We start from the raw sequence: 115343 nt of genomic DNA on the forward strand, positions 1-115343 counted from the left end.
GTGGCACAGGAGGCGATTGTTCGTGATTGATTCGCTCCGAGTGATCGAGAAACCGACCCCGCAACTCGTCTCGGAGCGTCTCAACCGTCAGACCGTAATATCGGTTCAATCGCTCTGGAATCGAAGAGCGGGACGCTTGGAACTCAATGAGCTGACTGGGTGTCCCTCGTTTGAGCAGAACTTCAACGATCGAGAATCCGATGGCAGCGAGATGTTGTTGATCGACAAGGCAGGCTGGTGGATCGGCACATTCCAGCCACTGCTGATTCACAATCGAGAGTGAAGTCCTTTTTGAGATGGCCCTGAGATGTTCCTGAGCAGATCGCGATTCGAAAAGTGCTGCGCTCCCCTCATCGAGCCATGGTAAGACAGGGCTTCGAATGATTGACGCTCTGACCATCCGATCGACTTCTCGCGGAATCACGTTCTCAAGAATCTCTCGTCGATTGCCACAGACGATCAGTTGCCAATCAAAAACCTCGTTCTCCTGAAAGCGGAAATGAGCACGACCACACGCTGGTTGTGGCCCCTTATAGATCTCTATGGAGCAAGGGACTCCCCAACGACCAGGAAGCTCTCGCGAGGTCCAGAATAGCGCAGAACGACTGCGCGACCGCTCTGCAAATGTCTCAATCGTCTGGTCGGACGACCTGAAATTCGCTGCTTCAGTCGCTGGTGACAAGGTGATGAGAGCGACGAGCAAAGGGCCGGCCGCAAAGCTCAAGCGAAACAACATTCCACACAACAGTGATTGGTTGTTCATTCGCACCTCTCTTGGCACGTTTGCGAACAGGAAGCAAAGGTGGCCACTCGCTGATAGCCGCCAATTCGAATCAGCTCTCTCAACAGGCGGGCAGGGTGATATCGAGATGGATTGGCGTGGTTCATTCGATTCAATCGCATCACCACCGCAGCGACCAGTTCCGAACAGAAAAGCTGTTCGAGATTTGCTCCCGGAAAAAATTTGGAATATTGAAAGACACGGGTCCCGGAGAGCAGGGCACCCCCTAGGTCGTAGCTCACGCCCGGTTCGATGAATTCATCGAGTAATAAACGAGTCAGAAGCTGACTTTCTGCAGGAGTCAGTCGCTGGAAATGTGTGAGTCGGTACACGTCGACTCGACCACCCATTTCCAGATAGTCTGATACTCTTTCCTCCGGCCAATGGGCCTGCGCTCCCTCGGTTGGAATGTTGCGAACCAGACAGGGTGTCGAGCAGAGGGTTGTCGACTCTGCCCAGATCATTTCTCCCCGCCAGCGACAGAGAATCGCGACGTGAGATGGGCCAAGTGACAGTTGCCAGGGCGGAAACAGGCTGGCAGTCCCCCACCGGATGATTCGTCCGGTCCAGTCGGTTCCGTGACAGGCAGCGATGTCGCCAGGTTGAAACTCAAACTGAGCCAGACACCTAGGGAACTTCTCGTGGCTCATCAGTGCAAATGACCTTTTTCGGACCTCCCACGAGAATGAGGGTAATGCGAATCACCTGAAGCTCTTCTCGTTAATACTGGCAACTCAACCGATGTTGGTCGCGCGCAAAGAGTCCGTTACTTGAATTCCCGGCCGAAAAGAGTCGCGATCGGTGCTTTTTTCGTCACATGAAGATCGCCCGTCCTATGGACAAAATTCGCGGATCGAATCGGATTGGCTCGATGCGAATAGATGACCGGCATCGGCTAAGAAATGCATGACGGACTGTCAACCACCAGCGGTTGACTCGCCGCATGAAAGCACAATTTTTATGGCCCAACTTCCACCATAAGGCTAGTGTACATTTTGAGATAAACAAAAAGATGCGGTGTGGACTTGCAGCGACGAAGCGTATTGGCAACAGTGCATAAACATCCAAGATTGCGATATGTTGCAATTCGTCGTCGTCGAATTCGATGACCACGAATTCACAGGTCGGGTATCTTCGTGGAGTTCGGATCGACACATGATGAGTGTCCGACTCGCGTCGACTCCCATAAAGAAGAGGGCAGGACGATGTCCAATACCACCCCAGACACGATTCAGGATCAGCCTCCTCACGAGTCGCTGCAGGACTTCGTTGTTCCCCATCCGGGTTCACCTCAAATGCCTCAGTGGGGGAGCGGTGAACTCCCGAAGGCGCCGATTCTCAGCTGGAGATCGCTTCCACTTTTGCTAGGACCGGGACTCGTCATGGGGGCGGCCGCGGTCGGCGGCGGGGAATGGTTGACCGGACCGCTTCTCTCAGCTCAATACGGGGGAGCACTTCTCTGGCTCGCAACGCTCAGCGTTCTCGGTCAGGTGATTTACAACATCGAAATCTGTCGGTACACGCTCTACACGGGCGAACCCATCTTCACTGGAAAGTTCCGAACTCTTCCCGGACCGCTGTTCTGGTTGGGATTGTACCTCGTGCTGGACATCGGTTCGTTCTTACCATATCTGGCCTCAAATGCAGCGATTCCTCTGGCCGCAATGTGGTTAGGGGACCGATTGCCGGACCCGAATAACGCGGCAGATCAGATTCTGCAAACCCGCTTGAGTATGGGGATTCTGCTGGCAGCGATGGCTCCGCTGGCATTCGGCGGCAAGGTTTATGACTCTTTGAAGTACCTCATGTCGGCCAAGCTGATTGTTGTGCTTGGGTTCCTTCTCTTTCTGGCGATTGGCTACTCGACATGGGAAACTTGGCGTGAAATCATCGTTGGATTCGTCAGCTTCGGAACATTGCCCTTCAAAGGTGAAGCCGAAGGGACTTCACAACTCATCAACGTTCCATTGGCCTGGTGGAACGGGACAGAGCTTCCGGTGCTGGAACTGTCGATGTTAGGTGTCGCCACCTCGATGGCAGCCATCGCAGGGAATGGTGGACTGACAAACGCCCCGATTAGCAACTACGCACGTGATCAGGGCTGGGGAATGGGGAAACTGGTCGGCGCGATTCCGAGCATCGTCGGCGGACAGTCGATCACTCTTTCACACGTCGGTAAGGTGTTTCCGGTCAACGAGGAATCCCTGAAACGCTGGAAGGGGTGGATGAGTGTTCTCAACCGCGATCAATTTTTCGTTTGGCTCCCCGCATGCTTCATGGGAATTGCACTGCCCAGCATGCTCTCGATCCAATTTCTGGAACGAGGAGTAAGTGTTGATGATAAGTGGCGCGCTGCGGCTCTGACTGCCGATGGTGTTGCCGCTGCGGTTGGAGGAAGCTGGACGACTCTATTCTGGAATCTCACGCTCTTCTGCGGGTTCCTTGTATTGATTACGTCCTGCATCACAACAATGGACGGGGCTCTGCGTCGCTGGGTCGACGTCGCCTGGACAAGCAGTCCTTTGGTCCGAAAGATGAATGTTGCTTGGATCGGCCGTTTCTACTTTGGCGCGTTGTGCCTCTATGGGGGAATCGGGCTCGTTTTACTGAACCTGGCCCAGCCGCAATCTCTGCTGCTTTACACCACGACGTTTTACAATTTCGCGCTGGGGATCAGTTGCTTCCATGTGATTGTGATTAATCACACGCTATTGCCTCGCGAAATTCGTCCAGGATGGGGAAAAACGGCGCTCCTGTTTCTCGCAGGACTGTTCTACACCGTTATCGCTGTGATCGCGACACTGCTTGCGTTCAATGTGATTGGATAAATACAACGGGGCTTGCGTCTTGCTGTGCGGTGCCACTTCGAAAAGCGAAGAGGCACCGCAGGGGAGACTGAATGGGGATTTCCGCTGTGGAGCGTCTTTTCCGCGGCCATCCGTCCCGATAAGTAGTGCACTGAACCGCTGCAGAATTGACGACGTTGGTAAGCGGTGCTTTACGTCGGCGCGCAAAAAAACGAGTGACCAGATCGCTGGTCACTCGTTTGTTAATGGAATTCAAATTCTCTTGAGGCAACTTCGATGAACTCACCACCGAAGATCGTCTGAAAATCCTGCAGCGATCATCGCAGTATTCCTACCGGATCATTGCCGCAGGTTGTTGCCATCAACCTGAGACTTGAGAATCAAGGCCTATTTATCAGCTCCGTGGCACTTCTTGTACTTCTTTCCGCTTCCGCAGGGGCACAAGTCGTTACGGCCGACTTTGTCGTCGAAATTCCGAATGGTCTGAACAGCTTGTGGTTCTTCACCGCTGTTGGTGGTTCCATCTTCGTTCGGACCGGATTCCCGGTATTCCTGAATCGCTGATCGTGCCTGTGCCTGCTGGGCAACGGCATTGGACCAGAGGTTCTCCAAAAACTCAGGGGAGCTTTCGGTTTCGAGTCGGAAGACTGCCGAAGTGGACTGCTCAGCGATGCGTTCCCACATCTGCTCGAACGCCTTCATCCCTTCCCTCTTGTATTCGACCTTCGGATCTTTCTGGGCGTAGCCAACAAGTCCGATTCCAGTGCGCAGGTGGTCCATGTAGTAGAGATGCTCTTTCCACGCGTGGTCGAGCATTTCGAGCAACAGGAATCGTTCCGCCTGACCCAACTCAGGGCGGTAAAGCTCGTCGACTTTGTTCAGGTGAACCTGAGCGGCCTGCTTGCTTGGCAACTTGACCAGTTCATTGACGTCGAGCGGAATCCGCATCTTCTCGCGAACAAGTGCGATAAAGGACTTCAAGGCTGGACTGTTTGAAACCGCATCGTCTCCACTGAACGCCTTCGCCGCGGCTTCTTCGACAGCGTCGAAGTCCAGCTTTGAAGGGTAATACGCTCGGCTTCGATCAAGAAGGATTTCAGCAAGCTGATTGCGTTCCTTCTCTTTGAAATCGTCTTCTGTCAGATTCGTCGCGAATCGCTCGTTTGCCCATTGAACCAGCCCGTCACGGTCGTGGTTTTGGCCGAAATACTTATTGATTCCGACAAGTACCGGGAAGCGGATCTCGCGTTCGTGATAACGCTCTCGGACACGAGACTGAACTTCCGGAATTGCGTAGGATGCGGTTTCGTACTTCTGAATTTCTTCCGGTGTCATCTCGACGCCGAAGTAATGTCGCAGCCAGCCGGAAAGCTGTTTCTGCCCAAAATCGTCAGCCAGAATGACATCCAATGGACTGAAGTCGTATCGCTGAATTGCTTCATTTGCTCGCTGTGACAGGTAGCGGGCGACATCGTCACGCTCAAACTCTCCCTCAGGGAGATCGCCGCGAGCAATCTTACGCAATTCACGATCGTTCAGATTCAGGCCAAAGTAACCGTTAGCCCAGTTTGCAAGTGTCTGCCAGTTCCATTCGCGGGGATCTGCATCCTTCGGCAGGGTTTCGTCCAATCGTTCTTCAATCAGGCCTTCCGCCTGATTCTGAGCTTCTCGGCTCAGGAACTCGACCATTTGGTCTTTGCTCATGTCGCGAACGTTTTGTCGGTCGACAACAATACCGAGTTCACGAGTTGCAAACGCAGCGGCGGTTTCGTCGCGATATTGTGGAGCCAGGAACTGAGATGCAAACTTCTCCACCTGTTTATTGAGCATCCCGAGAATCAGGTCACGGCAATTGACTCCGTCGAGGATTCTCTGGCGGTAGCTGTAAACTTCCTTGCGCTGGAAGTCCATCACTTCGTCGTATTCGAGGAGACTCTTGCGGGACTCGAAGTGACGTTCTTCGACTCGCTTTTGTGCTTTCTCGATTTGGCGGGAAACCATTGAGTGCTCAATCGCTTCGCCGTCTTTCATTCCCAGCCAGGTCAACATTGCTTTGACCTTTTCCCCAGCGAAGATGCGCATCAGGTCATCTTCGAGAGAAAGGAAGAAGCGGCTTGAACCAGGGTCTCCCTGACGACCAGATCGACCACGTAGCTGGAGGTCGATGCGGCGGGAATCGTGCCGTTCAGTTCCGATCACGTGAAGGCCGCCCAGTTCAGCGACTTTACGTCCATCGACTTTCATCCCTTCTCGCTGTGCAATCTCGTCAGCGAGTTCGTCCCATTCACGTTTTGGAACATCCAGACGATTGGCGTATTTGTTTTTAAGAGTTTCCCAGGCGAGATGTTCCGCATTTCCCCCGAGAATGATGTCGGTACCACGGCCAGCCATGTTTGTGGCGATCGTCACCGCATTCAGACGGCCAGCCTGTGCTACGAACTCAGCTTCACGCTCATGGTACTTCGCGTTGAGAACTGCATGTTTGATTCCCCGCTTTTCGAGCATTGAGGAAATTCGCTCGCTCTTCTCGATCGAAACAGTACCAACAAGAATCGGACGACCTGTCTTGTGGACGTCGTCGATTTCGTCAATCACCGCTTTCCACTTCTCGCCTTCAGTACGGTAAATGACGTCCTGATAATTGATACGTTTCATCGGACGGTTCGTCGGAACCGCGACCACGTCGAGTCCGTAAATCTTGTAGAACTCGTTTGCTTCGGTCATCGCTGTACCGGTCATTCCGCCCAGCTTTTTGTACAGCTTGAAGTAGTTCTGCAAAGTGATCGTGGCGAGGGTCTGCGAGACCTCCTTGATGCGAACTCCTTCTTTGGCTTCCACAGCCTGATGCAGTCCATCGCTCCACTGGCGACCGTGCATCTTTCGTCCGGTGTGTTCGTCAACGATGACGACTTCACCATTTTCTACGACGTAATTGACGTCGCGTTTGTAGAGGTGGTGAGCTTTGAGAGCATTGTCGAGCAGGTGAGGCCATTCCATGTTGCCTGCTGTGTAGAAACTGTCGACACCAACGAGCCGTTCCGCTTTGCGAATTCCGTCGTCTGTCAGGTGTGTCGTGTGTTCCTTTTCCTTCACTTCGAAGTCGACATCCCGCTGAAGCTGTCGAACGATTTTGTCGGCGCGAGGGTACTTGGTGATGTCGTCGTGTGCCGCACCGGAAATGATCAACGGGGTTCGGGCTTCGTCGATCAGAATGTTGTCGATTTCGTCGACAAGTGCAAAGTCGAGCGGTCCCTGTACCTGCAACGCAGCGCTGCGTTTCATGTTGTCGCGCAGGTAATCAAAGCCGAATTCGTTATTTGTTCCGTAGGTGATGTTCGCAGCGTATTCACGTTGGCGTTCATGAGGCTGCATATGGGACTGAATTGCTCCCATGGTCAGGCCAAGTCCCATGTGGAGAGGACCAACCCACTCCATATCGCGCTTCGCGAGGTAGTCGTTCACCGTCACGACGTGAACTTTTCCCTTAAGTGCGTTCAGATAAGCGGGCAGGGAAGCGACGAGGGTTTTTCCTTCCCCGGTCACCATTTCAGCGATTTTGCCCTGATTGAGGATGTAACCGCCGACCATCTGAACGTCGTAGTGACGCATGTGCAGGTAACGGACAGCTGATTCACGAACAGCAGCGAACGCTTCTGGAAGAACTTGATCGAGCGATTGCCCATCGGCAATTTTTGCCCGAAGTTTGTCTGTGACGCCTCTCAGTTCTCCTTCCGTCAGCTTCTGCATCTCCGGTTCGAGCTGATTGATTCGATCGAGGGTGCTCCCAGGGATCACTTTGGATGAGCCATCTTGCTCGCGGACGTAGCCGATCCGCCGAATTTCGCGATCATTGGATGAACCAAACAGTCCGCGAATTGTGCGTTCCATCAATGCGGTGAAGCCCGTGAAGATTTCACCGAGACGATCAAAGAAGTCCATGTCTTGAGTCCAGACGTTTTCGAAAGGGGCTCCCGACCAGCAAATTCCTTGGGAATTTCACTGATGCGGATGCACGCCATCCACTTAGAAACTCGGCACATCGCCAACAAACTGGTTTGGGAGAACCAGCCGCACCTGAGGGAAAGTCCCGTCATCCATGTTTTACGTGATTTTCCAGTCAGGTGGGAGAGTCGTCACAACCCGCCATACCGAAAAAGTTTATTTCCAGACTCAAAGATGGTCAATACGCCTCTGTTTCCGTTAGAGAGCCGAAATCTACGCGCGACGGAAGTTTCACAGGGTTGGAACGACACCTAGTGGCCGAGGCATTGCCTGCAAACTAGCCGGGTAAAGCGATTCGGCAGTGCGCTGAGAATCACGAAGACGATTCCTTGTTCCTGTCGGTGGCTGGTCTAAATTTGCGACCCAACGAGAAATGGCAGACTTAAAAATTAAAATTTCATAAACTTCTAAAAGAAGTCGCTTGATCTGGTTGATACCGAATTTGACAGATTTAAAATTTCTAGTTAGTCTCAAAAACATCCTTATCTGTTGCACTTCTGAATCTTTCCATCTTTTCTCGTTTTATACGTTTCCAGTGTTCTGTTTCCAGGTTGCCATAAAGCAGGAGATTCTCGAACCGAATCTGAGGAACGGGAATTGTTCCGGATGTTAAATCGATACACCGTTTAATCGCACCGTCCGGTTGTGGGTTGAGCAGTGTGGTCCGGGGAGATGGAGTAGGCTCTCATGAGACAAGCTGAGTTAAAGGTAATTACTGGGAAACAGGCCGGAGTTCTGATTCCACTCCCTGTGGGGAAGTTTCTCATTGGGCGCGAGGAAGATTGCCATCTTCGTCCAAACAGCGACACAGTGAGTCGGCATCATTGTGTCTTCACTGTCGACGACTACGAAGTGCGCTTGCGTGACCTCGGCAGTACCAACGGAACGATGGTGAATGGCGACCGCATCCGCGGTGGGGTGATGCTCAAGCCTGGTGATGTCATTGCCATCGGGAAGATCGAATTTGAGATTCAGATAACTGAATCCTCACTGGAGACGCTTTCCGAGTTCCAGATTGACTCCGAAACCAAGCATGACGTTCAGCCGGCTCCAGCTGAGCCAGTTGCTCCGATTGTCGTTGAGCCGGAATCGAGTTTCCAGATCCCTGCGGTCGGCAACCAGACATCACTTGATCTTCCGGTTGTGAGCCCCGTTCCAGCAGAGGCAAACGCGTTTAATGGTGGCGATACGGCATTTGCTGGGATGGCGAATGTCCCAGTGCAGCCGCAGCTTGGGTATCCTCCACAGATGGGCTACCCACCTCAAATGCCGCAGCAAATGATGCCCTATGGTTATCCTCAAATGGGGTATCCGCAGATGGGGTATCCACAGGTGGGCTATCCGCAAATGCCCGGCTATCCTCCACAGATGCCAATGGGTGTTCCTCAGCAGCCTCAGTACGCGCCACCGGCTCAGGTTGAGTTAGAGCCAGAGCCTTCAAATTCAGCTGTCGTTGCTCCTGTGAAATTGCCAGATCCTGAGACAACTGGAGCGAAGCCGCCAGCACCGAAGCCTGTTGCGGCTACTTCTGCTGACGGAAAAACTGCCGAGGCGAAGGCCAAGGAAGAAGCTCCAAAGATGGCCGACGATATTATCCAGCAGTATCTAAAGCGTCGCCCAGGTGGGAAGTGATTCCACTTGTGAGTCGCGGACAAATCCTGTCAGCGAGATGACTGGCGATTGCAGGCTTGTGTTACGCCTCGGAGATGGAGCATTCAGCTTCATTGAACGAGGCGTTTTGCTTGGCTCAACAACTTGATTCCTGTACATATCTGCGCTACTCTGCACGACTTGCATTCTCATCGTTCATCTGCTTGCAGCGTGGTATATGGTTGAATCTTCAGTCCTCGAAGACCGTCTTCAGTTTGCTCTCGCTGCCTCCGAAAGAGCCGAACAACTCGTCCTCAGCTATTACCTCGACACCTCTTTGGTGGTGGATCGCAAGTCTGATGAATCGCCGGTCACAGCGGCTGATCGAGGGGCCGAAGAACTGCTGCGAAACGAGATTCTGAGTGCCTATCCCAATGACGCTGTCATGGGGGAAGAGTTCGGCGAAACAGCCGGGACCAGCGGATTTCGATGGATTCTTGATCCGGTGGATGGGACCAAGTCTTTCATTCACGGCACGCCGCTCTTCGGAATGTTGATCGGGCTGCAGTACAAAGGGGAAAATCTGGCTGGGATCTGCAGGCTCCCAGCGGTGCGCGAGGTGATCTACGCCCGGAAGGGTGGGGGAGCCTGGTGGGTTCAAGGTGAGAATGCTGCCGTCCCTGCGCGAGTGACGTCAACTGCTTCTCCCAAAGAGGCACTCTTCTGTTACACCGCTGTTGAAGGGTTTCAGCAGATCGACCGCGTCGATGTCCTCACAACTTTCGGTGCGGGCACTCGACTTTCACGCGGTTGGGGCGATTGCTACGGGCACATGCTCGTCGCGACTGGACGCGCAGACTTTATGGTCGATCCGCTCCTCGCGGAGTGGGACGCTTCCGCACTGATCCCCATTATCGAAGAGGCCGGAGGAGTTTTTATGGACTGGACCGGTGCACAAAGCACAGCAGTGGGAGGCAACGGAATTTCAACCACTCCCGCCCTCAAAGAATACATCCTCAGCGTCATCAGTTGACCTGTGTGACAATCAACCAAAAAAATCACGTCGATAGCATCTGTCTGGGAAAAAACTGTGACTGACGAACATGAAGGATCTGCTCTCAACGATTTGGCCTGGGATCTTGTGCATCAACTCCTAGGTCAGTTGGAAGAGCTTCGAGTTGAGCAGGTCGAAGATTCGGGCCCTGGAGTAATCCTAGATTTTGGAGTGGAGGCCGCTGGAAGCCTTTCAGCGGGATTAGCACTCGCTGAGGTTTGCACATCCGGACTCGCTGAGTTCTCAATTTCGCCGGGGACTCTCGCGGGGATCGGCTGGCCATCGCTTGTCTGCCAGACAGACAATCCGGTCGAAGCCTGCTTGCTGAGCCAATATGCCGGTTGGAAACTCAGCACCAAAAAGTATTTTGCGATGGGCTCTGGCCCAATGCGAGCGGCGGCCAATCAGGAAGACCTGTTCAAAACACTTGAGTACAACGAGTCCAGCTACGGGGTCGTCGGAGTGCTCGAATCCAACCGCATTCCCGGTCCGGATGTCTTGAAACTCGTCGCAAAAACTTGCGGTGTCGCAGTTGATAAGGTCGCATTGCTCGTCGCTCCAACAGCCAGTCTGGCAGGGAGTATTCAGGTCGTTGCGCGTTGCGTTGAAACTGCAATGCACAAGTTGTTCGAGTTAGGGTTTGATGTCAATCGCGTCGAATCGGCAACAGGCTGGGCGCCAATTCCTCCTGTCGCTCTGGATGATCTCACTGCGATCGGAAGGACAAACGATGCCATCCTTTACGGCGGTCGTGTCACGCTTTGGGTGAACGGAGACGACGACGAGATCCAGGAGATTGGCCCGAAAATTCCATCCAGCGGGTCACCGGATTATGGTCGACCTTTCCTGGAACTGTTCGAAAAAGCAGGGAAGGATTTCTACAAGATGGATCCGCACTTGTTCAGCCCTGCGGAGATCGTTTTGCACAATGTCGAAACGGGACGTGTTCATCATTTCGGTGGTGTGAACGAAGAGGTGTTAAAAACGTCTTTTGGACTGTAGACTGGGATTTCGGGTGTCGGCTGTGTGCCTCGTCACAGCCGACATCTTGGGAAACTGGTGACCAATCAGTCTCATCTTGGGAGCAAAGACCTTGTCTGAGACGACGCTGCCTGTTGAAGAAAAACGATCGCTCTCGAAAGTCTGGGCAGCGGTTTGGCTGGTCTTCGGACTCTGGCTGCTCTACCGAGCCATTTTCGTCGGAGCAGGGGCCAGCTACGTGACCGTTCTGAATGGGCGCGAAGCAGGCGCCACCTTCAATGATTACATTGCAGGTGAAGCTGAGTTCAGCTTTGTGCGTTCGTTTGGGGTTTGGTGTTCCGCGTTTCTGACGCTTTGTGTCTTTTCATTTCTGTATCGCGACAACCCATTTTATAAGGTCGCAGAGGCGATCTTTGTCGGTGTCTCCGCTGCCTACTACATGGTTGTCAGCTACTGGATGGTCATCATTCCGAGCTTGTTTGCAAAGCTCTGGCCAGCCTGGATTCAATCCTGGGCTGTCCCCGGAATGTCTCCTGTCCGCGATGAATTGTGGTATCTGAATCTGATTCCCCTCATCCTCGGGGGAATGCTGCTCTGGAGGCTCTCACCCAAAGGAGCCTGGATCGCACGCTGGCCGCTGGCGTTCATCATCGGCTCAACTGCAGGGATTCGGCTCGTGGGGTTTCTGCAAGCTGACATCCTCAGTCAGGTGCACAATACCATCGAGCCTGTCATTGTGATGCAGAACGGGCAGTTCCAATTCTGGACAAGTGTCCAACACTTACTGGTCATCGTCTGTGTTCTCTCTGCCCTCGTGTACTTCTTCTTCTCGATCGAGCATACCGGCGTGGTCGGCAAAGTTTCTCGGGTGGGGATCTGGGTGCTGATGGTTACTTTCGGTGCCGCGTTCGGTTATACCGTCATGGGGCGAATCGCGTTGTTGGCAATCCGCTTCCAGTTCCTGTTCGACGATTGGCTCTGGCTGATCGATGCTTCTGGAACTCGATCCGCACTCTGATTCGAGAAGTCGGCGTTATTTCACGAGAGAGAATGCGTAGAGCATTTCTCTGGCGATCTGCTGGCAGCGTTCATCGTAGCGACTAGCTTCTTCGGGAGTGTCATCTGCGATTTTGGGATCGTCATAGCGAATCGCGATTCGTTTGCTGGCGCCGCGGACAATCGGGCATTTCTCGTCCGCATCAGAGCAGGTCATCACAGCGATGAAATCCGACTGGGGGTTCCGCGGATCATCGTACTTCTTCGAAAAGCAGACCTGTGCGGGAAATTCATCTGAGTAGGAAATTTCGTACCGCGGATTTTGGATACTCGCCTCAGATTGGACGCTAAACCCCACACGTTTGAGTGCGGCGATCGTTCTTGGATTGCATGCGGTTGCTTCTGTGCCTCCGGAGAATGTGGTGACATTCGCAATTCCGTAGTGGTTCGCAGCGACTGCACCCCAGATCTGACCAAAATGACTTCGCCTCGAATTGTGAGTGCAAATGAAGGTGATTTTGACGGGGGCTCCGGCCGAAACTCGGTCCTGAATCATCTCGGCGAAATGCTGCAGGATCTCACGTCGGTCTTGAGGAATCAGATCAAACTCGCGGACTCGGGCGTCCACATACTGCATGAGAGGTGCGGGCATTATTCGTTCAGTAATTGCTGAAGGGGATTCGGCGGAGAGGGAATGATTCGGGACCAAGCTTGGATGCAGGGCAAATGCTCCGAGCAAAACCGGAATGAATCGAACTGGTCGCATGGTCGCCTCATTGTAGATGGCATGGAGTATCGAAACGGTCTTCCGATTCGCTATTCTCCGATGCGTTCGATGAGTTTTTGAATTGTCTCTCAACCGGAAGTTGCGACTTCCTGCCGAATTGCAGCCGCCTTCTTGTAACGCATTAAGTTTATGGACCCAGTATCCCAGATTCAGCTGTCTGCTGCCACGAGGATGACTCATGATTTCAGTTGAAGACGCATGGGAGATCATTACCTCTCACGTGGTCGCTGGTCCGCTGAAGCAGGTTCCACTCGCGGAAGCGATTGGATTGGTGCTCGGGGAAGAGGTGGTTTCCTCGATTGATTCGCCTCCGTTTGCGAAATCGATGATGGACGGATTCGCCGTCCGTTCGCAAGATCTCCGTTCGTCTCAAGTGACGCTGAGATTGCAGGGAGAACGGTTTGCTGGCCAGGCTCACGACATCGTTGTTGAGCAGGGGACTGCGGTTCGAATTATGACTGGAGCCCCGATCCCTCCGGGGGCAGATGCCGTCATTCCCGTGGAGTGGACAGAGTACAACATTGCAGAGAATCTCGTTGAAATTTCGATGCGAAAGAGCGTTCGTCTCGGGATGAACATCATTTCACAGGGTGAGATGATGCGTTGTGGTGATGTTCTGATGGGGCGTGGGACTGAGATCCGTGCGCAGGAAATCGCGATACTGGCGGAGATTGGACACGCGTTTCCTGTCGTTCAAAAAGTTCCAACGGTCTCCATTCTCGCCACGGGGGATGAGCTCGTGGAGATCGAACAAGTCCCCGCATTCGGTCAAATTCGGAATTCAAACGCAGCGATGTTGGCTGCTCAGGTTGCTCAGGCAGGAGCTATTCCTCATGTTTTGGGGATTGCCAGAGATCAGCGTGACGATCTGCGGCTCAAAATTCAGGAAGGACTTCGATCCGATTTTCTAATCCTCTCTGGAGGAGTTTCCGCCGGGCTGGCGGACTTCGTTCCGTCCGAACTCCAGGCTGCTGGTGTTGTCGAACGCTTTCATAAAATCGCCATGAAACCGGGCAAACCTTTATGGTTCGGGACATGGAACGGAGCAGAGGAAATCGAGTCGTGCTTCGTCTTCGGGTTGCCGGGAAATCCTGTCAGCAGTATGGTTTGCTTCGAATTGTTCGTCAGTTTTGCATTGAATCGCTTTTTCGGAGGGCGTCTGTCAGCACCTTGTCTCCAAGAGGTGATCTTGGCACATCCAGTCACTCATCGCAGTGATCGGGAGACTTGGTTTCCTGCGAGAAGTTTCTGCGAGGAGGCGAGTCTCAAGGTCAAACTCACAGGCTGGAAAGGGTCTGCCGATCTTCGATCAACCATCGATGGAAACTGTAGCCTCAAGATTCCGGCAGGAGAGATCGACTGGAACGCGGGCCACCGGGTTCAGATACTCCAGTGGGGCAAACGGTGAGACAATTATCCGGTAGTCGATCAATGGATTGGATGTCGTCGAGCACGTAGTGCGAGAGGGCATGACTCGAGACGAATTCGCTCGTGTCGCCAGAAGAAGTTTACCTGAAGAAGGTTAACAGCGCCAAAACAGGGCAGGGATGGAAATCGAGTGGAACCGGTCTCAAAGAAGTTAGACCAGAATGACGCAACGCCTTATTCGCCTGAATTAGCTGAGCGAGTGGCCGGCATCATATCACGTGGTAAGAAGAGTCGCCCTGGAGCGTTCAGCACATTCGCCTTTGCGATCAGCACTGCGGTATTGCTCTGGAGTTCGTTCACTCCTCTTGACTGGGGGCCGCTCGCCTGGATCGCACTCGTGCCGCTGTTGTGCCTTGTTCTACCAGCGAATCGAACTCGCTGGATGTATCGCACCGTTTATTTGGCAGGGCTGATCTATTGGTTGGCCACGCTGCAATGGATGCGACTCGGCGATCCCACAATGTACTTTGCGCTCATCGCCCTCTCTGCGTATCTCGCTTGTTACTGGTCGTTGTTTTTATGGCTTTGCCGCCTTTCCGTTCACCGTTTTCATTTTCCGTTACTGATCGCAGCACCTGCGTTCTGGGTGGGAATCGAGTATGCGCGGGCTTACATCTTTACTGGGTTTTCCTGGTATTACATCGCTCATACCCAGTATCGCTGGGTCGATTTCATTCAGATCAGTGATCTGTTTGGAGCCTATGGAATCAGTTTTGTTGTTGTGCTTGCCAACGCGGCATTGGTCCAACTGATTCAACCGAGTTTCCTCGTGAAGTGGAATCTCTGTTGGCCGGGAGAGCAGGGGAGTGCTGCCAATTGGAGCCGAGTTTCCAAACGAAACGGCATCGCAGTTTCCCTGTTGGCGGTCATGCTTGTGGTGTGTTACGGGATGGCGCGACGAAATGGAGAGAGTTTCCCGCTCGGGCCACGAGTTGCCCTGATTCAGGGGAACTTCGTTGCCAACGTTCGAAACAATACCGACGATCCTCGCGACATTTATATGAAGCATCGCAACCTGACCGGGGTGACCGTCGGGGATGCACCGGACTTCGTCGTCTGGCCTGAAGGGATGTTCCCATACGGTCTTTACGAAACAGAACAGGGAGTGACCGATGAGCAACTCGATCAGGTTGCCAGCGATATTCCCGTCCGGATTTGGCGCGATCGAGATACTCAGAAAGCACTCTCGGACATCGCTGAGATGGTCGATGCAGCCCTGATTATCGGTGCTTCAACTTTTGTCGCCGATCCAGCTAAGTACTCGATTTTCAATTCAGCGGTCTTCGTGCAGCCCGGTGTGGGCATGACGTCGCGCTATGACAAGAATCATCGCGTTCCCCTTGGAGAGTACATTCCGCTCCGAGAATTGATGCCGTTTCTGCAATCCTTGACTCCTTTCCGCGGGCGTTTTGGGATTGATCGGGGGACTGAAGGGGCGACATTCAAATGGCGTGATTGGGATTTGATCCCCATTATCTGCTTTGAGGACACGGTTCCTCATCTTGTTCGCCGGCTTTCGAACGAGGCGGGGGTGAATCAGGGGGATCAGAATCAAGTTCTGGTGAACCTCACCAACGATGGATGGTTTCATGGATCGAGCGAACTGAACCAGCATTTGATTACATCCCAGTTCAGAGCGATCGAAACCCGCACCCCGTTAGTTCGAGCAGTCAACACTGGGATTTCCGCTGTGATCGATGGAGACGGTGTCGTCCGCGATGCGCTGAAGTTTTATGACGCCAGCCCGCGGGACGATGGACTCCCGCTACGGGACTCGATGCGAGATCCAAAGACAGGTCGGCTTCACAAGCAGCTTGCCTGCGCGATCGTTGCCGATGTGCCGCTCGACCCTCGGACAAGCTGGTACGTGATGACAGGCGACTGGTTTGCGGCGGCATGTCTCCTCGCGGTGATCGCAGCGGCGCTGCTCGGGATTTTCCGCAAACAGCCTCCGCATGTTCTTGAGGATAAGGATGTTGCATGAGGCTCTTGTCTCAAGTCAGTCCCATGGAAGATCTGGCGTTTCATGTCCTGATGATTCCTGTGGGACTCTACATGATTCGATCCGGTCGAATTGCCATTGCTCGTAAAGAGTTTTCCTTGCGACGCCGGGCGGAACCGGTGCAGGGGACACGTGCGGTTGTCAGCGGCGTCATTACGATGCTCGGAGGTGCTGTGTTCCTCGGTCTGGCGACATGGCGATTGCTGAAAGCGTTTGTTTGGGGAAATCTGTAGTACATTTCTGGATTTATGCCGACACTTACTCAATGATCGGAAGTATGGTAATTTGTTGATGAGTTTTGAGCCGCTCGTCATCGGGTGAGAGCTCGCAGCAAATTGTAAACGTTGAGGAAATTCGGATGCTCACGCTCACTGGATCTGGGAAGACACATAGCTGTCATGGGCAGACTCGCCGCGATTTCCTGCAAGTCGGTGCGCTGGGCGCGTTTGGCCTCGGGCTTCCCCATCTTCTGGCAGCAAAAGAAGCGGGCGTGATCAAACCAGGTCACGATGAACGTGCCTGCATCATGATTTTCAATCTGGGAGCTCCCAGCCATCTGGATCTCTTCGACATGAAGCCGGAAGCTGCCGCTGAAGTCCGTGGTCCATTCAAACCGATTGACACCAACGTTGAAGGGATTCAGGTCAGCGAAATTCTGCCTGGCCATGCCAAACACGCCGACAAGTTTTCTTTTGTTCGCTCCTGCTACCACACCGGTGCTGCTGTCCACGATGCGGGCTGGCAGGTCATGCAAACCGGGCGAGTCTTTTCGGGTGGAGTGAATACACCTCACGCTGGAGCTGTGGCCAGCTATCTCAGTGGCCGCAAAACAGATCTACCTCCCTTTGTTGTGCTTCCAGAGCTGATGGGGCGGGGCGGTGGGAATCTTCCCAATGGACAGGCAGGCGGTTTTTTAGGCAAGGCTCACGACCCGTTCTCGCTGAACGCGAATCCGGCTCAAGAGAACTTCCGGGTTCCTGACCTTCTCCCTCCAGCTGAAATCGGGCAGATACGACTCGAACGTCGCAAGAAAATGCGGGATCTTGTTGATGGAGCAGTGGAGAATTTTGAGTCCTCCGAGTCTGCGTTGCTCCTGAACCAGAACTTTGAAGCTGCATTTCGAATGATGACGAGCCCTCAGGCTCGGGACGCGTTCGATTTATCGAAAGAGCCGACAGAAGTCCGCGAAAAATACGGAATGAACAGGCTGGGACAAAGTTGCCTTCTTGCCAGAAGACTCGTTGAAGCCGGTGTTCGGTTTGTGACCGTGAACTCCTTCCTGACTGTCTTCGATGAAATTACATGGGACATTCACGGGTCGAAGCCGTTTACGTCCATCGACGGGATGAAGAACATCGTCGCTCCGATGTACGATCAGGCATACAGCGCGCTCATTGAAGACCTCTATCAGCGAGGGATGCTCGATGACACTCTGGTCTGTAATCTTGCCGAGTTTGGTAGGACTCCCCGTGTGAATCCAGCGGGCGGGCGTGACCATTGGCCACAATGCTTCACCACCTATTTTGCGGGGGGAGGAGTGAAGGGGGGCCGTGTGGTGGGAGCCAGCGATCCAATCGGCGGTGTCCCTGCAGAGCGTCCCGTCGATCCAGGTGACATTCTCGCCACCATCTTCCATAGCCTTGGTTATGATCTGGAGGCACATCTCCCCGGTCCTGGAGGGCGTCCTTATCCACTTGTCGACTTTGGAAAGAGAGAAATTCACGAGCTGTTCTAAATCGCCGGTCATGAGGGTCTGCCGTTCCGGCGGCGATAAACGCAGCGTTTGAACGAGTTTTTGCCACCATTCGCCGCCACGCGCTCCTGAGATAGGGGCTAGAAGTGCAATGTCACCCTCGCGAAAGGGTAAGGAATGAGTAGATTCCCCAGTTTCGGGGAGAGGGAGAACGATTTCTCGGTCTTCCGATTACTCTTCTTCAAATCCTTTGGGGAGTTACATACACTGGGATGAGCGCAATCGCGTCGGATTCCCGAATTTCATTCAATGCGGACAGCTTCGAACTAGGGTGAGCATCGTGGCGGACTCAGACAACATTGATGACTACGAACTTCTCAATTGCGTCGCCACAGGAAGCGCAACGCAGATTTGGGAAGTTCGCAAGGGAGGATCGACCCAGACGCAGGCGATGAAAATTCTTTTGCCTGAAGCGTTTAAGGACGCTGAGGCCAAGAAGAATCTGAAGCACGAAGCGAACGTCGGGAAGTCGCTGGAGCACCCGAACATCATTCGGATTCAGGATTTCAAGATGACCCGTCAGCACGGGTACTACGTCATGGAGTATTTCCGCGGCGGTAACATCAAATCGTCCATCCGGAATGACCGTGCGCAGGTTCAGGCTAAGGCCAAGCGAATCACTGAGTGTATGGCCCAAGCACTGGCCCACATGCACGATAAAAAGTGGATTCATAAAGACGTGAAGCCGGACAACATTCTCTTTACCAAAGGGGGTGAAGTCCGACTGATCGATTTTTCTCTGGCGAGTCGGGCTGGTAGTGCTGTTGTCCACGCGATCTCTAAGAAATCGAACATCCTCATTCAAGGAACTCGTACGTATCTCGCTCCGGAACTGATTCGACGAGAAGTACTCACTCACTCCGTAGACATCTACAGCCTGGGGGTCACGCTCTATGAGATGATGACCGGGGTTCCACCGTTTCGAACTGCGAATCCGAACGATTTGTTGATGATGCACGTTCGAGATCGTCCCGTCGATCCTTCTGCGCACGACGACAACATCACGCCAGACGCGGATAAATTCATTCTGAAGTTGCTTGGAAAGCGTCCCAAGGAGCGCCCTGCAACGATGAATGAAGTCTTTGCGGAAGCGCGAAGCCTGAATTTTTTCAAAGTCGATCCATTAGAGCACGCTCGCGTCACTCGCGAAAAATTTTTGGCATCCGATGCCCAGATGCAGAACGACCGACTCGACAGTCGAATGGATGCTAAGCGGACTGCCGAGGGGGGCAATCAGGAAGCCCAGGCAAAACCGAAGAAAAAGATTGTTGTTCCACTCCCTGAACCGATGAAGCCAGCCAAACAACCAGCGGCAGCTGCACCCGTTCCAGCGCAGCCTCACAGCGGGAGCATGAACCCGTTTCCGCAGCCCAACTACCCTGGAATGTTCCCCGGCGGGGGAATGATGCCGGGAATGGGAATGCCACCGGGAATGCAAATGCCAAACGGACAAATGCCGGGAATGCCACCGGGATACCCGATGCAACCGGGGATGCCCGGACAGTTTCCAGGTTATCCGGGAATGCCGGGACAGTTTCCGGGGATGCAAATGCAGTACCCCCCTGTGCCGGGGCAACAGTATCCAGGGATGCCTCCAGGCCAGCCGTATCCAGGGATGCCGATGCCGGGAATGCCGGTCCCCGGGATGCCACAGGCTGGATTTCCGGGAGCAGTTCCACAGCCGCAAGTCCCTCAACCTGCTCCTCCAGTTCCGGTTGCGCCAAAACCGGCTCCTACGCAGAGCGCGGTCCCTGCACCTGCAGCCCCAAAACCTGCAGAGTCCATCACGTCGCTGGATGATCTGGATATTATGTAATTTCAGGCCAGCGTGATTTCAGATCCTTCTGACTTCACGCTGACTGAATGCGACCCATAAGCCATCGCCGGCGTTACAATTGCGAATGCATCTTTCTTTCTCTGAGGGGTGGCCTTTTCGCGTTTTCAACAGCCCATTACAGTTCACGTGTGCTCAACGGGATGTTTTGAGCCCGCCGTGTTCTTGATTGAATGAAATCTGATGTCAGCATTGATGCCGCTCCCTTTTGAAAAGCCGATCGTCGATCTCGAACGGCAACTCGTCGAGCTGGAAAATCAGCCAAACCCCAGCGCCAACGTTTTGGAAGTCATCCGCAATATGCGGACTGAACTCACCAAACTGCGCCGCGAAATTTACGACCAGCTGAGTCCCTGGGACATCGTTCGGGTTGCCCGCCACGAATCCCGGCCACAATCGCTTGATTACATCGAACTCGTGTTTGACGAGTTCGTCGAATTGCATGGCGATAAAGCCTACGGGGACGACCGTGCGATCCTTACTGGACTGGCGACGATCGACGACCGCAAAGTGATGTTGATCGCGCAGCAAAAAGGGCGAAACCTCGAAGAGCGAATCGAGCACAACTTCGGGATGGCCCATCCGGAAGGCTATCGCAAAGCACTCATGAAGATGGAGATGGCTGCCAAATACAAGCTGCCGATCGTCTGTCTGATCGATACTGCAGGGGCCTATCCGGGAATCGAAGCTGAAGAGCGAGGACAGGCTTACCAGATCGCGTACAACCTGCGTGAGATGAGCCGCATCGATACGCCAATCGTTTGCGTGGTGATCGGAGAAGGGGGGAGTGGAGGGGCGCTCGGCATCGGGATCGGTGACCATGTCGCCATGCTCCGCTTCGCGTATTACTCCGTCATTAGTCCTGAAGGCTGTGCGGGGATTCTTTGGAAGCATGCCCGTCACGCAGACAAGGCTGCAAACGCGTTGAGATTCACTTCCAAGGACTTGCTCGAATTCGGCATCGTTGATGAAGTGATCGATGAACCACTCGGCGGAGCCCACCGTGATCATCGGCGGATGGCCATGCTCATGAAGGCCAGCCTGAATGAAGCTCTCAAGAAGTTGGGCGAAATTCCGAAAGACCAGCTTCTCGATCGCCGCTATGAGAAGTTTCGCAAGATCGGACACTTCGAAGAGCAGGTGATCGCAGACGTCACCGAAGCAACGTAGTTCAACTGGCTCAGGTTTAGATTCACGAGCAGCATGATCAATGGGTCATGCTGCTCGTTTTTGTTTTGAAGGAATGGTTTCACACGTTCGGTTCCATTGAGAAGTGCGGCTCTCGGATCGAGAAGCGTTTCGATAAATTAAGGGGCGGCCAATTCTGTGATGCACACTCAAGCGAGGGGGGCTCCCAACGCTTCGGCGATTCCGGTTCGGACTGAGAAGTGAGAGCATCGGGAATAGGCACCAGCCCGATGACGCCGCAATTCGCCTTTTGAGTTTCCGGATCGACGTCGTCGGTCGACTGATCCGTCCGTGAAAATCCACTCGGTCTTCGGGGTGTTTCAGGCTTCGATTACACAGAAGCGGCTGATGTTCGCCGGCAGCAGCGATAGACCTTGATGAATCCAAATACATCGAAATTCGGGGATTTCCATGCCCGAACTGAACATAACGGACATTATCGGACGTTGGGGTATGGGCGCGATTTCAATTCGCAATCACCCTGCGATCGCCTTTTCGAGAGATTCTTTGCCCTGGTTTGGACGCAAGAGCCCTGTCGTCGAGGTCGACGCTCAGCTTGTCGGTTTGTCCTCGGAGGCGGCACATGGAAAGTTCTTGAGTGAATTGGTTTCATTGTTCACACCGAGCGCGGGCTTGGCTGGCCAAGTTCGCGGCGGCTCTTTACTGGGCAGTTCTGCCGCTGTTCAGTTCTGCCTGCAGTCGCTGCTGAACTTCAGCGGTTAGCTGATTGAAATTGATCCCTTGTTTTTGGATCTGGCTGAGAATGCGAGTCTCAATCGTGGCATTCATATTCGTCGAGGGATCTGGGTCAGGTTTTGTGCCGAGCAGATCTGCCTTCCAGTCTTGAAGGACCGCCTGAGAGACATTCGCGGGGACCCCCTGGATTCGACGTTGAATATCCTGGTTGATGTTCTGCAGATCCTGAGGAGCCTGTGAATAAACTCGTCCGATGTCGCTCATCAACGAATTGATCTGGCTGGTGCTTGTTGGCAGAGCTGGAACGGAGAACGGCATTGTCCCGCTGTTGGCACCTCCGGTGTTCCCGGAAACCGGCTTGCCCAGCTGCTCAAGTTTCTGGTCGAGATACTGCTGCAACTGCCCTGCCCCTGCGTTCACGATCTGCTGTTGAATCTCCGCTCGATCCTTCTCTGGAATCGACTTGATCAGCGAATTCAACTTCTCTTGTATCTGAGCGCGGTCTTGAGGGGCGGCGTTTTGAAGCGCACGATCAACGACTTGTTGTGACTTCGTATCGAAGACGCTTTGGAGCTGACTCCAGAGAGAATCAATTCCGGTGTTGCTACCGCTTTGTCCTGACGTTGGACGAAACGGATCGAAGGAACTGGGGAGCGAGGTCGATGGTCCAAGTGGAGAGTTGTCGTGATCATGATCGTGGTCATCGAACGGATCGTGCCCGTTGACCAGTGGCAGATCTGGGGAGTCCAGCAAATGGATATACTCCTCCAGTGCAACATGCAGCCTTTTGGGGAGGATCGGTTCGAGCCGATCCATGAGTATGGCACAGTAGCGCCCCGTGTAAGAATTCTTCAGAGCTGCTCGTGCGGATTGGGAGACCGTGACAATAAAGAAAGTCGCGATCAGTACCAAAAGCACCCCTTTGACGAGACCGAAGATGAATCCGAGATGGCGATCGAATTCCTTCAGTTTGCACTTCTCAAGAAAGTCATTGAGCATTCGGGCTGCGAGGAAGCACAATAGCGTGAATCCGAGATAGCTTCCCAGCATGATGACCCAGTTGTTCATCGGTGGGTCAAGATGCACGTACGGTCCAGCAGCTGCGGAGACGGCATCTGCGAACACGAAGCAAAGCACGATCCCAGCGAGACTGGCAATCTGGTAAATGAAACCGCGCATCGCTCCACGCAGCGCAAAGAAAATCAGCACTCCGAGTGCCAACAAATCAAACCACATCAGCATTATTGCGACTCCATTCACGTCACGAGGTCTCTTGAACGTCCTCGTTTCGGCCGGGATAGAGTTTACGATGGTGGGATTGCGACGGTAAAGGGAAATTTCGCGTTTGAAACGTCAATAACTCTTGTAGTGCAGAGATTTTTGGTCGAAACGACTCCGATTGATCGACTTCGCTACAGATCCACCACGTTTCTACACCAAGGACGTTCGCGTCGCCGAGCAAGCCGTCGGCCAATCCCCTGCTCCACTCGGTTGAAACCGAGAAAATTCTGGCGAATGTGTGGGATGATCAGAAACCGTTGAAATGAGATGCTTTGGGAGCAGGGGGACGATCTGCAGGTTTTCCATCAGCAAATAAAAAAGCCGCCGCTCCCAACATAGGTGGTGAGCGACGGCTTCAGGCTGTTGACTGGAACCGCTAGTGGGTCGAATTCGACTGCGGTCTTTGAAATGCCGAGAGAACTATTTCGCACCCTTCACAAAGTCCTCGAGTGCATCAATTCCGGCTTTGAGCGCTTCGATGCTTGTCGCAAATGAGAGGCGGACGTATCCGGGGGCACCGAAATCGTCGCCGGAGACGAGAGCCACGTGTGGAACTTCAAGAAGTGCGTCGCAGAATTCGCTGGCGTTGTTTGCGACTTTGTTCCCTGGAAGTTGCTTGCCGAAATAGCTACTGACGTTGAAGAACACGTAAAACGCCCCGCCCGGCTCAGCGAAACTCAGCCCAGGAATCGCCTTGATGCGATCAACGACATAATTGCGTCGTTTGGTGAACTCAACGAGCATTTCCTGAATGCTGTCCTGAGAAGCGTTCAGTGCTTCCACTGCCGCGTACTGGCTGATGCTGCACGGATTGCTTGTCTGTTGGCTTTGCAGATTGCTCATTCCCGCGGTCAGGTCAGCAGGAGCGAGAGTCCAGCCAATTCGCCACCCTGTCATCGCGTACGCTTTGCTAACTCCGCTGACGATAATGGTTAACGCCTTGACATCCTCTCCGAAAGTCGCGAACGAGCGGAACTCGGCGTCACCGTAGATCAGTTTTTCGTAGATCTCGTCGGAAAGCACCGGGATTTGGTGCTTTACAGCGACCTTTGCGAGTCCCTCGAGAGTCGCAACCGGGTAGGCTGCTCCCGTTGGGTTGCAAGGATTATTCAACAGGAGGAGGCGGGTTCGATCGGTAATTGCAGCCTCAAACTGTTCCGGGGACAAGCAAAAGCCACTTTCCTGAGTCGTTGGAACGAGTACCGCTTTAGCTCCGGTCAGTTCGACCAGCGCGCTGTAACTCACCCAGTAGGGAGTCGGAATAATGACTTCGTCCCCGGGCCCGCACATTGCAGCAAGTACGTTGTGGATCGCGTGTTTTGCCCCGTTGGTCACCACGACCTGAGACGGCTCATACTTCAAATTATAGTCACGCAGGTAGGCAGTGCAGATGGCTTTTTTCAGCTCGGGAATGCCGGTCGCGGGAGTATAATGGGTATGCCCAGCATCCATTGCGGCTTTGGCAGCATTGCAGATGTGTGCTGGAGTAGGAAAATCCGGCTCTCCCAGCGTGAACTCATGCACGTTCACACCAGTTGCTTTAAGTGCTTTGGCCTTCGCGGCTGCTGCGATAGTTGCGGATGGTTTGAGTGATTGGACAGCTGCTGAAAGTCGCATGGGTGACAGTCTGGGTCTGGAACCGGATTTTGACCGGTTTGAGGGCGCAAATCGACAACTGCAGACTTTCGCAAGTGTCGATTCAAAACAGTTCGTTCTCGCGATTCTTGAATGGACAGCATTCAGAATCAAGCGAGCAGCCAACATTCATCGAAACGATCCACACGAGCCGATGCTTTGAATCGCTTGGCAAGCAGGGTTCCGATTCAGATTTTGCATCGAACGACTCGGTGTCGGAGTCCCAACAGCTCACGTGACAGTCCCCTGTTCACAGGGGATCGACGCGTCACTTCCACTGGCATTCCGATGCATTGTTGCTACCTGAGTGGAAAGCCGAGTTTAAATTTCTCATAAAATCCGGTGAATGCATGTAGATGTGCGATGATTTCCTATGAAACTGGATGAATCTTATCGCAACACATCTTGCAACCGTCACTCTGTCGAATTAAATCAATTGAGATAGAGAGGTCAGGGACTGAACAATGAGACACATTTCCGATTATCGGGAGCAATTAAAAGAGTGGCTCCCCCCGACGTCGCTCAAAGCAATCCGTGAGGAAGTGGTTGGGCTGGCCGAGTCTGTATTCGGGGATTCAGTTTCCAATTTCCGATTTGCACCTGATCCGAAAATGGATGTTGCCGAGACGGCCCGCTCTGTGGAAATCACGATCGAGCTCCCAGGGGTTCGAAAAGAGGACATGGATCTGCAGGTCACCGAAACCTCATTGACCATCAGTGGTGCAAGATCGCAGGGAGTTTCAGCAGAACTGGACGAGCGAAAGTTCCATCGAGTCGAACGGCCGACCGGAAGCTTTTCTCGAACCATCTCCCTCCCCTCCCCCGTCAACGCTGCGGAAATCGACGCTCAACTGGTGGCAGGAGTGTTAAAAGTGGTGCTTTCGAAAAGGGCGGACTCCATTCCAAGAAAAGTTGAAATCAAAGAGACACAGCTTTAATAAATCGGGTTTAAAATCAATTAGGGCCGGTTTGCCGCCAATGCCGTTGAGAGAGACCTCGGACCAAAATCCCAACGTGTACGCGACAGGCAATGTCCACTCCCTACTCAAGGGAATTCAGGGCAATCTTCGTTTTGAGTTCGCATCTTCAATTGAAGCTTGTTTCGGGTCACTCCACGATTCCGGCGGCGTTCTAGCCGTTATTTCGTCATAGAGACTGGACTAGGGTTGCCATGACAAAGCTATTGGTGGTTGACGATTCTGTCATTGACCAGAAGATTGTTTCAGGGCTGTTGCAACGGCAGACCGGATGGCTGGTGGACATCGCTTCCAATGGAAAGGAAGCCTGTACTTACCTCGAAAATCATCGGGATCAGCTTCCAGATCTCGTTCTCACTGACATGCTCATGCCAGAGATGAATGGTCTGGATTTGATGAGAAACATCAGAGATAAGTTTCCCCTGCTCCCCGTTATTCTCATGACCGCTCAGGGGAGCGAGACTGTCGCGGTAGAAGCTCTCCAGCAAGGGGCAGCGAGCTACGTTTCCAAGATCAACTTCGCGTCGTCGCTCATCCAAACCGTTCAGCAGGTGTTGAATGTGGTTGGAGATGATCGCACGAAGAGAGATTTGCACCGCTGCATTCGCGGTGTTCGTTCTGAGTATATTCTCTCCAATGAAACTCACTTGCTCGTTGCGTTGGTCGCGCATATACAGGAAACCCTTCGCAACATGGAGGTGCTCAGCGAGAACGAACGCCTTCGGACAGGGATCGCTCTGGAAGAAGCTCTGTTCAACGCTGCCTATCACGGAAATCTGGAGGTGAGTAGTGATCTCCGACAAAATGATCAGGCCGAGTTCTATGACCTGATTCAGAAACGCAATGCAACTGCGCCGTACATGCATCGCCGTATCATTGTGAACATCTCGATTGATGAGTCAGGCCTTGAATACACGATTTGTGATGAAGGACCCGGTTTTAATCCGGACGATCAACCAGATCCGACTGACCCAGCAAACCTCGACAAACCAAGCGGGCGAGGACTGCTTCTGATGAGAACCTTTATGGACGAAGTTCAATTTAATGCAAAGGGGAACGAAGTGAGGATGACGAAGCGGTATGTGCGGATTTCTACTGCACCGGCCACCTCCTCCCCTGCCCCGCTGGAACTTGCATTCTGATCTCTGGAGCACGCCCTCGGTCTCGAGGAGACTTTGCTCCGATGTTCATTGGTAGAGAAAGTCGCTTCACGCGATTCCCAGTGCCCGACGTTTTTCCATGATGAACGGGATGTGATGTTCGATGTGGTTCGTCACTCGATTCAGCAGGACTTCCAAAGTGAGCGGTCCGTCATGCAAGTGATTCCCTGTCCGCTGCAGGATGGAATCAGGGTGGCTTTTTAAGATACGGGTAAGTTGTTGCCGGGTGGCTCGGATCAGTGCCAGTTCTTCACTGATGTCACGCGATTCGTAGGAGAGACTCGCTGCAAACAGATCCGGGTCTCCGGGGATGAGCGAAGCGGACTCCTCCGCGATGATTCTTTTGATGCGGTCCGCATAAATGGGCTCGAAATCGGCGATGTGGCAGACCACTTCGAGCGCTGACCATTTCCCCGCAACTGGTCTGGCTGTCAATTGTTCCAGCGTCATCCCGGAAACAGTGCTTTCCAGAAGCGAAATTCCGGCGAGGTAGCGATCTATCTTTTCTGCATACAACATGTTGAATTCCTGCTGATTTGGGGTTTGCGGAGTGTCCTCGACACCTGAATACGTTGGAAAAGTGACTGAACCGCCGATATCCGTTCGAAGGATACCGATAATTTTTCATCAAATCTCTCGCCAATTTTTTATGGGAATAGTCGGCGTCGAGTGATTTTTTGCTCGGCGATTTTCGTGCAAAACTCCCATTACAGGCCGGCAATTGGGGGGGAGCATCCCGATCAAGCCGCCTTCTCGGGGGAGAGGACTAGAAATTCGCTGGTCGTCGACTTGCATGGAAATTTGTCGGTATGAAGATTTTCGGTCGGTTGTAACAATTTGTTTTGTAAGAGGTTGCGTGAATATTTCGATTGCATGTCTGTCGGAATGATCCGTCCCTTCCAGAATTCGATCATTGTCCCGATTGGTCCTGTTTGGAGTCTTAGGGAAAGTTTGTTGATTTTTTTGATTTCAACTCATTTAACGACGCTGAAATCGTCGATGAACAATATGAGTCGCTTTCCAACAGTTCTTCTGGAACTCTGCGAAAGACATTGTAGTCCTCCGGGCTACTTGACAGTAAGTTGCTGTTGCATTTACAGTTGAGTGCAGACTGCCAGCGTCAGTCGCCAGCAATTCGAACGTCAGGAACAGCCGGGAGTGGCCAAACGTGACCAAAAAAGAAATCGTCAAAACGATCTCAGAAGAATGTGGTCTGACTCAACTCAAGACGAAGGAAATCGTCCAAAAGACGTTTGAAGCCATCATTGAGACCTTGGTGTCGGAGACTCGCATCGAGCTTCGTAACTTTGGTGTCTTTGAAGTGAAGAAACGAGCCGCCCGGAAGGCTCGTAACCCTCGTTCAGGCGAGCGGGTAGATGTTCCGGAAAAATTTGTAGTGACTTTCAAGCCTGGTAAAGAGATGGAAGAACGGGTGTTGCAGCTTCAGGAAGAAGCCGCACGCAAAGCTGCACAGGCAGCCAGCCCTGAATCCGTCGCACCAGTCTCTGAGGTTCCTGCAAGTGAGCCAGTGAACCCATCATTTTCTGCGTATACACCGCAGCAGACTGATGGTCAGCAGCTATAGACAGTTCATTCTGACGTTTCGTCATGTGTGAATTGTCGAGGCCGTGCTCGATCAACCTACATGTGAAGTCCGGAGTTGCATCAACTCTGCTTCCTGATTCCGGATACAGAATTCAGGAAAAAGAGGATCAGCTCCAGATCTGGATAAACGTCAGTTTGTAAGCGATCGTTCCAGTGCAGGACGACGACTGTCTACTGTCCCGCGTTGCGGAAGCAACTGCGGACTCACGGAGGAGACTCATGCGGAAATTGTTCCTGCTGTTTGCGATGACCGCCACGATGACGGCTCAGTCTGGATGCGTGATCCCCATCTGGAGTGCATCTCCGGATGATCGGACGCGACAGATGATTTACCAGTCGGAGAACTACCGACAGATTCCCGAAATTTGGGAACGTGCCTGGTTTCTGGATATGCCAGACCTGGCAACGCCATTCCGAACTCACGGGGGCGTGATCTAAGGATCCGTCTGATTTGAGACTTTCCCCACTCCCCTGCTCTGATCGCGCCGGGAGTGAGGGGATTTCCATCGATCCGAAGAGTCATATTTGATTCAGTTTGAATAGCTGCCCGGACCATATTCCGGGCAGCTATTATTCTTTGACAGACTCGAACTTCGACTCGCCTTAAGCCGTACTGCTCCACGCAGACGTCTACGTTGCAGTGGTCGATCTCTTTCCTGACCGCCTGGTTCTGAAATGGCAGAAACGATCCCCCGCACTCTGAGTGTTTCGTTCATCGCCATCGGGCTGGCCTTCTCCTCTTGAAGGATCTTTCACTGACGCTCTGTGCGTGGGGCCCAAGGGAGCTATCGCTGCAAGTGTCATCCAGCAGAGCGAGTCGGCGTCTGCTTCCACTCGCCACACATCATGTTTTATGTTTGAGTGTGTTTGTGTGTTGTGATGTGATCAAAGTCTGCAGGATGGTGCCATGCAAGAAGTTTTCAACGCGACCGATGCCGTATTGGAGAGCCCCTTCCAGATTCGCTGCCTTACTGTTCAAAGCGCTGATCATTGGCAACTTTCAGAACTCGTTTGGGAAGGGACTTCTGCACACGTCGGGGCCACCTTCTTCTGCGATTATGGAGCCCCGTGGACCAATTCAAATCTCCTGCGTATCGAAACCTATCAGTTACCTGCGGGAAAGAGTGAATTCGATAAACAACTTGAGTGGTACACTCGCGACAGAAAGAGTCGTCGAATCAAGCTTGCAGACGGAGTTCTTTTTGGCGAAGAGATGCTCCACATTGAGGATTTCGGCAGTGAATGGACTGTCGATGCTTTTGCGCTGTCCAAGGGTGAGGTCATCCGCATTTATCAGTCAAAGAAATTTGCGGTCATCTTTCGGATTCTGGCCCGCCCAGGATCAGGGAGCTCGGCACGTCCAGCGACACTGTTGAATCATCCTCTCTTTTGCCGATTACCCGAAGACATCACTTTCAGTCCTGACACTTGGCAGACAAAAGCTCCTGGGCTGACATCTACGCATGGTGCGAATCAGGTTGTCGAACTCCCACTTTCGCGCGCAGATAAAATCGAACTTCAAAAGTGTGTTCAGGCTGCTGAGAAGAGACTCGGGATCGCACCTTCAACTCCAGTGGCTGATCGGATCAAGTTGATTGAGAAAGAGGTGGAACGGGCAAGAACCGATCGCAAACTCAATCAAGAAAGCCGTAATGAATTGGCGGCGGAACTCGGATTCGCCCTCGGCAAGTGCTTTTCTGATGCGCTCAATTGGGACTGGAACAGGTTGGAGTCGGTTGAGCATTCAGACAACATCTACATTTGTCATCCGGATCGACGGATTGTGGCCTCGCCAATCGAATGGATCTCAGGCCTGCTCTCTTCAAAGAAACAACCTGTGAACTGCCTACTAACATTCAATCTGATTGAAGCCGACAATCTTCCGCCGACCCGCCCGGGGGCTTACCTGCGAATCGGATAAATCACATCGGCAAACAGAGACGATGTCTGCGTAGAATCGGCATCACGCACTGCGTGCTAGATGAATGGCGGATGTCTCTGTCGCAAATTGGGACGGTTTAATCGTCCCGCTCCACTGCACCGCCAAACTTTCCGTGAAAAGAGTGGCAGGCAGCAACTAAGAGAAACGATTCACTGAGGCAATGATTCATTTCTTAATCGTGTGAATCGTAGGAATGCCGCATTCAAAAGAAACTCGGTTTAGGCGCGTCGAATCTTCTCTTGCCCTTTCACCACTTTGCGGGTGGCGTTGCGGGTGTCGAGCACCATTCGTGAATGCTCTACGATGAAATCGTAATCGTAGGCACTATGGTCCGTCGCGATGAGCACACAATCCTGCGCTGCCAGGTATTCAGCAGTCAGTGGCTGGCTTTCGAGATCTGGTAACTTATGAGCACGAGTTTCGGGAAGCACCGGAACGTGAGGATCGTTGTAGGAGAGATCCGCGCCGAGGTGCATGAGAAGCTGAATCAGGACGAATGATGGGCTTTCACGGGCATCATCAACATCCTTCTTATAGGCCACTCCCAGCATGCAAATCTTGCTCCCACGAATCGGTTTGCCGACATCGTTCAGGAACTCGGAAAGCCGGCCAATCACATATTCTGGCATCCGCGAATTCACTTCCCCGGCGAGTTCGATGAACCGAGTGGAAAGTCCTTGCCGGCGAGCCAGCCATGTCAGATAAAACGGATCGATGGGAATGCAGTGACCTCCCAGTCCCGGTCCGGGGTAGAAAGGCTGAAACCCGAATGGTTTCGTTTTGGCTGCTTCGATCACTTCCCAGATATCAATTCCCATTCGGTCGAACAGCATTTTGAGTTCATTCACCAAGGCAATGTTCACTGCCCGGTAAGTGTTCTCCAGAATCTTCGCTGCCTCAGCGACTTCTGTAGAGCGCACGGGAATAATCTGAACGACCGCATGTCGGTAAAGAGCACATGCGAGTTCCAAGCTGGTCTCGTCCAAACCGCCAACGACTTTGGGGATCTTGGCAGCTGAATAAACCGGATTGCCTGGGTCTTCACGCTCCGGGCTGTAAGCGACGAAGAAGTCGTCGCCGACAGTCAGGCCCGATTCCAGAAGAATCGGGAGAAGAACGTCGCGGGTCGTCGTTGGATAAGTCGTGCTTTCCAGAACGACAATCTGCCCTTTTCTCAGCACGGGGGCGATCGTCTTCCCTGTCCCGATAATGAAGGACATGTCTGGATCGCGACTGTCTGTCAGTGGAGTCGGAACGCAGATGATAATGGCGTCTGGTTCGCTGAGCCTCTTCTGGTCGGAAGTCGCTTCGAATTTCCCGGACTCTTTCCATTGGCTGACGCGCGTGGAAGAGACGTGCTTGATGTAGCTCTGCCCTGAATTGAGCTGTTTGACCTTACGATCGTCGACATCGAATCCAATTGTTTGAAAGCCGGCATTGATGAATGCATCCAGCAGCGGCAGTCCGACGTATCCCAGCCCAATCACACCGATGAGTGCCTGACGAGACTCCAGTTTCCCCAGCAATTCCTGCGACATGATTGGCTCTATTTTGATTCTGTATCTAATCTGGACCATCGCAACGAAGGATTTTTACACGTTGCCGCGGTATCATAAGGACGGAAGAAATTCTCCACCATTCCAATCTCCCTGAGGATCGCAGGTTTCCAATGGTTGCAGTCAACGTCATTCTGACGGTCAAAAACGAAGAGGATATCCAGAAAGTCGGAGAACTCTTGCGTGAGTGCGGGCGGAAATCCCGTACGGAACCTGGGTGCCGGATGTATGAGGTCTGTCACTCCCAAAACGATCGCCGGGTTTACCTGCTGATTGAGCGTTGGGAGTCACAGGAAGCGCTCGATGTGCATCGGACCGCAGAAGGCTATCTGACGATTTACAAGCCGCAGGTGTTGCCGCTGGTTGATCGGGTTCCGCATATTGCGGACGTGCTGGAGTAAGAATCGAGTCGCTGGGAGTTCTCAGCCTGAAAGTGGATGGCGGAAGTCATCGCGAGATCGACTTTCGCCATTTCTGCCACCGACCACAGGCATCTTTGAGTCGGGGACTACTTTCTGCTGCGCTCAAACGCTTTTTCGCGATCCCCGCCTGTCTGTTCAAAATGAAACGTCAAGAGGCGTTCCATAGCAGGGGTCAATTCCTGATTGCGACGCGACATGGCGATGCGGGCTGTCTGGAACGCTGAAGCGACACCGTCAGGGCGAGTTTCAATCTCCCCGTGCCAGACCCGCGTAAACGGCGGGATATGCTTGGGGAGCAGCTCCCCACGCGGAAGAATAAGTGACATCGCTCCAATACTCGATCCGGTATTGAACAGGCTTCCGATAGCAGTCTTCGTGTGATCCCCAATAAAGCAGCCGACTTTGGTAGAGCCCGTTTTTGTGCTGACTCCCCCGAGTGGAACGCTGACGTCTGAATAATCGCTCTTGAGGTCACTGTTTGATGTCAGGGCTCCGAGATTTACCCAGAGACCGATATAGCTGTGTCCGAGAAAGCCATCGTGATACTTGTTTGAGTAACCTTGAATGATGGTTTCTTCGATCTCGCCACCAATTCTGCACACCGGGCCGAAACTGCACCCTTCTCGAACGTTCGCCCGGAAGAGTTGAGTCCCCTGGCCGATGTACGCTGGGCCTTCGATTCGGGTAAATGCCTGAATTCTGACGTCTCGCTCGATCCAAACTGGCCCGGCAGAAGCATCGATCACGACAAATGGATCGATCTTCGATGTGGGATCGATCCAGACCTGATCGGCGTTTCCGACAATGGCGACGCGAGTATCAAGGCAGCTTTCCCCTGCTCTGTCCGTTCGCGAATGGAAATCTTTGGTGAGCCAGATCGGGTTCGCGGGAATCAGATCCCACGGGTATCGCAGCACAGTCCCATCGACATCGACTCGTTCCATTTCCCAGGCGGTCTGGACGAGTTCATCGTTGGTCAATTCATGATCTGGAGTAATTGAAAGGTTAGGTGCCGCATGGAAGGCGCCAAGGGTTTCTCCAATCCACGCAGCTTGCCCCGGCAAAAGTGCGGACAAGAATTGACTTGGGATCAGGCAGCGAGCGTTGATAAAGAGGACGGGAAATTCGCGAATCCAGTGATCTGAGTTCAGGATCGCGTCTGGCTGCTTCTCAGCGTAGGTTTCGACAAGCTCCGGCCTAATGAAGGCTCCCCAGACTTCAGGTTTCAATTCCCGGAGGACTCGCTCCCGATTACTGAAGTGCCCGCACAGGAGTTCAAAGACTGGCTGTAAAGATGCGATTGGTGCAAAGTCTTTCGCATATTGATCTTCGAAAAACGCAATGCGTCTCATCTTTGCCCCGCACAGTAGTTCTAATTGGAAAACACTGGACCTCGGGAACTTTAAGTGAATTCACATTATCTGAACAGGTTGACTCTGCCGATCATAAGGATTGTAAAACGGATTGCGGTGCAACATCTTGACAGGGATTGAAAACGGTCTTACTGTCCGAGCCCCCGCGAAGATTGTCGGGTGTCGTGAGCTAGCGAATGGAGTCGCTGATGTCGAATATTCTTCCTTTGTCTCGCACGAGTGAATCACTTGCCCCCGTGCCGCTGATCGATTTGGTAGACCAGTACCAGACGATTAAGACCGAAATTCAGGAAGCGGTCAATCGAGTTTTTGAGAAGCAAGCGTTTGTTCTCGGAGAAGAAGTCGAGAACTTCGAAGCGGATCTCGCCAGTTACGTAGACGCCCGTCACGCAATCGGATGCGCATCCGGTACAGATGCTTTGCTCCTGTCACTCATGGCGCTTGGAATCGGTCCCGGTGATGAAGTGATCACTTCACCCTACAGTTTCTTTGCGACAGCAAGCTGCATCGTCCGCGCTGGTGCTCGTCCGGTGTTCGTCGACATTGATCCGGTGACATACAACCTGAAACCAGAAGCAGTCGAAGCAGCGATTACTCGCCGCACAAAAGCCATCATTCCGGTCCATCTGTACGGTCAATGTGCAGATATGGATCCAATCTGGCGAACAGCTGTTCGAAATCATCTGCCTGTGATCGAGGATGCCGCTCAGGCAATCGGATCCGGGTACAATGGTCGACAGGCTGGCGTTCTGGGAACCATGGGCTGTTTCAGCTTTTTCCCAACCAAGAATCTAGGTGGAGCCGGCGACGGTGGTCTCATTACCACGGATGATCGTGATCTTGCCAACCGCCTGAAGCGATTGCGTGTACACGGCGATTTCGGTGGCTACAACCACATCGAAGTTGGATTGAACAGCCGTTTGGATGCACTGCAGGCAGCAGTTCTGTCTGTGAAATTGCGTCATCTGGATGTCTGGGCACAAGCTCGTCGGGCGAATGCAGCTCGCTACGAGAAAATGCTCACTTCCTCGGGATTGAGCGAACGCATGGATCTCCCTTGCGAGATGCCATCGAACCATCACATTTACAACCAGTACGTCGTTCGCGTGAAAGACGGCCTGCGGGATGAAGTGATTGCCGGGCTGAAGAAACGCGGTATTGGATGTGCGATCTACTATCCACGTCCTTTGCATCTCCAAGAATGTTTCTCGAACCTGCAGTACCGCGAAGGACAGCTTCCGGAATCGGAACTGGCTGCTCGAGAAACCATCGCTCTCCCGATCTTCGCCGAGTTGCGAGCTGATCGTCAGGATCGCGTGCTCGAAGCACTGGAAAGCGTTTACGCAGAGATCGACGGTCGTCAAGTCCTCCCAATGCGACGAGCAGCTTGATTTCAGACTGCCTTCTGGACTCCCCGGAGTTCCACAATCAGAATTTCACAAAGCCACGTATTTCGGTACGTGGCTTTGTTTTTTGAGAGCATCCGGCGGAACGCGATCGGTAGCTGGTCTGTATGCGATTGAAGGTTTCATGCGAATTCCCGTTACGATCGGCACAATCGATTGCCGATACAAAGCGTGGCTTCCCTTCAAAATCTCTTGTTCAGGGTGAGCTCAAGCGAGTTGTCCGGGGGGATTGAACATGTCGCAATTACGATTGTTTTTCTGCTTGGCCGCGTGCGTGGTCTCGGTCCAAACTGTGAAAGCGGATTGGCCTTTTTTCACAAACGGGTCGACCAAGCGAGGAACGCCGGAATACTACGCTGAACGCGCCAGTGATCCTCCAGGGGCTCGGCAGCTTTATCGCCATGGAAAACTCTGGCCACCGGTCCCCCGCCCTGTCGGTCCGAACCAGCTTTTCGTCCACCGATATCACACCGCTCACTACTGGCCGCACCCCTACATCTGCGACGATCGTGAAGCAGTGAATGCGATTGCATACACTCAGGTTCAGAACGGGTGGCTCAAAGAAACCACTTTGTACTCGTACCATTTTGATCCGGTGTCCAACGAACTCAACAGTTCGGGAGTCAATCATCTTCGCTGGATCATGATGAATGTCCCCGTTGAATACCGATCTATTGCAGTGGCGAATGACTATCGGGCGGAAGTGACTGCTGCTCGTGCTTCGAATGTCGAACGTGAACTTGTCCAACTGATGGGGGCGAATTCAGGGATTCAGGTCGCCACTCGTTACGCGGAACCGGTTGGACGACCAGCCAAAGAAGTTCAGGCAATTTTCGAAGCCGCTACAGCGAATGCGCCTCCACCGATCCTTTCCACACTGGGGGAACCAGAATAGCCGGTTGGTTGAGTTGAGTGTGTCCGTCTCCACTCTGTTGAAGTAACGCGTTAGGCGAGGTGACTCGCTAGAACATCCGGTGATGCAGGGACGCGTCGCCGGTTTTTCTTTGGATCAGAGACTGATTGCCAGGCATGTCACAAGGGCATTCCACTTCCGATTCGGAACAACAAATTCCTGCTTCACAGCTTGAAGGGGTCACAACAGTTCCCGATGCCATCGAGCTTTCCGATGACATCTACGAACAGATTATTCAGCAAGTTCGAGAAATCTCTGACAGCATTCATTCAGGCAATTCTCGTGCGACTGAGACAGAGGCCCCCGCAGTTCTCGAAGAGGCCGTCGATCTCTGTCCTGCTGCCCCGCTTACTCTTGAGGCGGCCGGAATCAGCCTAGTTCAGCTTTCAGATCTCGTCCTGAAACTGATGTATCTGCAAGGAACCCAGTCTGCACTCGAGCTTTGCCGGCAGGTGCGACTCCCATTCAGCGTACTGCTGGAAGCACTCAACTTTCTCAAAAGAGACTATTCCATCGAGGCCACTTCAGGAGAGATGGATGTTGTCCCCGGGCGGCGATTTCAGTTGACTGAAAACGGGCGTAATCGTGCGCGCGAGGCGTTCGAAGTGTGCCGTTACGTCGGGCCTGCTCCTGTTTCTCTGGAACATTATGTCAGGCAGTGTCGCCTGCAGGCGATCAAGTACGCCCAGCTTGCACCCGAGGGACTGGAAAGGGCGATCGATGATCTCATTCTGGATCAGGAATTGATTCAGCGACTCGGTCCAGCAGTCGCCAGCGGTCATTCCATTTTTTTCTATGGCCCTTCCGGAAACGGGAAAACGGTCATTGCAAAGGCTCTGGGACGCTGGCTGAACTGTTTTGCCGGCGCAATCTATGTTCCTTACGCTGTGACGGTTGAGAACCAGATGATCGCGGTCTTTGATCCCAGCGTGCATCGGACGGTTCCCGGTCAGAAATCTGAGCCACTGGATGATTGGGTGCTCTCCGAGAAAGCCCAGAAAGCAGACTTGCGTTGGCAGCAGGTGAGTCGTCCGTTCATTGTTACTGGCGGGGAATTGACGCTGGAAGCATTGGAACTTCGCTTCAACTCGGCGAGCGGATACTACACAGCCCCACTGCAGATGAAGTCAAACGGAGGAGTCTTTCTGCTAGATGATTTCGGGCGCCAACTGATTCCAGCTGCCCAGTTGCGGAATCGGTGGATTCAACCTCTCGAGGAGCGGATGGATTCACTGTCATTGGCGTCCGGAAAGAAGATTCGGATCCCGTTCGAGCAACTCGTCGTTTTCTCCACCAACCTGAAACTGGAGGGTTTGGTGGACTCAGCGTTTCTGCGCAGAGTGCGTCATAAGTTTGAGATCTCGTATCCATCTGAATCGAGATTTCGTGAAATCTTCAAGCAAGCCTGCGAGAAATCGCGAATTCACTACGACGATTGGATCGTGTCGCGACTCTTTTCGACTTACTTTGGGCCGGAAAGTTTACCTAAAGCGAGCGATCCTCACGATTTGTTGGATGTTGTCCAGGCAATCTGCCGATTCAGAGGAGAGCCTCCACATCTCAGCGAGAACATCGCGATTCAGGCATTTCAAGAGTGTGTGGGCGGGCCGAACTTGGCGAATTGATTGAAACAGGAGTCTGCACGTGAGGGAAACTTGCCAGCAAATTGTGAAAGTGTTGGCTGGTTGCTTTCTGATCACCACCGTCTCGGGGTGCATCACGATCAGTCCTGGCACTCCTTCATTCTCCCTCAAGTCGCTGGCAAAGCCGCAGGTTCAGAAAGCTTCCTACGAAGAACAGATGGAAACGGCTCCGGGGAACCCAAAAAATCCTGCGAAGTTGAAGATTGCATACGGAAAAATGCTTGAAGAGTCCGGGCAATTGTCCGAGGCTCGGAAGAGTTATTCGGAAGCGGTAGAGATCGCTCCGAAAGAGATCGAGGCACTGATCGGATTGGCTCGACTTGACCATTTAGCCGGCAATTCTGAGCTCGCTGAAATCAACTACAAAAAAGCGGTCAAGCTTTCTCCGCATGCCGCGATGCCTCATTACCATCTCGGCCAATTCTACGCTTCTCAAAATCGCTGGGAAGAATCGTGTGAACAGCTGACCAAGGCGATGCTCGCAGATCCCGACGAAACACAGTCGCGTTACGCATTAGCTGTCGCGCTGGTGCATACCGGCAAAGTCGATGCTGCCCTGCCTCACTTCATTCGCACGATCGGCGATGCCGAGGCCCATTACAACGTCGGACGCATCCTGTACGAGGATGGAAAAGCGGAACAGGCTGAACGACATTTTGCTTTGGCCGCTACGAAGAAGCCGGACCTCGTCGCTGCCCAAAGTTGGCTGGCTCATATCCATGAGCAACGTCAACTTCCTTCCGCGGACACTCCAACTCCGATTGGGACGTCAGAAGTCCTCCCTGCAGGTCACTCGACGGCCCCTGAGCATTCTACAGCAATCCCGGATCTGTCAGGCTATTCATTCTCTGCACAGCAAATTGAGCAAACGGCGAATCAGAAGCCTTTGTAATCGCGAGGATCCTCACGAGTGCCAACCAAAAGTTCGGCACCGGTTGGAATTGTCACCCGAGTGGACGAGTCTCCATCATGTCCGGCTGACGGCACTCGTTGAGTTCGCCTTCCCCTACTCTACTGCTTTGCCATTCATTGTTCCCGATTGCGCGGTCGGGGAACATCGCTGTCGACTGAGATGAATGGAGCGAATGGCTTGAAGAAGCAGAATGAGTGCCCAGCACGTCGCTTCGGTTCTGAGGGCAGCTTGCAACCCCCGCAGAATGATAAAAAAGTTGAATTTGATGGATTGTGTCCGCTGAGCACCACGTAAATCCGGTTTGATTGCCCCGACCCGTCCCAGTTTGGCCGGAATGTAGTGCTCAACCTGTTTACGTGAGGGATCAGGTTGAATCCGGTCCTGACACCTGACTCGAATTCACTCGATGGATCCGAAGCGGATGGTCGACCAATGAAGTGGAGGCAACAAATTCACTTTCGAACAGCGATGTCGGATGATTCGCATTGGTTGGTAGCGCTCAAATCAGTGTCGCAACTCTGGCTCATTTTCAAGGGCATTTACAATTCCCTTCCCTCGACACCAATCCGTGACGGGAGGGCAGACGTTCTGGTTCAAGCAACGGCAGGCTCCCTGCGTCGATTTTGCGAATCAGCGAATTTCGACGTGGCGACCTCTGTTTGACGCTCTTTCTGGAATACAAGTCGTTTCAGGGTCTTGGGTTAAGAAACCAGCTACATTTTTCCGCTTTCCGAATTTGCCGGCGACGTAAAATTCTGGCGAAGCAGAAACCAGACAAAGCGATGCAGTCAGGGAATATGCAGTCTTCGGCATCGTAGCGATCGCTACATAGCTGTTTAGGAGGGCGTGATCATGGCCAGAAAAGATGCTCTGTTGCGTTTGCACGAGCGGCTCCTCATTCAAAGGGAAGAACTTGCCCGAAAGATTTTTTCACCGGAATCTGAGTTCGGTGATGATGTCGGAGGGGATTCCGGTGATTTAGCGTTCCATGACACCGAAAAAGAGTTACAGTCTCAACTGGTGTCGTTAGAGAGTCGCGAACTGGCTCGCATTGATCGAGCGATTGATGCGATTCGAAATGGAACCTATGGTTTGTGCGAGCACTGCGAGACCCGCATCCCGGTCGCCCGATTGCAGGCGTTACCCCACACTTCTTGTTGTGTGGAATGCCAGCGCAAATATGAAAATCGACGCTCCTATGGTGTTGATAAACAAAACTGGGAATCTGCCTGGGAGTTCCAGGCGAATCAGTCAGACCGCGATCTGACGATGCGAGACCTTCAAATCGAGATGGAATAAACAGGATTATCCAGATGCCCATCTTCTCCTCGGTACGCTTCGGGGTCATTTTGTGCATCTGCCTAGGATGGATACTCTGCTGCTCGAGCGGGGTATCCATGGCTCAGCCACCTTCCGATGCGGGGTTGAAGCAACCCAGCCGTCAGGACTTCTCTGAAGTTCTCCTTCAGGCCGGCCGCCATCTGGCGAGCATTACAGCCAAGACAATGCCCTCTGTTGTGAACATTGAATCTGTTCATAGCACCAGATCCGGAGATACAGAGGAGACCGGTTCCGGAGTGATCATGAGGAGCCCTGTGGCAACAGGCGTGTTTGTGATCACTAACCGGCACGTTGTGGCGGACTCTGCTCTGGGCAAAATTTCGATTTGGCTCAACGACGGTCGTGTTCTGCATCCGACCGAAAAGCTGGAAGACCCAGCGAGTGACCTTGCTGTTCTTCGCATTGAGGATGTCGGCGTTCAGCCTGCACAGTTTGGTGACAGCGACAATCTTGATATCGGAAACTTCGTTCTGGCAATGGGGAGTCCATTTGGACTGACGGAATCAGTCACATTGGGCATCATCAGCGCCAAAGGACGACGGTCGTTGGAACTTCCCGGTCGGAAGGTGATCAATCAGGATTTTCTGCAAACCGACGCTGCCATCAATCCCGGGAATAGCGGCGGCCCGCTGATCGACCTCGATGGTCGGGTCATCGGCATCAACACCGCTATTGCATCTCAAGGGGGAGGAAACGAGGGAATCGGTTTCAGTATTCCCAGTAACCTCGTGCAATTTGTCGTGAATCAACTTCTAGAGTCGGGCCGAGTACGACGCGGATATTTGGGCGTTCAGCTGGATGAGCACTTCGATTTTGAAGCTGCCAAGCGGTATGGATTGGATCGTCGACGGGGCGCGCGCGTCACTCAAGTCATTGATCGGACCCCTGCTTCGATTGCTGGGCTCAGAGCAGATGATATCGTGATCAACTTTGACGGGTTTGATGTGCTCGACCAGCAGGACCTGATCAATAAAGTGAGCATCACCCCCGTCAACAAGCAGGTGCGGCTGATCATTCTTCGTAACGGCGAACAACAGGTGTTGAACGTTGTGCTGACGGAGAAAGAAGAGAGCTCAATGAGCTCAACCACTCCGGCACCTGTTCCCGCTCCACAAGTTCCCCGCGGTTTGGAATTCTCTGTGATGCCATTGACTGAACCGCTCTCCATTCAAGCGGGATTCCAGGCTGGACAGCGCGGGGTGCTCGTGAAATCGGTGAGCTTTAACGGTGACGACGAGAACTCGTTGTGCCTCTACGATGTTGTTGAACAAGTCTCTCGCGTGCCGGTGCGGACCCTCGCCGAGTTCGATAGAGAAATGTCTCGTTATCAAGAGGGTGAAGAAGTTCTCCTCCAAGTAAAGCGACAATCCGGGGGTGTGTTGGAGACCCATCTTGTCGTTTACAGATGCGGTCCTCGAGATGAATCCGTCAGCGTTGAGCAAGAGACTTTCTGACGATCTGAAGGGTCGACGGTAGACCACGCGAACTCAGTTCAGCGAGCTGTTCACTCTTCGTCTACTAAGCAACGGAGTCAGCTGGAAGCAAAAAAGAAGAACGCGAAACGGACACTTTTTCCATTTCGCGTTCGATCTGGTTGTTCGCACCACTCACACTCAAAGAATGCGGATCAGCATTTCCCCAGCTCTTTGTTGATCAGATCGACCATCTGACGAAGACGTCCTACTTCGCGGCGATTGAATGACAACGCCAGTCTGGGCAACTCTCGCAAATGCTCGTCTCCTATTTCGGAAGGGTGAGCCTGCGTCAGCTCGATTTTTCCAGTCGTTACGATGTCTGCGAATTCCTGATTGAGTCGCTCGAGAAACGCCGCGTCCGGTGCAACGTGCAATCGCAGGTACAGCTTGTCCCGGACATACCTCATGCTGTTGTAAACGCAGTAAAACTTCAGGATCTCGTCTGCAGCTTCCTCGACATTGTCAGTCACTTTGTACAGTGAGAGATCCGCTGGGGAGATCAATTTCTGTGCTAATAGATTCTCGACGATGAAGTTGTGGAAGTTCTTCCAGTAGTTCCCCCCGGGAGGATCGATGCAGACGATCGGCATCAGATCTCGTTTTCCGGTTTGTACGAGGGTCAGCGTTTCAAATAGTTCATCCTGGCTTCCAAATCCGCCGGGGAACATGGCAATCGCGTGCACTTCTTTCACGAACATCAGTTTGCGTGTGAAGAAGTATTTCAGGTTGACGAGCTTTTCATCTTTGTTGATGACGTAGTTCGCTTCTTGCTCGAAGGGCAGAATAATATTCAGGCCCATGGACATCTTGCGGCCAGCACCCACGTGAGCCGCTTCCATGATCCCCCCCCCTGCTCCGGTGACGACGAGCCAGCCTTCCTGCGCGCAGATCCGGCCAAACTCTACCGCCGATTGGTACGCTGGATTCTCTGGGCTTGTGCGAGCGGAACCGAAGACGGTGACTTTGCGCTGGCGTCGGTAAGGTGTGAAGACCTTGAACGCGTAACGGAGTTCGCGGAGTGCGCGACTGACAATTTTCAGGTCACCGATGGATGCGTTGTCGCGTCCGAACTTGTCCGCTGTTTCTTTAATCTCCTCGAGCAGTCTAGCGGCTCCGCTTGGAATGACATCGTGCTCTGTTGGCAGAGGACTGTCTTCCGAAACGAGAGGAGAGGCCTTACGAATCTTTTTGTAATCACTCATGTGGTTGAACGCTCCCTCGGGATCACATCAGGAAAATCCTGTAACGGTTTTCCCTACCTTATCTGGCAGATAGTAAAGTGTTTCTTGAGGCCTCGATCGACAGAGACCGGGATGGCTCCAATTCTGTGTTGCATGAAGCCGATTGAGTGGATTCTTTGCGGTCGCTGCAGACCTGTCTACCCGAGAATCTCCCTGCGGTCACCGATCCGCCGGATTTTCATCTCATTGCGTTCTTCGAACGGGAGAACATGAAGAAATGTTCTCTACGAAGAAAAGAGTGAGTAATCCCGTTGGTCCGCTGCAATTACAAGTCAAATGTTCAACAACGGTGAGACCGCAGTCCAGATGATGCTGCACGCTGATGTCAAATTCAGTTGACTGCGAGTTGGATCAGGCGCCGATTGCTTCGATCGCTTCTGCTCTCGTGTCGTAGATCGCCCAGAGCGTATCGAGTGCAGTCGTGTGCAGCAGTTCGCGGGTGAGTCTTTGTACTCCGCACAGCACCATCACTCCTCCTCGAAGGCGGACTAGCTTGTGACAGCGGACGAGGAGCGACATAAACACAGATCCGAAGTAGGAGACTTCGGTTAAGTCAAAAACGACGATCGGAGCCTTTTGTTCGCGGACCGGCTCCAGAACAATTTCGGCAGCCTGCTCCACAATCTGCCAGCTGAGGCTTTCGACCCCACCCTTAGCGACGACAATAAGAGCGTCGCCTTGCCACTGCAGAGTTATCGCGTTGGAATCCATGCTCACACCTTCATCGAAGTGACAAATTACGGTGCCTGAATCTCTGCGTTCTACAAAACTCACTTCATGAATTCGGCTGGATAGACTCTCACTGCGCCTGGCAGTGTTAGTACTTCGCTCCCCCGGGAGTTAAATCACGAGTGGTCACGGTGTTTGCCGTCAGCCAGTTCGTGAGTGCCGTGAGCTTGTCCGACGGAATTGGGGCGAGTTTTTCACCGGGCGTCGCAGCTTCCATGAACTGCTGCACCACTGGAAAAACGACGTCCCACGCCGTGTTCACGACGGAAGCATGTGTGGACAAACCCGGTCGTTCGACCTGAAACAGCAGTCCCCACTTCTTATCTTTGGCTAATTTAGAGGTCGCTGGCCTGAATGCCAGATAAACTCTTTGAAATGAGTCTTTTAACTCTGGAGAAGCTGGCGACTTGTTGAATTCAGTACCCAATTCGTGCAGGAACTTCACGATCTCCGATGTCACCAACGGAATGTTCACAGAGCCGTTGTAAGGGAGTTGGGTGATGCTTTGACAAGCCGCTGCGCGGTTAAACCATCGTTCGTTCTGATTGACGATGACGTTCATCAACGCTTCGATGACAATCGGCTGGGTTGATGAGTTATCGATTCGATCGACAACGCCGAGCGCTTCGATCAATCGCAAACGGAACCACGAAGTTCCTTCATCTGTCGCTGGTGGTGTCTCGCTGAGTGCGGTCGTCAGAGCGACGGCGATATCGGACTTTTCGTTGGAGCTAGGGGCATTCTCCCCGTCGCGGCAAATTCGATCGAGACCACGGGCAGCCAGGATGCGACAGCCCAGGAACTCATTCTTGTTGAGAATGACCGTCATGAACACTTTGTGGGCGCCGTTGAACGGAACAGCGGGTGTCTCCACGCCGTTGGCGACTTGCCTTGGTTTCACTGACAGCTGGACGAGAATCGCGATCATGTTATAGCGAACAAGATCTTCCGGGTGGGTGAGAATGTCAGGCGCCAAAGCGACAACCTCATCCATCAGAATCTGACGCATTGCCGGAGACAGACTGGCCGACTGCTGCTGTAGGTCAGCGAGTAACTTGTCTGAAACATTTCGCGGAATGGCTGCTTTGTCTTCGTAAGTCAGCTGGGACAAATAAGACTGAACTACTCGTTTCCCCTGTCTGGCTTGGTCAGAGCTGGGATTTGTGAGTCGAAAGGTCGTTTTGTCTTTGAGATAGTCGGTGCTTAAGTACTTCTTCACCTGATCGGCTGGAAGAACCCAAGCGGGCGCATCCCATGTTGCTGTCGACTGAGCTTGGCAAGTACGAGATGACCCGGGAACTGCCGAGAAACCGACAAGCGATGCAACCACTGCCACAATCAATCTATTTTGCCGCGAAAACAAATTGGATCCCCCAGGTTTTACTCGAACGAGATGTTCAAACGTGCATCGTTCGCACGTAACCATCGCTTGAATCAGGTGACAGTAGTCCTATTTGACCAATTGATCGTAACCAATGACTGGAAACAATCGAAGTGATGAAGCGAGTTCAAAATCAGGAATGATGAACGAGCTCCGATTTATTTTGCTGTTCACCCTTCGACGACGCAACTCTCAATCACAAACGAAATTAACATCGGCGGAAATCGGGTGTCAAGGAGTCCGAATGTGAAGACCATGTAAAAGGTGTTCCCTGCGTTTTCCGGTCGCTAGCCGAAATCGAGTTTGTTGATCAGCCGCCGACTTGGTTGCTTGGAGCGGTCTGCAATTCTATCCGCACGAAAATGGGGCTGAACTTTTCATCTCTGATTACGGGAAACTCACGGTTTCCCGTCTTATCGGGGACTGTGGAGGACATCGCGTGTTATTGCTGGCATGTTTCAGCAGAAAGAGGTCGATTCTGCTGAGAACAGTAAGTGTTGAATTCGAGATTCTTGACTACTTATCCGCCCGACTGATTGCCGGTTCCGGTCGAATTGTTATCCTGCTCCGTTCCGGCTCTTGTGCTGCCGATACATCCGTTCAGGTGTCTTTTGGGGACCCTGCTGGTCGGATGATTCAGATGTTCCTGTCTCTGGAACTCAGTTCATGTCGATTATCGTTCAAAAGTTTGGCGGAACCAGCGTGGCAACCGCCGAGAAGATCCGAGCTGCCGCTGGCCGTGCTGTCGCCATGAAGCGCGCAGGTCATCAGGTAGTCATGGTGGTTTCGGCCCGTGGTCACAAAACCGATGAACTTGTGACGCTCGCTGAGGAAATTTCCGCGAAACCATCGTCGCGAGAAATGGACATGCTTCTTTCGACAGGTGAGCAGGAATCTGTCGCATTGGTCGCAATGGCGATTCAGTCACTCGGGGAAAAATCTGTCAGTCTGACTGGCGGACAGAGTGGAATCGTGACGGACTCCACCTACTCGAAAGCCCGCATTCGATCCATCTCGACGGAGCGGATTCGTCGCCACCTGGATGCAGGCGAGATCGTTGTTGCCTGCGGATTTCAGGGAATTGACGATCATGGCAACATCACCACTCTTGGACGTGGTGGGAGCGATACGACTGCAACTGCTTTGGCAGCGGCGTTGCGAGCAGCTGAATGTGAAATTTACACCGACGTCGAAGGTGTCTTCACGACTGATCCAAGAGCGATCAAAGAAGCTCGCAAAGTCCACGAAGTCTCTTACGACGAGATGCTGGAACTCGCGAGTCTGGGGGCAGGAGTGATGCACTCTCGCTCGATCGAGTTTGCGAAGAAGTTTCGGGTTCCGCTTCGCGTTCGTCCTTCTTTCAATGAAAATGCTGGAACATTGATTTCCAGTAAAAGCGAGCCGGGCGTCGTCATGGGGCTGGCGCTGGCGAAAAATGAGGCTCGGGTCACTCTCAGCGATTTGCCAGATCAGCCCGGGGTGATGAAGACCATTTTCGCCAATATGGCTGCCCGCAAAATTCCGATCGATATGGTGGTGCAGAACGTTTCCAACAGCGGCCGGGCAGATGTCTCGTTCACCGTGCCAGAGGGTGATCTCGCTGACACGCTCACAGCGGCTGAGGAATCCGTAAAAGCCCTCGGAGCGGGATTTGTCGGGAGCGGAACGAATGTCTCCAAGGTCTCTGTCGTCGGAAGCGGGATGCAGAGTCATTCCGGTGTTGCCGCTCAGATGTTCCAGTCGCTTTCTTCGCTTGGTGTGAATCTCGAGATGATTACAACAAGCGAGATCAAGATCTCTGTGCTTGTTGACCGGGATCGCTGCTCCGATGCACTTCAGGCTGTTCACGAGGGATTCCGGCTTCACGACGCAACGACACCTGCTCCGTCGATCGGTGGAGCGTTGGAGCCTCGGGCACGAAACGGAGTGAGCGAGGATCCTGCGTTGATCGAAGCTGTCGTCAGCAAGCTGGCGAGCATGGAAGATATCGTTGTGAGCGAAATCCTGCTGGATGATTCGCAGGCTCTCGTCGCGGTTCGCAATATTCCGGACACCCCGGGAATTTGCTCGCAGCTCTTCAGCGTCGTCGCAAATGGAGACGTGATGGTCGACATGATCGTCCAGAACGTCAGCCGTAGCGGACATTCTGAAGTGTCGTTCACTGTGCAGCAGTCGGATCTGGAGAAATGCAAGTCGCTGTTGAGCGATTTCCTTCCCACATGGCCGTCAGCTACCGTTGAGTACAAGTCGAAGATCGCCAAGTTGAGTGTCGCGGGAATCGGACTTAGAACTCATACTGGAGTTGGCGAGAAGATGTTCGCAGCGTTGGCGGATGCACAGGTCAATGTGCAGTTGGTCAATACCAGTGAGATCCGTATGAGTGCGATCGTCGCTGCCGAACAGGGAGCGGCCGCTTACAACGCCCTTCGCAACATCTTCGGTCTTGCTTAACGGTTTTGCTTCCCGATTGAGCCTGTAGCCCGCTGGTGTCTCCACGTCAGCGGGCTTTTTGCATCCCGTCAGCTGGCAAGTCTATTGGCGAATGATCATCCATCGCCTATGAGATCTGCCCAATGCAGAGGAAAGTCTCTTCTGCGGGGTAGCTTGATTGGGGAATTCATGTGATAATCGTTCAAACATGTTTTCCCTGCACAGCGAGACCTGCCCACGATGTCGACCGAAACGAAAACAGAAATTGGCAGCTACTTCATCTCGAATTATCCGCCTTACAGTCAATGGAATCGTGAGGACATCCCTCACTTCTTTGAAGCACTCCAGAATCCCCCCAAGCGGCAGGTTCCACTGGGGATGTATCTCCACATCCCGTTCTGCCGTAAGCGTTGCAAATTCTGCTACTTCCGTGTTTACACACAGCAGAACGCCGAGACGATCAAAAACTATGTTGATACTCTCGACAAGGAAGTTCAGCTCCTGAAGGACCAACCGTCTATTCAGGGACGCGAGCTGGAATTCGTGTATTTTGGTGGAGGAACTCCCTCGTACCTGAGCGCGAAACAACTGCGCATGTTGCGAGATCGCCTGAGCGATTCGGTCTCGTGGGATAATGCGAAGGAAGTGACATTCGAATGCGAGCCGGGAACGCTGAGTCTCGAGAAAGTCCAAACCCTGAAAGACATCGGAATCACCCGGGTGTCGTTGGGTGTTGAGAATTTCAACGACAAGATTCTGGAAGAGAACGGGCGGGCTCATCTCTCCCCGGAAATCGATCGTGCTTACGGGTGGCTCAAAGAAGTCGGCTTTCCGCAGATCAACATCGACCTGATTGCAGGGATGGTCGGCGAGACTGATGACAACTGGCATGCCTGCGTTGAAAGGGCCATCAGCATGGACCCTGACAACGTCACCATCTACCAGATGGAACTCCCCTGGAATACGGTGTATTCCAAAGAAATGCTGACAGCAGGAGTTGAATCCCCCGTCGCAGACTGGCCGACGAAACGACGATGGGCCAGCGAAGCCATCGATCGCTTCAAAGCTGCCGGCTATGGACTATCGAGCGGCAATGAGTTAGTGAAGAACCGTGAAACGGATCAATTCGTCTACCGCGATAATCTTTTCCGCGGGAGCGATCTGCTTGCTGTGGGGGTCTCATCCTTCGGACATCTGCAGGGAGTTCATTACCAGAATCAGGATGAACTCGAGAAGTACATCTCGACCGTCCAATCTGGCGAACTGCCTGTAAAACGCGCCCTCGTCCCGAGCCATCATCAGCGTTTCATTCGCGAGTGGGTCCTTCAGATGAAGGAAGGGGAACTCTCCGCGCAGCCGTTCCGCGACAAATTTGGTCTCGATCCACTTGTTGAGTTCGCTGCCCCGCTGGCCAATCAGGCTCGGGCCGGATATCTCAATATCAATGGCGATCACGTAGTCCTCACCCGGAAGGGATTGCTGCAGGCAGATAGTCTGCTCACGGAGTACTTTGAAGAAAAGTTCCGCGAAGTCCGCTACACTTGAGCAAAATTCACGAGGGGAGCTGCGGAGTAACCTCTCTCCCCTCCTTTTCTTGATCTCCGGAGTTGTTCAGGTTCGTGAGACATGGCGTCATCTTTGGTTGTTGAATCACATTCTCTTGCAGAAACTCGTCAATTCGGCGGGCGCCTCGCGCAGGAGTTGAGCGCTGGAGATGTCGTTTCGTTGATTGGCAATCTGGGGGCGGGCAAAACGCATCTCGTGCAAGCAATCGCAGCGGGATTGGGCGTTGATCCGGAAGATGTCAGCAGCCCGACGTTCGTGTTGATTCAAGAGTACGCAGGGCGAATCCCCATCTGTCATATCGATGCTTATCGTCTTGAAGATATCGATGAATTCCTTGAACTCGGGGCCGATGAACTTCTCGGAGGCGAAGCTGTTTGCCTGATCGAATGGGCAGATCTGGTTGAAGAAGTGCTTCCAAGAGATCGCCTCACGATTCGATTGGAAACAACAGGTGAAAATTCAAGACGAATCTCTCTCTCGAGTTCTGGAAAGAGAAGCGAACAACTGTTGTCGAAACTCCACGAGGGAAATTGAGGGGTCTCAGCAACACCGTGGCTCGATCACTCGAGAGTGAGGCCAACTGTATTTCTGAAAATTTGTTCATTTCCACTATGAAAGCATTCCGAATCGAGTGAACTCTTTCGGCCGGGCATTCGTCGGACAGATTCAATCGCTGGCATCTTAATGAGAACCATCAGTTCGTTTCCCCTCCGCTTGAACTCCGGCTGTGAAGTCACGAAACTGGCTGACGGATTGATTTACGGGCGCGATCCAGGTTGATTCGGAGTCTCCGTTCAGCGTGGAATCGATTGTCTTCGGGGGTGTCTTTCGCCCCTTCTCTTTCAGCGAGCCATTGACGTCATGAACGATACTCTCGATTGGGACTTGTACAGCGGGCTTGAAGAACTGGTCCTGATCGATCCGCATTCACACATCAATCCACATGCGGCAGCCTCAAAAAATCTCGCAGATTTGTTGGGGTATCACTACTACACTGAGCTTGCTCACTCAGCTGGTCTGCCGAAACATCTGATCGAAGATCCATCTATCGGACCGAAGGAGAAAGTCGGTCGGCTTGTCGAGAAACTCGCCGATCTCAACAACACCATTCAGGTCAGTTGGCTGATCGAAATGTGTCAGGAGTTTTTCGACTTCCACGAGAAGCAGATTACTCCCGACAACTGGGAAGCGTTATACGACAACGCTGAATTGAAATTGTCTCAGCCGGACTGGGAAGAGTCTGTCCTGCGAGAAAGCGGGCTGGAGAAGGTCTTCCTGACGAACGACTTCGATGATCCTCTTATGGGGTTCGACACATCGCGATACGTCCCGTGTCTGCGGACGGATGACCTCGTCTTCCACTTCACCAAGCCAGAGGTGCGGGAGCGACTTGCGAAGGCTTCAGGGGTCGATTTCACCGACTTGGTGTCACTTCGGTCTGCTATTGGTCAGCGTTTCGATCACTTTACGCGAAACAACGCAAAAGCGTGCGCGATTTCCCTGCCCCCAACGTTTTCTCCAGAACAGGTAGACGCGGGCGTGGCCGCCGGAATCGTCGCCCGGGTTCTCAAAGGGGATGAACTGTGCGGGGACGACCAAAAGACTCTCGGCCAATGGGTCTTCTGGACACTGACAGAGTTTTGTGCAGAACACGGACTCCCTTTCGATTTGATGATCGGTGTCAATCGCCGGGTCTATGCAGAGGGTGTGTTTCAAGGTCAGGACCTCTTCGATACTCGAGTGTCGCTGATACAGTACAAATCAGTCTTCAACGCGTTTCCGCAAGTCACGTTTCCCATTTCTGTGCTCACTCACATGAGCAATCAGGAGTTGGTGAGCTACTCATGGATTTTTCCAAACGTGGTCACAAACGGGCATTGGTGGTATTCCAATATTCCAGCATATATTGAAACTGATACACGAGCCCGGCTTGAAGCAGTTCCGCGAAGCAAGCAGATTGGTTATTACAGCGATATGTACAAGCTCGAATTCGGTCTGCCAAAGTTCCGGATGTACAAGAGAACCCTGGCGCGCGTGCTCGCGGAGGAATACGTTCGCCGTCGGCAATGGTCGGAGGTTCAGGCGATTGACCTTGGACATCAAATTTTACGTGGCAATGTCGAACGGATTTTTAAAGTCTAAGCTTCAGGCGCTTTCGTTTTGTGTCAGTTTGCAGTCATCACTGGTGGCGACCCAGATGACAAATCATTGTTTCGTCAGCAGCGTTTCCGAATGAGAGTCGGTATCAGATGAATAGCAGCAGATTGGTGATATTGCTGGAAGGCGAAGCCAAGGTACTGGACCTGTCGGAAACCGATGTCATTATCGGGCGCCTTCCCGAGTGTGAAGTGCAGCTTCCCTCGAATCTGGTCTCCAGAAAACACGCGAGAGTTTTCAAAGATGGAGAACGCTACTGCATCGAAGATCTCGGGAGCGGAAACGGCACGTTTGTAAACGGCCAGAAAATTCAGGAAGTCCGCCCACTCAAACCAAACGACCGAATGAAATTCGGGCCGATTCTGATTCGCTTCGAGTCGGATGAGCCGGCTGGATCCGCTTCGGATTCGATTCAGCAATTGCTGAGAGAGCCTGTAGCCAGGAACAACGTTGAGATCAGCGAAGATCAGGGTTCCGTCACCGCGACAATTCTGGGGTCGCTGGATAATCAAGGACGATCGAATCTTCTTGATGTGCGCCCACAGGAAAAGCTTCGCGCTGTCCTCGAGATCAGTCGTGCTCTCGCTGGAACTCATGAAGTCGAAAAGCTCCTTCCGCGCATTCTCGATTCGTTGTTTCAGATCTTCCCGGCGGCCGATCGTGGCGTGATTCTGCTGAAGGATTCCCGTTCCGGTGAGATGGTCAGTCGTGCGATGAAACATCGACGCGAGTCCGAAGATGCTTCCGTCAAGCTGAGCCGTACGATTCTGAACTCTGTGCTTGAACAGAAGAAGGCCATCCTTTCGGCCGACGCGATTACCGATTCTCGGTTCGACGCCAGCGAATCGATTTCGTCACTCACCATCCGGTCGATGATGTGTGTTCCCATGCTCGACCTGCAGGGTGAGCCGCTGGGGATTATCAATATTGATACCCAGAACCCACTCGCACAGTTTAAGAGCGAAGACCTCGACATCATGTTGACCGTCGCTGGTCAAGCTGCCCTCACTTATGAGTCTGCTAAGCTGCTTCAGTCCTATATTCAGAAGCAGAAGCAGGACAACGAAATGAACATTGCCCGAAATGTTCAACACGCGCTGTTGCCCGAGCACCTGCCCAACATCGATGGGTACGAGTTCTTTGCCTCTTACGACTCAGCACAGGCTGTCGGTGGTGATTACTACGACATCATCGCGACCAAAGATGGGCGAATCTGGCTGGCGTTCGGAGACGTCGCTGGAAAAGGGGTTCCTGCCTCGCTTGTGATGTCTCGCATGTCGAGCGTCGTGAGAAGCGTCAGTGAGTTCGTGACAGACGCTGCGGAAGCGGTCTCGCGAATCAATGACCATATGTGCTCCAAAGCGGTGGAGGGGAGATTCGTCACCTTCGTACTGTTGATTTTGGACATTCAGGCACACAAGCTGTGGTTAGTGAACGCTGGGCACATGTCACCCATGATTCGCAAATCGGATGGTTCGATCGAGGAGTTCCCGGAAGAGGCAGTTGGCGTGCCCATCGGTGTCCTTGAAGGGTTCCCGTTTGAAGCGGTCGAGCGAGATCTTTCCCCAGGCGAAACCATCGTGATCTATACCGACGGCGTCAGCGAAGCGATGAATTCGAAAAACGATCTGTATACGATCGAGCGATTGCGGGAGTTTGTCGCCAAAGGTGCAGCAAACCCGGCTCAATTGGGAGTCGGCATCCGCGAAGACGTCCGAAAGCACGCGAACGGGCACGAGCAGAATGATGACATCACCCTGATGGTGGTGGGACGAACCAGCATCGCCACGAATCGCTGAATTCACTTTCACTTGAACGTGAAACACACCGAATAGAAAATGAGCCACGCAATCTGGAGATACGTGGCTCATTTTTTAGTTCAGTCTGAATTCGTGTTGCCGCTGCTCGTTCTCAAATCACCATAACAGGGATGGGATCAGGCGGCGGAAAGGTATCGAAGACGGTCAGGCTGGATTTACCTGCCTCGCCCCTTCCCTTTTGGTCCACGCGAAGGCCCTGAAGGACGCTTTGAGGGTGAACCGGGACGACTGCTGTTGCGAGGACCACCTTCGGGGCGACGTTGTTCTGAAGACCTTGGAGGACGTCCTCCTGAGGATCGCTCATCACCGCCCGAACTTCGGTTTCCGTCGCGAGTTGGGCGACTTGGTGCAGAGCGTGATGGAGTTCTTGGCGCCGCGCCCCCAGTGTGGCCGGTTGGGCGTGGGGATCTTGGACGATCTATACCAGCGTCGTCGTCATAAGCGCGTGTCAGCGGTTCCGCTTTCTGATTGCGTTCCAGAACAGCGTGGAGCTCAGCCAACTCGTCCCGCTCCAATTCCCGGAACTCCCCTTTCGGAAGTTTACCGAGTCGCAACGGGCCGTATCCAATGCGTTCGAGTTTCATGATCTTATGACCAACTCGTGCGAACAGTCGGCGAATTTCACGGTTTTGACCTTCGGTCATCGTGATTTCGACCCAGACACTGTCGTTCTGCTTCTTAATCGGCTTCACGTTGTGAACGCGGAACTTTCCTTCAGTAAAGAAGAGACCTTTACGGAGTGTTTCGTATGTTTCGAAGCTCGGGCTACCTGCTACCTGCGCCTTGTACAGGCGGAAAATCCGGTGGCGTGGATGAGCCAGTTTCTGAGCGAGGTCCCCATCGTTGGTGACGATGAGGAGACCTGTGGTGTTTTCGTCCAGTCGTCCTACTGTGAACAGTCGCGGACCCTGCTCCGGGAAAAGATCCAGTACGACTCGGCGGCCAGCGGGATCATTCGATGTGCAGATAAAGCCAGAGGGCTTATTGAGCATGAAGTATTTTTTACGCTCGACCTTCAGGCGTTCTCCGTCCAACGAGATGACGTCGCGGCTTGGATCAACGGTTGTGCCGAGTTGATCAGCAGTTTTTCCGTTGACCTGAACTCGTCCTGTTGTGATCAGTTCTTCGCAGTTTCTGCGAGAGCCGAGGCCTGTTTGAGCCAAAAACCTCTGGAGCCGAATCGGCTTGGCCTGAATGGGAGCAGCGTGAGAATTTTCAGAAGACGACATTTGATTGAACCTGCGCGGCGGTTCCCATCTCGGGATTCGCGTTAAGTGAATGCCTCATCTCTCGTGGAGAGGCGAATCGACCATTGTAGCAATCGATCTATCAAACGACCAGAGTACGAATTTTGCGTGGATTGATGGACTGAAGTTGATGAGTTCCAGCTTTGCTCATCACAAGAAATTCTCGTGTTCCACTGCATAATCATTGAGGCAAAGTCGTTGTTGCACATCGTGCTGTCACAACTTACCAAGCGCACCGTTCAACGAACTGGATTTTGCAGGACCCCGATCCCATCGATCGTCGCGATAAGCTGATCGCCTCGTTTCAGGAATTTTCCTTTGGCCTTGCCCACTCCAGAGGGCGTCCCCGTTGAAATGATATCTCCCGGAGAGAGCGTGACGAATTCACTGACGAACTCGATGATGGCAGCGACCGGAAAAACCATCTCTGCAGTAGATGCATCCTGTTCCGTTGTGTCGTTTAAATGCAGTTTGAGGTGAAAATTCTGCGGGTCGATTGTTTCTTCGGCAGCAAGAAAACATGGTCCCCAAGGGCAAAACGTGTCGTGCCATTTGCCATGCTGCCAGTCGAAGAAAGTGTCACGCGGGCGTTTAGTTCTGCCGGGATTCGGCAAGTGGCCGCGGTCAGTGATGTCGTTCACGACGGTGTAGCCTGCCACGTACGACATTGCCTCTTCTTCGCTCACCTTGCTGCAGGTCTTTCCGATGACCACTCCCAATTCGACTTCCCAGTCGATCTGATGCGGTGACGACTCTGGGATCACGATGGGATCAAAAGGATGAGTGAAGGTGTTGTCCGGCTTCAGGAACAGATACGGGACGGTTCTCGCACGTTCCTCGACCTGTCCCCCCTGCTCTGCCACATGCTGCGGGTAGTTCCCCGCGAGGCAGAGAAATTTCCCCGGTCGTGCGAGTGGCGTCAGTAACTTCACCGACGAAATCGCTCTCGCGGATTGCTGGACGAGTTCCGGAGTGATGCTTCCAAAGAGAGCGGTTGCACGCGGATGCTGATTGCCACCGGGAAGCAGGTCCAAGAGCGTGTTGATTGGGCTGTGTTGTTCCCCGCGCGGTTGTTCCCCACGCTGAGATGCCACTTCGCTAAAATCGATCACCTGCTCATCGTTCAGGTAGAAACCGAAGGTCTCGGTTCCGGAGACTTCATAGCGGCAGACTCGCATGACGTGATCTTTCTCGTCGCATCTCGATTTCGAAATCGGTGATAAGTCATCCGAATCAGGACTTGTCGACTAATCGCTGGAATTTGTCTTTTGAATGCCAAGGTACTTTTCAAGAGCACGCAGCAATGGGTCAATGGCCCGTGTTTGAATTTCCTGATGAGGGACCCACCGGAACCATTTTGCATCCAGATGCTCAGTCACCTGAATCTCGTATTCCTTGTCTACGCGGGCAAGGAAGATCACCAGCGTCTTCAGGGCCGTTTCCGACTTCTTACCGCCATAACGTACAGCAGGTACTTCGTACTGTTGCGAATAGTGAAACGCTGTCTCGACGGTCACAAGATCGGGAGAGATTCCCGTCTCTTCATGCATCTCACGCAGGGCGCATTCCAGGTCAGTTTCTCCTGGATCAACATGACCCTTAGGAAGATCCCAGCGATCCGCATGTTTCATGAGAAGGAATGACTGAATGGGATCGCCACAAACGATCAGAACGCCACAGGAACGAGGAACTTGGGCCAATGGGGGAACTTTCTCAATACCAGAATCGAACAAGGCGCCGTTCGTCAGTCGCTACGAAGGGAACCAATTCAATGGAACACTTTCAGTCGGTCGTGTTAACTGTCTGCAACTTCATTGTAGCAAGACCAAAAATAATCCATCCGAAGATGAACAGCATTCCTCCAAACGGGGTGATCGCTCCGAGTACACGAACGCCGCTGATGACGAGGAGATACAGGCTTCCAGAGAAGAGGAGGATGCCCCCGACGAAACAGCGACCCGCCCAGTTGAGTGACGGACTTGCCCCTGTATGTAATCCCAGTAATCCAACTGCGATCAGCCCCAGTGCGTGATACATCTGGTACTCAGCCGCAGTTTTGAAATCGTTCAGATACTTCAGCGATGCCGGCATTTCTTCGCCGCCGACAACTCTGGTTTGGCCTTTGTAGTTGGTCATCAGAGTCTGATCGAGCCCATGTGCTCCAAAGGCACCCAGCACGACTGACAGTGCTGCCATGACAATGCCGATCTTGATCCAGAACAGGGCATGATTTTTTTGCATGTGGACTTGTCAGAAAAAGGACATTTCGAATGGAATTCATCCGCGATGCGATGGCCCGAGTCACTCTTTAGGCCATCAAATCACAGAAGAACCAGGAATCGGCGATGAGTCACTCACTGCCTGACTGAAATTTACAGTTCGATCTTCGTACCGAGTATTTTCAGAAACTCTGCGAGCCATTCAGGGTGACCCGGCCACGCAGGACTCGTTACAAGGTTACCATCAACGACCGCCTTCGTCACAGGAACCTCCACGTAGTTGCCCCCAGCAAGCGTCACTTCCGGACCAACTGCCGGATAAGCGGTACAGGTTCTTCCCTTCAGCACGCCAGCTACCGAGAGAATCTGCAAGCCGTGACAGACCGCGGCAATCGGCTTGTTTGTCTGGTCAAAATGTTTGACGATCTCGATCAGTCGTGCATTCAGACGAATGAACTCGGGAGCCCGCCCGCCAGGAATCAACAGGGCGTCATAGTTCGTTGGTTCAATCTCATCGAACGTCGCATTCAATGCAAACTGATGGCCTGGCTTTTCGGTGTACGTGTCGATGCCATTGGTGAAGTCGTGAATTGCTGTCTGAATCCGCTCTCCCGCTTTTCGCCCAGGGCTCACGACATCGACAGAATGGCCGACCATCAGCAATGCCTGAAATGGGACCATCAATTCATAATCTTCAACAAAGTCCCCTGCGAGGCAGAGAATTTTTTGGGCAGCCATTACGTACTCCTGTCACCTTGCAAACCAGATTCCCGTGTGAGGAATCGCGAGTTTCCCTGTTTCCTCAGAACGATATCAAATCGGCGAACCAATCCGTATTTGCAAATCGCGATTTCCCGTGAATGACGACGTCCATCACCAGACCAGAGCCCCTCGATTCCCGGCCTTTCCAGTCACAGTGAACGAGCGACGGAATCGGGACTGCGAGTTGGCGCAGCGTCCCCGAGTAGGACTGTGACAGCCTCTTGCAGGAGTTATTTTTTCTTCAATGAGATACGCACGATTTCCTTGTCGTTGCGGGCGATGCAGCAGCCATTGGAAAACGCTGGCGCACTCCAGACGACAGAGCGGCCAAACGCTTCTCCTGTCGGCTCAAGAGCGTGAAATCGGCCGATTTCTTCGTACTTCTCACGAGTCAGATTGGCGAGAATCAAATCCCCTGTTTCACTAAAGAGGATGAAACGATTCTGATTGGCAACAATGAACACTGTTCCGTGGCTGGCTCGGCGGGTCCCGGTCGTGGGTTCGAACGTTTCCCAGAGAACCGACCCATCTTTGACGTCGACCGCACGCAGGCCTCCTGTTTTGCAGTCGCTCCCGAAGATCACATCGTCCTTCAGGAATGGCGTGCTGTTCGCGCAGGCAACACCCGATTTGGTCGTTCCCAGCCAGATTTCCTCCAGGCCGCGGCGTTCCTCTTTGAGTTTGTATAAACCTCCCGCTGGCCCGATGGCACTCGCGAAAAGGTGCTCTCCGTACAATCTCGGTCCCATGATGGACATTCCGAACGCGGCTTCGATTGGGTGGTCCCAATAGAGATCGCCTGTCAGCGGATTGAGGCTACTGAGCTTTTCTGCATCCCAGATCAGCAACTGATCGACGCCCTGAGCGTGGATCAGAGTTGGAGGAGCGTACCCCTGCTCTTTGGCGGAGATTGCTTTCCATTTTTCATCCCCGGAGTGTTTGTCGAAGGCAACCACTACACTTCCGTCCCCACCCACGACCGAAATCAGTAGATCCCCATAAACGAGTGGATGAGACGAGATGCCCCAAATGGGAATGACAGTCTGATATTCCTGCTGAAAATCCTTTTTCCAAATGACCTTGCCGGTTGCCGCTTCGAGGCACAGCAGATTCCCTTCGGCGCCAAGTGAATAAACGCGATCCCCATCAACCGTCGGTGTGCAACGCGGTCCGGCTGGATAGGAGATTTCATAAGGGCGATCGTACGAGTGCTCCCAAAGAGTCTCGCCAGTCTCTTCGGAAAGACACAGAATGCGTTCTGTTCCCTGAAGCACTGCACGTGTGTTCGGATCGTTCTTGAGTTCACCACCGACGAGTTGGTAATCCATCACGAAGATGCGACCATCAGCAACTGCAGGTCCACCGTAGCCTCCGTGAATCGGTTTTCTCCAAAGGACATCGAGGCCCCCTTCGGGAATCGAATCGACAAGTCCTTCTTCTCTCCAGATGTTGTCCCGCTGCGCTCCCATCCATTGAGGCCAGTCTTCCGCCAAAGCGGAGTGGGTGATGAGGACGAGGCTGAACAGACAGGTCAGTCCGACGACAATATTCATTGGAGCCTTCCCTGCGGCAGATTCAAAAGAAGGAAAGAAGGGCCGAAATGACATTCATGTGATGGAATTTCGGTTCATCCCTGATCAGAATGAACAATTGTAGGCGAGGTGGAGAAGTTCGCTACTGAAATTGAGCTTCTGTCACCGTTCCCCGCCTGAGCAACCGCATTTTTGTCGGTGACCCAATCCAATTTCAGAACAATCTGCCCGATCCCATCGAAAATCGGGTTTCAAGCGTTTTATAGACAATTTCATGAGTGATTCTCCGTGGTACAAGGATGGTTTACAGTTTTCATGCACTCAGTGCGGTAATTGCTGCACTGGATCTGCGGGTTACGTCTGGGTGACCGACGAGGAGGTCCGCAAGATTGCAGACTATCTCGACAAACCGATCGGCGAAGTGCGACTTCTGCACACTCGGCCGGCACGCGGAAAAGTTTCGTTGAACGAGTATGGGAACGGCGACTGCATTTACTTCGACCCCAACGGGCGAGGATGCACCATTTATCCAGTCCGACCTCAGCAATGTAGAACATGGCCATTCTGGCCGGGCAATGTCGAATCACCAGAAGCCTGGAAAGAGACTGGAAGGTCGTGTCCCGGAGTGGGGCGCAATCAACTCGTCACATTGGATGAGATTAACGTCCGGCTTTCGAATTCCGGTGTCTAGGGCGGTCGAAACCCAGCTGATCTTTGGTGGTTTGGCACCGAGCGAGTGACGACGAGGCTGAACAAGAACGTATCAAAGGCTTGAGAATCTCAATTCGGAGTCCATCATGTTGCGTCTCGCTACTTTGTTATTCCTGTCGCTGGTCTCGCTGCCGCTCTTTGCTCAGGAAGAAGAACAGCCTGCCCCACGACCCGCGCCGAAGGTTCCCGCAAGTGCGGTTCCTCTCAATAAACAGGAGACTATTCTTCTCGATAAAGAAAAGAAAACCATACTGCTCAAGTCCACCGTCTGTTTGCGGGAAGGCGTTCTGGAGATGTTGGTCTGCCCGAAGCAGACGAAGGAGCACGAATCCATCTTCACGCTGGATGGAAAAGCACAGGTTGTTCATGCTGGTCTTCTGGCAGCGGGGGCAGAGCCTGGACATCCAGCACGCTTCAGTCCGGAGTTCGTCAAAGCCGCGGGAACCAAAATCGACATCTTCGTAAACTGGATTGATGACGAAGGAAAGCCGCAACGGACGAATGCTCAAGAATGGGTTCGCCATGCAACTCAGCGATACTTCGAAGCTCCGCTGGAGTTTGTCCCGGAAGGGGTTCGACTCGCAGAAGGAAACGATGCCATTCGCTACGACGATGTCAACAAAGAACTGCTGTTCTTCGGTCCGATGACACCTGAATTGAAAGAGAAATTTCTGGGCATGAGCAAAGACGCTTCCTACCAGAAAGCGATCGAATCCCTCGCCAAACAGGGGGAATTCAAGAAGATCGAAGCCGATTTTGTATTCGCGGGGAGCGGATTCTTGGACCGGGGTGACGGCGCCCAGGTCTACGCTGCGGAGGGGGGAAGTCTCATCTGTGTTGCGAACTTTGGCGATGCGCTGATTGATGTGAATATCAAGAGTTCAGCCAGCAACGATGCCGGACTGCTCTTCGAACCTTGGACAGAACGAGTCCCTCCTGCGGGGACCGAAGTCTTACTCGAACTCGTTCCAGTTCCGGAAGCGAAAGGTCAGGATTCGGAAACGAAGTAGGTCAATGGCTGCTGAGATCGGAGCGCAATCTTCACGACTCATCCAGAGACAGCGATGACAATGATGACAATAAAAAAGCGGACGCCGGCTGGGCGTCCGCTTTTTTATTTGTGCGAGCATCTTTGAGTCGATTTCCGCTGGAGTCGTTGGGGATGTTGTCCCGAGCAAGTGCAGCTTTGTTCGACTCAAAAATCGATGCGAACCAAACAATCGTCTAGAACTCGAATTTCTCTTCCTTCGAAACATCAGCTCCGAACGATTTACGGAATGCTTCTGCAGCAGCTTCGATCGTTTTCTGCGGTCCGGTCAGCTTCATGGAATAGTTTCCAGAATCTGTGGAAAGCAAAACGGCGAACATGCGATAACCGGGAGTTGGGATTGTCTTCTGGCGAACTGGGGGACCATCTGGTTTGTTATATGTCCCCGAGACATCGACGATCACATAGGTCCCCTGCTCTGTTTTTCCCTGATTCACGACAGCCGAGCGACCTTCAGTTGCGAACTGATTGATCCAGCGTTTGACGTTTTCAGAAGCCGATCCACCGAATGGAGGAAAGACAGCCAGTTCACCTGATTCAGAATCTCCCTCCGCTGCAGGGATCTCGTATTGCGCGAGGCGTAATTGGGAGGATGTTGCTTTCTTTGCCCAGGTCTTCGGAAGTTCGAGTTTGAAGTCTTTGGCTTCGAGAACCTGCGTCTCCGGAGCATCATCTGCCACGGACACAGAATGACCAGCGAGAAGCAATCCAGCTGTGAGGACGAGGCTGAAGGCACGAATCAACATGTGACCCCCTGTGCGGTGTATTGGTGCGGTCTTCTGGACTTGTCTTGAAACGAGTCCGGTGAGCATGACATGACAATACTCTATTGTCTGTGATCTGCTTGAACATTGCAAATGCGAGGAATTCAAGATCGATCATGGAGACATTGGTGATTTAAAGCGAAATGTCGATTCTCTGCATCAGATTCTTCGTTCCACCTGCTGCATCTGCGATTTCGCGCAGCGTCTTTCCAAAATCGGGATGACAAAAGTCAGGCATTAATTCGCAGAGCGGGACCGCGACAAACGGGCGCTGAGTAATCTCCGGATCGGGAATTCGCAAACCCTCGTCATCGATCGAGAGGTGGTCGTATATCGAGAGGTCCAAATCGATTGTGCGAGCAGCGTTTTTGTTGAGTGGATCTCGAACTCTCGCTAATTGAGCCTCAATTTGTCGCAGGTGAAATCGGAGTTCCTGCGGAGAACTCGCGGTCTTTAAGAGGACCGCTGCATTGCAGAAATCTGCTTGATTCAGGTCGCCCACCGGAGCGGATTGCCAGACGAGTGACTTCGCAAGGATCTCACCAAATGCTGCGAGAAGTTCGACCGCACGCGGCAGGTAGTGCTCTGGCCGAATGTTCGAACCCAAAGAGATAAACGCAAGTTGAAAACGTGAGTCCAGAATGATCTCCCGTTCATCAGGAATTTCGACGCTCGATTACGACACCCACGCTGCGGGAGAACCGCAGTGCTCCCGGCTTTTCCAGCGACACCTGAACTGCACTGGCACCAGGCGCTTTCAGGCAGGTTTGCGCGACTTCCTCAGCCAATCTCTCGATGAGGAGAAACTCTGAGGTTTCCACCAGTTGAATGATCTGTTTGCAGACGGTTCTGTAGTTCAATGCATCGTCGATGTCATCGCTCTTCCCCGCTGCCCTCAAATCCGTCTCGATCCGAATGTTCAGCAGGACATCCTGTCTGTTCACTCGTTCTTCAGGATTGATCCCAACGATAGTTCGCAGCAACAGATCTTTGATCTCAATGTAGTCGGCCATACGTGAATTCTGGGATTCTCTGCTGCGATTTCCAAGTGGTTGATGCAGAAGGATTTCAATTTCCTGACGACTTTAAACTGGAATGTCATGCGATGGAGGTCGAAACACGTTCAGCGGATTTACTGACTATTCCAGATTGAAGTGCTATCACCCCATTATCGCTCGTTTCTGCCGGGAACTCCCAACTCCTCCCCGCCGGTGACATGGAGAATCTCTCCTGTCACAAAGACCGATTCGAGCAGGTACATGACGGCCCTGCAAATCTCCTGCGGGTTGCCTGTTCGTCGCAGCGGGTTCTTGTGGGCTCGATCCTGAAACGAATGCTCACTTTCGCCGGGAGGGGGCAAGATCGGCCCCGGAGCAATCGCATTGACCCGAATATTCGGGCCGAGTTCTTGTGCCAGAAGCTTTGTTTGAGCAATCAATCCCGCTTTTGAGATGGTATAGGCAGCATGTCCTGGGACTGGACGTTCTCCCCGCCAGTCGACAATGTTGACGATATGGCCGGATTTCCCGCTGCGCATCTGCCCCGAGAGTTGTTGCGACAGGAAAAATGGGGATTGCAGATTGATGGCAATGTGCCTGTTCCAGTTCTCTTCATCCGTCGATTGCAGCGATCCCGCCTCAAAAATCGCAGCACTGTTGATCAGGATTTGCACCTCGCCCAGTGTGTTATTGGCCGTTTCGAAGATCTTCCGGGCGGCCTGAACAGGTTGGGTGAGGTCGGCGGAAACCGTCACGGATTGCACACCGAGTTCGCGAATCTTCGTTTCCGTTTCTGCTGCTTCCGTCGCAGATGTCCCGTAATGAAGGCAAATATTCACCCCACGCTGAGCAAGTGCAAGTGCGATCTCTCGTCCAATTCGCACGGCGCCGCCGGTGACAATCGCTGAACAACCCGCCAAAATCATATCGTGACCTTATCAGTATCGAGGGAGTGTCACGGTACCACATTCGAGCGAGGAACAAGATGCCGAAACCGAAAAACTCGCCAGAGAATGATGGTACCTCGAATAGATCGCCGAGACGCATTGCCTTCTGTATCACGGACTTAGATTCTGGAGGCGCTGAACGGGCTATGGTTCAGATTGTCACCCGGCTTGATCGGAAGAACTGGGATCCAATCGTCCTGTGTCTGGGGCCGGAAGCGGTTCTTGCTCCAGTTCTCCGCGAGCAAGGAATTCCCACTCAATGTTATGGGGCCAGAAGTTGGCGGGATCTGGGGGCCATCTTTTGGCTCAGACGCCAACTGAAACTGTTTCAGCCAGCAATTTTGCAGTGCTTCCTGTTTCATGCGAACATCATTGGACGAATCGCCGGCAAGCTGGGAGGTGTCCCTGTCGTCGTAGCAGGGCACCGGGTCGCAGAGAAAGATAAAAAATGGCATTTGTCGTTTGAGAAATGGACCGGTTCGTTGGTGACTCATCACCTCTGCGTGAGTTCAGGAGTAGCAAACTTCCTCTCAAGTGAACTGGGAATATCCCCCTCAAAAATGACCGTCATCCCAAACGGTGTCGAGCAGATCCCTCCCCAGCCAGACGACGTCGATTTGCGACGTGAGTTCGGTTTCCCACAAGATGCTCAGGTCGTGCTCGCAGTCGGGAGGCTGCATCCGCAGAAAGGGTTTCTGAATCTCCTTGACTCATTCTCGGTGGTGTCCCGGTCTCGTCCAGAATCACGATGCCTGATTGTTGGCGAGGGACCGCAACGTCCACTTCTCGAACAAAGGATCAGGGAACTTGGTTTAGGCGAGGTAGCGAGACTGGCTGGGATACGAGGGGATGTTCAATCGCTGATGCGTCAGTCGACGCTTCTGGCGGTGACATCTCTCTGGGAAGGAATGCCGAACGTGGTGTTGGAGGCAATGGCGAACCGGTTGCCTGTCGTTACGACCAACGTCGAAGGGATTGCTGAACTGATCGAGGACCATCACAGCGGAATCATCGTAAGTCCATTTACGACAGACGATTTCAGTCAGGCAATGCTGGAGATTGTCGACTCGCCGGAGTTCGGGAATTCGCTGGGTCGAATGGCGCAAGAACTTGTTGCTAAAGAGTTTAGTTGGGATTCAGTCGTCGGGGGATACGAATCGACCTACGCTCGACTGATCGATTGAACAGGAGTGCGTGGATCAAGAACTGGATGTTGGGCAGCGTGCCGATTGGCATCGAAATTGGATAAAAATTTCAATCCCAATACCAGACGCAAGCTACGTCATTCGAGTGTTACAGAACTCATAATCCTACGTCGCATCATCTTGACGTGAACTGGAATTTCAGTACCTTTTGGAGCGATGTGGGGATCTTTGGGGAAAAGTGGGACAGATCCGCTACACCTCGTTTCGGACCACGTGACTCACGCCTAGGGATCCCGGGCATGGCCTTGACAGGTACTCACGTCCGTACACTCGACGACAAGAGTCGTCTTGCTGTCCCGAAAACTTTTCGGGATGCACTCTGTTCTGAGTCGTCAGAATTGGCGACAATCGTGGTTGCTCCAGAGACGGAGCAGGCACTTTCGTTGTTTTCAGTGTCCGAATTTCAGCGCCGCGCCGATGAGGTTCGGTGCTCTGCGAAGAATGGTCAAGATGCACGAACCTTTCTTCGCCTCTATTTCTCTCAGGCTGAAAGTCTGGAAATAGATAAGCAAGGTCGCGTTCGATTGCCCGAAAGATTAATAGAGTTTGCCGGTCTTCAGCAGGAAGTCGTCCTGCTGGGAGTTAGTGACCGGGTTGAGATTTGGGATCGTTCCCGGTGGGATCGATTCATGGCTGAGCATGTGCCATCATTCGATCGCATTGCTCAGAATTATTAGTCGCTGTTAGTTGATTCATTGTGAGTTCCGCTTGCTACCGGGCTTGCGGATTTGGCCACCACGACGGTTGCCCGATTTCAGGCAGTCTGCTTTTTGGCTCCTTACCAAAGCGGGACTGCCAACCTTTCGCCCCTTTCGCCCCGCACGGATGTGGAGCGGGGCGAAAGGTTTTATGAACTTCTCGTTTGTGCCTGGTTCGCACTTCAAGTTCATTCGGAACCAAGTCCCCTGCCCCGCGGTCTACGAGCGGTGTGGTCCGGGTTTCTAAGCCCAACGCTGAGCTCCACTGCCGTTATTGATCTGAGGAGCACCGGTTCAATTCATGGCGTCGGTCAGCCGCGTCAATCGTTTCGCCATTAGCTCAGTGTTCGCAGTTGAGCACGGCTGTGAAGCTGGATTGAAGTTGTCACGCGGTGCCAATTCATCGAGAGATTCATTGCGAAAAGCGTGGCATGTCACCAAAGCGAGGGGGAGGCAGAACGTCAGTGAATCGTAAATGGAATGGATTCGGTCGTCTGCTTACCCGTCAGATCATCGACAAGAATGATCTTGATCAGGTGTGGTCCCGGTGTGAGAGATGCCGGGAGATCGAGGCGATAGCTGTGGTAATAGTCAGTGCGTAGCGAGCGGCTGAAATCCTCGGTCGCATCGAATGTGTTTTGATCAACGAGTCGTTGTCCCTGACTCATGTCGTAGATTTCGATCGACGAGCGTAACCGCGTGTGGAAGTGCCCTTCCTCTGTTGGGACGCTCGTAAAATTGCGAATCTCAGCGTAGACCAGAACTGGCTGCCCTGCTTCGAATTCGTCTGACGGAAATGGTTCGTAGGTCCCAAATCCGGTGATTTCCTGGCAAAAAGCAGCACGGTTGATTCTTAGATTCGCAGCTTTTTGGAGTTGATAGGCCGCTGTCCGTAATTGAGAGACAGTTCGAGAGGCCCGTTCGGCTGGATCGTTTGCTCCACTTTCATCGAGGTAATTTGACAGCCCGATCATGACAGACGACCAGAATTCCTGTTCATCAGGCGATATTCCGGGGATCGGCTGCAACGATTTCTGTGGTTCATTTGTAACGATATAGAGCATCCGCAATGCGACCTGCTTCTTGACGTCTGATCGAGCTGAGTCGATAGTCTCTACTGGAGCCTGTGAGGCTTCCGCTTCCAGCAACGAAACCAGTTTGAGGATCTCGTCTTCCCATAACGCAGCCCCTGGAGTGACGCTCGACTTGGATGGCGTCGAGTTCATCGCGGTCTTCAACTGCGTTTCAGCGGCGTTGAAGTCGGGGGAAGTCGACCCGGTCGCAGAAGCGAGTTCTGTCGAATGGCTTGCACCGTCGTGCCGTCCGGAACGGATTTGTGGCAGACCCAAAAGGCTTCGTTCCCGGTCTTTGGGGGACGCTTGGCTTTCCCCATTCTCTGAGTGCGAATGCGACCACAGCCAATTTGGTTCTGAGAGGTTCTTCAACTTCTTCTGCCAAGGGGCGTTTTTTACAGTTTCCTTCGTCGTCGGTTCATCTGGAGTCACTGAAGGGGCTTCTTCATCTGACTCGCTGGATTCGGAGACGACGGGTTGTTGCAGTGAGGACAACGAATGCGAGGCTGGGATAATTTCCGGAATGAGGTCCTGCTCTGTGACAGGTTCCGGTTTCCCCATGCTGACCGCAGGGTGTCCCTGTTCGCGGCGAGCCAGCATTCGCCGCTCTTTCAGCAACTCAGGAACATCTTTTGTTGGTACTGTGTCCAGAAAAGCGATCCACTCATCGCGTTCAGCAGGTGGAGCATCTCGCAACTCGGTGGCAATCATCATTCTGGTTGCCGGATCGTGCTTGAGTGTGTTTCGTGAAGTCTCTGCCTGAACTTCAGTCCGCTGGTGTGAAACGGGGGGCGATTCGGCCTGATCAACGGGGGTTTGCGCGACTTCCGGTGGCGATTCTCTCTGTTCGAACTCAGAATCATTTTCTTGCTCGAGATCGAATTCGTCAGATTGCTCAGTCTGTTTCCCGAGCCCAGCGTGACGCAAGGGGTTTTTGAAAAATGCAGACGGCGACCCCAAACTGGCGCACCCGGTGAGGCAAAGCGTCAGTAAAAGCAAAGCAATTTGTCGCGGCCTCAGGGCCATGATCACAACTTTGGGGTGGAATCCGAAGTGGGGGGAGGACGCACAGGAAGCGAAAGGTCACTTCAATGCATTGAATCTGGAAATCGTTGGGAGGTGGGGTGTCAGGTCGACGAAAAACTCTCGGAGGTGGCCCGCAAAGTAAGAATGATCGCTCATTGAGGCAAGATCAGTTTGCTCTTGGTCGAACATGCGATCGCGCCTTCTGTTGGGAGTGAGTTTCCCAGAGGTCGATCAAGGTGAGTTTTTCGTGTCTTAAGTTTATTTTATGTAGTTGTTTGCGTCTGATTTATGTGTCGAGTTTGCAACGTTGTGACATCGCACCCGGATACAATGGATGGAATGCTCGTGTATCTGGCAGTTGCACGTGGATGCCCTGAAGAAAATTGGTTGTCGTTTTTTGCGGAACTGCAATCGTTCCAGTACATTGGGAGATTCACGTCAGCCTGCACCTGTTTATCTCCGGGGACGAAGTCAAATCAGCCAGAAGAAGCATCAACCTGCTCTGTTCAACCTCCCGCCTGCCTTAAGTGAATGGGAACAGGCCGCTGAGAACGATCGTCTCGTTGCCCATGTTGTCTTCAATCGACCGCTGGACCCCGTGTATTCCTACTGGGTTCCGGAACACTTGCGAGAGGTGATTGTTCCCGGTCAACGGGTGCGGGTCCCCTTCGGCCGGGGCGACACGATCACCCCCGGTTATTGCGTCGCTGTGACGAATGATCCACCACAGCACAAACGTCTCAAATCGATTCATGAAGTCGTGGGGCGTGAGCCACTCCTCCCACAGTCCATGCTCGACCTGACAAAATGGATCAGCGAACGCTACCTGTGCAGTTGGGGACAAGTACTCGAAACCGTGATCCCCGCGGGAGTGAAAAAGCAGGCTGGGACGCGAGAGATCCTGATGTTCGAGTTGGCTCCAGATTTGGATCTGGCGAAAACCAAGCTCTCCGCGAAGCAGCGGGCGATCGTCGACATTCTCGTTCAGCACAAGCAGCCGCTCCCTGTTGATCGCATTTCAGAACTTGCTCAGTGTGGAAGCTCACCGATTGACACGCTTCGTAAGAAAGGGATTCTCATTCCCATTCGTCAGCGAAGTCGCGTGGTAGAGGCGGATCAGGCTGAAGTCGCAAAGCAGGTCGATTTGCAGCTAAATCAGGAGCAACAAACCTGTCTGAACACCATCCTGGATGTCATTCGGGATCAGCGTCATGAAACGATGTTGCTTTACGGGGTGACAGGTAGCGGGAAGACAGAAGTTTACATTCAGGCCATCCGGGAAGTGGTCAGCTATGGCCGACAGGCGATCGTGCTGGTTCCGGAAATCAGTCTGACTCCTCAAACAATCCGAAGATTTCGAGCACGGTTCGATTCTGTCGCTGTGCTTCACAGTCATCTTTCAGATGCAGACCGGCATTGGCACTGGCAACAGATCGCTGAGGGGAAAGTTCAGGTCGTCGTCGGGGCGCGAAGTGCGATTTTTGCACCTGTTCCTCATCTGGGGCTCATCATTATCGATGAGGAACACGAAACGACTTTCAAGCAGCATTCCACTCCGCGTTATCACGCTCGGGAAGTGGCACGCGAGCGGGCTCGGCGAGCGAATGTTCCGCTCATTCTCGGGTCCGCCACTCCAACGCTGGAATCTCTCGTTCGGACGCAAGAGGGGAAAGATACGCTTCTGACCATGCGGAAGCGGGTGGAACTCCGTCCCCTGCCCCCCGTGACAGTGGTTGATATTCGAAACGATCCGTATATCAGTAAGCGTCACGCGATCGGCAGAGCGCTCGCCAATTCCATTCACCGTGCGATTCAGGACCAAGGTCAGGTGATATTGTTCTTGAATCTGCGAGGTTACGCCCCCGTGCTGTGGTGCCCACGTTGTCAGGGAATCCGTTGTCCTGACTGTGACGTCACCTTGACCTGGCATAAGGATATTAGCAAGCTCCTTTGCCATAGCTGTGATTATTCAATCGATCCACCACAGGTTTGCCCGCAGTGCAATCTGCCCGGGTTACGATACTTGGGGAGTGGGACTCAGCGACTCGAAGAGGAAATTCGCTCGAAGTTCCCGGACGCACGACTGCTGCGGATGGATAGTGACTCCATGAGGAAGCCGGGGAGTCACGATGTTGCGCTCGAGCGATTCCGGCATGGACAGGTCGACATTCTGCTGGGCACTCAGATGATTGCGAAGGGGCTCGACTTTCCAAATGTCACACTCGTCGGAGTGATTGACGCGGACTCATTGCTGCACCAGCCAGACCTGCGCTCGGCGGAGCGGACGTTTCAGCTCATCTCACAGGTGGCGGGACGGACGGGTCGTGGAGAGCGCGAAGGCCGCGTACTCGTTCAAACGATGTCCCCGGACGAACCAGTCATCCAGTTTGCCGCGCGGCATGATTTCGACAGCTTCGCAAAATCGGAGTTGGACAACCGTCGCCGCCTGAAGGCGCCCCCTTATGCTGCGATGTCTCGAGTGATCTTCCGCTCGTTGACAGAAGAATTAGTTGCTTCGGAGTCTAAGCGGATTGCAGCGATTTTGCGGGATGCAGCGACATCAGTCCCCCTCCCCGTGCGGATTCTAGGTCCGGCTCCTGCACTGATGATGCGACTTCGGAAGTATTTTCGCTACCACCTGCAAATGACAGCCGAAACTCCCGAAGCAATTGAGGAATTGTGGAAAGAAACTTCTCATCGTTTTGGGATGCACGCCGATGTCGAATTAACAATTGATGTGGATCCAATTGACCTGCGTTAACGAGATGCGATGATCAGGTTTCTGAGATTTAGTTCTGATGGCACGTTACCGCTCTTGTTGAATTGAAAGCACCGACTGATTTTGTGAGAGAATTACTCGCTTCTGGATGATTTTTCTAAACGGAGAGTCTGGAATTTATCTGGAGAACGTTGTTTCAAGGAACAAACGAATTCGGTAAGAGGATTCAGCGGTGATTGACGTTGGGAATTCACGGCAAACTTGACCCTGCATCCGCGGGATTCCTAGACTCAAGGTTATTATTTGCGGAAGCAAACTGATTTATCACTTAAGTTAATGGCAAAAAAGAAGAGCGACAGTTGCGAGCAATCATCAGTGACATACACGGCAATCTAGAAGCTCTGGAAGCGGTCTTAGCCGATATCGACAGCCAAGGGATCACCCAGATCTATTGCCTGGGCGATGTCGTTGGTTATGGACCGAATCCACGTGAGTGCATCGATCTCGTGATGCATCGTTGCCAGGTGACGATTCTTGGGAACCACGATCAGGCTGCTCTTTTTGATCCGGAAGGGTTCAACCAAGGGGCGGAGCGCGCGATTTTCTGGACGCGAAACATGCTGGAATCGGGCGATTCCGCACAGAACGAGCGCCGCTGGGAGTTCATTGGAAATCTTCCCCGAATGCACCGTGAAGATCGCCTGCTATTTGTTCATGGATCTGCTCGCAATCCATTGAATGAATACGTCTTTCCTGAGGATGTGTACAACCAGCGAAAGATGGAGCGAATTTTCGGATTAGTGGACGCCTATTGCTTTCAGGGTCACACTCACATCCCCGGAGTCTTTACTGAAGACTACGGTTTCCATCATCCGCATGAGCTCGGCTTTCAACTCAAGATGGAAGACCAGAAAACGCTGGTCAATGTCGGCTCTGTCGGGCAGCCGCGAGATGGCGATTCGCGGTCGTCGTACGTTGTCATCGACGATAATACGGTTCATTTCAAGAGAGTCGAATACGATCTCGAGAAGACGATTGCCAAAATCTACGCAATTCAGGACCTCGACAATTTCCTCGGGGATCGCCTGCGGGACGGTCGCTGATCTTCTCTTCACGATCCAGACTGTGAGAAAACCCGCGAAGTCTTCTGCCCGGGTTGCATTGTGACAAGAACAGGATCTCGTACAATCATTCACAAGTCCTCAGTTTTCAGGCACTGAAATGATGGACGTGGTGAGGTGCGGGTCCTGATTCGGTTAGGATTCGTGCTTACCGAGAAATGAGTCACTCTGTCTATCAACAGACTGGTGAAGCCTTGTCCTCCTGTGTCTGAAGCTGTCCGACTGCCGGCCAGCAGGTGGAAAGAGATCCTCGAGTCGCGGTTCCGATTTCTTGTTTTGAATTGGTCCAGTCTCGGAAATAACAAAAGCCGCGGGCAGTCGGTATCAGAATGGAAAGGGATGGATCGCTGGTCGCGCTTCATCAATTCGTGGATGGACCAACGTCGTCAGTTTCTCTCTGCACTCGTCGCAGTCACCCTGTTCGTTGCCTGGATGGGACTGGCGCCAATCCTCTTCCCTGATTTCTTCCCCGTAAAAGATCCAGCGAAAGCTAAGGCCAATCAGCAGGCTGCAAATCCAGCAGCTGTTGAAGAGGGCGAGGCGAAAGCTGTCGCAGAAACCGCTCCAGCGAGTGAAACACCAGCGCCCGCCGTTGAAGAGAAACTCGCCGATTTCCCTGAGAAGCAGATCATTATCGGAGAGGCAGGTTTCGATGGCGGGTATCTGCTGAAAGCCGAGATTGATTCCAAAGGTGCAGGCTTAAGAGCTGTCTGGCTGACAGATCCGCGGTACACAACAGAAGATCGCAAAGCCCAGCTGCAGCTTGTGGGAAGTGACGAGCAACGCAATGTCGGCGGCAAAGTTGTTCCGCTCACGTTCGAGACTTCTGTCGCTCACATCGATCAGATGCTGGAAGAAAAAGGACTGAGCCTGACCTCAGAGAATTGGGAAGTTGTGAAACAGGACGCTTCCAGCGTCACGCTCCGTTACCCTTCTCCCAAAGGGGATCTGGAAGTTCTAAAAACGTTTACCATTCCTCAGGTAGACACAAAAACCCGTGATACGAATGTTGCGGGCTATCTGATGGATATTTCCATCGAAATCCGGAACCTGACCGCAGCAGGAGTCGAAACGAAATATCTGCTGCAGGGACCTGTCGGAATTCCATTGGAAAACGCCGACAACTCTCAGATCTACCGAGAGATTAAACTCGGAACTCTGGAGAACCCCCGCTATCCAGAGAAAGTCACTTCCACGAGCATGCTCGCTGCTGCCCTCGTGAAAGCCTACGACAAGTCTCAGCAGGCAAACGGTAAAGCAATCTCAGATTGGCGCGCGCCAGTCCATTACGCCGGAATTGATGAGCAATTCTTCGCTGCGTTTGTACTCCCGCAAGGGAATCAGATGGGTAAAGAGGATGCCAACGGCAACCCGGCGTCGTTGATCAACGCAACGCGTCCTCAGTTGTTGTACCTCAATCGAAAAAATACCGGGCACAGTAATCTGTCTGTGCAGTTTGAATCGCCGAGCTTGAAAATCCCGGCCAATGGCGAAATCAAGAACGACTATCAGGCGTACTTCGGGCCGAAACGCCCTGCCCTGATGAACGCAATTAAAGCGGAATCCACCATCCAGCTCGGCTGGTTCGGTGCCGTCGCCAAGTTGATGTTGATGATCCTCGGCTTCTTCCATTCAACATTGCAGTTGCCGTACGCTCTCGCGATTATCGCCCTCACGATCGTGGTCCGTTCTGCAATGATTCCACTGTCGAAGAAACAGGCGATCGAAGCAGAGAAAATGCGAATCTTCGCTCCGAAGCTGAAGGAAATTCAGGAACGCTATAAGAACCAACCAGAAGAATTTGCCAAGGCTTATCGCGAATTCCAGCGGAAGCACAACTACCAGCCACTGATGGGCTGCTTGCCGGCACTCATTCAGCTCCCGATTTTCCTGGGGCTGTATAGCTGCCTGTCACACGCCGTCGACCTGCGACTCGCAAAGTTCCTCTGGATCGACAATCTGGCTGCCCCTGATGCGCTGTTTGCACTCCCATTCACAGTTCCATTTTTTGGGTGGACCGAATTCAATCTCTTACCGTTCGTTACGGTTGCTTTGTTCGTCGTTCAGCAGAAACTCTTTACTCCTCCGCCAACATCGGATGAGCAGGCGCTGCAGTACAAGATGATGAACTACATGATGATCTTCATCGGATTTGCTTTCTATCGCGTCCCGGCAGGACTTTGCGTTTACTTCATTGCATCGAGCTTGTGGGGAATTGCGGAACGCCTGCTCCTGAAGAAGAGTATCGCGAAGCATCAATTGGCGATTGCCGAATCAGCAGCGGAAACGGGAATCGACGCTCCTGCTGGTAACGCCAAACCAGAGATCATCGACGCAAAGGTGAGCGATAAGCCACGTGCTCCGACCTGGTGGGACAAGATCCGAGAAGCAGCGGATCAGGCGAATAAGGCGACGAACGCCCAGACCACTCAGGCATCGCAACGGAAGTTCAGCAAGGATAAGGGAGGTAAAGGTCCCGGTTCACGCCGATAGCCTCTCAAGGCTGACCGTTACCCTCCAGGAGCGAGTCAGCCAGTGCAGTCTGTAACAACAACGAGATCGCCGGAGTTCCACATGAGCGGAACTCCGGCGATCTGCTTTTTCAGTCTGATTTGTTGCGTGCCTGGATCAGATCACTGCACATCACCTTGTGTCCAATTGCCATTGATCTGGCGCCACAGTTTTCCTGTCGGATTCTGATCACGCAAGGCTGCCGGCAATCGATGGGAACGAACATTGTCGTAGCATTGAAGCATCGCGAACCGACGCATCGCTGCTGGAATGCCGACCGCTGTGAATCCCGAATGACTTGTCGCTGGGTACGGGCCACCGTGGTTCATCGCAGGACTGACAGCGACACCTGTCGGCATTTTGTCGTTAATCAGACGACCGACTTTCTGACGCAATCCCGGTTCGATCTTCGAGTAGAGTTCGTCGTCGCACCCTGTTGTGCTGGAATAGATACATCCAGTCAGGTTCCCTTCAAAGTGGCGGGCCAGTTCCACAATTTCATTGTCGTCTTTGCAAACTACGATGAGAGATGAGTTGCCGAACGCCTCGGTTTGCAGCGATTCCGGGTTCTCGAGGAACACCTCGCCACTGACGCGAAGAAGCGTGTTTGCATTGCAGAATCGGGTCGAGTCAATGGAGAGGCTGCTCGTGGTAACGTGAGCACCGGCCTGCTGAATTGCGATAATCGCCGCTTGCAAATGAGTTTGCGATCCTTCGCTGAAGAGCGTTCCGACTGGAGCTTCGTCAAATTTCCGAGCAGCAGCCTGAATGAATTTCTCAGTCAGATCTCCCTTCTTCAGAATGACCAGACCAGGGTTTGTGCAGAACTGCCCCGTTCCCATCAAACAGCTCCCTACGAAATCGGTCACCATTGCGTCGAAACGTTCTTCGAGGACACCCGGGAGAATGTAAACCGGATTGATGCTGGACAACTCCGCGTAGAAAGGCTTCCCGGCCAGATCAGCGGCATGTTTCAACGCGAGACCGGTCGAACGACCCCCGGTATATCCACTGGCTGCAATTTTCGGGTGTGATACAAGTTTTGCACCGTCTTCGTGACTGGTGCGGTAGATCATTTGGACGAAGCCTGCGGGCATTCCAGTTGCCAGTGCTGCCTCACCCGCTGCGACGGCCAGTAGTCGTGTCGTTTCGGGGTGAAGCGGGTGCCCTTTCGCAATGACCGGATTTCCCGCAGCGACGGCAGCAGCGAAATCTCCGCCGGAAATTCCGTTGAACGCAAACGGGAAATTATTCGGACCAAACACGACGACGGGGCCAATCGAACCCAATTGTGTGCGAAGTCCCGCTGCGACGTCGATCACGGGCGAAGTCCACGATCCATCTCTGGCGGCAGCGGCCCCCAGACGAAGCTGATTGATCGTTCTTGGCAGTTCGACGTCCTTTAGACGTGGTGCGTATGGAAGGGCTGTTTCGAGGTGGGCCGTCTGTGCGAGATTTTCGGCATTGGCTTCAATTGCTGTCGCAAAAGCTTCGAGAAAAGCTGCGAAGCGATCACCCGGCCAATTCCGCACGATCTGGTAGGCGTCCGCAGCGGCGTCGATGGCCTCTTCGATTTCCTCCCAAGGGCTAGTAGGGAATTCCTGTGGGAGTGGCTGTCGAGTGTTCGGATTCGTTGCGTGAAAGGATTTTTTTCCTTGCGAAACTTTCCACTCACCACCGATGTACACTCGCTCCATGACCCAGCTCCAAAACGCAAGGGAGTGCAACACTCCAGACTCAGATACGGTTGACGACGAGGTCTCAACAGAGCGATTAGAACCGGTTTTTTACAGCGATGTTCTCAAAATCCTGTCTCACAAAGAAACCTTCATCTCTCTACTTAGGGTAGGCCTTCATGAGCGGAGTGGCAATGTTCGACAGCGGTTGCCTGGGCTAAAAATCGTGCATAGAACTTTTTTATGACGTTTGACCTCAGCCAGAATTGTCGTACACTGCCAAAGCGACCCTAAAGCTGTTGCTGAAAGTCTTTTACATCTTTTCAGTGTTAATTCGTCCAGTCCGTCGTTGAAAACTGGAACACCCCGAGCATGCAGGCAGGTTCCTGAACATGGCCCGAGACAATCTTCCGCCCATTTTCGTCAGCCTGATCAAGCAGGCGCGGCGCGTTGCGGAAGAGACGAATTGCATCGCTACAATTCTCCTCGCAGACGTCGCTTATGACTTCAAAGAAATTCAACAACACCTCAAACAGACGTTGCTGATCGTCTCATCTTCCGTTCCGGAAGTTCAGGAGTCCGCCAAAGCAGACGGAATCCTGATGGTCCCACTGATTCAGGAACCGCAGACGCGACAGGTGCAGCTGAGTCAGGCGTTGCTGGAATCGATCGCCGATAATCTCGTTAAACCGGGGGATCGGGTGATTGTCCTGTACTCCGGCTACGAGCGAGACAGTATCGACACGCTCAGCGTAATCAACTTGAGCGAACGCCTCGCTCGTCTGACGGCGAGAGATCTCCAACGGCTCGAAACACAGGTTCCACTGGGGACATTGCGACGTGTCGTCGACCTTGCTGTCGAAATTGGTCGTGAGGGACGGGAAAGCAAACGGGTCGGAACATTGTTTGTCGTGGGAAATCACCGCAAGGTGATGGACATGTCACACGAACAAATTCATGACCCCTTCCGAGGCTATCCCAAAAAAGAGAGAATGATCTCCAACGCCCGAGTTTGCGAGAGCATCAAAGAGCTTGCACAGATCGATGGAGCATTTGTCATCGCATCGGATGGCACGGTGATCGCCGCCGGCCGAATTCTTGACGCGCCGGCAGAAGACCTGACTCTTTCCAAAGGGCTGGGATCACGTCATTGGTCCGCCGCTGCGATTTCCAAAGCGACAAACTCCATCGCCATCGCAGTTTCCGAGTCGACGGGAACTGTTCGAATCTTTCAGAACGGCGCGGTTGTTCTTCGCATCGAACCGATGATGCAGGCCATGAAGTGGCAGGAAGTCGAGCTTGAACCGCCGCAAGAGTAACTCTTCCGGCAGTCCCCTGCTCTGAACCGGTTTACTTTCGATTCATCCAGTCGATCCCTGAAAGCTCCGCCAGAGAGAGCATCAGGGCATGAGTCCCGTTTCGGCCCCAGCCTTTGGCTTTCACTGATTGATAGAGCTGTTCTCCCAGTGCCAAACCGGGGAGCGACAGATTCATGCGTCGCGCTTCCGCCAGTGCGATCCCCATGTCCTTGATAAAGTGCTCGACGAAAAACCCAGGATCGAAATTGTTCTTAATGATCCGAGGGCCAAGATTGGAGAGAGACCAGCTACCGGCTGCCCCGCTGGAGACCGATTGCAGTACGGTTTCCAGGTCCAGACCTGCTTTGTAACCATAGAGCAGAGCTTCGCAGACTCCGATCATCCCGGTAGAGATAAGAATCTGATTCACCATTTTCGCGTGTTGCCCCGCACCCGCTGGCCCTTGATGGACGATGGTCTTTCCCATGGCTTCCCAGCAGGGGCGAAGTGCCGAGACAACCGCTTCGTCACCACCAATCATGATGGAGAGTCGGGCTTCTTTAGCGCCGATGTCTCCTCCGGAAACGGGTGCATCGACTGCATAAATCTGCTTTTTCATCGCGGTTTCAGCGATTTCCACAGCTAACGAAGGCTCGCTCGTCGTCATGTCAACGAGAACAGTTCCCACTTTGGCACCGGCCAATGCCCCCTGCTCACCGAGAAAGACTTCGCGAACATCCTTCGGGTAACCAACAATCGCAAAGACAACATCGGAAGACTCCGCTACCTCCTTGGGAGTATCTGCCCATTGTGCTCCCTGATCCAGAAGCGTCTGAGCCTTTTCTTTCGTGCGGTTGTAAACCGTCGCGGAGAACCCTTTTGACATCAGGTGGCTGCACATGCTCGCCCCCATGACTCCAGTTCCGATCCACCCAATCCGTGTTTTTCCTGGAGCAATCAAAGGAACTGTCATGGGAACACCTTTCGGGATGCAGTGGAGCTGGTCTATTAAGGAAACAAGTCTTCACAAAATCAGATGATTTGTGAAGACTTGCGTCCATTGTTTCGCGTTTTAGATCGAGAAATTCACTCGGAATTTGATTACGGCTGATACTGCTCGATCAGCTGTTCGAACTCGCGTCGTAACTCCGGCATTGCTCCTGAGCGTGAGGCCACCATTCCGCCAACACGATTGGCAAACTCGCCTGATAAAGAGAGTGGCCAACCTCGAAGTTGAGATGCGATCAAGGCAGCGGTAAATGAGTCCCCTGCCCCAACGGTGTCGGCAACCTTCACTGCTTTGCCTGGAATTGCGTGTGTTTCGTCTTTGGTGACGACAAGGCACCCTTTCGCCCCACGCGTAATACAGACCAATCGCACGCCGTAATCCTGAATGAGCCCTTTGGCAAAGGCTTCTTCTTCGATTGGAAGATTGAGAAGCGGTGCGAGAATCTCGACTTCTTCATCGTTCAGTTTGACAGTGTTGCAAATCGACAGCGACTTCTTCACCCATTCCGCAGTATAGAACTTCTGACGCAGGTTGACGTCGTAAACTCGCAGGCAATCGTGAGGAGTTGCTTCAACGAATGCGTAGATCGAGTTGCGGGAGATTTCCTTACGCTGCGCGAGTGTTCCGAAGCAGACGGCGGCAGCTTTTTCTGCAACGGCCTGAAGCTTGGCATCAAACTCGATAAAGTCCCACGCTGCGTTTTCGTGGATGTCGTAAGCGGGAATGCCGTCAGTGAGTTCAACTGTCACGCGGCCAGTTGGATACTTGGCGTCTTTCTGGACAATGGAGAGATCCAGATTTTTTTCGGCGAGGAGACCGAGGATTTCTGCCCCGTCTGCATCATCGCCGACTCGCGTTGCCACGAGCCCTTGAAAGCCAAGTTGATTCGCCTGAAAAGCGACGTTTGCGGGAGCGCCTCCGGGAAGCTTTCCCGTTGGAAAGTCGTCCCAAAGAAGTTCACCCAGGCCAATCACAATCGGAAGTGGATTTGTTGTCATCGCGTTTCATCTCGTCAGCAAAATTCTGCAACTCGATGAAAAGTACCAGAGTCGGTCGACCACGAAAACTGAGTGACAAAGAATGTCGAAGCAGTCTTCGAAGTTTGCGATGAAAGTGTCAAACCATGCGTCCAGGTGCTCACTTTTTGCCAGCACCCGGACGGCACATTAAGAAAACAGTCTCAGGGTTGCTTCAGAGAGCCCCAATTCTTTGCGACTGAGTCGAGACTTCAGAAGTTGAAGTGTCGCATCGATGGATTGCTGTCTGATTTCCCAATCGTTCTTCCACTCTGCGAACCGAACGGTCTCTTCTTCGAGAGAGACTCGCTGTGCAGCGAACTGACGCTCGATGCGAGTCAGTTGTTCTCGGACTTCGGTGTTCGTTTCATTTGCTTGCATGATTGCGTCCCCTGTTCTTGTGTACTGAGTATGAAATCGACGAGAAGAGGGGAGTTTTTGAGAAGATTGGTGGTTTTGGTAAAATTTATTGAGGTGCGAAACTTTGCTGGTATTGCAAACGTTACAATCGCCACGACGTGGTGGTCTGCGGTGGTGTGGTTGAATGGGATGAGTTTGCTGGTGTGGATTCGGTCGCTCTATTCGGGAGTTCCGATGTAACCGTCACAGATGGTGCCAGCGTCAATTCCAGCGCGGCAGCGAACGACGGTTTTTCAGCTCAGACATCCGAACCGCAGGGCTCACTCCAGCGATTTTGTTCGGGCGGAGTCGTGGAACGCCTTCCTCGGGAGAGGCTGTGGTGTTCCGGTGGCGATAAACAGAGCGTTTGAACCCGCTTCTGTCACCATTCGCCTCACACTCCCCGAAGACAGGAGTTAAAGTTCGACCGATCGATCGCGACCGGGGATCCCTTGAAGTGTGACAAACTGTGTATCAGCGGCGTTGGATTTGTTCGACGGGCAACTGGAGCAACCGCCGCCACATTGAGACGGTTTCCCTTGGAAGAGGGCCCAGATTCGGCGCAGCATCATTGCGGATGCCAGCAGCACGAACAGCAGCACGATTAGAGATTGCCAGTCCATCGTCGACTCGCGGTTGAGGAAAAGCGTTCAGTTCATTTTAGACGCGGGTGCATTCAAAGTCACTAGCGACAATAGAAACCGACAGTCTTCCTGTAGCCGCTGTCGCGGGGTGAGTGTGGCGGAGAATGCAGGAAAAAGGTCGTGCAAAGCCTGTGTATCATCATTGCAGGGGCGTTACTGCTTCTTGTGCGGTGGTCTCGCTGTGGACAATCAGGGGCTGACACGAAATTCTTGCCTCGTAGGAGACACCGGGATCGACGGAACGAGAAGCGTCCGGATCAATCGATTGGTCGCATGATTTGCGGATTGTGGGACGGTCGGACTTGTCCGTTCAAGCTGTAACGGACACGGACAAACGATTGCGAATTGATGAATTTTAGAACGACGTAGAAGCGTTCTTATCACCCCACGAGTTCTCTCTCAATGGTCGGCGTCCGCTTGCAGAGATGCTCACGCGAGTCCCCTTCGTCGTTAACTGCGTCGTGACTTGTGAGACCTACCACCGGGACTAGGGAAGTCCCGGAAGTGTTGTTTTCGCCGACTCGATTTATAGAACGGTCCACGAGTCTTTCAAGGCGTTCACTTCCCCTCCCCCACGAAGCGTAATGCTAAGAAATGGCGAGAGTCCTGGTAGATGCTGGCTTGATCAATACCCCGCTGGGGCGACAAAAATCGGTCCGAATTCGACAGATTGCGAACGCTGTGGTAGCAAGTCTCACCTGATGAACTCTCACAACGGGATGCCGCTTGCGGACTCCCCAACGTCCGCCACAGTCCGTGACCTGAGAGCCGACGGACAAAACTTAATCAGCATTGAGGAATCTCCAAGTGATCAGTGAGTTGGCGATATCATGGAACGCCTGAATGATGTCCTCTCGCCTGTCCCAGCGGACCCGCAAGTCATGCCAACATCAGTTTTGTCCGGACACTCACAGTCTAATTACGTATGTGTTTTTTGGGGATTTATGTGATGGTTCCTTGGCTTCAGACGGGCCTTGGATGTCACGTGGATGTCCCTTAGAGAGCGTCCGACGATGGACTAGCGCCCTTTGTGTTGAGTGGGTGGTCTGCATCATCCCATCTTCAACGGAGGTGATCATGCAGCCTTACTCCAAGGAGTTTAGAAGAGAGGTCCTCTCGGTCTGCGATGCGGGAGGAGTAACTGGGGAAGTTGTGCTGCGGTTTGATGTCAGCGAGTCGTGGGAGCGGCGTATCAAGCAGGAACGCCACGAACAGGGCAAGACCGCTCCGCTCATCAAGCGAAACCGGATTCCCAGATGGATGGCCGAGCAACAACAGATTGAAGACGCTATTCGGCCGCAGCCCGACCTGACGTCGATCAACGGAGGGCTGTCTGGAAGTTGCTGCAGTCAGGGTGAGACGTTGACACGCTGGTAATTCTCGATGAAACCTGGGCCAAAACCAACATGCCCCGTCCCCGCGGTCGAGCACCCTGTGGTGAGCGACTGGTCTGTCATACTCCGTTTGGCCACTGGAAGTCGGCGACGTTTCTGGTGGGCTTGCGCCTGAGCGGACTGACAGCTCCGCCGGTGATCGCTGGAGCAGTCAATGACGCTGTGTTCGTCAACTACGTTCGGCAACACCTCGCTCCGACACTCGGACCTGGAGGCATTCTGATCATGGACGACCTCACCAGCCACAAGGTGTCAGGGGACGTGAAGCGATCGAGGTTCGCGGAGCACACGTGCTCCATCTTCCTCCCTACAGTCCCGATCTGAATCCGAATAAACTGGTGTTTTCGAAGTTCAAGTGGCTGCTGCGGTGTGCCCAATGCCGTAGTGTTGAGTCGCTGTGGGAGACCTGCGGCCAGCTGATCGACAGGTTCTCCCCAAGCGAGTGCGTCAACTACTTCCGACACTGCGGATACCGATACACATATGTTGGATGCGATCTAGTGGATGCTACATGCCGTCAAGAAGGTTCGAACGGAATCGAATAAAGCTTGCGGAGCCTACGGGACCATGCCTGAGCATGATCACCTTCTGATTCTCCATCGAGCGTTTGTCAAACTGTATCTTGAAATAACGAAACATGAGACGATTTTCGGAGACGTCATCGAGTTCCGAATTCCAATGTTGGACTGAGTTCGACCGGCGCATTACCCGAGTATTCTTGTGCCCACTTGATAGACGATCAGGGCGGCGATGTATGCCAATGTTGTCATGTAGACAAACGTGAAGATCGGCCAAATCCAGCTGTTGGTTTCTCGGCGGATCACCATTAATGTTGCCCCGCACTGAGCACAGAGTGCGAAAAACACCATCACAGAAAGAGCGACAGGAATCGTGAAGAGTGGAGAGCCATCTGGCCAGGTTGCATTCTGAAGCGTTGCAATGAGTCCTTGATCCTCTTCCGACACATCTCCACCGAGACTGAAGATTGTTCCCAAGGTTGCGATGATCACTTCGCGAGCAGGGAACGAGGCAATTGCTCCCACGGAGAGTCGCCAGTCCCATCCCAAGGGTTTGAAAATGGGTTCGACTGCACGCCCCATTCGTCCGAGATAACTTGCGTGAATCAATTCTGCGCTGATGTGGCGTTCGTTCTCGAGGAGTTCTTCAAGCCGGGGTGTGGTCTTCTCGCCTTCGGGGATGGCCTCTTCTTCCAACACGATTTCCTTTTGCACGCGATGGTGTTCGGCGTGATCTTCCGGGAAATACCCCGCTGCCCAGACCAAAACCGTCACTGCAAAAATGAGGGAGCCAGCCTGTAGAACGAATGCCTTTGCTCGATCCAACACGCGGTCAAAGACAACGCGGAAGCTCGGCCATTTGTAGTTCGGGAGTTCCATTACAAACGGAGGCGTTTCTCCCTTGAAGAAGGTTTTCTTCAGGATCAATGCAACAGGAATCGCGACGAGAGCGCCAATTGAATACATCAGGAATAATACAATCCCCTGCAAGTCAATCCATCCGTTGAGTAAACCGATTGACGGGATGAACGCCGAGATCATGAGGACGTAAACAGGGAGTCGTGCCGAGCAACTCATGAGTGGTGCGATCAGCATAGTCACCATTCGATCCCGTCGGTTTTCAATCACGCGTGTCGCCATGACACCGGGGATCGCACAGGCAAATGAAGACATCAACGGCAGGAACGATTTCCCGCTCAGGCCGATTTTGGACATGAGTTTGTCCATCAAAAATGCGGCCCGTGCCATGTAGCCGCAGTCTTCCAACACGGCGATGAACAGGAACAGCAACATGATCTGCGGCAGGAAAATGAGGACAGAACCGACGCCTGCCACGATCCCGTCAACTAACAAACTCTGGAGCATTCCCGGAGGGACCATTCCTTTGATCAGGTCTGAAACAAACTCTTGACCAGATTCCACTAAGCCCATGAGCGGAGCGGCCCATGAGAAAATTGACTGGAACACTAGAAACATCAGCACGATGAAAAAGCAGACTCCGGTGAACCAGTGAGTCAACCAGCGATCGATCCGGTCGCTCGAATTCTTTACGGACGCCACTGACGATCGTGTGACTGCCCCGTTGAGTTGTTCACGAATCCAGTTGTATCGAACTTTCGTTTCGACCAGCGGAATGCGGCAACCTTGATCGAGCAGTCGCTGCCTGGAACTACAGAGAAATTCGCTCAGACTGTTTCCGACCTTTAAGGCCAGTCGATGCTCCCCTTCCCCATGAACATCCAACAACAGACGCTCACGCAGATACTCAGGGACCTCCCCGGTCCCATGCTCTTTCAGCCAATGACCGAGCTTCTCAATTTCTTCGTAAAACGCGGGCGAGAAAAGTTTGACCGGCGGAACCGCTCCCTGTGATGCTGTCTCCAGAATGGCCTGACGGACAGCGTCAATTCCTTCTCGACGCTGGGCTGATGTGGTGACGATCTTCACGCCGAGACGCTGCTCGAGAGCCTTCAGGTCGATTGCGGTGCCAGATTCTTTGGCCAAATCCCACATGTTCAGCACGAGAAGAACCGGCAAGCCAAGATCGCGAATCTGGCTGAAGAGATACAGATTCCGTTCGAGGTTATTGGCATCGGCGATGCACACGACCGCATCGAGTTTTCCGACTTCCTGTTGACGACCTAGAAGAACATCGACAGAAACCATTTCATCTGCTGAACGGGGAGCCAGGCTGTAGGTTCCAGGCAGATCGACTAAATTGATTTGCCTCCCGTGATGCACCAAAGAACCGAGCTTTTTCTCGACGGTGACACCCGGAAAGTTACCAATTCGTGCGTTGCCTCCGGTCAGTGCATTGAAGAGCGTACTTTTTCCGGTGTTCGGATTCCCAATCAACGCAATCGTCAGGGGGGAAGTTGATGACGAATTGGCGGGGAGTTTGACTGAGGTCGACATGGATTGGAGCTTATGCTGGGGGGAGGAATCGGGATGCCAGTTGGGCACTACGACTGGGAAGCAGCGGAAATCAGAACGCGTTTCGCTTCACTCTTGCGGAGTGAGATCCGGTAGCCGCGAATGGAAAATTCCAACGGATCCCCTAAAGGAGCGGCCCCAATCAATGAGATTTCTTCCCCTTCTGTCAGCCCCATTTCCATAATTCTGACGGCGATACTGTCATCCCCTTCGATGTCAGAGATTGTCGCTGTCTCGCCAATTGACTTCAGATCTGCCAGTGTCCGCATCGTGATCGGTTATCCAGTGAGTTTCAGTAGCGTCCGCATGATTCTTGATGGAGGCGGCGTTCAAGCTGCGCCAATTTCTACGAGAACCATTGTTCCTGGCTCGCAGCGAAGACTGAGACGTTGATCGTGAATGGCAAGAATGCATGGTTCGCCTCGTTTAACGAGTCGGACCAGCTTTCCTTCACACAGACCGAGTTCCTGAAGCCGATGCTGCCAGTTCATCGGGCCGACGATCTCCACAATGCGACCGTGCTGGTTTTCGTGCATCGCTTCAATGGGGAGGATCTCAGACATCGAATGTCCCGGGGTTCTTCAACTCTTCAATGATGGAAGTGAAATCTGCGGCATCAGTTCAGGTGCAACTAGTCAACAGACGGGGAGTTGACACTGAGTCTCAATTTCGTTGATTGTAACCCTTGTCGTCCCCTTTGGGAACCGCCGGGACCGAGAATGAAAGCGAGGAAAGAGAACGACTTTTGAGTCGTCGACCGGGAGAGATTAGCTGAAGAGATTAGCAGAGACGGGCTGAAGGGCGAAAATGTGAGACCCAGGGCCCTTTTGCGCAGCGGGGAGGCACAGCATTCAGTAGGCGTCGTCAGTGGTTGTAAACAAACTCACTGCTATTGAGGAGTGCCCAGTAAAGGTCTTTTAAACCTTCAGCCATCGCAACTTGCGGAGGTTGGTTTTCTTCATTCACTCGCTTGCGGACGTTGCGGCGAAGAGCAGCTTTCAAAGAATTCAATTCTTCTGATGTGGGGTAACGCGACAACGCAGCGACCGAGAGTCGGCGAATACGATCTGACTCAGAGAGAGCGGGCGTCGAGAGAACCGATCCCAGGACCGTTCCTTCCTCTGCTACCGTCGCCTGCTGAATGAGCTCGCCGTTCATCATCATGAGTGCTTGTGATAACGAGCCATCCAGCGTCGAGCTCTCACCATTTTCTTCGGTTTCGACCGCAGCGTAAAACTGGCGAAGCCATTCGTCTCGCTGCGATTGAGATTGTGGGCTCTCCAATACCTGAATAGAGGCCCCAGAAGCAATCCGTAAGGAATCGTAGAGCTGCTCTGCAGTCAGCTGTTTCACATACATTCTGGAGAAGAGTGGCCGCTCTCCAATTTCGGGTGCATCAAGAGGATTCGGTTTCGCCACTTTGCTGGTGAGTTGGTACGGCTCTGACAGGCAGATCCAGCGAACGAGCGCATGGACGTCATAGTTGCTTGCTACAAACGCAGCTGTCAGATCTTCCAGCAACTCTGGATGACTCACGGGTGTATGAGGTCCCATATCATCGATTGGAATTGTAAAACCGTAGCCCAGAAGTTGGCTCCACGTGCGATTCACGAATGCTCGAGCAGGTTGCGGACGGGAATCGGCAAACAGCAATCCTGCCAGTTCCTCTCGCAGCGATACGGATTCCTCAAGATCTTTGACCGGAATTTCAACACCGGCAAACTTGGGATAAGCCACTTTCATGACGCCGCGAAGGTTTTCATAAAACGTCGGGCCAACCTCCTCCGCATCGACGAGTTCCCGCACCAAGTCTGCATTTCCCGAGACCGGGTCGATGATAGACTTCTCTCGGATACTCGCCTGCTGGAAAAATGCTTTCAGTTCCCAGAACCTCTCCTGCCCCCACGTTTTCACTGTTGGATGCTGATGGCACTGGGTGCATTGCAGTTGCTCGCACAAGAAAATGCGAGACGTAATCGCAGTCGCTGGTACGGCTTCGTTATTGAGATGTGCGAGCAGATAATTAGCAGGACCGCTCTCCCGCGAGGTGCCGCGAGCGGAGACCAGTTCCATCACCGTTTCTCGCCACGGTTGATGGCTTTGGAATTCCTGCTGCAACCATGTTTGCAACTGGCTGCGATCGATATTCATTTCGCGAGTCCGGCCAACGAGCAAGTTCGTCCAGACTGTGGCCATATTTCTGGAAAATTCCGAGCTCGCCAGCAGCGAATCGACAAGATTCACTCGTTTATCGGAGTCACGGCTTTGCAAAAAGGACTCTGATTCAGACGCTGTTGGAATTCGACCAGCCAGGTCGAGATACACACGACGAACCCATTCTGCATCATTCGCTGCGGCGGATGGCGTAACGCCCTCCTCTTCCCAGGCAGCGAGGATTCGTTCATTAATGCGTTCGACGACATCGTCATCGGTCATCGGTTGGAAATTCGAAGCAGTTGCATCTGGGTTGCTCGCCAGAATTGACTCGACTGCTTTCTGTCCAGTCGCTTCAGCGACGCTTCCAGACGGAGGCGTTGCAGGAAGTTGAATTTTGGAGAACTGCCAATTCCGTTTGGGCGATTCTTCAGCAGCGTCATGTTGGGGCTCGATCACCGGCTGATCAGGAACGGCCGCCACTTGAGCGTTGGGCCCATTCAAGTAGATGACCGAGACCATAATTAGGAGCACTGCGCACAGCGAGGCCACAGCGGCGATTGCTTGCTTATTGAATCGCCCTCTTGTCGCTTGGGCGACCGGTGTCCTGCTGCTATTGATCTGCGTTTCAAAGTGTGCGTTTTTGACGATTCCACTTGGATCGGGAAGCGCTCCTAAGCCTGCTGCATCCCAGTAGAGAAGTCCGTGGAGAGTAATCGCTTCAACGTAGAGTTTGCGTGCTTCTGGAGAATTAAGCACTATCTCTTCCAAACGTGAAATGTCTGCTGGAGTGGAAGTCTCTTCGCAGAGCTTTTCCACCAGAGCAAGCAGTTCCTGTTTGTTAAACGTCTTCACTTCAAAATCTCGCTGCGAATAAAATTTAAGTCTTCGTTGATGAGTTTGTGTGAACAGCAGGCTGTCTGGTTAGCTGCCGATCTCAGTTGTGGCCATGCGACGGTGGATACACTCCAGTAATGTCTTTCGAATTCGTCCTAATGATTGATACACCGAATTGAGAGGACGGTTCCTTTTGTGAGCGAGTTCCTTCCCATTCGATCCCGGCTGGTATCGTTGCTGAATCAGTTCTCGGTCTTTGGGATCCAGCTTGCCGAGACAAACTTGTAACGCTTCTCGACGTAATTCCTGTTCCGTTGACTGTGCTTCCGATTCTCCGGCCACCGCTGAGAGAAACTCATCGGAAAAGGTCAGTTTGTCGCGACGATACCGCTGCCGATGTTTCAGGATCTCATACGTCGCGATTTGCCGCGTCCATCCGAAGAAACTGGTGTTCGGTTGAAATTGGTCGAGCTTGGCCCAGATCACCAGATTAGTCTCTTGAAGAATCTCTTCTGCGCTCTGCACATTTCCTGTTTGCGACAGGATGTACAGATAGAGAGTTCGCTGCGCCTTCGTGAAAAGTTGCACAAACTCTTCACTTGGAGGACGTGTTCCGAGATTCTCTACCGAGTCTGCCACGGTCTGTCACGCTGCAATTTCACTGGCCGATGTGCGGAAATCGGGCAGCCTGAACGAAGCCAGACTGCCCGATGATTATCAAACACCTCAATTGTGCTCCGACTCGATTCCGAGTGGAAACGGGCGTTACTAACCAATCAGGCCTTTGATGGCGTTTCCACCGCCAGCGAGTGGCATCGGGCGTCCGAGTTTCGAAGTGTGAACGGTATTCAATGGAATTCTCAGAGCATGTGCGACGGTCGCCCAGAGGTCTCCAGGAAGGTAGCTTTCGCTTGTGATGTTCACACCGTCAGCGTCGGTGGAGCCGATCGCCTGCCCACCCTTCAATCCACCCCCGCCGACCAGCAAGGACCAGCTTGTCGCCCAGTGATCGCGTCCAACTGTCTGATTGATGTTCGGTGTGCGTCCGAATTCACCCATACAGACGATGGTCACGTCGTTCAGCATTCCACGCTGCTCAAGATCGCGGGTCAGGCCGGCGATACCGCTGTCCAAACGAGGGAGATTTGTCGTCTTCAGCGTGTCGAAAACACCTGAATGCAAGTCCCAGTTTCCTGGGAAGTTCACTTCGACAAATGGAACTCCGCGTTCAACAAGACGGCGGGCCATCAGCATTGAACGGCCGAAATCGTGTTCGCCGTAAAGCTTCTTGGTTTCGTCCGATTCATCTGCAATGTCAAACGCTTTCATCTGAGGAGAAGTCATCAGATTGACAGCTTTTTCGTAGACTTCCTTATGAGCCTGCCCCGCGTCACCACGGTTTGACTTGATGAAGTTGTTTTCGATCGCACCGAGCATCTGCAAGCGATGCTCAAGACGCACTTTGTCGAGTGTGTCGGTATTCGCGTTCTGGATGCGTCCCTGACGATCGACGACGAAAGGTGCATGGGACATCCCAAGAAATCCTGGGCTCGCTCCTCCCCCACCGATGGAAACGAATGAAGGAATCTGAAGCTCTTTTCGCTTCGTTCCCAGCTCATAACTGACAACCGAACCGAATGTCGGATGCACGACGGTTGGGTTTGGAACGTACGCTGTGTGCATGTAGTAATCGCCGCGCATGTGATCTGCTTCGCGAGTACTCATGGAGCGGACGACAGAGAGTTTGTCCATTACCTTGGCAATCTCTGGAAGATGCTCAGAGATTTGCAGATCACCTTTGGTGCTGATGGGTTTGAACTCTCCACCGTTCTTGGATGTTGGCTTCAGGTCCCACATATCGATTGTGGGGGCTCCTCCTCCAAGCCAAACCAGAATACAAGCCTTCTGGTTGGATTTGACTTCCTGGGCTCGTGCTTCGAGGTGACTCAGGAAGTGAGTCGCACCCAAAGCTGTCGCACTTCCCATCGCCAGGTGACTCATGAAGTGCCGACGAGACAGGTTGTTTGAAAAGCTGTTGAGCATGAGAGGTCCACTTTCTTGATGATCCGAAGCGTTGAATCTTGTCGTGGGGCAACTGGAAGCGAACACCGCTTCGGCGACCATTTCTGAAACTTTTGTCACAACGTCCAGCGACATCTGTTGATGCTAATTTTGAACGGCACTTAATAACTCCGGTTCAGCGATGTTTCTGAGTCGAGAACCGGACATTTTTCTGGAAAATATCGAAATACCTCTGAGGAGGGTTGATCAGTGATTTACGATGAACTCGTTGGAATTTAGCAGAGCCCAGTACGCATCCTGATAGGCTTTTAGCGGATCAGGTTGATACTTCATTAACTTAAGTAGCTGCGTGGTTTCCTGCTTGGATGGCTGGCGTCCTAATGCCGACAGGTAGAGCGCTTCAATCCGGGCAGCATCTGTCTTGTACTTCGGATTACTGAGAACCGAGTTGATGTAGCTCCCTTTTTCGACGTTGATTGCCTTTTCGACCAAAGCTCCGTTCATCATCAGCAGAGCCTGAGGGATGCTGCCGCTGAAGAGCGTCGGTTCGTTCCCTTCATCTCCTCCGAAGATTCGCAGAAAGTCGACCATCCAGCGTTCGCGTTGAGCTTCCGCTTCTTCGAATCCGGCTCCACCAGCGCGGTCTGCGTTGGTTGCAATCAGGAGCGAATCGTACAGTTGCTCTGCCTGCATGGTTTTCACATACATGTGGCTGAACAATGGGATCTCACCGGCAGCGGGGTTGTCGAAATCATTCTTGGCGTTGAATTGGCTCGTGAGGTTGTACGCTTTTGTATTGCAAATTATCCGCGAAAGTTTTTTCAGGTCGTAGTTGCTGTCGACAAATTCCTTGGTAAGCAAATCGACGATTTCTGGGTGGCTTTCAGGGTTGTGTGGTCCCATGTCGTCCACAGGCCGGGTGAAGCCATAGCCCATGTAGTAACCCCACATCCTGTTGACCATGGCGCGGGCCATCTGGTTTGTGTTGTCGTCGTGGCAGATTAACTTACCTAATTCGGTGCGACGATCTTGTGAGCTGCGGTCGACTTCCGCACCTTTGTAGGCTGGATAAGCGACCTGCATCAGGCCTGCGCGATTTTCGAAGTAAACTGGTCCCATGAACTCACGATAAACCAGCTCTGAGTAATCATCGTCCGTGTCACCGGTGCGTGGATTGTACTTGTCGTGGTCAATACGCTGAGTCTGTCGCAGGAAGCTGTTGAACTCCCAGAACTGATTCTGTTTCCACTCGTTAAATGGATGGTTGTGGCACTGAGTGCATTGGATTTGTTGCCCAAGGAAAATGCGGGTCAAGCGTGCCGTCGCTTCGACGTGATAGTCCTCGGAGCCCGGGTTTAATTGAAGCTGAGCAAGAATGAAGTTCACTGCTCCGTTTTCTTCGAAGTGCCCTTCGGCTGTGATGAGGTCGTAGACAACTTCGTTCCAAGGGCGATTTCTGGCGAATGCCTCACGCAGAAACTTGCGCATCCCCACTCGACTTGTGCGGTCGGGCGTATTTCGGCCGATCAGAATGTTGGTCCAGACTTCTGTAAAGTTCTGGACGTAATCGGGGTCTTCGAGAAGCTGATCGATCAGCTTGGCTCGCTTATCAGATTCTTTGTTTTCCAGGAACGAATGGACCACATCTGCAGGGGGAATATGGCCGACGATGTCCAGGTAAACGCGTCGGACCCACTCGGCATCGTCAGCGACCGGGCTGGGGGTACACTCGTTGTCTGCCCAACCTTGGGCAATCATTCCATCGATCAGATTGACTGTCCGATCTGAGATCCCAGTGCTGAAGTCTTCAACACTGGTCGGGGGAGCGGCAGTAGCGGAAGGATTCATTCCACCGATTGCGATCAAACATGCTGCCCCGAGACAGCCAATGCTGGCAGCCAGTGGCTTCAACGATCGGAAAGAAACTTGGGGAATTGAACGGTTCATGAACTTGCTCATCCTGATCACTTCTACGAACCCAAAGGCTGATTCACTCGGGGGTTTCGTTGAATTGGGAGGTCTCTCATACTGTACCACCGGGAATGCGAAACTGTTCGTTGGAACTTCGAATGATTTTTCGAGTGAACGAACGCGAGGTTTTCTGCTGCGTGCCGTAAGGCATTTTATGCTATGTGGTTGTGGTTTGTATCTGGGCAGGTTTCGAGGCGAATCTTACAGTGAGTTTGCCGTTGTAGACGAACATTGTGCCGGTAAAACACCCCCGGGAACCTGAAAATTGATATTTCCAAACGTGTTCTGTCGTGGGATCTTCCTCGCAGTTTCCAGATTCGACCCGTTTCACGCTCCCCCGGTCGTTCGATACTGGCCCTTCGTAATTGAGATACATCACGCGATGATCGGCGATTGCTTCGCAGGGAATTTCGCAGTTCAGATCGGGAAATTCTTTTAATCTCCAGGCGCGAAGGATACCCCCTGCCTCGATGAGTAAATCCCAGTGACGGTAGGGCCAGTCGTGCTCCAGAATCACAAAACGGGGCATCAGGAAGTCAGCTTCGGCGAATTATGTCGGGGAGTCATGGTGATTACCGTCAATTTTACAGCACAAATTCCTGCCGGCCAACTTGGATTCGTGTGCGTTTCGAAACACCGAAAAATCGTCGAGCCCAGCGGCGATGGCTGGGCTCGGAGATTTTGCAGCAGATTTGTCTCGACAGAGCTCACTTAAACTTGAACATTGATCTCATAATCTGAGCGTTGTTCGCGAGACTGCATTGATCGAGCAGCTTCGTTTCCGATGATTTCCTCTGCAACCGGGTCCCAGTTGATCGTCTCGTTTCTCCGCAGTGCGATGTTTGCTAAGTGGCATGTTGTCATCGCTTTGTGATGAGTCCAGACATCAGAGATCGGTCGATTCCTGGTTTTGATGCACTCCACGAAGTTGGCCTGATGGTTTTCTGCGATCGGGCCTCCATAAACCTCCTCGAGAGCCCCTTCCGGAAGTGGATTCGACTGAAGTTCTTCCACCGGAGCTCCCTTGAGGCGATCTCTCGACACGTGGAATCGCCCCTTTGTTCCTTCGAAGAGTAGCCCGTTATTGTCTGGGGAATTGCTGACGATTCGGACTTCGACACCATTTTGGAACATCACCTTGACGTCGAACTCTGTCGCTGCGTTGTAACTATTGTCCAGCGTCGGGTTTCCATTTTCGAACGGCACGGGGTGTTTGCCCATCACTGGCTCAACGCTGACGGGACCTTGGGTGGGCCCTTGCTGCTCGATTGCCCATTGAGCAATGTCGACATGGTGTGCTCCCCAGTCAGTCATTTTCCCTCCCGAATATTCATACCACCAGCGAAATTCGTAATGGCAGCGACTGTGTCCGTAATGGTCGCCGGTTGCCTTGTAGCGAAAATCGACCAGTGGAGCCTGTCCGAGCCAAAACTCCCAATTGAGCCCTTCTGGGACAGGAGCGACCGGAATTTCACCACTTGTCGGCGCTCCTCCGATATCACAGGTCACTTTTCGGACATCGCCGATGCGACCATCTCGGATCATGGCGATTGCCTGCAGGAATCGGTGTCCCATTTCGGTGCGTTGCTGCGTGCCGACCTGGAAGACAGCCTGAGTCTCCTCGAGAACCTTGATGATCTGTTTCCCCTCATGAATTGTGAGGGTGAGCGGTTTTTCGCAATAGACATCTTTCCCTGCCTGCATCGCTTCGATGGCAATTTTGGAGTGCCAGTGATCGGGAGTCACGATGATGATGGTGTCGATGTCATTTCGTTCGAGGATCTTGCGGTAGTCCTCTTCGAGTTGCAGTTGAGGTTCTTTTCCGGCATCCCGTTGATCTTTCTCGACTCGATCTTTCGCGCGGTTCAGGTTGTTTTGGTCAACATCGCAGAGAGCGACAACGTCTCCGTAATTCTTCATTCGGGTGTACGGATCCTGCCGCCAGCGATCCCCTGTGCCAATGCATCCAATGGTCAGCCGTTCGTTCGGGCTCCGGGCAGCGACTTCTGCGAGACTTCTCTGGCTGCTGAACCAGTAGGGTATCAACGCCCCTCCGGCAGCCAAAGTGGAAACTTTGAGAAAGTCGCGGCGCGAATTGATCTGTGTCATACTTCACTCCAAGAGCGATTTGGCTCGGGTTCAGAAATTGAGAGAGAAACGAAACAGGTACTCAGGATCCCTTGATTAGCGATTGATGCATCAACGTTTGTGGATTTGCTCAGTGGACTGTAGCGTGCATCACATCAGTATTGCAAAGCAATTTGTTGCTCTGAACAGGCGTTAATTTCGAAGAATTCATCGGGTCACAGTCATGTTGAAGCAACCACAATTTGGACCCCATTACATCGCACTCCATTCAATCATCAGATGGATCAGAGGCAGCGTTGGGGCCGGTTTGATTCGCTGTGCGACCGGAGTTCTCGTGGCGGCTCTGTGGGCGTCGACGTTGTACGCTCAAGACCTTTCAATTCCCGATGCGATTCGAAAAGCGGAACGATCTGTTGTGGCGGTCGCTGGCTATATCGGGACACCAGAATATCCGCTTCCTGCTCAGGTTGATCTCTTCCGGATCGTATGCAAGAAGGGCCCGCAGGAAGTTCTTCCCCGGGACGTGATGTGTGGGATCGTGGTCGCCGTAGATCAGTCTGCGAATCGGCTTTTTGTGCTGGCTCAAGCTGAAACCGTGGCGCCGTTTGGCGTGGATAAGAACCAACAGGTCGAGAAGCGATTGCTCGTGGGACTGGCCGGCAAACGAACCTGTCCGGCAATGATTCACGCTCTTGACTGGGAGACTGGGTTAGCAATTCTGCGAGTCGAGGGTATTCCCGAGGATTTCGAAAACACGAGTGCGATGGAACTTGGTGAAGCAGAAAAGGCTATTAAAGGTCAAGAAGTTCTGACATTTGGGAGCCCGTGGGGACTGCTGCGATCGGGAAGTGTTTCTGTCACCAAGGGGATGGTCAGTAATCAGAACCAAGAGCTTTCAGAGACACTGCAACCTTCCGGTTTCAATTCGGTGCTGGAAAATTCAAATCTTTATTGGTCGATCGATACTCGAAATGAATCGGGGATTTCAGGGGGGGCGATTGTCGATGTGCAGGGGAAATTGATTGCAGTTTCGCTTCCCGCCACTCATCGTCTTTTTGGCGAGGCCGGCGGAGTCATCGCCCTTCCCTTGACTCAGGTCATCCGGACGTGGATTGAGAAAATGATTGCCGGCGAGGAAATTGAATACGGTGAATCGGGAGTTTTTCTGGAAGTCGTCCCGGTCAGAAACGCACCGGTCGTCCTGCGGCAATTCGCAAATCAGGGGGAGTTACAGGTTCAGGGATTTTCCAGAGTGTCACCGGCGTACTCTGGAGGAGTCCGGGTTCGCGACCGGATTCTTGAGATTAACGGTTCCACTGTGAGCGGGGTGGCAGATTTCAGAACGTCAATCTCATTGGCTCCCCCCGGAACAGTGACTGAGTGGACGATTTATCGCCCGTCGAATCAGTCGGTTCAGACCGTGAAGGTGCGTGTCGGCAAGAGAGGGACGAATCAGCCGCCCCCAGCGACCGTCCAGTCAGCCGTCCCTTTGAAGTGGCGCGGGCTCAACGTCGGATTTCCGGAGATCCTGCTTTCCGGTCCTCCGATGGAAATTCCGAGTGCGACATCGGAAGGGGTGCGAATTCAAGAAGTGGAAGCTGGCAGCGAAGCAGCCAAAGCGGGGCTGACAGCGGGGCAATTCATTCTGAGAGTAGGTGAACTTCCCGTCGCTTCGCCATCTGAGTTCCACGATGCGTTGAAGTACTGGCCGGGCTCTACTCCATTGAGAATGGATGACGGTCGGGAAGTTTTCGTGAACGCGGCTCCTTGAGTTCATTCACTCACAACAATGGAATTCCGCGGAGCAATCAGTGGTTGTTGAATTGTTGAAAAGCCCTGGTTTTCAGGGAAATCGTCTCAAGTGGCCTCCCTTCCCACTCATCGATAAGATTGTGCTATTGTCCAGAAAATATAAGTGGGGCTGGCGGATTGAATGAATCGCTGGCTCGCCCTTACATTGGCCGAAAAAAGAGTGATGTTTTGGCGTTTGGGTCGGGAGTCAAATGATCCCCGATTGCGAGTTCCGCCGATAATCGCACTGCGAAATCAAATTTATCAGAACAATCCTACTACCCGCTGACGAGAGTCGATGATGTCCCGGAGCGAACGCTTCCACGACAAATTGACGATCGCGGCCTTTTGAGCAGCCATGAAAACTGACGAACTTCGTGAAAAGTACCTCGACTTTTTCGTTTCAAAGGGCTGCGTCCGTCGTCCGAGCGACGTGCTGGTTCCACATGGAGACAAATCGGTTCTGTTCACTCCAGCGGGGATGAACCAGTTCAAGAATGAATTTTTGGGCATTGGTCCGATTGATTTCACTAAAGCGACGACTTGCCAGAAGTGTATTCGTACCGGGGATATCGGGAACGTTGGTGTCACTGCTTACCATCATACCTTCTTCGAAATGCTCGGGAATTTTTCGTTTGGAGACTACTTCAAACGAGAAGCGATTCACTGGGCGTGGGAATTCCTGACCGACAAAAAATGGCTCGGCCTCGATGGTGACCGCCTGACTGTGACGGTCTATCTGGACGACGATGAAGCGTTCAACATCTGGGAAAAGGAGATTGGTCTCGAGTCAAAACGCATTAAGCGGGAAGATGAAGGGGAGAACTTCTGGCCGGCCAGCGCCCCGAGCCAAGGGCCGGATGGCGTCTGCGGACCTTGTAGCGAAATTTATTATCATCCGCCCAGCGGCAGCAAAGAGGTCGAAATTTGGAACCTCGTCTTTACGCAGTTCAATCGCGTGGGGAATCCTCCCAATAACCTTGTCCCGCTGCCGAAGAAAAATATTGATACCGGCATGGGGTTGGAACGCTGCGCTTCCGTTCTGCAGGGGAAAGAAAGCAACTTCGAGATCGACACGATTCGCCCGCTGTGCGTGGCTGCCGGGGACATTCTCGGTGTGAAATACGATTTCAAGGGAGAGCACGGGCGCGCTCTTCGCCGCATCGCTGACCACATTCGTGCAGTCACAATGTGTGTGCATGAAGGGGTTGTCCCGAGCAACGAAAAGCAAGGTTACATCGTTCGCTTGTTGTTGCGACGCGCATTGCTCGAAGGCTATCTGATCGGGATGCAGGATGCGTTCCTGCATCAGTTGGTTCCAGCCGTCGTCGAAGCAATGAAGGTCCCCTACCCTGACGTCGCCCAGTCGATCGTCGCGGCAGCGAACACGATCAAGGAGGAAGAAGAACAGTTCCTCGGCATCGTCGATCGTGGTCTGAAGCGATTCGATAAAATCGTTGACCGTTGCAAGTCTGGAAAGGCTCAATCGGTCACCGGTGAAGAAGCGTTCGAACTGCACACGCAGGAAGGCTTCCTGATTGAGATGACGGAAGCGATGGCAGCTCGCCATAACCTGTCGGTTGATATCAAGAAGTTCGAACAACTGCTCGATGAGCACCGTACAACCAGCGGTCGTGGATCGTTCTCCGACGCAGTGATGGCAGCGGGACCGCTCGACGCGATTCGCACAACGTCCGGGGGAACAACGTTCCTGGGATATGATGAATTGCAGTCATCCGGCAAGATCATTGGAATCATTGCGGAGAAGCAACTCGTCGACGTCATCGAAGAGGTCGGTCACGAAGACCCGATCGCCATCGTCCTCGACAAGACTCCTTTCTATGGTGAAACCGGGGGACAGGTCGGCGATTCCGGCGTGCTCAAAAACTCCAAGGGTGTTGAGTTTCAAGTGATCGACACGCAGCGTGACGGCGAACTGACTCTGCACATTGGCCATCTGAAGTCGGGCAAATTGAGCGTCGGAGATGAAGTACTCGCTGCTGTACACGAAGATCGCCGTGCGGGGATTCGACGTGCTCACTCCGCCACCCACATTCTGCACCATGCTCTGCGACAGGTTCTTGGACCAAATGCTCAGCAGCGTGGATCTTTGGTGGATAGCGACGTTCTTCGCTTCGACTTCTCGCACAAAGGTCCGATGACCTCTGACGAGATTCTGGAGGTTGAAAACGAAATCAATCGCCGTGTCGCTGAAGGGGCATCTGTTTCGACGGTCGTTACCGATCAACAGAGTGCTCGTGATCAAGGGGCGATGATGCTGTTCGGCGAGAAATACCCGGACAAAGTGCGTATGGTGAAGATGGGTGATTTCAGCGTGGAACTGTGCGGAGGGACTCACCTCACAACCACAGGTCAGGTTGGCTTCTGCCGCATTATTTCTGAAGAAGGAGTCGCGAAAGGTGTTCGCCGGGTTGTTGCCTATACAGGGCAAAAATCTCTGGACCATACTCGCGAGACAGAGAACCTTTTGAAGAACGTGGCGACCTCCTTGAAAGTCTCTCAGATCCAAGAGCTGCCACGTCGAATTGAGAAGTTGCAAGCTGAACTGGCAGCAGCCAAACAGCAGTTATCACAGTTCACCAAAGCTGCCGTTGCAGAGTCTGTCGCGACATACTTGAAAGAGGCAGAGGTCATCGGCGAAACGAAGGTGATCTGCCGAAGAATCGAAGATTCGGATCGAGACACCCTGAAGCTGTACGCGGACGACCTGCGTAAGGCCGGCGGCTCTGTCGCGGTATTGTTGGCTGCCGAAATCGATGGGAAAGTGGCGTTGCTCGCAGCAGTCACCCCGGACCTTGTGAAACGTGGTATCAAAGCGGGTGATTGCGTCCGAGATGCAGTGAAACTCGTCGGTGGCGGTGGCGGGGGACGTCCGGACCTTGCAGAAGCAGGTGGAAAAGACGTGACCCAGATCGATGCAGCGCTGGCTGCCGGTGCTGCTCAATACCGTCAGGCGCTATTAAAGTAGTTGTAATCTAATATTCTGTATCCTCGAACTCTGTCGAAGATTCGGGGGTACGGAATTGACGTAAGTTGAGTGGCCAGTAAAATTGGGCACTCGCGGATATGGGGTGACCGTTCTGTTGAACCTGTCTCCTGACGTCCGTTCCTAGGCAGCCGCTCAGAAGGAGAGATCGAGTGCAGGTAGAAATCACTTGCCGTCATGGCTCTATCGGTCCAGATTTTCACGAGTACATCACTCGAAAATGCTCTAAACTTCTGAACATTCTTGAACGGGTGACTTCAATCCGGGTGACGATTTCCTACGAGGGCGATCGTGCCGAAGTGGAAATCCTCGTTGATGCAGAACATAAACACGACTTTGTGACCTCACACGTCGATCTTGCACCAGTCGTGAATGCGACCTTCGAAGCTGCATTGGCGAAAATGGAACAGCAGATTCGAAAATACAAAGAGAAGGTTCAGGATCACCGACGGGATAAACCGTTGAACGAAATCGCAGGGGATCCGACAAAAATCGCAGAAAATGCGGTCGAGTAGATTTCATTTCTCCCTCCTAGCGATCAGAGTTCTTCCTATGGACTCGCGCCTGTGGAGATTCCGTTTGACTACCGTCTACGGTACGAATTTTCTGCAGTCGTAAGCGCTTCGGGTTTTCTGACCTGAAACGGCTGTGGAAAGATGCAATCATGCGATAATTGGTTGCGGACGTTGTTGTTGAATGAAAAGGTGTTTCGATGCGTCTAACGGAATTCGTCGTTCCAGAAGCGATTTTGCCGCAGCTTGTCGTTGACTCAAAACAGGCTGCCATCCGGCAGATGGTTGGGGCGTTAAAAGCTGCCGGTAAGATTCGCGAAGCGGATGAAGAGGCAATTGTTGCAGCCATCACCAAGCGTGAAGAGCTCGGCTCAACAGGAATCGGTCGCGGCGTTGCTGTTCCGCACACGAAGCATCCTTCCGTAGAATCCATTATCGCAACCGTGGCGATTTGCCACGACGGTTTGGATTTCGAGAGTCTCGACGGAGAAGATGTCTACATTCTGTTTTTGCTGATCTCTCCGCCAGACCGCCCAGGGGACCACCTGCGTGGACTGGAAACGATTACTCGTCATCTGAAGAACGACGATTTCTGCAGTTTCCTCAAGCAAGCGACCACAGCACAGGCTGTTATCGACTTGTTACAAGAAGCTGACGACGGTCACGCGTAACCGAACCTTATCTTGTTTTTTGAGTCTCCTTGGATGATTGGCGCGCCTTTCGCTCCTCAATCAGAAAAAAAGGATTCTCATGTCTTCAATTGCATCAGTAACTGGTTCAGATTTGATTATTAGACGCTTGCAACTGCAACTTGCGCAGGGCCTTCATCTGCGGGCCTGTTCGCGCATTGTTGCAATTGTCGGGGCGAATGCAGGTCAAGTCCGGATTCGTTGCGGCGATCGTGTTGCCGATGCTGGTTCAATGTTTGACTTGATTCAACTCGTGGCGGTTCCGGGGGCGGAGCTGGTCATTGAGTGTGATGATGATTCTACTTTAGATGTTCTCGAAAAGCTGGAACGGTATCTCTCTCAAACATCCGATTCGGCTGAGTAAGTCCCCTACCGTTTCATTCAATTCCATCGCGTGCGACCTCCCGTTCGTTCGGAACCTCTTCCATTGAAACGAGATGGCGATTGAGTGCACAATAGGCGAATCGCCTGTAGGAGACATGATGTTCATAAAGCATGGGATCGCGGCCTCCCCAGGAATTGCGATTGGCCCGGCCTTTGTTCTTGGCTTGGAAGATTTCCGCGTCCCGCAAGAGTATGTCAGTGTGGCAGCGGCTGATTCTGAAGTCAGCCGCTTCCGTGCTGCGCTCGACAATGTCGCCAAAGAAATCGCTGCAAATGAAGCACTCGCTGCCCAGCATTTAGGCAAGCAATACTCAGCCATCTTTGCCGCTCACCTTCAATTTGTTCGCGATCAGAAATTAATCGGAGAAATCGAACGAAGGATTCAGGAGCAGCATCAGTCTGCCGAATTCGCGTCCACGCAAGTTTTACGAAGGTCTGCGAAAGAATTACAAAACCTCGGTAACCAGTATCTCGCTGAGCGTGCTGCTGATATTTTCGACCTTGAACGCAGTCTTCTTCGCCATCTGCTCGGAGAGCAGCGTGAAGAACTCTCTCACGTCACTGCCCCGGTTGTCGTCCTTGCGCACAATTTGACCCCGAGTGAAACGGCCAATCTCAATCGCGAATTTGTCCGGGCCTTCGTGACAGAAGTGGGCGGAAGTACCAGCCACACCGCGATTCTTGCAGGAGCGTTGGAAATCCCGGCGATTGTCGGCGTGGGGGATTTCCTCACAGATGTCTCTGGTGGTGAAATTGTCATCGTCGATGGGGACGAAGGCCGCGTGATTGTCGGGCCGGATGAGGCCACACTCGCCCAGTACGAGGCTCGACAGCTTCGAAACCGCACGACCACGGAGAATCTCCAGTCCCTTGTTGAGGGGCCTGCTGATACACGAGACGGAACACGTATTCTTGTCTGCGGAAATATCGAATTCCCAGAAGAGGCTGAACATTGTCGGATGCGAGGTGCGGATGGAATCGGCCTGTATCGCACGGAGTTCCTCTACATGGGGGCTAGCCGGGAGCGGTCGGAAGAGGATCACTACCAGGCCTATCTCCAGGTTGTAAAAAATTTCCCTGATCAGCCTGTGGTGATACGTACTCTCGATCTGGGGGCAGACAAAGTTCCCGGCGCGATGCGTCACGTTTTCCGCGACATCACAAACCCCGAGCTTGGACTACGAAGTATCCGAGTCTCTTTGGAATACCTCAGCCTATTCAAAACTCAATTGCGTGCGGCACTGCGTGCGGGGGCTGAGGGGGACGTGCGGATCATGTTCCCGCTCATTTCGTCGCTCTCTGAGCTGCGACAGGCGAAAATGGTCTACCGTGACGTCTGGGAAGACCTTGAAGAACAAGGAATCCAGTTCCGTCGGGATATGCCTGTAGGGATGATGGTCGAAGTTCCTTCAGCTGCATTGATGGCGGATGAATTTGCCAGAGAAGTCGATTTCTTCTCCATTGGGACCAACGACCTGATTCAATACACGCTCGCAGCGGACAGATCAGATCCATCGGTCGCCAAATATTATAATCCAGCTGATCCCTCGATTCTGATGCTTCTCCGCCGCGTCTTTGCGGCTGGCGAGAAGGCCGGGATTCCGGTCACAATCTGCGGGCAGATGAGCTCTGACCCCAAATTCGTTCCCCTGCTGGTGGGCATGGGGCTTCGTCAATTCAGCGTGACGCCTCAAACGATTCCGGTCATCAAAGCGATGATTCGGAATATGGATTTGGCAGACGCCGAGGAGTTGGCGAGAAAAGTCTCTGTTTTCGAACTTGCGAGAGATATCGAAGCCTACTTGCGCGGGGAGCTGAAGCGGTTTTTGCCGAAAGACCCTGCTACTGAAAGTTGAAAGCGGCAATTCTCGCGCGATGAACTGCCCTGTCTGTAGTCAATCGGCCAAAGCTGACGATTCTCGTTGACCCTCATCGGCAGTCCCTCGTAGAAGCCCTCCTGTTCGGTGTTCGCTAACTGCGAGGGTTTAAACATGCGTCCAATGTTGGCCGCCAAATTGTTTGTTCTGTCTTTTCTTCCTGTGGCAGTTCCTGTCGCCTACGCGCAGCAATCTGCTCCACGAAGTTTTCCAGAATATCATCAGGTCGGACAGCCAGGCCCCGAGTACTCTCGGCCTGTTGCCGGAGCCTTCCATTATCCAGCCTTGAATGCCACTGCGGCATCGACGGCCCCGCCTCCTCAGGGATCACGTCCTGTTTCAGGTGCTTCGCAGATCGTTCAGGTCTCGGGGACAACTGGACCATGGACGGGTGGTTCCCGATTGTCAGAGCCGGTTGCTGCTCCTCCAGCGACAGTCGTGCCTCCGTTCAACGCGAGTCAGAGTCGTCGAACAGTGGTGTCTGCGGAACACTCGATTCTGGTCAATGGGCCGACTCATGTTCCACCGCTGGCGGCGAACGAGGTTCAACCGGTCAGTTGGTCGGTTCCAGAAGGTGCGGCTCCTGTCGCGCCGCTGCTTCCGCCTCCACCAGCGGCTCAGGCTGCATCTACAATAATGCAGGTGTCCGCCGCGGATCCGGTTCCACCTCCACCAGAAATTCCAATGTCAGCACAAACTATGCAGCACTATTCGACTGCATGGAATCCTGATGCCGGCATGCAATCACAACCTACTCCGATCAATCCGACGCTGCCCGAAGTTGGGCCAGCGGCAGATTTCAGCCAGTACGGCGATCAGCCATTTCTCCATCACCCTGGTGTTGATCAGGGGATGGGCATGGAGATGTCGATCGATGGATGCGGCGCCCCCAGTTGCGGCATTCCGAGTTGCAGTATTCCAAGCTGCAGTATTCCAAGCTGCAGTATTCCAAGCTGCAGTATTCCAAGCTGCAGTATTCCAAGCTGTGGATCGCCCACTTGCGGAGCACCAAGTTGCAGCATGCCAAGCTGTAGTTCACCGATGAATTGCGGCTCGCCGATGGGCGCCGACATCGACTTTGGAGGTCCTCAAGAGACTTACCGTAACTTGAACTATCCAGACAGCATGTGTCAGCCGCCTGATCCAATGGGTGTGTTCCTTCCTTACGTGACTGGTGGAACAAAGCTGGGCAATCATCGCGTGATCAGCGGCGGTGGATTCTTCATCCCACTATGGCAATCTGCGGATACTCTGGTCTTTACTGACCTGCGAGCCTATGCGGACGACCGCGATGCTGTGGATGGGTACATTGGTCTGGGAGCTAGAACTTATCTGGACCCAGAATGGATCTTTGGAGCTTATACGTACGCTGACCTGGCATCGACGAGTGAGAAGAACTTCTTTGCTCAGGCACAGCTTGGTTTCGAATTGCTGACCGTGGATTGGGACTTCCGTGTCAACGGATACGCTCCGGGAGTTGCTCACCGATCATCGAATTCGAGAAGTGGAATTTCGAACGGAACTGCAATTACTCACAACTTCCGTGAACGACTTTATCCTGGTGTGGATTTCGAAATTGGAAAACGACTTCTTCACTGGGGCTTCAATGATCAATTCGAACTCCGCGGGTTTTTGGGTGGATATCAGTTCGGCCAATCCAATCCAAACTTCCCTGAATTCGGCGGTGCACGCGGCCGACTCGAAATGCGAATTTACGATCTCGCCTGGGCTGGTCCTCAGTCACGTCTCGAATTCGGAACGGAAGTCAGTTGGGACCGTGTCCGCGACACTCAAGTCTTCGGTTTCATCCGAGCCCGCTTTGCCTTCGGTGGAAAAGGCCAGAAGTCTGTTCTCGACCCACTGCGTCGTCGAATGCTCGACAACACAGTTCACCGCATCGACTAACAAAAAACTCTGTTCGAGTTGGCGTCCCAGTGGCGACCAACTCAGAGTTTGAACGGACAGCATTGACAGATCCATTTCCTTCGCTGGAAATGGATCTGTTTTTTTATCTCGCTGCGATTTCAGCGTTACGGTGGAGATCTCGCGGGTGCTTGTAGTGGGGGACGGCGGGAATTGGTTGGTAACTCAGATCTGCTGCGTAAAATTCACGTTCTGGATGGGAGGGAATGACGCTTCTCCCCAATCTTCGGCTCATTGAATAGCTCAAGCTGTGTGTCCAATTCTTGGCGTTGCGGAGAAAGATCCTCCCCTTCTCTTCAGGAACCAGTCCACCGATTCGTTGAGATTCAGCAACCTTCGTAGCAACATGGGAGATTTGTTTCCCAAGTCCGATTGCAGTTTTTACGGTGATGGATGCCTCTGTATCCTCTGGTCCGATTTCTGGCCAGAATTGGGAGAGGATTGGCCCGCGGTCGATCGAACGATCGATTTGATGAATTGTTCCACCGAGTTGGCTGTAATCACCAAAATAGAGCGGCCAAAACAGTGTGTCTTCGCCTCGGTAAGCTGGCGCGATTCCCCAGTGAACGTTCATCGTTCCATATGTGGGGATCTCGAATACCGTCGGTTTGAGGATCGGGCATCCAGATGTGACGATCAGATCTGGAGCAAGGCGTGAGACCAAATCCCGAACTTCCTGAGAATTGGCTTGATCACGTTTGATCTCGTAAATCGGAACCCCATCCGATTCAAGTCGGTGGTGATTGGCGTCCCGGAAAAGTACTTGTTCCACTTCTCTTTCGAAATGAACCAGTTCGCGATTGCTGTGCCAGTGGTTGAGTCTGTTGTTCACGCTTCTGAAGGGATGTCGCAGCAACTTCTTTAGCTTCGCTGATCTTAGCTCAGAAGGTTTGTTGGATAATCCTGTTGGCTGAATGACCGCCGCCAGAGGAAATGCGTCATGCAATTGCTGAATGACGTGGCGGTGAAATGTCCCAAGGCTACTGATCGCGACGATTTTCATTGAAATCCAACGAATCTGGAGCAATACAAGGACAACAGCTCCGCTGCGAGACGACTTCATCGCTCGATGACGGAGGCCGTGCTTGAGTGCTGAAAAACGGGCAGGCACACCTCCGTGCAGATCTGCATCGAGGTGTAAGCGACGTGGGGGGGTGAAGCGAATCTAATGCAGTTCGGGGTGTACCGGACCCCGGATGGGGAGATTTCAGAAAAATCGATCCCTGTGGTGCGTCAACGAATCCCAATAATCCCTACAACTGGATCTGTTCGCTGATTTGATCGCTGCAACACGAGCCTGGTTTGGCGAGTGCATCTGGCTTGATTCCCTGTCGAACCCGGGCTGCGCTCTAGCCTCTGTCTCAGGTGTGTGTTGCGGCGAAAGGTGGCAATCACTCGTTCACGCACACCTGAGGTGAACGCTGTCTGAACGCCACGCTGTCGTGAGAGGAAATCTAGAAGGTTTCGAGTGGCCGATTCTGAGCGGGGACTTTCCCGACTTTCGCCAGATAGGTCTGCCATTCTTTGAACTGCGGAGACTTCACGAATTCCGCGTAATGTTCGTTCTGCCGTAGGTCATTCCACTGTAAGTCGAACGTCTCATCCATCGCAATCAGGAGTTGCAGCATCTCGGGATGCGCCTTGAGATCGATGTACAGGGAAAGAGCGATGAAATGAGGAATGATCTCCCCTTGAAAGGCTTGAATTGCCACTGAGATTCCCTCGAGAGCCGCTTCGCGATCCCCCATGGCGGAATAAACTCTGGATCGAGTTAAGCCGATAGCAGGGTCGCCCCCCACATAACTTTCCAATCGATTCAGCGCTGACAACGCCTCTTCATGCCGATTGAAATGTGAAAGTGGATCGACGGATAGAAGGTGAATCAATGGGTCGTCCGGCGCAGCCTTTAGTAGATTGTCCAGTGCTTCGTTGAACTCGGACTCATTATCGGAGGCAACCATCGCCATGACTCTGGTACGAAGGGAAATTGGATCTCCCTGCTCTTCCGGGGTGAGAGTCTCGAACAGCTTCAGGGCTTCGGCTGGATTACTCTGAAACAGCGTGAGCATTTGATTTCTATGCACTGCTCTGTCGAATTCTTTGGCGTTTCTCCCTGCCGCGATGGCAATCAACCCTCGATTCTTCTGCGCCAGCAAACCCGCGAGTAAGTCGTGGGTGAGCTTACTCTGAAATTCTCCGATCAACGCGACTCGAAGATCCTCAGCCAGAATGTTTCCGTCCTGGTTAATGAGTCTGTATTCGTGATAGTTCAGTGCTCCGTCGGCGAGCAGCAGCCTGAAGCGGACCCATCGACGCCCATCTTTCTCGTAGATCTGCTGCAACATGTAATGGGAATTGTTTTGGTGCACAGTGTCGGCGATCGCCGTGATCAGGCTGTCGAGCATTCCCTCGCATTGCGACATTGTGAATTGATCCTGCAGCGGGTTTTCGACTGGGAGCCCTGCTGCGACAATTTGGGCGTGTCGATCGAGACTGAAGACCGGCTCCTCGGACTTCCCGGCGATGAGTTCTGTAAGCCGTGCGGCAAATTCGCTCGCCTCCAACTGAGTGACCGTCTTCTCGGCATCGGTGAGTTCAGGGACCTGATAGGGGTGTACGTTGGGTTTGCTTGCGGGCGTTTTTTTCGGTTCGTGAACTGGCTTGTCTGATGGCTGAGTGGGTGTTTTTGCAGGCTGAACGGCTCGCTGTTTGCGTTCTATTGTCGATCGGCTTTTCTTGTTCGATTTCTGGGAATCAGTTGCTTCTGGCTGAGGTGCTGATTCAGGCTCTGCTTCAGTTTTCTGCACAGAGGACTGAGGGGCGTCGTCAGCACGAAGTGTCGCAGGCGATGCCAAGCAGATTGCGGAAAACAAGCAACCGACAAAAAAGATGGCTGATGCGAGGCGGCGTTCACTGAATCTCGTGGACTTTTGAGAGGTCAGGGGCACGGTTGAGCCTTTGAGGAGGGTGACCATTTTGAGCGGATCAAACGATTCCTGAGTATAGAGATTTTCTGATCAAAGCGTCTATCGGTCTCAGTTTTACAGAAACGACGTGGTCGAGATTCGATGAAAGTATAAAATTCCGGAGAGGACACCAGTTCACCTACCGGTTCGCCATTGACCGGATCGACTGAATCGCGAACAATCCCGAGGCAAGACACTTCACATCGCAAAGAAGGCATTCAGCCATGTTTGAAATGAATCATCGGCATCTCTCACCGGTTAATCCGCAGAATGCCGACTACCAGCGAACTCGCCAGATGGGTGTGGGCGACCTGTTGCTGGAAAATCGGATTATCTTCCTTGACGGTCCGATCCATGACGGCAATGCCAACCTGATTGTCATGAAGCTGCTGTATCTGCAGTCTGAAAACCGCCATCAGGACATTCATCTTTATGTCAATTCGCCTGGTGGATCGGTCACCGCGACATTGGCCATTTACGACACCATGCAATTCCTCGAATGTCCAGTCGCGACCTACTGCGTTGGACTGGCAGCGAGCGGCGGAGCGATTCTGGTTGCTGGCGGTGCAGCTGGAAAGCGGTTCATCCTTCCGCATGCGAAGATGATGATTCATCAGCCGTACGGTCAGGTCGGGGGACAGGTCTCTGACATCGAAATCCAAGCGCGAGAGATTCTCGAAACTCGCGAAGTGCTGAATCGCATTCTGGCTGCCCACACAGGTCAGAGTGAAGAGCGAATCGCTAAGGATACCGAGCGAGATCGTTACCTTTCCCCAATTCAAGCCAAGGAATATGGCTTGATTGACGAGATCGTCACTCCGAAGAAAAAAGGAAAAGCGGTCGTTCAGGAAGCCACGCAAGCGGCAGAAAATCGGTCCGCATAATGCGGAGTCGGTTTCGCCCGCCGCATTGCTGTTGCGTCCGTTTTGACACGGGTGCCCTTTAGAACAACTCTCTCAATTCGAGATTTTTCATCATGTCTACACTCGTTCCGTTTGTTGTTGAGAAATCCGGTCGCGAAGAACGCGCGATGGATATCTACAGCCGACTGCTCAAAGACCGGATCATCTTCTTGGGGTCACAGGTGAATGATCAGGTCGCGAACCTGCTCGTTGCCCAGATGCTCTATCTTCAGTTCGAAGATCCAAAAGCAGACATCCACATGTATATCAACTCTCCAGGCGGTTCTGTGACCGCTGGAATGATGATCTACGACACAATGCAGTACATCACCTGTGATGTTGCCACCTATTGCATGGGACAGGCAGCAAGCATGGGGGCAATGCTGCTGACAGCTGGAACCAAAGGGAAGCGTTACGCTCTCCCGAACAGCCGGATCATGATTCACCAACCATTGGCGGGAATGGAAGGAACCGCTGTTGAGTTGGAAATTCATGCGAAAGAAGTGATCAAAATGAAACGCAAGCTCAATGAACTGCTTGCATTCCATACTGGTCAAACCATTGAAGCGATCGAATCTGGTACCGACCGTGACAATTTCATGGCTGCTGAAGAAGCGGCTGCCTTTGGACTGGTTGATAGCGTTCTGGACCGCGTTCCACACGTTCCTGTCGGCTGAATTTCAGCCAAATTTTCCCAGAATTGATTTCCGATGACACGTTTTCGAACATGGAAGTTCGACGACCGAAGCGGCCTGCTGAGCCTGCTGTTGATAATGGGATTCCTGTTCCCCGGGTGTTGGGCCCGGGGAAACAGCGAGTTGCTGGAATCGCAGCTACGTTCACAGGAATCGCATTTGCGTCGATATGAAAATGAAGTCTCGCAACTCAAGTCGAGTCTGGCTCTCACTCAGCGAGAGCTCGATCTGCTTCGATCTGATCATGCTGCCCAAGGGGGAGTTCTCTCCGCCGAAGAGGTCAGCCGTGCTCTCGCTCAGACTCAGGGGATCGTCTTTAACACACTGCTGACAGCCGGTCAGGATCATGATGAGCAAAATGGAGATGAGCGGTTTCATGCTGTCTTCTACCCGCATGACGATCGCGGCGATCTCGTGAAACTCTTCGGGCGAATTGAGTTCGAAGCGCTGGATATTTCGCTCCCTGCGGATCAGAAGGTGATTGGCCACTGGGTCTACGAAACGGAAGATGCCCGAAAGCTCTGGTATACTGGTTTCATGACTTCGGGATTCCAGATCGAGGAATCGTGGCAGCGACAACCGATCGGTAGCAAGATTCTGCTTATCGCAAAGTTGCAAACGATTGATGGGCGGAAGTTCGAAGCCAACCACACCATCAGCGTAGTCCCTCCTTCGAACTCGGTGAGTTCTCCGCTTGAACTTCCTCAGGTGATCAACATGAAAGATGTTTCTGACGCGGCTGGCGCATCGAAATCTGTGCCGGTTCGATCAGCGGGCTTCGTGAGTGACGATGGTACCCGACTTGTTCCACCGCCAGATGCCTGGGAATTTGAGGCGAAACCTGAAGCGCAGAAGCCAGGACGATCCACTCTGGAAGACAGTGGGAAGGCTCAACTTCCGAATGCTTCGACCGAAGCCTCTGAGGCTCCCCCCTTCCCGCCGATGTTAGACACCTCAGACAACTGGATGGAAGAGTCCATTCCGGTGCTGCGATAGCGTGGGCTTTCAGCTTTTCTGAATGATTGTGATGCGAAATCTTTCAGACTTTTCAATTTCTCAAAAAGGCCTGCTGTTCTCCATTGTTCAGCGGATTTTATCTGTGACAGAATAGAGGCAGGCTGTTGATCGTCACTTCTCGTTCGTTGTGTACCGTGAGAATTGAGCGCCGAAGCTTCTCATCTGGTTACCCTCGATCGATGAAGTTGCGTCAGTCGAGGGATTGGAAAATGATATGGATTTAATCTATCGATTTGACTCGACCGAGAAGACACTGCTGCCGCAGGATTTGGATATTGTCACGGCAACAGAGATGATGAAACAGGGGAACGAGCGATTCGTTGAGATGCTCAAAACTCTGAATTCTGCGAACGGCGAGGGGCATAGAGATCAGTCGATTGTGATGCGATCGTGCCCGATTACGTTGGGACTTCCAACGAGCCCGGGCAGTGTTCCGACTCAGGCGCCATTCGCACTGGTCGTGGGGTGTTCTGACGCTCGCGTTCCGATCGAAATTGTTTTCGACCAGTTCTTCAACGGAATGTTTGTCGTTCGGCTTGCAGGGAATTCGCTCAGCACTGATGGGCTAGGGAGCGTGCAATACGCTGTCCGCACGATGTCTCACAGCTTGCGTCTGGGGCTGGTGCTCGGACACACTGGATGCGGTGCGATGACTGCCGCTGTCGACTCCTATCTCGCTCCGCAGGAATATCTCGAAATTGGTTTCAGCCATCCGCTCCGGTCGATTTTGGACCGTGCGATGATTGCTGTTCGAGGTGCGGACAGGGCGATTAAATTCTCTCCCAATACCAGTGGCCTTTCCAATGCAAAACGCAGGGAATTGTTGATCGAGATGACGGTCTATCTCAATGCAGCGATCACCGCATTTCAGCTTCGGCATGAAGTACGGCAACTGGGTAACACGGAAATGAAGATTTGCTACGGGGTCTACGATCTCCTTGATGGCCATGTCGGCTCTGAACCGATTAACCCACGGACTTCTAAGAGTGGTCCGAAGATTTTCGCGGAACCACCTGAGAGTCATGAAGAACTTTCAAGCCTTGCGAAGGGCTGGGTTCAACAACTGCTCGAAAGATAAAGATTGCTGCTGCCAGCTATGAAATAAAACAAGGCTCCTGGGATCAGATGTGATCCCAGGAGCCTTGTTCGTTGAACGCAGTGACAATGACGCTGCGGGCTCTTGCCAGCGACTATTCCTGAACCATTCCCAATCGAATGAGCTTGGACAGACATTCATCCCGCTCGCGGCTGCGAGTGAGTTCTTTCCAGCTGGGATGCTGACATTCGCTAAAGACCGCCTGTGTAAATGGCGGGGTCAGATGGTTCTTTGTGGCGTAGGACTGGACCTGCTGGATGACCTCGACGTCGAGCCGAGTGAGGTGCATCGATTGCATCCTGTAATCCTGAAACGCTTCCCAGACCACGGGGAACAGCGGGGCAACGATCTTCTCACCGATCGTTGTGGCGTATTGGCGGATTTCAAGCTGAGCGTGGGAATCCATTCGGAGTGCGAGGAAGTGCAATAGGTTGTGCAGGTCGACCTTCCAGTATGCTTCCGTGTAGGTACAAAGCGGCAGGTCTTTTCGGGCAAGTTCGCGAGCGACACCTGCTTCCAGACGTTCCTGGTAAAGGTCGCGTGCGGCATCTTGAAATGCTCGCTCGGATTCCGTGAGCTTTGCCCCCTGCTCTGAAGACAGCAGTCCCCCGCTTCCCTGTCGGTTGGTCGTTGCCTGCGATCGCCATTCCTCGGGCAATGTTGTCTGCAATGAGTCAATCGCGACCGAATAGCGAGTGCTGTATTCGTTGACGTTGGCTGTGCGATGGCGAATCCATTGTCGCCAGCAATCCATCGGGACGCGGACGAGGAGTTTGATTTCCGCCATTTCAAACGGAGTTGTATGTCGATGACGAAGTAAATAGCGGATCAGGGTACGGTCGTCCGAGACCTTTTTCGTACCGGCTCCATAACTCACTCGGGCCGCCTGGACGACGGCGCTGTCGTCTCCCATGCAGTCGACAAGGCAGACAAACCCGTCATTGAGAACCTGAAACTTTTCCCAACGCAGCGTGTCGATTGCGGAATTTTGAGACATGGGTAAAGGCGATCTTGAAGCTGGATTTTCGTCGCGTCGGCGGACAATCTTTGTCCATCTACCGTTGCGAGCGATTCCGGGAATTATGGTCGAGCCCCACCGATGTTTCAATAACGTGTCGGCTCATATCGGTGAATGTCATCACGATTGAAGACTTCGTCTGCTCTCGGGGGAACCTTCAGGAATACTCGCGTAGATCTCCGAATTGATCCGGTGGTGCTTGTTGATCGGTTTTCCTTCGGCGGAGATGGTCCAGACTTCCGGTTGGATTGCGGGTTGTGACAACCATGATTCGGTCTTCACGCTGATTCTGTCCTGGTCGATATGACGGGAAAGAAGATTCTCATATCTGACGGGCCATCCGCGGGAACAGATGTTGAACTTCAATTTCGTCTGGACGAGTGGACAATTGTGCGGACAAAAGGAAGCTGTTCGATTGGTTCGGATCACCAACTTTCGGAGACAATTGAGGGAAAGAGGAGTTTCTATCAATGTTCACTGTTGGGTTTCTTGTGGCTCTGCGGTACTTGGTTGCGGAGTGTCAAATTCTTGATTTTGGTCAGCTCGGCAAGTCTTTTCGATGAATTCGGTTTTGATGCATATGTCAATTCCGACCTCAGATTCGCGCAAAAACAACGGACGAGCGCACGATACAGGTAAAATCAGGACACTGAATGATCAGAACCACACGGAACGAGGATTCATTCCAAATACGGGAATGCCATGACATTGAATCTACCGCATCCAAGCCATAGCATTCCCATTAGTAGGAGAACTAACGCATTTGCTTTTATTGATTTAATGAAATAGAGGCAGTGCTGTCGAGCGGTCTTGCGCCTTGAAGGATTCAATGCGCGGAGACAGGTCGATCCCTTCGTCCCCTAGCCCCACGTCGCTCATATGTCTGCAATCGAATCGGTACTTCAGGAAACCCGACAGTTCCCGCCTTCCCCGGAGTTTTCGCAATCTGCACATATTTCTTCAGAACAGCAGTACGAAGCACTGTGGCAACGTGCGAAAGATGATCCAGAGGGGTTCTGGGGAGATCTTGCAAAAAGCGAACTCGAGTGGTTCAAGCCGTTCGATACGGTGATGCAGGGGCAGATGCCGAACACGAAATGGTTCGAGGGGGGCAAGATCAATGCGAGCTATCAGTGCCTTGATCAACATCTGAAGACGCACCGTAAAAACAAAGCTGCGATTATCTGGGAAGGTGAACCGGGGGATACCCGAACCTTGACTTATCAGCAGTTGCATCGAGAGGTGTGCAAGTTTGGAAATGTGCTGAAGAAACTCGGCGTTGTTTCCGGTGACCGTGTCACACTGTACATGCCGATGATTCCTGAGCTTGCGATTGCCATGCTGGCATGTGCTCGAATCGGAGCGACTCATACGATCATCTTCGGTGGTTTCAGTTCGGAAGCAATTGCTGATCGCAACAATGACGCCCAATCCAAGATTATTGTGACTGCCGATGGCGGATGGCGCCGCGGAAAAGAAATTCCGCTGAAGGAAAACGTCGACGCGTCTTTGACGAACTCTCCTTCTGTTGAGAAGGTCGTTGTCGTTCGTCGCACTGGCGGCGAAGTCGATATGGTTCCAGATCGTGACTATTGGTGGCACGATCTCATGGAAACCGTGGATGCGGACTGCGAAGCGGAACAACTCGATTCAGAACACCCGTTGTTCATTCTGTATACATCGGGATCGACAGGCAAACCCAAGGGGGTCTTGCACACAACTGCCGGGTACATGCTCGGCACGAAAATGACCACCAAGTGGGTTTTCGATCTGAAGGATGAAGACACTTATTGGTGCACCGCCGATATTGGCTGGATCACCGGTCATAGCTACATCGTTTACGGACCGCTGGCGAACGGTGCCACTTCTGTAATGTTCGAAGGGGCTCCAAACTGGCCAGATGAAGGTCGATTCTGGGAACTGATCGAGAAATACCGCGTCAGCATTTTCTACACTGCTCCGACTGCGATTCGCGCGTTCATTAAGTGGGGAGACCACTGGCCGCAGAAGTACGACCTCTCGTCGCTCCGACTGCTGGGATCTGTCGGTGAGCCGATCAATCCGGAAGCCTGGATGTGGTATCACCGGGTCATCGGAGGCGAACGCTGCCCGATCTGTGATACATGGTGGCAGACCGAAACCGGCGGCATCATGATCAGTCCACTGCCCGGTGTGACTGCCACGAAGCCCGGTTCTTGCACGAAGCCGCTCCCCGGAGTTGTGCCGGCGATTGTCAGCGAGACAGGCGAATTGCTCGAAGCAAATCAAGGTGGTCTTCTGGTGATGACTCAGCCTTGGCCGCACATGCTGCGAACCCTGTACAACGACCATGACCGGTTTGTCGACACTTACTTCGGCAAATTGGAAGGGAAGTATTTTGCTGGCGACGGAGCCCGCAAGGATCAGGATGGCTACTACTGGATCATGGGGCGCGTTGACGACGTGCTCAATGTCTCGGGACACCGCCTGAGCACCATGGAGATCGAATCGACTCTCGTGTCTCACCCACTCGTCGCAGAAGCGGCAGTTGTTGGGTTTCCGCACGAGCTCAAAGGCGAAGGGATTTGCTGTTTCGTGACTCCAAAGGGGGGGACTCCGACAGAGAACGAAAAGAAAGATTTGATTGCGTACGTCCGGAAGCAGATTGGGGCTCTGGCAACGCCGGATCAGATCCGCTTTACTCCTGCACTCCCGAAAACCCGTTCTGGCAAGATCATGCGAAGACTGCTGCGTGACATTGCTGCTGGCAAGGAAAGCGTGGGAGATACCTCAACGCTTGAGGATTACAACATCCTCGCCAAGCTTCGCGAAGACGAGTGATCTCGGATTATTCTGAAGCAATTCTGAAGAGCCGCGCTAGTAAAGTGCGGCTCTTCTTCATTTTGATCTGCTGTTTTTGCTGATGTCGACTTGTAATGGCGATGCCGCCATGTTCGGTTTCTGTTGTTCTAACTGTGATTTAGCAAGCGATTTACGGAGTTCTGTTGCGAGATTCAGGACTGATACGGAGTGTGGTTCGGGATTGTTGGAACAGATTTGCTTCTGGTAAAGACTTTAGCTGTCAGTCCATTTCCCCGGAGCAGTCATGTCTGGAACTCATCGATCCAACAACCTATTTGTGCGCGCCCTCGATCCTTCGTTTCTCGGCGGTGCAGCGGCCACGGTTGCGTTCTACGCTTTCGTCTGGCATGAGTCGATGCGTGAAACGATGCTTCATAAGTACACGACAGAGCACGCCGTCGAGTACGTGATTGTGGCTCTGTTTCTATGGGGACTGGCCGACGTCGTCCTTCGAGTTTTCTCGTTTCCCGGGAATTTCGGGGCTCTCAAGAACTCCTGGATGCCCAAGCAGATTGGAAAAGAGTCTGTTTCAAAGGCTGAAGAGTTGCTGAAGCTGGAACAGCAGCAGAGTCGCTCGTACCAGAATTCCCGCGTCGGCCAGCGGTACGCTCAGTCGCTGCAGTACATTGTCGACGAGCAGTCTGCGGCAGGTTTGCGCGACCATCTTCATCTGCTCTCAGAACTGGATCATGATCGCACTCATGGGAACTACAGCATCGCGCGGTTCATTGCGAGTGTGACTCCGATTCTGGGCTTTTTGGGAACAGTGGTTCACTTCGGTACCGCACTGAGCGGGATCTCGTTCGACAAGATGAGCGAGAAGCTGCCGATTATCGTCGCTGAAATGGGAACCGCGTTTAATACGACAACTGTCGCGCTGGGCGCATCCATGATGATGATGCTCGCTGTGTTTGTGTGTGAGCGAATTGAACGGTCGATTATCAGTTCGATCGATCTACTTGTGAAGCAGGACTTGCTGAATCGGTTCGCGACCCATGATGCGAACCTCGTTCCATTTCTGGCGACCCTTGAGTCTGCCAACGCGATGGCGATGCGCGCCATTGAACAGACGTTGCAGGGGCAAGTTGCTGTTTGGACACGAGCGATGGACGGGTTGTTTCAGCGGTTCGAGGAACGCCAGCAGGTTGAGACGCTCGCTTGGGAAAATGCCTTGAAGTTGCTTCAGACGCGGCATGAAGCAAACGGTGATGCACAGGACGAGCGGGTTCGAAAAATGCTCTCCCAAGTGGAAATCAGCCAGGCTGCCCACATGGAAGTCATTCGCTCGACCTTGGAGAAATCCGGATCAATCGGAAAAGAGATCCGTGGTCTAACAGAGACACTCGAGACTGTGGCTCGAGGTGAAGGACGGCTTGCAGAGCTGCAGGGAACTCTGACAACCAACCTCCGCGTTATTCGTGAGACCCAGCAGATCGATGAAGCGATGCATGGTCTCACCGCTGCGATTCACTTGTTGACTGCTCGTCACCGTAAGTCTGACGGTCAGGAAGCGGCAGCGGCCTAGCCCCTGTCTCAGGTTTGTGTGGCGGCAACTGCACGCAATAGGTCGATGAAACTCGGCGTCTAGCATCGCTGAGACGCCACACTCTTGCGAGAGGCGCTCTCGGCGAGTTTGAAGTGTCTGTGTCCAAAAGAAAGTCCCCTCGATCCATCGGTTCGTGGGGACTTTTTATTTTTGACCGGCATCCGCTGTCAGTCA

Annotated in this window: 91 protein-coding genes (1 of these 91 cut by a window edge); 51 read left to right on the forward strand and 40 right to left on the reverse strand. The window is 52.9% G+C overall.

The features are described 5' to 3' along the window. A protein-coding gene (locus SH668x_RS09525) for a thioredoxin family protein (RefSeq protein ID WP_437188458.1) crosses the window boundary here: on the reverse strand, positions 1–763 show its beginning. The gene continues 821 nt to the left of window position 1, outside the view; 763 of the gene's 1584 nt are visible here — the first part of the coding sequence; its start codon is at positions 761–763; its stop codon lies beyond the left edge, outside the window. Further along, positions 760–1431 (reverse strand): hypothetical protein, encoded by a 672-nt coding sequence (locus SH668x_RS09530; RefSeq protein ID WP_437188459.1) that lies wholly within the window; start codon positions 1429–1431, stop codon positions 760–762. Before SH668x_RS09530 ends, SH668x_RS09525 begins: the two co-directional genes overlap by 4 nt. Positions 1432–1986: 555 nt before the next feature. On the opposite strand from SH668x_RS09530, the gene SH668x_RS09535 reads away from it, so the two are divergent. Further along, a complete protein-coding gene (locus SH668x_RS09535; RefSeq protein ID WP_437188460.1) occupies positions 1987–3609 on the forward strand; it encodes an Nramp family divalent metal transporter in 1623 nt (540 codons plus the stop codon). A gap of 366 nt (positions 3610–3975) precedes the next feature. On the opposite strand, the gene secA is transcribed toward SH668x_RS09535, so the two are convergent. Continuing rightward, on the reverse strand, positions 3976–7527 hold the full coding sequence (secA, locus tag SH668x_RS09540; RefSeq protein ID WP_437188461.1) for a preprotein translocase subunit SecA: 3552 nt from the start codon (positions 7525–7527) through the stop codon (positions 3976–3978). A gap of 750 nt (positions 7528–8277) precedes the next feature. On the opposite strand from secA, the gene SH668x_RS09545 reads away from it, so the two are divergent. From SH668x_RS09545 to SH668x_RS09560, 4 genes are all read left to right on the forward strand, one after another. Further along, positions 8278–9222 (forward strand): FHA domain-containing protein, encoded by a 945-nt coding sequence (locus tag SH668x_RS09545; protein WP_437188462.1) that lies wholly within the window; start codon positions 8278–8280, stop codon positions 9220–9222. A 196-nt stretch (positions 9223–9418) separates the two neighbouring features. Next, complete coding sequence (locus SH668x_RS09550) at positions 9419–10213, forward strand: inositol monophosphatase family protein (RefSeq protein WP_437188463.1); 795 nt, start codon at positions 9419–9421, stop codon at positions 10211–10213. A 57-nt stretch (positions 10214–10270) separates the two neighbouring features. Then, positions 10271–11236 carry a methenyltetrahydromethanopterin cyclohydrolase gene (gene mch, locus SH668x_RS09555; protein ID WP_437188464.1) on the forward strand — a complete coding sequence of 322 codons (966 nt, stop codon included), beginning with the start codon at positions 10271–10273 and terminating at the stop codon, positions 11234–11236. A gap of 91 nt (positions 11237–11327) precedes the next feature. Next, positions 11328–12233: a hypothetical protein gene (locus SH668x_RS09560; RefSeq protein WP_437188465.1), complete on the forward strand. Its 906-nt coding sequence runs from the start codon at positions 11328–11330 to the stop codon at positions 12231–12233. Positions 12234–12248: 15 nt separating this feature from the next. Here the strand turns inward: SH668x_RS09560 and SH668x_RS09565 are convergent, their stop codons facing one another. Then, the gene (locus SH668x_RS09565; RefSeq protein WP_437188466.1) at positions 12249–12863 is read right to left on the reverse strand and encodes a low molecular weight phosphatase family protein; all 615 of its coding nucleotides are present in this window, start codon (positions 12861–12863) and stop codon (positions 12249–12251) included. A 313-nt stretch (positions 12864–13176) separates the two neighbouring features. Here SH668x_RS09565 and SH668x_RS09570 point away from each other — a divergent pair, with 313 nt between their 5' ends. The 6 genes from SH668x_RS09570 (at position 13177) to SH668x_RS09595 (ending at position 21185) form a co-directional block, all read left to right on the forward strand. After that, positions 13177–14406 carry a molybdopterin molybdotransferase MoeA gene (locus SH668x_RS09570; RefSeq protein WP_437188467.1) on the forward strand — a complete coding sequence of 410 codons (1230 nt, stop codon included), beginning with the start codon at positions 13177–13179 and terminating at the stop codon, positions 14404–14406. 150 nt (positions 14407–14556) lie between these two features. After that, entirely contained in the window at positions 14557–16410 is a 1854-nt protein-coding gene (lnt, locus tag SH668x_RS09575; protein ID WP_437188468.1) for an apolipoprotein N-acyltransferase, read from the forward strand. After that, positions 16407–16661, forward strand: a complete 255-nt coding sequence (locus SH668x_RS09580; RefSeq protein WP_437188469.1) for a hypothetical protein — start codon at positions 16407–16409, stop codon at positions 16659–16661. Before lnt ends, SH668x_RS09580 begins: the two co-directional genes overlap by 4 nt. Positions 16662–16786: 125 nt before the next feature. Further along, entirely contained in the window at positions 16787–18163 is a 1377-nt protein-coding gene (locus tag SH668x_RS09585; protein ID WP_437188470.1) for a DUF1501 domain-containing protein, read from the forward strand. Between the two features lie 298 nt (positions 18164–18461). Beyond that, positions 18462–19997 (forward strand): protein kinase domain-containing protein, encoded by a 1536-nt coding sequence (locus tag SH668x_RS09590; protein ID WP_437188471.1) that lies wholly within the window; start codon positions 18462–18464, stop codon positions 19995–19997. Positions 19998–20198: 201 nt separating this feature from the next. Beyond that, positions 20199–21185, forward strand: a complete 987-nt coding sequence (locus SH668x_RS09595; protein WP_437188472.1) for an acetyl-CoA carboxylase carboxyltransferase subunit alpha — start codon at positions 20199–20201, stop codon at positions 21183–21185. Positions 21186–21863: 678 nt separating this feature from the next. Here the strand turns inward: SH668x_RS09595 and SH668x_RS09600 are convergent. Continuing rightward, positions 21864–23141 (reverse strand): CvpA family protein, encoded by a 1278-nt coding sequence (locus tag SH668x_RS09600; RefSeq protein WP_437188473.1) that lies wholly within the window; start codon positions 23139–23141, stop codon positions 21864–21866. A gap of 459 nt (positions 23142–23600) precedes the next feature. Next, positions 23601–24797: a pyridoxal phosphate-dependent aminotransferase gene (locus SH668x_RS09605; protein WP_437188474.1), complete on the reverse strand. Its 1197-nt coding sequence runs from the start codon at positions 24795–24797 to the stop codon at positions 23601–23603. Between the two features lie 482 nt (positions 24798–25279). Between SH668x_RS09605 and SH668x_RS09610 the strand changes: the two genes are divergently transcribed. Both SH668x_RS09610 and SH668x_RS09615 read left to right on the forward strand, forming a co-directional pair. Next, positions 25280–25753, forward strand: a complete 474-nt coding sequence (locus SH668x_RS09610; protein ID WP_437188475.1) for an Hsp20/alpha crystallin family protein — start codon at positions 25280–25282, stop codon at positions 25751–25753. A 233-nt stretch (positions 25754–25986) separates the two neighbouring features. After that, positions 25987–26934, forward strand: coding sequence for a response regulator (locus tag SH668x_RS09615; protein ID WP_437188476.1), 948 nt, complete (start codon positions 25987–25989; stop codon positions 26932–26934). A gap of 66 nt (positions 26935–27000) precedes the next feature. On the opposite strand, the gene SH668x_RS09620 is transcribed toward SH668x_RS09615, so the two are convergent. After that, entirely contained in the window at positions 27001–27471 is a 471-nt protein-coding gene (locus tag SH668x_RS09620) for a DinB family protein (protein ID WP_437188477.1), read from the reverse strand. A gap of 649 nt (positions 27472–28120) precedes the next feature. On the opposite strand from SH668x_RS09620, the gene SH668x_RS09625 reads away from it, so the two are divergent. The 3 genes from SH668x_RS09625 to SH668x_RS09635 all read left to right on the forward strand — a co-directional run bounded on the left by SH668x_RS09625 (position 28121) and on the right by SH668x_RS09635 (position 30478). Then, on the forward strand, positions 28121–28537 hold the full coding sequence (locus SH668x_RS09625) for an HU family DNA-binding protein (protein ID WP_437188478.1): 417 nt from the start codon (positions 28121–28123) through the stop codon (positions 28535–28537). A gap of 239 nt (positions 28538–28776) precedes the next feature. Continuing rightward, entirely contained in the window at positions 28777–28995 is a 219-nt protein-coding gene (locus SH668x_RS09630) for a hypothetical protein (RefSeq protein WP_437188479.1), read from the forward strand. A 469-nt stretch (positions 28996–29464) separates the two neighbouring features. Next, positions 29465–30478 (forward strand): hypothetical protein, encoded by a 1014-nt coding sequence (locus SH668x_RS09635; RefSeq protein ID WP_437188480.1) that lies wholly within the window; start codon positions 29465–29467, stop codon positions 30476–30478. Positions 30479–30717: 239 nt separating this feature from the next. Here the strand turns inward: SH668x_RS09635 and SH668x_RS09640 are convergent, their stop codons facing one another. Further along, complete coding sequence (locus tag SH668x_RS09640; RefSeq protein WP_437188481.1) at positions 30718–32037, reverse strand: nucleotide sugar dehydrogenase; 1320 nt, start codon at positions 32035–32037, stop codon at positions 30718–30720. Positions 32038–32168: 131 nt separating this feature from the next. Here SH668x_RS09640 and SH668x_RS09645 point away from each other — a divergent pair, with 131 nt between their 5' ends. Further along, on the forward strand, positions 32169–32456 hold the full coding sequence (locus SH668x_RS09645) for a putative quinol monooxygenase (RefSeq protein ID WP_437188482.1): 288 nt from the start codon (positions 32169–32171) through the stop codon (positions 32454–32456). A 107-nt stretch (positions 32457–32563) separates the two neighbouring features. On the opposite strand, the gene SH668x_RS09650 is transcribed toward SH668x_RS09645, so the two are convergent. Next, positions 32564–33829, reverse strand: coding sequence for a putative sugar nucleotidyl transferase (locus tag SH668x_RS09650; protein ID WP_437188483.1), 1266 nt, complete (start codon positions 33827–33829; stop codon positions 32564–32566). 209 nt (positions 33830–34038) lie between these two features. Here SH668x_RS09650 and SH668x_RS09655 point away from each other — a divergent pair, with 209 nt between their 5' ends. The 6 genes from SH668x_RS09655 to SH668x_RS09680 all read left to right on the forward strand — a co-directional run bounded on the left by SH668x_RS09655 (position 34039) and on the right by SH668x_RS09680 (position 41520). Continuing rightward, positions 34039–35241 carry a DegT/DnrJ/EryC1/StrS family aminotransferase gene (locus SH668x_RS09655; RefSeq protein WP_437188484.1) on the forward strand — a complete coding sequence of 401 codons (1203 nt, stop codon included), beginning with the start codon at positions 34039–34041 and terminating at the stop codon, positions 35239–35241. Between the two features lie 250 nt (positions 35242–35491). Further along, positions 35492–36151, forward strand: coding sequence for a hypothetical protein (locus SH668x_RS09660; RefSeq protein WP_437188485.1), 660 nt, complete (start codon positions 35492–35494; stop codon positions 36149–36151). 134 nt (positions 36152–36285) lie between these two features. Continuing rightward, positions 36286–37794, forward strand: a complete 1509-nt coding sequence (locus SH668x_RS09665) for an ATPase (protein ID WP_437188486.1) — start codon at positions 36286–36288, stop codon at positions 37792–37794. A gap of 19 nt (positions 37795–37813) precedes the next feature. Continuing rightward, positions 37814–38704 carry a tetratricopeptide repeat protein gene (locus tag SH668x_RS09670; RefSeq protein ID WP_437188487.1) on the forward strand — a complete coding sequence of 297 codons (891 nt, stop codon included), beginning with the start codon at positions 37814–37816 and terminating at the stop codon, positions 38702–38704. 873 nt (positions 38705–39577) lie between these two features. After that, on the forward strand, positions 39578–40024 hold the full coding sequence (locus SH668x_RS09675; RefSeq protein ID WP_437188488.1) for a TraR/DksA family transcriptional regulator: 447 nt from the start codon (positions 39578–39580) through the stop codon (positions 40022–40024). A 98-nt stretch (positions 40025–40122) separates the two neighbouring features. Further along, entirely contained in the window at positions 40123–41520 is a 1398-nt protein-coding gene (locus tag SH668x_RS09680) for a S1C family serine protease (protein WP_437188489.1), read from the forward strand. A gap of 173 nt (positions 41521–41693) precedes the next feature. On the opposite strand, the gene SH668x_RS09685 is transcribed toward SH668x_RS09680, so the two are convergent. The 3 genes from SH668x_RS09685 to SH668x_RS09695 form a co-directional block, all read right to left on the reverse strand. Continuing rightward, positions 41694–42743 carry a TIGR00730 family Rossman fold protein gene (locus SH668x_RS09685; protein ID WP_437188490.1) on the reverse strand — a complete coding sequence of 350 codons (1050 nt, stop codon included), beginning with the start codon at positions 42741–42743 and terminating at the stop codon, positions 41694–41696. Between the two features lie 390 nt (positions 42744–43133). After that, complete coding sequence (locus SH668x_RS09690; RefSeq protein WP_437188491.1) at positions 43134–43493, reverse strand: STAS domain-containing protein; 360 nt, start codon at positions 43491–43493, stop codon at positions 43134–43136. A gap of 106 nt (positions 43494–43599) precedes the next feature. After that, positions 43600–44847 (reverse strand): hypothetical protein, encoded by a 1248-nt coding sequence (locus SH668x_RS09695; RefSeq protein ID WP_437188492.1) that lies wholly within the window; start codon positions 44845–44847, stop codon positions 43600–43602. A gap of 711 nt (positions 44848–45558) precedes the next feature. On the opposite strand from SH668x_RS09695, the gene SH668x_RS09700 reads away from it, so the two are divergent. The 5 genes from SH668x_RS09700 to SH668x_RS09720 all read left to right on the forward strand — a co-directional run bounded on the left by SH668x_RS09700 (position 45559) and on the right by SH668x_RS09720 (position 52844). Continuing rightward, complete coding sequence (locus SH668x_RS09700) at positions 45559–47343, forward strand: aspartate kinase (RefSeq protein ID WP_437188493.1); 1785 nt, start codon at positions 45559–45561, stop codon at positions 47341–47343. Positions 47344–47562: 219 nt separating this feature from the next. After that, on the forward strand, positions 47563–48867 hold the full coding sequence (locus tag SH668x_RS09705) for a coproporphyrinogen-III oxidase family protein (protein WP_437188494.1): 1305 nt from the start codon (positions 47563–47565) through the stop codon (positions 48865–48867). Between the two features lie 81 nt (positions 48868–48948). Next, positions 48949–49422, forward strand: coding sequence for a tRNA (adenosine(37)-N6)-threonylcarbamoyltransferase complex ATPase subunit type 1 TsaE (gene tsaE, locus SH668x_RS09710; protein WP_437188495.1), 474 nt, complete (start codon positions 48949–48951; stop codon positions 49420–49422). 327 nt (positions 49423–49749) lie between these two features. Then, positions 49750–51030, forward strand: a complete 1281-nt coding sequence (locus SH668x_RS09715; RefSeq protein ID WP_437188496.1) for a glucuronate isomerase — start codon at positions 49750–49752, stop codon at positions 51028–51030. A 107-nt stretch (positions 51031–51137) separates the two neighbouring features. Continuing rightward, positions 51138–52844, forward strand: a complete 1707-nt coding sequence (locus tag SH668x_RS09720; RefSeq protein WP_437188497.1) for a SpoIIE family protein phosphatase — start codon at positions 51138–51140, stop codon at positions 52842–52844. 176 nt (positions 52845–53020) lie between these two features. Here SH668x_RS09720 and SH668x_RS09725 read toward each other — a convergent pair whose 3' ends face one another. The 6 genes from SH668x_RS09725 to SH668x_RS09750 all read right to left on the reverse strand — a co-directional run bounded on the left by SH668x_RS09725 (position 53021) and on the right by SH668x_RS09750 (position 58646). Continuing rightward, positions 53021–54094, reverse strand: coding sequence for a pseudouridine synthase (locus SH668x_RS09725; RefSeq protein WP_437188498.1), 1074 nt, complete (start codon positions 54092–54094; stop codon positions 53021–53023). Between the two features lie 257 nt (positions 54095–54351). Further along, positions 54352–55290 (reverse strand): fumarylacetoacetate hydrolase family protein, encoded by a 939-nt coding sequence (locus tag SH668x_RS09730; protein WP_437184860.1) that lies wholly within the window; start codon positions 55288–55290, stop codon positions 54352–54354. Between the two features lie 69 nt (positions 55291–55359). Then, positions 55360–55845 carry a bis(5'-nucleosyl)-tetraphosphatase gene (locus SH668x_RS09735; protein WP_437184861.1) on the reverse strand — a complete coding sequence of 162 codons (486 nt, stop codon included), beginning with the start codon at positions 55843–55845 and terminating at the stop codon, positions 55360–55362. 49 nt (positions 55846–55894) lie between these two features. Then, a complete protein-coding gene (locus SH668x_RS09740) occupies positions 55895–56353 on the reverse strand; it encodes a DUF423 domain-containing protein (RefSeq protein ID WP_437184862.1) in 459 nt (152 codons plus the stop codon). Positions 56354–56484: 131 nt separating this feature from the next. Beyond that, positions 56485–57069 carry a DJ-1/PfpI family protein gene (locus tag SH668x_RS09745; protein ID WP_437184863.1) on the reverse strand — a complete coding sequence of 195 codons (585 nt, stop codon included), beginning with the start codon at positions 57067–57069 and terminating at the stop codon, positions 56485–56487. A 254-nt stretch (positions 57070–57323) separates the two neighbouring features. Further along, complete coding sequence (locus SH668x_RS09750; RefSeq protein ID WP_437184864.1) at positions 57324–58646, reverse strand: PQQ-binding-like beta-propeller repeat protein; 1323 nt, start codon at positions 58644–58646, stop codon at positions 57324–57326. Positions 58647–58899: 253 nt separating this feature from the next. Between SH668x_RS09750 and SH668x_RS09755 the strand changes: the two genes are divergently transcribed. Both SH668x_RS09755 and SH668x_RS09760 read left to right on the forward strand, forming a co-directional pair. Then, positions 58900–59316 carry a YkgJ family cysteine cluster protein gene (locus SH668x_RS09755; RefSeq protein WP_437184865.1) on the forward strand — a complete coding sequence of 139 codons (417 nt, stop codon included), beginning with the start codon at positions 58900–58902 and terminating at the stop codon, positions 59314–59316. A gap of 106 nt (positions 59317–59422) precedes the next feature. After that, positions 59423–60346 carry a YdjY domain-containing protein gene (locus SH668x_RS09760; protein ID WP_437184866.1) on the forward strand — a complete coding sequence of 308 codons (924 nt, stop codon included), beginning with the start codon at positions 59423–59425 and terminating at the stop codon, positions 60344–60346. 214 nt (positions 60347–60560) lie between these two features. Here the strand turns inward: SH668x_RS09760 and SH668x_RS09765 are convergent, their stop codons facing one another. From SH668x_RS09765 to SH668x_RS09780, 4 genes are all read right to left on the reverse strand, one after another. Next, positions 60561–61130, reverse strand: a complete 570-nt coding sequence (locus tag SH668x_RS09765; protein WP_437184867.1) for a hypothetical protein — start codon at positions 61128–61130, stop codon at positions 60561–60563. Between the two features lie 151 nt (positions 61131–61281). After that, positions 61282–61755: a 2-amino-4-hydroxy-6-hydroxymethyldihydropteridine diphosphokinase gene (folK, locus tag SH668x_RS09770; protein WP_437184868.1), complete on the reverse strand. Its 474-nt coding sequence runs from the start codon at positions 61753–61755 to the stop codon at positions 61282–61284. A 49-nt stretch (positions 61756–61804) separates the two neighbouring features. Next, positions 61805–62161 carry a dihydroneopterin aldolase gene (gene folB / locus SH668x_RS09775; protein WP_437184869.1) on the reverse strand — a complete coding sequence of 119 codons (357 nt, stop codon included), beginning with the start codon at positions 62159–62161 and terminating at the stop codon, positions 61805–61807. Between the two features lie 155 nt (positions 62162–62316). Next, positions 62317–63072 (reverse strand): SDR family oxidoreductase, encoded by a 756-nt coding sequence (locus tag SH668x_RS09780; protein ID WP_437184870.1) that lies wholly within the window; start codon positions 63070–63072, stop codon positions 62317–62319. Positions 63073–63131: 59 nt separating this feature from the next. Here SH668x_RS09780 and SH668x_RS09785 point away from each other — a divergent pair, with 59 nt between their 5' ends. Further along, on the forward strand, positions 63132–64277 hold the full coding sequence (locus SH668x_RS09785) for a glycosyltransferase (RefSeq protein WP_437184871.1): 1146 nt from the start codon (positions 63132–63134) through the stop codon (positions 64275–64277). Positions 64278–64537: 260 nt separating this feature from the next. Continuing rightward, a complete protein-coding gene (gene mraZ, locus SH668x_RS09790; protein WP_437184872.1) occupies positions 64538–64975 on the forward strand; it encodes a division/cell wall cluster transcriptional repressor MraZ in 438 nt (145 codons plus the stop codon). Between the two features lie 482 nt (positions 64976–65457). Here the strand turns inward: mraZ and SH668x_RS09795 are convergent, their stop codons facing one another. Continuing rightward, positions 65458–66783 (reverse strand): hypothetical protein, encoded by a 1326-nt coding sequence (locus tag SH668x_RS09795; protein WP_437184873.1) that lies wholly within the window; start codon positions 66781–66783, stop codon positions 65458–65460. Positions 66784–67429: 646 nt separating this feature from the next. Between SH668x_RS09795 and priA the strand changes: the two genes are divergently transcribed. From priA to yidC, 3 genes are all read left to right on the forward strand, one after another. Continuing rightward, complete coding sequence (priA, locus tag SH668x_RS09800) at positions 67430–69856, forward strand: replication restart helicase PriA (RefSeq protein ID WP_437184874.1); 2427 nt, start codon at positions 67430–67432, stop codon at positions 69854–69856. Positions 69857–70173: 317 nt separating this feature from the next. Next, a complete protein-coding gene (locus SH668x_RS09805) occupies positions 70174–70917 on the forward strand; it encodes a metallophosphoesterase family protein (protein ID WP_437184875.1) in 744 nt (247 codons plus the stop codon). A gap of 357 nt (positions 70918–71274) precedes the next feature. Then, positions 71275–73428, forward strand: coding sequence for a membrane protein insertase YidC (yidC, locus tag SH668x_RS09810; protein WP_437184876.1), 2154 nt, complete (start codon positions 71275–71277; stop codon positions 73426–73428). 140 nt (positions 73429–73568) lie between these two features. Here the strand turns inward: yidC and SH668x_RS09815 are convergent, their stop codons facing one another. Beyond that, positions 73569–75143, reverse strand: coding sequence for an aldehyde dehydrogenase (NADP(+)) (locus SH668x_RS09815; RefSeq protein WP_437184877.1), 1575 nt, complete (start codon positions 75141–75143; stop codon positions 73569–73571). A gap of 371 nt (positions 75144–75514) precedes the next feature. Between SH668x_RS09815 and SH668x_RS09820 the strand changes: the two genes are divergently transcribed. Then, entirely contained in the window at positions 75515–76441 is a 927-nt protein-coding gene (locus SH668x_RS09820) for a DNA integrity scanning protein DisA nucleotide-binding domain protein (protein ID WP_437184878.1), read from the forward strand. A gap of 31 nt (positions 76442–76472) precedes the next feature. Here the strand turns inward: SH668x_RS09820 and SH668x_RS09825 are convergent, their stop codons facing one another. From SH668x_RS09825 to SH668x_RS09840, 4 genes are all read right to left on the reverse strand, one after another. Then, positions 76473–77393 carry an NAD(P)-dependent oxidoreductase gene (locus SH668x_RS09825; RefSeq protein ID WP_437184879.1) on the reverse strand — a complete coding sequence of 307 codons (921 nt, stop codon included), beginning with the start codon at positions 77391–77393 and terminating at the stop codon, positions 76473–76475. 128 nt (positions 77394–77521) lie between these two features. Further along, positions 77522–78427, reverse strand: a complete 906-nt coding sequence (locus SH668x_RS09830) for a carbohydrate kinase family protein (protein ID WP_437184880.1) — start codon at positions 78425–78427, stop codon at positions 77522–77524. Positions 78428–78595: 168 nt separating this feature from the next. After that, positions 78596–78826: a hypothetical protein gene (locus SH668x_RS09835; protein ID WP_437184881.1), complete on the reverse strand. Its 231-nt coding sequence runs from the start codon at positions 78824–78826 to the stop codon at positions 78596–78598. Between the two features lie 434 nt (positions 78827–79260). Next, positions 79261–79467, reverse strand: a complete 207-nt coding sequence (locus tag SH668x_RS09840) for a FeoB-associated Cys-rich membrane protein (RefSeq protein ID WP_437184882.1) — start codon at positions 79465–79467, stop codon at positions 79261–79263. 1098 nt (positions 79468–80565) lie between these two features. Here SH668x_RS09840 and SH668x_RS09845 point away from each other — a divergent pair. Both SH668x_RS09845 and SH668x_RS09850 read left to right on the forward strand, forming a co-directional pair. Beyond that, on the forward strand, positions 80566–80865 hold the full coding sequence (locus SH668x_RS09845; protein ID WP_437184883.1) for a hypothetical protein: 300 nt from the start codon (positions 80566–80568) through the stop codon (positions 80863–80865). 29 nt (positions 80866–80894) lie between these two features. After that, positions 80895–81206: a transposase gene (locus SH668x_RS09850; RefSeq protein ID WP_437184884.1), complete on the forward strand. Its 312-nt coding sequence runs from the start codon at positions 80895–80897 to the stop codon at positions 81204–81206. A 380-nt stretch (positions 81207–81586) separates the two neighbouring features. On the opposite strand, the gene feoB is transcribed toward SH668x_RS09850, so the two are convergent. The 9 genes from feoB to SH668x_RS09895 all read right to left on the reverse strand — a co-directional run bounded on the left by feoB (position 81587) and on the right by SH668x_RS09895 (position 92926). After that, the gene (gene feoB / locus SH668x_RS09855) at positions 81587–83815 is read right to left on the reverse strand and encodes a ferrous iron transport protein B (RefSeq protein ID WP_437184885.1); all 2229 of its coding nucleotides are present in this window, start codon (positions 83813–83815) and stop codon (positions 81587–81589) included. A 47-nt stretch (positions 83816–83862) separates the two neighbouring features. Then, on the reverse strand, positions 83863–84102 hold the full coding sequence (locus tag SH668x_RS09860; protein ID WP_437184886.1) for a FeoA family protein: 240 nt from the start codon (positions 84100–84102) through the stop codon (positions 83863–83865). Between the two features lie 60 nt (positions 84103–84162). Beyond that, entirely contained in the window at positions 84163–84396 is a 234-nt protein-coding gene (locus tag SH668x_RS09865; protein ID WP_437184887.1) for a FeoA family protein, read from the reverse strand. 301 nt (positions 84397–84697) lie between these two features. Further along, positions 84698–86842: a DUF1549 domain-containing protein gene (locus SH668x_RS09870; RefSeq protein WP_437184888.1), complete on the reverse strand. Its 2145-nt coding sequence runs from the start codon at positions 86840–86842 to the stop codon at positions 84698–84700. Positions 86843–86911: 69 nt separating this feature from the next. Next, positions 86912–87463 carry a sigma-70 family RNA polymerase sigma factor gene (locus tag SH668x_RS09875; protein ID WP_437184889.1) on the reverse strand — a complete coding sequence of 184 codons (552 nt, stop codon included), beginning with the start codon at positions 87461–87463 and terminating at the stop codon, positions 86912–86914. Between the two features lie 129 nt (positions 87464–87592). Then, positions 87593–88867, reverse strand: coding sequence for a DUF1501 domain-containing protein (locus SH668x_RS09880; protein ID WP_437188529.1), 1275 nt, complete (start codon positions 88865–88867; stop codon positions 87593–87595). Between the two features lie 225 nt (positions 88868–89092). Then, positions 89093–90793 carry a DUF1549 domain-containing protein gene (locus SH668x_RS09885; RefSeq protein WP_437184890.1) on the reverse strand — a complete coding sequence of 567 codons (1701 nt, stop codon included), beginning with the start codon at positions 90791–90793 and terminating at the stop codon, positions 89093–89095. A 181-nt stretch (positions 90794–90974) separates the two neighbouring features. Next, complete coding sequence (locus tag SH668x_RS09890) at positions 90975–91346, reverse strand: DNA polymerase ligase N-terminal domain-containing protein (RefSeq protein ID WP_437184891.1); 372 nt, start codon at positions 91344–91346, stop codon at positions 90975–90977. Positions 91347–91528: 182 nt separating this feature from the next. Next, positions 91529–92926 carry a Gfo/Idh/MocA family protein gene (locus SH668x_RS09895; protein ID WP_437184892.1) on the reverse strand — a complete coding sequence of 466 codons (1398 nt, stop codon included), beginning with the start codon at positions 92924–92926 and terminating at the stop codon, positions 91529–91531. A gap of 313 nt (positions 92927–93239) precedes the next feature. On the opposite strand from SH668x_RS09895, the gene SH668x_RS09900 reads away from it, so the two are divergent. The 7 genes from SH668x_RS09900 (at position 93240) to SH668x_RS09930 (ending at position 103070) form a co-directional block, all read left to right on the forward strand. Next, on the forward strand, positions 93240–94676 hold the full coding sequence (locus SH668x_RS09900; RefSeq protein ID WP_437184893.1) for a trypsin-like peptidase domain-containing protein: 1437 nt from the start codon (positions 93240–93242) through the stop codon (positions 94674–94676). A gap of 378 nt (positions 94677–95054) precedes the next feature. After that, entirely contained in the window at positions 95055–97685 is a 2631-nt protein-coding gene (gene alaS, locus SH668x_RS09905; RefSeq protein WP_437184894.1) for an alanine--tRNA ligase, read from the forward strand. Positions 97686–97855: 170 nt separating this feature from the next. Then, on the forward strand, positions 97856–98218 hold the full coding sequence (gene hpf / locus SH668x_RS09910; protein WP_437184895.1) for a ribosome hibernation-promoting factor, HPF/YfiA family: 363 nt from the start codon (positions 97856–97858) through the stop codon (positions 98216–98218). Between the two features lie 197 nt (positions 98219–98415). Then, positions 98416–98886 carry a PTS sugar transporter subunit IIA gene (locus tag SH668x_RS09915; RefSeq protein ID WP_437184896.1) on the forward strand — a complete coding sequence of 157 codons (471 nt, stop codon included), beginning with the start codon at positions 98416–98418 and terminating at the stop codon, positions 98884–98886. Between the two features lie 79 nt (positions 98887–98965). Continuing rightward, complete coding sequence (locus tag SH668x_RS09920) at positions 98966–99268, forward strand: HPr family phosphocarrier protein (RefSeq protein ID WP_437184897.1); 303 nt, start codon at positions 98966–98968, stop codon at positions 99266–99268. Between the two features lie 73 nt (positions 99269–99341). Beyond that, the gene (gene ptsP, locus SH668x_RS09925; protein ID WP_437184898.1) at positions 99342–101144 is read left to right on the forward strand and encodes a phosphoenolpyruvate--protein phosphotransferase; all 1803 of its coding nucleotides are present in this window, start codon (positions 99342–99344) and stop codon (positions 101142–101144) included. Between the two features lie 135 nt (positions 101145–101279). Next, positions 101280–103070, forward strand: a complete 1791-nt coding sequence (locus SH668x_RS09930) for an inverse autotransporter beta domain-containing protein (protein ID WP_437184899.1) — start codon at positions 101280–101282, stop codon at positions 103068–103070. A 103-nt stretch (positions 103071–103173) separates the two neighbouring features. On the opposite strand, the gene SH668x_RS09935 is transcribed toward SH668x_RS09930, so the two are convergent. Both SH668x_RS09935 and SH668x_RS09940 read right to left on the reverse strand, forming a co-directional pair. Further along, positions 103174–104091, reverse strand: a complete 918-nt coding sequence (locus SH668x_RS09935; RefSeq protein ID WP_437184900.1) for a formyl transferase — start codon at positions 104089–104091, stop codon at positions 103174–103176. Positions 104092–104542: 451 nt separating this feature from the next. Then, entirely contained in the window at positions 104543–105943 is a 1401-nt protein-coding gene (locus tag SH668x_RS09940; RefSeq protein ID WP_437184901.1) for a hypothetical protein, read from the reverse strand. 344 nt (positions 105944–106287) lie between these two features. On the opposite strand from SH668x_RS09940, the gene SH668x_RS09945 reads away from it, so the two are divergent. From SH668x_RS09945 to SH668x_RS09960, 4 genes are all read left to right on the forward strand, one after another. Beyond that, entirely contained in the window at positions 106288–106938 is a 651-nt protein-coding gene (locus SH668x_RS09945; RefSeq protein ID WP_437188530.1) for a ClpP family protease, read from the forward strand. A gap of 92 nt (positions 106939–107030) precedes the next feature. Continuing rightward, positions 107031–107633, forward strand: coding sequence for an ATP-dependent Clp protease proteolytic subunit (locus SH668x_RS09950; protein WP_437184902.1), 603 nt, complete (start codon positions 107031–107033; stop codon positions 107631–107633). A gap of 33 nt (positions 107634–107666) precedes the next feature. Next, positions 107667–108647 (forward strand): hypothetical protein, encoded by a 981-nt coding sequence (locus SH668x_RS09955; RefSeq protein ID WP_437184903.1) that lies wholly within the window; start codon positions 107667–107669, stop codon positions 108645–108647. Positions 108648–108882: 235 nt separating this feature from the next. Next, positions 108883–109746 (forward strand): carbonic anhydrase, encoded by an 864-nt coding sequence (locus SH668x_RS09960; RefSeq protein ID WP_437184904.1) that lies wholly within the window; start codon positions 108883–108885, stop codon positions 109744–109746. A 112-nt stretch (positions 109747–109858) separates the two neighbouring features. Here the strand turns inward: SH668x_RS09960 and thyX are convergent, their stop codons facing one another. Beyond that, positions 109859–110761 (reverse strand): FAD-dependent thymidylate synthase, encoded by a 903-nt coding sequence (gene thyX, locus SH668x_RS09965; RefSeq protein WP_437184905.1) that lies wholly within the window; start codon positions 110759–110761, stop codon positions 109859–109861. A gap of 900 nt (positions 110762–111661) precedes the next feature. Here thyX and acs point away from each other — a divergent pair. Then, a complete protein-coding gene (gene acs, locus SH668x_RS09970; RefSeq protein ID WP_437184906.1) occupies positions 111662–113602 on the forward strand; it encodes an acetate--CoA ligase in 1941 nt (646 codons plus the stop codon). 265 nt (positions 113603–113867) lie between these two features. Further along, positions 113868–115148 carry a MotA/TolQ/ExbB proton channel family protein gene (locus SH668x_RS09975; RefSeq protein ID WP_437184907.1) on the forward strand — a complete coding sequence of 427 codons (1281 nt, stop codon included), beginning with the start codon at positions 113868–113870 and terminating at the stop codon, positions 115146–115148. Positions 115149–115343: the final 195 nt, after the last annotated feature.

The sequence above is a fragment of the Planctomicrobium mucosum genome, from assembly GCF_051466335.1.
GTDB lineage: Bacteria > Planctomycetota > Planctomycetia > Planctomycetales > Planctomycetaceae > Planctomicrobium.

Coding starts and splice junctions, on each gene's coding strand:
- SH668x_RS09595 (WP_437188472.1), top strand. CDS start 20,199: ATGTCAGCATTGATGCCGCTCCCTTTTGAAAAGCCGATCGTCGATCTC.
- secA (WP_437188461.1), bottom strand. CDS start 7,527: ATGGACTTCTTTGATCGTCTCGGTGAAATCTTCACGGGCTTCACCGCA.
- SH668x_RS09945 (WP_437188530.1), top strand. CDS start 106,288: ATGAATCATCGGCATCTCTCACCGGTTAATCCGCAGAATGCCGACTAC.
- SH668x_RS09835 (WP_437184881.1), bottom strand. CDS start 78,826: ATGCAAGCAAATGAAACGAACACCGAAGTCCGAGAACAACTGACTCGC.
- SH668x_RS09660 (WP_437188485.1), top strand. CDS start 35,492: ATGTCGCAATTACGATTGTTTTTCTGCTTGGCCGCGTGCGTGGTCTCG.
- SH668x_RS09890 (WP_437184891.1), bottom strand. CDS start 91,346: ATGCCCCGTTTTGTGATTCTGGAGCACGACTGGCCCTACCGTCACTGG.
- SH668x_RS09830 (WP_437184880.1), bottom strand. CDS start 78,427: ATGACAACAAATCCACTTCCGATTGTGATTGGCCTGGGTGAACTTCTT.
- SH668x_RS09860 (WP_437184886.1), bottom strand. CDS start 84,102: ATGCGGACACTGGCAGATCTGAAGTCAATTGGCGAGACAGCGACAATC.
- SH668x_RS09880 (WP_437188529.1), bottom strand. CDS start 88,867: ATGCTCAACAGCTTTTCAAACAACCTGTCTCGTCGGCACTTCATGAGT.
- feoB (WP_437184885.1), bottom strand. CDS start 83,815: ATGTCGACCTCAGTCAAACTCCCCGCCAATTCGTCATCAACTTCCCCC.
- SH668x_RS09760 (WP_437184866.1), top strand. CDS start 59,423: ATGTTGCGTCTCGCTACTTTGTTATTCCTGTCGCTGGTCTCGCTGCCG.
- SH668x_RS09750 (WP_437184864.1), bottom strand. CDS start 58,646: ATGAATATTGTCGTCGGACTGACCTGTCTGTTCAGCCTCGTCCTCATC.
- priA (WP_437184874.1), top strand. CDS start 67,430: ATGGAATGCTCGTGTATCTGGCAGTTGCACGTGGATGCCCTGAAGAAA.
- SH668x_RS09645 (WP_437188482.1), top strand. CDS start 32,169: ATGGTTGCAGTCAACGTCATTCTGACGGTCAAAAACGAAGAGGATATC.
- SH668x_RS09665 (WP_437188486.1), top strand. CDS start 36,286: ATGTCACAAGGGCATTCCACTTCCGATTCGGAACAACAAATTCCTGCT.
- SH668x_RS09960 (WP_437184904.1), top strand. CDS start 108,883: ATGGATTTAATCTATCGATTTGACTCGACCGAGAAGACACTGCTGCCG.
- thyX (WP_437184905.1), bottom strand. CDS start 110,761: ATGTCTCAAAATTCCGCAATCGACACGCTGCGTTGGGAAAAGTTTCAG.
- SH668x_RS09920 (WP_437184897.1), top strand. CDS start 98,966: ATGTCTTCAATTGCATCAGTAACTGGTTCAGATTTGATTATTAGACGC.
- SH668x_RS09955 (WP_437184903.1), top strand. CDS start 107,667: ATGACACGTTTTCGAACATGGAAGTTCGACGACCGAAGCGGCCTGCTG.
- SH668x_RS09545 (WP_437188462.1), top strand. CDS start 8,278: ATGAGACAAGCTGAGTTAAAGGTAATTACTGGGAAACAGGCCGGAGTT.
- SH668x_RS09650 (WP_437188483.1), bottom strand. CDS start 33,829: ATGAGACGCATTGCGTTTTTCGAAGATCAATATGCGAAAGACTTTGCA.
- SH668x_RS09730 (WP_437184860.1), bottom strand. CDS start 55,290: ATGCGAGTCTGCCGCTATGAAGTCTCCGGAACCGAGACCTTCGGTTTC.
- SH668x_RS09600 (WP_437188473.1), bottom strand. CDS start 23,141: ATGCTGATGTGGTTTGATTTGTTGGCACTCGGAGTGCTGATTTTCTTT.
- mraZ (WP_437184872.1), top strand. CDS start 64,538: ATGGCCTTGACAGGTACTCACGTCCGTACACTCGACGACAAGAGTCGT.
- SH668x_RS09915 (WP_437184896.1), top strand. CDS start 98,416: ATGCGTCTAACGGAATTCGTCGTTCCAGAAGCGATTTTGCCGCAGCTT.
- folB (WP_437184869.1), bottom strand. CDS start 62,161: ATGGCCGACTACATTGAGATCAAAGATCTGTTGCTGCGAACTATCGTT.
- SH668x_RS09630 (WP_437188479.1), top strand. CDS start 28,777: ATGCGGAAATTGTTCCTGCTGTTTGCGATGACCGCCACGATGACGGCT.
- SH668x_RS09780 (WP_437184870.1), bottom strand. CDS start 63,072: ATGATTTTGGCGGGTTGTTCAGCGATTGTCACCGGCGGCGCCGTGCGA.
- SH668x_RS09885 (WP_437184890.1), bottom strand. CDS start 90,793: ATGAACCGTTCAATTCCCCAAGTTTCTTTCCGATCGTTGAAGCCACTG.
- SH668x_RS09685 (WP_437188490.1), bottom strand. CDS start 42,743: ATGAGTGATTACAAAAAGATTCGTAAGGCCTCTCCTCTCGTTTCGGAA.
- yidC (WP_437184876.1), top strand. CDS start 71,275: ATGGATCGCTGGTCGCGCTTCATCAATTCGTGGATGGACCAACGTCGT.
- SH668x_RS09700 (WP_437188493.1), top strand. CDS start 45,559: ATGTCGATTATCGTTCAAAAGTTTGGCGGAACCAGCGTGGCAACCGCC.
- SH668x_RS09680 (WP_437188489.1), top strand. CDS start 40,123: ATGGCTCAGCCACCTTCCGATGCGGGGTTGAAGCAACCCAGCCGTCAG.
- SH668x_RS09845 (WP_437184883.1), top strand. CDS start 80,566: ATGCAGCCTTACTCCAAGGAGTTTAGAAGAGAGGTCCTCTCGGTCTGC.
- SH668x_RS09745 (WP_437184863.1), bottom strand. CDS start 57,069: ATGGCTGCCCAAAAAATTCTCTGCCTCGCAGGGGACTTTGTTGAAGAT.
- SH668x_RS09815 (WP_437184877.1), bottom strand. CDS start 75,143: ATGGAGCGAGTGTACATCGGTGGTGAGTGGAAAGTTTCGCAAGGAAAA.
- tsaE (WP_437188495.1), top strand. CDS start 48,949: ATGGCGTCATCTTTGGTTGTTGAATCACATTCTCTTGCAGAAACTCGT.
- SH668x_RS09740 (WP_437184862.1), bottom strand. CDS start 56,353: ATGCAAAAAAATCATGCCCTGTTCTGGATCAAGATCGGCATTGTCATG.
- SH668x_RS09565 (WP_437188466.1), bottom strand. CDS start 12,863: ATGCCCGCACCTCTCATGCAGTATGTGGACGCCCGAGTCCGCGAGTTT.
- SH668x_RS09610 (WP_437188475.1), top strand. CDS start 25,280: ATGAGACACATTTCCGATTATCGGGAGCAATTAAAAGAGTGGCTCCCC.
- SH668x_RS09655 (WP_437188484.1), top strand. CDS start 34,039: ATGTCGAATATTCTTCCTTTGTCTCGCACGAGTGAATCACTTGCCCCC.
- SH668x_RS09635 (WP_437188480.1), top strand. CDS start 29,465: ATGCAAGAAGTTTTCAACGCGACCGATGCCGTATTGGAGAGCCCCTTC.
- SH668x_RS09795 (WP_437184873.1), bottom strand. CDS start 66,783: ATGATGATTGCCACCGAGTTGCGAGATGCTCCACCTGCTGAACGCGAT.
- alaS (WP_437184894.1), top strand. CDS start 95,055: ATGAAAACTGACGAACTTCGTGAAAAGTACCTCGACTTTTTCGTTTCA.
- SH668x_RS09620 (WP_437188477.1), bottom strand. CDS start 27,471: ATGTTGTATGCAGAAAAGATAGATCGCTACCTCGCCGGAATTTCGCTT.
- SH668x_RS09935 (WP_437184900.1), bottom strand. CDS start 104,091: ATGAAAATCGTCGCGATCAGTAGCCTTGGGACATTTCACCGCCACGTC.
- SH668x_RS09725 (WP_437188498.1), bottom strand. CDS start 54,094: ATGTCGTCTTCTGAAAATTCTCACGCTGCTCCCATTCAGGCCAAGCCG.
- SH668x_RS09950 (WP_437184902.1), top strand. CDS start 107,031: ATGTCTACACTCGTTCCGTTTGTTGTTGAGAAATCCGGTCGCGAAGAA.
- SH668x_RS09865 (WP_437184887.1), bottom strand. CDS start 84,396: ATGTCTGAGATCCTCCCCATTGAAGCGATGCACGAAAACCAGCACGGT.
- SH668x_RS09755 (WP_437184865.1), top strand. CDS start 58,900: ATGAGTGATTCTCCGTGGTACAAGGATGGTTTACAGTTTTCATGCACT.
- SH668x_RS09840 (WP_437184882.1), bottom strand. CDS start 79,467: ATGGACTGGCAATCTCTAATCGTGCTGCTGTTCGTGCTGCTGGCATCC.
- ptsP (WP_437184898.1), top strand. CDS start 99,342: ATGGCGATTGAGTGCACAATAGGCGAATCGCCTGTAGGAGACATGATG.
- SH668x_RS09530 (WP_437188459.1), bottom strand. CDS start 1,431: ATGAGCCACGAGAAGTTCCCTAGGTGTCTGGCTCAGTTTGAGTTTCAA.
- SH668x_RS09640 (WP_437188481.1), bottom strand. CDS start 32,037: ATGTCGCAGGAATTGCTGGGGAAACTGGAGTCTCGTCAGGCACTCATC.
- SH668x_RS09580 (WP_437188469.1), top strand. CDS start 16,407: ATGAGGCTCTTGTCTCAAGTCAGTCCCATGGAAGATCTGGCGTTTCAT.
- SH668x_RS09785 (WP_437184871.1), top strand. CDS start 63,132: ATGCCGAAACCGAAAAACTCGCCAGAGAATGATGGTACCTCGAATAGA.
- SH668x_RS09675 (WP_437188488.1), top strand. CDS start 39,578: ATGGCCAGAAAAGATGCTCTGTTGCGTTTGCACGAGCGGCTCCTCATT.
- SH668x_RS09975 (WP_437184907.1), top strand. CDS start 113,868: ATGTCTGGAACTCATCGATCCAACAACCTATTTGTGCGCGCCCTCGAT.
- SH668x_RS09615 (WP_437188476.1), top strand. CDS start 25,987: ATGACAAAGCTATTGGTGGTTGACGATTCTGTCATTGACCAGAAGATT.
- SH668x_RS09535 (WP_437188460.1), top strand. CDS start 1,987: ATGTCCAATACCACCCCAGACACGATTCAGGATCAGCCTCCTCACGAG.
- SH668x_RS09605 (WP_437188474.1), bottom strand. CDS start 24,797: ATGCGACTTTCAGCAGCTGTCCAATCACTCAAACCATCCGCAACTATC.
- SH668x_RS09825 (WP_437184879.1), bottom strand. CDS start 77,393: ATGACAGTTCCTTTGATTGCTCCAGGAAAAACACGGATTGGGTGGATC.
- SH668x_RS09690 (WP_437188491.1), bottom strand. CDS start 43,493: ATGGATTCCAACGCGATAACTCTGCAGTGGCAAGGCGACGCTCTTATT.
- SH668x_RS09570 (WP_437188467.1), top strand. CDS start 13,177: ATGATTTCAGTTGAAGACGCATGGGAGATCATTACCTCTCACGTGGTC.
- SH668x_RS09585 (WP_437188470.1), top strand. CDS start 16,787: ATGCTCACGCTCACTGGATCTGGGAAGACACATAGCTGTCATGGGCAG.
- SH668x_RS09715 (WP_437188496.1), top strand. CDS start 49,750: ATGAACGATACTCTCGATTGGGACTTGTACAGCGGGCTTGAAGAACTG.
- acs (WP_437184906.1), top strand. CDS start 111,662: ATGTCTGCAATCGAATCGGTACTTCAGGAAACCCGACAGTTCCCGCCT.
- SH668x_RS09765 (WP_437184867.1), bottom strand. CDS start 61,130: ATGTTGATTCGTGCCTTCAGCCTCGTCCTCACAGCTGGATTGCTTCTC.
- SH668x_RS09720 (WP_437188497.1), top strand. CDS start 51,138: ATGAATAGCAGCAGATTGGTGATATTGCTGGAAGGCGAAGCCAAGGTA.
- SH668x_RS09930 (WP_437184899.1), top strand. CDS start 101,280: ATGCGTCCAATGTTGGCCGCCAAATTGTTTGTTCTGTCTTTTCTTCCT.
- SH668x_RS09850 (WP_437184884.1), top strand. CDS start 80,895: ATGCCCCGTCCCCGCGGTCGAGCACCCTGTGGTGAGCGACTGGTCTGT.
- SH668x_RS09550 (WP_437188463.1), top strand. CDS start 9,419: ATGGTTGAATCTTCAGTCCTCGAAGACCGTCTTCAGTTTGCTCTCGCT.
- SH668x_RS09895 (WP_437184892.1), bottom strand. CDS start 92,926: ATGACACAGATCAATTCGCGCCGCGACTTTCTCAAAGTTTCCACTTTG.
- SH668x_RS09705 (WP_437188494.1), top strand. CDS start 47,563: ATGTCGACCGAAACGAAAACAGAAATTGGCAGCTACTTCATCTCGAAT.
- SH668x_RS09820 (WP_437184878.1), top strand. CDS start 75,515: ATGGCCCGAGACAATCTTCCGCCCATTTTCGTCAGCCTGATCAAGCAG.